Origin of the sequence: Burkholderia sp. 22313 (genome assembly GCF_052045245.1) — a bacterium.
Taxonomy (GTDB): domain Bacteria; phylum Pseudomonadota; class Gammaproteobacteria; order Burkholderiales; family Burkholderiaceae; genus Burkholderia.
Window position 1 is genome coordinate 1 of the sequence record NZ_JBQEON010000017.1, and the last position, 115,343, is coordinate 115,343.

A 115,343-nucleotide genomic window follows, 5' to 3' on the forward strand; every position below is an offset into this window, starting at 1 on the left:
GGCAAGACCGCAGTCGTCACGGGCGCCGCAAGCGGCATCGGCAAGGAAATCGCGCTGGAGCTCGCGAAAGCGGGCGCGGCCGTCGCGATCGCCGACCTGAACCAGGACGGCGCGAACGCGGTTGCCGACGAGATCAACAAGGCAGGCGGCAAGGCGATCGGCGTCGCGATGGACGTGACCAGCGAGGAAGCGGTCAACAGCGGCATCGACAAGGTGGCCGCCGCATTCGGCTCGATCGACATCCTCGTGTCGAACGCGGGCATCCAGATCGTCAACCCGATCGAGAACTATTCGTTTTCCGACTGGAAGAAGATGCAGGCGATCCACGTCGACGGCGCGTTCCTGACGACGAAGGCCGCGCTCAAGCACATGTACAAGGACGATCGCGGCGGCGTCGTGATCTACATGGGCTCGGTGCACTCGCACGAGGCGTCGCCGCTGAAGTCGGCGTACGTGACGGCCAAGCACGGGCTGCTGGGCCTCGCGCGCGTGCTGGCGAAGGAAGGCGCGAAGCACAACGTGCGCTCGCACGTCGTGTGTCCGGGCTTCGTGCGCACGCCGCTGGTCGACAAGCAGATTCCGGAGCAGGCGAAGGAGCTCGGCATCAGCGAAGAGGACGTGATCAAGAAGGTGATGCTCGGCAACACGGTCGACGGCGTGTTCACGACGGTACAGGACGTCGCGCAGACGGTGCTGTTCCTGTCGGCGTTCCCGAGCGCCGCGCTCACGGGCCAGTCGTTCGTCGTCAGCCACGGCTGGTTCATGCAGTAACGCCCTCGCCTCCCGACAGGGAGGCGACTCCCGCACCACGGCTTATTCTCACGAAGGCAAGCCGTCTGCCGACGGCATGCCTTTGGTCTCCGCCATCCACGGCGGGATTTCTCGGAGCAACTGATGAAACCGCACGCGCGTACAGAAAAGCAGGCCGTCGATGCGGCGGACCTGCATCACGAAGCCGGCGCGCCGGCCGCTGCGCGGTCGCTGCCCTACGATACGATCGCGCTCGTCCTGCAGGGCGGCGGCGCGCTCGGCGCGTATCAGGCCGGCGTGTTCGAAGGGCTGCACGAAGCGGGCATCCCGCTCGACTGGATCGCCGGCATCTCGATCGGCGCGCTCAACACCGCGCTGATCGCCGGCAATGCGCCCGAACATCGCGTCGCGCGGCTGCGTGAATTCTGGGAAACGATCTGCCAGCCGGCGTTCTTTCCCGCGATTCCGGCCGCGTTCGAATTCGCGCTGTTCAACAGCATCGACCAGATCCGCACGTTCTTCACCGCATCGCAGGCCGCGAGCGCGATGATGCAGGGCCAGCAGGGCTTCTTCGTGCCGCGCTTCCCGCCGCCGCTGCCGGGTGTGGCCGATCATCCGGAAAAGATCAGCTGGTACGACACGTCCGCGCTGCGCGCGACGCTGCTCAAGCTGTGCGACTTCGACCGGATCAACTCGGGCGAGACGCGCGTGTCGGTCGGCGCGGTCAACGTCGGTACCGGCAACTTCGTGTACTTCGACAACTCGCGCATCCGCCTCGCGCCCGAGCACTTCATGGCGTCCGGCGCGCTGCCGCCCGCGTTCCCGCCGGTCGAGATCGACGGCGAGTACTACTGGGACGGCGGCGTCGTGTCGAACACGCCGCTGATGGAAGTGCTGCGTGCGCGTCCGCGCCGCGACACGCTCGCGTTCCAGGTCGATCTGTGGAGTGCCCGCGGGCCGCTGCCGCGCACGATGGCCGACGTCGCGGAACGCACGAAGGACGTGCAGTATTCGAGCCGCACGCGTTTCGTCACCGACACGCTGCAGCGCGAACAGCGCTACCGCAACGTGCTGCGCCACGTGCTCGACCAGGTGCCGGAAGCGCAGCGCAAGAACGACCCGTGGTGCGTCGAGGCTGATGCGATGTCGAGCGGGAAGAAGTACAACATCCAGCACCTGATCTATCAGCAGAAGGCATACGAGCACCACTACAAGGACTATCAGTTCGGTCTGTCGACAATGCGCGACCATTGGAGCGCGGGTCTCGACGACATCCGCAAGACGCTCGCAGTCAAGGACGGCCTCGCGCTGCCCGTCAACGACGCGGGCTTCATCACGCACGACATTCACCGCCGCCGGTAATGCCGTGTGCGACGGACCGGCGCGATACATGCGCCGGTCCGTCCTCTTTTCCGATTCGACATGCCGATTTTCATTGCGCTGTTCGCGCTCGTCGCCCTGGGCTGGGGCGCGGTTCACCTGTTTCACGTCATCGCCGCGCAGTTCGGCCAGCCGGTCGCGATCGCGGCCGCCGTGCTCGCCGCCGCGCTCCTGATCGCGCTGATCGCGTGGTGGATCAAACGCCGCCGCGACATCGCCCCGAACACGAAGGAACAAGGCTGGACCCACATCGTGCATCGCGCGTGGGGCGAGGTGCGCGTGTCCGCGACGCAGGGGCTGCTGTGGTTGTCGCATGACGGCGCGGACGGCCGCTATACGCTGTCGCAACTCGACGGCTGCGAGGCCGCGCCGATCGACGGCCGCTGGCATCTGGTCGTGCGCGTGCGCGGCGAATGGACACTGCCGATGATGGACAAGCGCGATGCGCAGCGCTGGGCACGCGTGCTGATGCTCGCGAAGGACAACCGGCTGTAACCGGCCACGGCCGCATGCCGATGCCTGACCCGGCACGAACCGACGTGCCGCCCGCCGTTCCCTAGCGCGCGCCGAGCGCCCGCAATGCGTCGAGCACGTGCTGGGTCGATCGCTCGATCGGCCCGGCCCGATGCGCGATACCCAGCTCGCGCCACAACGCCGGACGCAGCGGCCGCATGACGATGCGGGAATCGGGCAGCGGAGCGCCCGCCTCGTGCGGCAGCAGCGTCGCACCGTAACCCGCGGCGACCAGGCTCTTGATCGCATCGTTGTAGTTGAGTTCGATGCGCGGCTCGGGCCGGTGGCCGCCGAGCGCGAACCATTCGGTCGTAAGACGCGACAGGCGCGTGGTTGCATCGTTCAGAATCAACGGCCGCGCGGCCAGATAAGCCGGCGTCACCCGCGCCGGCAGCCGCCAGTCGGCAGGCAGGAAGGCCAGCACCGGATCGCGCCGCCACGCGCGGATCGACAGCCCCGCGACCGCCGGCTGCGGCAACGCCACCAGCCCGACGTCGAGCGTGCCCTGCGCAATGCGCGCCAGGGTGTCCTGCGACGTCAGCACCGCGATCTGGACATCGATGTCCGGATGCTGCTCGCGCAGCCGGGCCACCGCCTGCGGCAACAGATGAGCGATCGCGCCGGTCGATGCGCCGAGGCGCACTCGCCCGGTCAAGCCCTGCACTTGCCGTTCCACGTCGTCGAGGGTCGACTCGACCTCGGCCAGCAGACGGCGCGCCCGCTCCACCAGCACCGCACCGATCGTCGACGGCTGCACGTTGCCGCGCGTGCGCGACAGCAACGGCGCGCCGATGCGGCTTTCGAGTTCGGCGATATGAAGGCTGACCGTCGGCGGCGCAAGGTGCAGCAATTGCGCGGCGGCCACGAAGGAGCCCTGGTCGGCGATGGCGACCAGCGTACGCAGCCGGTCCAGACTGATCTCGCGCATTTCCGCCTCTCGTTCAGGAAAACTGAATCCTGCAATCAGGAAATTCAACTTTTCCTATTCTAGGCGTTCGATGGACGATACGGCTTTCCCGACGTCCGCAACGAGGAACGCGACCACCATGAGCCTCCCCACTGTCTACATCGACGGCGACCAAGGTACGACCGGATTGCTGATCCACGAGCGCCTGCGCGCTCGCACCGACCTGCAACGCGTCACGCTGCCGGACGCCGAGCGCAAGGACCCCGCGCGGCGCGCCGAAGCGATCAACGCAGCCGATATCGCGATTCTGTGCCTGCCCGACGCGGCCGCGCGCGAAGCGGTCGGCTTCATCCGGAATCCCGCGGTGCGCGTGATCGACGCGAGTTCGGCGCATCGCACCGCGCCGGGCTGGGTCTACGGCTTTCCCGAGATGGTCGACGGACACGCGGAGACCATCGCACGCGCGCGGCGCGTGACCAATCCGGGCTGCTATCCGACGGGCGCGATCGGCCTGCTGCGGCCGCTGCGACAGGCCGGCCTGCTGCCGCGCGACTACCCGGTGAGCATCCATGCGGTGTCCGGTTACTCGGGCGGCGGGCGGACCGCCGTCGACGCGTTCGAATCGAACGACGCCGCTCGCGCGAAACCGCTGCAGCTCTACGGCCTCGCGCTCGCGCACAAGCACGTGCCCGAGATCCAGCTGCATGCCGGGCTCGCGCACCGTCCGCTGTTCGTGCCGGCTTACGGCGCCTATCGGCAGGGCATCGTGCTGACCGTGCCGATCGAGCTGCGCCTGCTCCCGGCCGGCGTGACCGGTGAGATGCTGCATGCGTGTCTCGCGCACCATTACGCCGGCGCGCGCCACGTCGAAGTGACGCCGCTCGCGGACACGCGCGCCATCACGCATCTCGATCCGCAAGCGCTGAACGGAACGAACGACTTGCGGCTCAGTGTGTTCGTCAATGCCGAGCACGGTCAGGTGCTGTTGTCCGCCGTGTTCGACAATCTCGGCAAAGGGGCATCCGGTGCGGCTGTGCAGAATCTCGACCTGATGCTTGGGACAGTGAGCGTGGCGAAAGCGGCGTGAGCCGGCGGCAGGCATGATCGTCGACCAGGCCGGCGCAGCGATGCGTGTCACACCCTGCCGGTTCGTGACGCGATTGCGAGCCGAAAACGGGCAGGTGCCGACGTTGCGCACATGCCCCCGTAAAATCTCACCTTTAGCCGATTTCAGCCCGCGTCGTCGCTCGCGGCGGCATTCAAGCCAGCGAGCGCCTCCGCCAGAAAATCGACGCACACGCGTACTTTCGCCGACGCCGCCACGCGTTCCGGATACACCGCCCAGATATTCGCCGGCTGAATCGCATCCGGCAGCACGCGACAGAGTTCGCCGCGTTCGATCAGCGGCCCCGCTTCCCAGACCGAGCGCAACACGATCCCGCGCCCGGCCAGCGCCCATTGCACGGCCACCTCGCCGTGATTCGTCGACAGCGTGCCGCCGACCTTCACCGTTGTCGTCGCGCCACGCAGGTTCAGACGCCAGACGCCGAACGGATGGTCGCGCTCCTTGATGGCGAGACAGTCGTGCGACGCGAGATCCGCGAGCGTGCGCGGCGTGCCGCGCCGCGCGAGATAGTCGGGCGCCGCGCACAGCACACGATAGTTCGCGGCGAGGCGGCGCGCGATCAGATGATCGGCGATCTCGTCGCCGATGCGCACGTCGAGGTCGTAGCCTTCGCCCGCGACGTCGACGAGCCGGTCGAACAGGTCGAGCCGCACGTTGAGCTGCGGATAGCGGGCGGAGAAATCGAGCAGCGCCGGCGCGACGACATGCCGGCCGAAGCCGAAGCTGCTCGAAATGCGCAGCGTGCCGCGCGGCACCGTGCGCGTGGTCGACACGTCCTCGACGAGATGATCGACGTCATCCAGAATCTTCTCGGCGCGCGCGAACACGCGCTCGCCGGCCTCCGTGACCGTCACGCGGCGCGTCGAGCGATGCAGCAGCCGCGTGCCGAGCTGCGCCTCGAGCAGCGCGACGCGCTTGCTCACGTACGCGGGCGACACCGCGAGCTGCTCGGCGGCCGCGCTGAAGCTCGTCAGGCGAACGACCAGGCTGAACACGCGCAGGTCGTCGAGATTCGGGGATTTATTCACGATTCGTGGAAAGTCGATTAACCTTTCTCACGATTTTAATCTGAATGGAAATAAATAGAATGGCGTCATGTTCCGCTGCGCATGCCGCCAGCGGCCCGACCCGCGAAGGAGACTTGCATGAGCGACAGGATCTACAAAATTGCCGTGATTCCCGGTGACGGCATCGGCCGTGAAGTGATGCCCGAGGGCCTGCGCGCGCTTGACGCCGTCACGGCACGCTTCGGCATCCGCTTCGAATTCGAGCAGATCGACTGGGCCAGTTGCGACTACTACGCGCAGCACGGCCAGATGATGCCGGACGACTGGAAGGCGCAACTGTCGGGCATGGATGCGATCCTGTTCGGCGCGGTCGGCTGGCCCGCGACGGTGCCGGACCACATTTCGCTGTGGGGTTCGCTGTTGAAATTCCGCCGCGAGTTCGACCAGTACATCAACCTGCGGCCCGCGCGCCTGTTCGACGGCGTGCCGTCGCCGCTCGCCGGCCGCAAGCCGGGCGACATCGACTTCATGATCGTGCGCGAGAACACCGAGGGCGAATATTCGTCGGTCGGCGGCACGATGTTCGAAGGCACCGACCGCGAAGTGGTGATGCAGCAGTCGATCTTCACGCGGCACGGCACCGAGCGCGTGCTGAAGTTCGCGTTCGAGCTCGCGCAGCGCCGCGCGAAGCGCCTGACCGTCGCGACGAAGAGCAACGGCATCGCGATCAGCATGCCGTGGTGGGATGCGCGCGCGGCCGAAATGGGCGAACGCTATCCCGAGATCGCCGTCGACAAGCAGCACATCGACATCCTGTGCGCGCGCTTCGTGCTGCAGCCGGACCGCTTCGACGTCGTCGTCGCATCGAACCTGTTCGGCGACATCCTGTCCGACCTCGGGCCGGCCTGCACGGGCACGATCGGCATCGCGCCGTCGGCGAACCTCAACCCGGATCGCACGTTTCCGTCGCTGTTCGAACCGGTGCACGGCTCCGCGCCGGACATCGCCGGCCAGTCCATCGCCAACCCGATCGCGATGATCTGGTCGGCGGCGATGATGCTCGACTTTCTCGGCAACGGCGCAGGCCGCGAACGCGAAGCACACGACGTGATCGTCGCGGCGATCGAGGACGTGCTGCGCGCGGGGCCGCGAACGCGCGATCTCGGCGGCCAGGCCGGGACGAAGGAAATCGGCGAGGCGATCGCGGCGCGGATCGCCGGCTGACGGAGCGAGGTGAAAGACGATCGATTGGGCCGATTGCCGTTGCGGTCGGGNCCCGACCGCCGCGCACCTTTGTCGATGTCGGTGTGCACGCCTTCATGCGTGTCGATTTCAGGTGTCGATTTCGAACGGTGAGCCACGCGATTCGGTGTCGCGCACGGTTGATCGCGCGTCGATTCATCGCCGTGGTCGGCATCGCATTGAAGCCGATCGGTGAATTGCATCGCGCATCGATACACACCGGTTGAGTTTCACCACCGCCGTCGGTATCACGTTCGATTCGCCCTTGCCCTTGCACTCGCCCTCGCGCGATGAGTAACCGTGCATGCCAATGGATGCGGTGCTTCCTTCAACGCAACCGCGTCGTTTCCTGCGGCGATTGATCGGTGAGATGCAGCGCGTGAAGCATCACACCGTCGCGCACGAAATCCCCTTCTCCCGAAAACACTCACCTCAACGCACGACTCCCGAATTTCCTCACCATTGAGCCCGGGCGTCGCGCTCGATACCCGATCGAGCGCGTCGACGCGGCGTCACAGCCCGAGATCGGACAGGCCGGGATGATCGTCCGGACGGCGGCCGAGTGCCCAGTGATACAGGCGATCCGCTTCGCGAATCGGCAGATCATTGATGCTCGCATGGCGATGCGCCATCAATCCGTTTTCGTCGAACTCCCAGTTTTCGTTTCCGTATGAGCGGAACCAGTTGCCGGCGTCGTCGTGCCATTCGTACGCGAATCGCACCGCGATGCGATTGCCGCCGAATGCCCACAACTCCTTGATCAGACGATAGTCGAGCTCGCGCGTCCATTTCCGCTGCAGCAGGCCGACGATCGCGTCGCGGCCCGTCACGAACTCCGCGCGATTGCGCCACTGACTCTGCGGCGTATAGGCGAGCGACACGCGCTGCGGGTCGCGCGTGTTCCACGCATCCTCGGCGGCACGCACCTTCTGGCGCGCGGTGTCGAGCGTGAAGGGCGGAACGGGCGGACGAACTTCAGGGGAAACGGACATGGGATGCTCCTGTTCAAGGTTCTGGCTGCGCACGCGCGCAGCCGGTTCGGACACGCTACTTCGATGCTCGCGACACCGTATCGAGCAAGTGTTCGGCGGTGGCGCGCGCATCGCGCGCGGCGGTTGCATCGCCGCTGACGAGCGCCACGCCAATCGCGCCGTCGATCAGCACCAGCCATTGGCGCGCGATGCGGGCCAATCCGCGGCGCTCGATCCCGGCGGCGTCGGCATACGCATCGAACCGCTCGCGCACGAACGCGAGCAAGCGCGCCTTGTGCATGCGCGCAACGACGCGCACCGGATCGTCGGCGTCCGCAATCTCGCCGGACGCATTCAGGAACGCGCAGCCGTGAAAATCGGGTTGCGCGAACCAGTCGCGCAGCACATCGAACATGCCGAGCAAATGCGCACGCGGCGACTTGCCGCGCGCCAGCGTTGCATCGACGAACCAGCGCATCCAGCGTTCGTCCCGGCGCTCAAGTGCGGCGACGACCAGCGCTTCCTTCGATTCGAAATGCGAATAAAAGCTCTTTCGCGCGGCGCCCGACCGCTTCACGATCGCATCGACACCCGTGGCGTGGATGCCGCCCGAGTAGATCAGTGCTTCGGCCGCGTCGAGGAGCCGGTCGCGAACGGCCGGTTCGCCGGAGAGATCATCATGTGAGTTCATGGGTTTACGGTAGAACGATCGTTCTCCACCGTCAACATCTGGATGAAAAGGCCCTGTCGACGGGAGGGCCGAACGCCGCGACGTTGCTGCTGTTGCGCTTCGTCATCCGCGCGGGGCAGCGTCAGGCAGAGGCATCCCGTGCGTATCGGTGTGCGGCGCGACGTGGGCTCGTCTCGACGTCCGGCACGCGCGGCAATCTGATCGGCATCGCACCGCACCGCCCGAGACGCTGGGTCGTCGCGTCGAGTCTGCAACTCGAACCGCGATGGTTGAGCGGTGAGCGGATCACATGGCGTGCGGCGCACCGGTGAATGTCGATTGACAGGCTGGCGGGTGAGTTCGCGCGTGATCGATCACCTCACGCTTCGTGCTGCGATCCGGTATCAGCGAAGCGACATGTCGGCGTGTTGCCGCGGAGCCGGAGCAACGCGATGGCAAGCAGCTGACGCGACAAGGCCCCGTCATGCAAGCGCGGCAAGCAACAACGGAACGGTGAGAAGAAAGACACGCGCCGAACGACGCGAGAGTGGAGACAGCGGAGCGACGCTGACGGGTGAGGTGCATGCGCGGGTGCGTTTCACCGATGCGATCCGGAGAATCGATGCGTGACCGCCCGCGTGCCGCTAACGCGAAACGGCGTGCAGCCCGTTGAATTCCGCGGTCATACGCATCACGAAAGCGTGATCGAGCCGCCATTCGGCACGCCGACACAGCTCCCGAATAGTCTCACCTCAAGCGTTTGTCGAAGCCGCTTGGCCCCGACAAACACGCGAGTCGATACGAGCGGGGCCGCCGGCCAACGCGCCGAGCCGCCCCCGTACTCAGACCGTCCAGTCGAGAATCACCTTGCCGCTTTCGCCGGACAGCATCGCATCGAAGCCTTTCTCGAAATCGTCGGCCGCAAAGCGGTGTGTGATGATCGGCGACAGATCGAGGCCGCTTTGCAGCATCGCGACCATCTTGTACCAGGTCTCGAACATCTCGCGACCGTAGATGCCCTTGATCTCGAGCCCCTTGAAGATCACCTGGTTCCAGTCGATCGCCGTCTGCGCGGGCGGAATGCCGAGCAGCGCGACCTTGCCGCCGTGATTCATCGCCTCGAGCATGCTGGTAAACGCGCTCGGCACGCCCGACATCTCGAGGCCGACGTCGAAGCCTTCCGTCATCCGCAGGTCGGCCATCACGTCGCGCAGCGATTCGCGGGCGACGTTGACCGCCCGCGTCGCACCCATCTTGCGCGCGAGTTCGAGCCGATAGTCGTTGATGTCGGTGATCACGACGTTGCGCGCGCCGACATGCTTCGCGATCGCGACGGCCATGATGCCGATCGGGCCCGCGCCGGTGATCAGCACGTCCTCGCCGACGAGGTTGAACGACAGCGCCGTGTGCGTCGCGTTGCCGAACGGATCGAAGATCGACGCGAGATCGTCGGAAATCTCGGGCGGAATCTTGAACGCATTGAACGCGGGAATCGCCAGGTACTCGGCGAACGCCCCTTCACGGTTCACGCCGACGCCGACCGTGTTGCGGCACAGATGCCGGCGCCCCGCGCGACAGTTACGACAGAAGCCGCACGTGATGTGGCCTTCGCCGGACACGCGATCGCCGATCGCGAAGCCGCGCACTTCCTGCCCCATCTCGACGATCTCGCCGACGTATTCGTGGCCGACGTGCATCGGCACGGGAATCGTCTTCTGCGCCCAGTCGTCCCACTTCCAGATATGGATGTCGGTGCCGCAGATCGCCGTGCGGCGAATCTTGATCAGCACGTCGTTGTGTCCGACTTCGGGTCGCTTCACGCGCGTCAGCGTGAGGCCCGGGCCGCGTTCGAGTTTTGCCAGTGCTTTCATGATCGCGTCTCCGTCAGACGATGCCGAGCGACTTGCCGACGCGTACGAACGCGGCGACCGTCTGATCGATCTGTTCGGGCGTATGCGCGGCGCTCATCTGCGTCCGGATGCGCGCGCGACCGCGCGGCACGACCGGGAACGAGAAGCCGATCACGTAGACGCCTTCGGCGAGCAGTTTGTCGGCCATGTTCGTCGCGAGTTGCGCGTCGCCGAGCATCACCGGGATGATCGGATGCGCGCCCGGCACGAGCGTGAAGCCCGCGGCAGTCATCTGCTCGCGGAAACGCACGCCATTCTCGCGCACGCGTTCGCGCAGCTTCGCACCTTCGTCGCTGCCGAGCAGTTCCAGCACTTTCAGCGACGCGGCGGCGATGCTCGGCGTCAGCGTGTTCGAGAACAGGTACGGACGCGAACGCTGGCGCAGCAGTTCGACGACCTCGCGTCGGGCTGCGACATAGCCGCCCGACGCACCGCCCAGCGCCTTGCCGAGCGTGCCGGTGATGATGTCGACGCGACCGTCGACGCCGCAGTGCTCGGGCGTGCCGCGGCCATGCGCGCCGATGAAGCCGACCGCATGCGAATCGTCGACCATCACAAGCGCGCCGTAACGATCGGCGAGGTCACAGATGCCTTTCAGGTCGGCGATGATGCCGTCCATCGAGAACACGCCGTCGGTCGCGATCAGCTTGTGGCGCGCGCCCGCGGCGTCGGCTTCCTTCAGCTTCGCCTCGAGATCCGACAGATCGTTGTTCTTGTAGCGAAAACGCTTCGCCTTGCACAGGCGGATGCCGTCGATGATGCTCGCGTGGTTCAGCTCGTCGCTGATCACCGCGTCGTTCTCGTCGAGCAGCGTCTCGAACAGGCCGCCGTTCGCATCGAAGCAGCTCGAATAGAGGATGCTGTCCTCGGTGCCGAGAAACGATGCCAGCGCACTTTCGAGCTGCTTGTGCACGGTTTGCGTGCCGCAGATGAAGCGCACCGACGCCATGCCGAAGCCGTCCTGGTCGAGACCGGCCTGCGCCGCTGCGATCAGGCGCGGATCGTTCGCCAGACCGAGATAGTTGTTCGCGCAGAAATTCAGCACGCCGGCACCGCCGGCGAGCCGCACGGCCGCGGCCTGGGGACTCGCGATCTCGCGCTCGGTCTTGTAAAAACCGTCCGCGCGGATCTGGTCGAGCGTCCCGCGCACCTGGGCGAGAAAGGCATCACGCATCGCAAAGCTCCTGACAGGGATTCGCATTCCGTCGCGCGCCACTCGTGGCGGCAGCGCAACGGCCTGCTACTGTTATAGTCGGTCGTTCGGTTGACCGCATTTATCCGTTATTCCGAACTAAAATTCGAAATACCGAACAACTCTAAGCGAACGGACACCAAATGGCAAGTTCCTCCGCGTCGCGGCGCACGCCTGCCGGCGCCGCACCGCAGCCGCCGGCCGTGACGCCGCCGCGCGTCGGCGAGCAAATCCAGCGCCTGCGCAACGAGCGCAAGCTGACGCTCGACGACCTGTCGCGCGCGGCCGGCGTATCGAAGTCGATGCTCTCCGAGATCGAGCGCGACAAGGCCAACCCGACGATCGCGGTCGCGTGGCGGCTCACGAACGCGCTCGGCATCACGCTCGACGAACTGTTCTCGCAGCCGAAAACGCCGGAGACGATCCGCGTGGACGGCCCGCACGACATCCCGACACTCGCCGGCCACGACGGCCGCTACCAATTGCGCGTATGGGGCCCGATCGACCTCGCCGGCAAATTCGAATGGTATGAGCTGACGCTGCCGGGCGGCGGCGCGCTGGTATCGAACGCGCACGAACCCGGCACGCGCGAGCACCTCACCGTGCTGCAGGGCGCGATGGAAATCGAAGCCGCCGACGCGAGCCGGCGCCTGAAGGCCGGCGACACCGCGCGCTACCCGGCCGACACGCCGCACGCGATCCGCAACCCCGGCAAGTCGGAGGCGCGCGCACTCCTGATCGTGATTCATCGCTGACGATGTGGATAGCCGGCCGAAAGGCCGGTTGCGGAAAATACTGTATGTTTGTACAGTATACGGACATTCCGCCATGCATGGGCCGGGGTCGGCGCACCGAGGCGCCCGCTCCGGTCGACAGGAGCCTGCGATGACAGAAGAACAAGATTTGGCCGCGCTCAGCTTCAAGGCTGCCGCGCACGACCTCGAGCTGATCGTTCGCCATATTGCCGGACGCTATATCCACCAGCGCGTCCCGCTGTCGTGGCGTCTGCTGCACGCCATCGAAGCCGAGGCGCTCGCCGATCTCGGCTTTGCCAGCCGGCACGAGGCCGGCATGCGTCGACTGTTCGAACGGCCGTCGGACATGACCTTTCCCGAAACGGACGATCCGATCGACTTCGGCCGGTCGAATGCGCTCCCTGCCGCCTTCTCGTTCGCGGTGCTCGCCTATGAAGCGGCGGCCCGATCGCAGGACGCCACGCCCGGCCAGCGCGTTCACCGTCCGTCCAAGGCGTGGGGCGACTGACGCCACGTTCAAAACAGCGTCCAGCTCCCGCATCCTGCTGCCCGCGACGTTGCGGAAAGGGCTACCATATACGCAACTAACGGAATAAATAACATGTCCCTTCCAACGCCCTCCGACACCCCGGCACGCCCGGAAGAAAAGGATCTGTTCGACCGTGGTTCGTCCGACTGGATCGCCTCGCCCGAGACTGCGTTCGACGCCTGGCTTGCCATGCAGGACTATCGCCGCTCATCGGCCGACGTCTATCGCGCGCAATGGGGTGCGTTTCTCACCTGGCTGCGAACCCACCAGAAAAACCTGGCCACGGTCGACACCGCATCGATCGCGCACTTCGTCGGCGAGCTTCCCATCAGGAAAACCCAGCGAATGCGCTATTTGCGGCTGATCGAGCGTGTGCTCGACCACATTCGTCGCACCGAACTCGCATCGACCAACCCGGCTCGCTTCATTGCTCAGGATGGCGAAGCGACCTGGCGAAAGGCGCGTGACAACGAGCCCACCGGTTTCCTGACGCCGGCCGAGCGTGCAAAGTTGCTGGCGTACCTGTTTTCGCCGATCGGCGTATCGGGCTCCGCCTACTGGAAAGAGCGGCGCGATCGCGCGCTCGTCGCGGTATTTCTGGGCGCCGGCGTGAAAACCGGCGAAGCACGCGTGCTTACGATTAGTTGCATCAATACAAGCGGAACGTCGCTGCAGATTCCGTCGACGCATCCGGATTTCGCGCGCGAAACCCATCTGGCATCGTTCGCGATCGCGTTGCTCGAAGCATGGCTCGTGGAGCGCAAGCGCCAGGAGATTCCCGGCGAGCTCGTGTTCCCGGCATCGCATGCCGGGCGGCCGATGCACAAGGCGACGATGCTGCGCGCGATCGACGCGATCGTCGAATCCGCCGGGCTGACATCGTCGCGCACCGCACGTGCAAGTCCGCAAACGCTGCGCAATACCTATGCAGCCGAACTGTTCGAACACGACGTGGCGCCCGAGCGGGTCGGCAAATGGCTCGGCTTCGTGCGGCCGATCTCGTCCAACCGTCTGCACCGCGCGTGGAAAAACTGGCGGGAAGCGCTCGCGAATGGTGACCCGTCCGACGACGACGATACTCACTGATCGCGACCGGGCTGCTCACGCGACATGATCCGTGAGCAGCCTTGTGCGACGTAGCCTCACCGTTTCACAGCTCCCGAAAAACCTCACCTCAAGCTTCCCGGATCACCTCACCTGGGCAATCGCTGTGCCGGCCGATGCGTCAGTCGCGCGCAAAGCGCGCAACGGCTTCGAATCGGGAAGGCCATGGCCCCGACGCGTGTTCGCATTCGGGGCACGATACTTCGAACCCGTCGTCGCCATGCGACAGTTCCGGTTCGCCGCCGCAATGCGGGCACTGGTTCGGTACCGGTATCTCTTGATCCAGCGACGTGCCGATCGCGGCAAACGCATCCGCATCCAGTTGGCCGGCATCGGCCAGGCGGCGGATCAACGCCGAAATTTCCGGATTCATCCCGCGGCTCGCCCGCAGCGTATTCACGTCGCGCGTCGCACGTTCGAGCTCGTCGCTCTGCGTGCGCAACTGTTCCTCGAGCCGGTCCGCGCGGGCCTTGGCCGAACTCAGCTGCTGGAGGAAATCGAATTCCTTGCGCTGAACGTCGCGCAAACCGCTCTGGTAAGTCGACGCCATGCTGCGCAGCGAATCCAGTTCGACCAGCATCGGTTTGACGCGGCGCTCGGCTTCGGCCACCGCATCCTTGATCTGCTGCGCATAGTGTTCGGTGCGCTGCTGCAATTCGGCCTGCAGTGTGTCGATGCGGTCGCGCAGTGCCGCGTTCTGCGTCTGCTCGGCGTCGACGCGGCCGGCCATGCCGGCCAGCTCCTTTTCGAGTCGGGCGACTGTGGTGAGCAGCGTCGCTTCGTTAGCCGAACCGTGCGTCGATTGCGATGCAAGCTGCACTTCGAGCTCGGTTACCCGTGCCTGCAACTGGTCGTTGCGGGTTTCACTGCGGGCCAGTGCCCCTTCGAGGGTTTCCTGGCGAACCGTCGCGTCGCGCAGCCGCTGTTCCGCATCGGTCACGCCGGCGCGAACCTGTTCGCGGTCGACGTCGAGGCATTCCCGCGCTGCTTTCAATGCTTCTTCATAGAGTGCGCCGAGCAGTGCACCGGCTTTTTCCTCGACGGCTTTCGGAATTGCCGCACCGTCGAGCCTGATTTTCGATGCGGAACGGATGCGCTCCCAGAAGTGATCGATGTCCTTCGGAATGTCACTGGCACTGCCGGTCTGGGTCAGATCGCGGACATTGGCGGCCGAGGGCCGGATGCCGAGATCGAAGAATAATCGCTTGCAGGCATGCAGCGACAATTCCTGGCGTCGCGCACCTTTGGCGCGCAGCGATTCCAGTTCTTCTCGGATGGCTTCACGCATTTCATCCAGCGTCATGTCAGTCTCGCAGACATTGAAATGTTGCAATCATAACGAAATACGTATTTTTTGATACTTGTTTTCACTGACCGTGGCGAATTTACGTCGCTGTGCAGAGAAACAGGTGCTGTGAGCCGATCTGGACGAACCCACCTCCGGATTCCGTGAAACAAAGCGAAGAAACCGAGCCAAGTCCTTGTGTCGAAAGCGTTTTCTGACAAGCCCCGAAAAAGGGCATTTGTTTCACATGACGAGCGTCATCGTAGCCGCGGGTGTTCGGGGGTTGGGGTCTCTGTGGAAAACTCGACGACCTATGTCTTGAGAGTATTAGAAGTAAACACCCTTGAACCCTTAGTTAAAAACGTTAACGCCACGGCACAGCCTTATGTAGCAAGGCTTTCCGGCCGACAAGGTGAAGTTTTACGGGAACCAAGGTGATCTTCTGCGGGAGCTGAAGTGATGGGGTTCGGGGAGCAGCGTGAGCCGATGCAGGAAAGATCGTGAGCGGATTCAGGATCACAGTAAAACACGAGATTTTCCAAAGGTGAGGGTTTTCGGGGCCGCACAGCCGCAGAACCCGCGCTGTGCCTGCCCGCACAGTTTTCTGCCTGTGCAGACATAGGTGAGAATTTGCGGGACCTTCTTCCCGCCCCGATTCTGCCCATCTTTTGGGCAGTTTTCCTGAAAGGTGAGGTTCCACGGGACTCCACAGGGATTTGCTGTGAGGATTTCCGGGAAGCGCCCGTCATTTTGCACAGCAAAAGTGCCCCGTAGGGTGTGTGAAGCCCGAAAGGTGAGGCTTTTCGGGAGAGAAATCGGGGTTTTCCTGCGCGGAACCCGTTGAGGTGAGCTTTTTCGGGGCATAAATCACAGTCGGCCGAGCGGCTCACAGGTGAGTCTTTTCAGGAGCGCTATTTGCTCGAAAAATGGTCAAAGGTGAGGCTTTCCGGGACCGCTGAGGGGGCGAATTCGCTGAAAAGCCCGCCGGGACTGGCAGAAATCTGATTTTCGCTGTGCCACTTTTTGGCACAGGTGAGATTTTTCAGGAGCCGACGCACAGCTGTCGCACTCGTGCGGATACCGGAAAGGTGAGAGTTTTCGGGGAGGTGGCCGCTGGGCACAGGGGAACGCATGCTGCACTTAAGTATCGGATGCCATTGACATTTTTGATACCGTGGCGGTTACGGTGAGATTTTTCGGGAGCTGCTTTCGCATCCGTCGGAGCGTCGCCTTTTTCAATAAGGTGAGGTTTTTCGGGAGGTCCTGGTGGCCGATCCCGCGTGTGCGTGGGATTCGCTGGCATCTAGGTCACAGAATTTCGAGCTGTCGCGGTGAGGATTTTCGGGACTGAACGGTTTCTGTGCGCTGTACAATGCGCGCCCGGGCTCGTGAAACGGGTTCAACCGGCACGTCGAACCGGCTTTTCGGCCTGTGTTTCAGGCGACCGGGCATGGTCGGGATGTTCCGGGCAGCCGCGGCTGTACATGCATACAGGCCCGTGTGAGGGGGGTTGCGGCGCCACCGTGATATCCAGTGGCAACCCTGTGACGGGCGCGCGGCGATGCAGTCGTAAAATTACGACAAATCGAAAGGTGAGCTGATGCGGGAGCAAGTTTCGCACGCGTCGGGCACAGGCAAAAATCTGTGAATCCGTGCATCCCGCGACACGTCTGGACGAGTCCGAAACGCCGTAAATCCGGACCGGTGAGGGTTTTCGGGAGAGGGTTGGGGTGAGCGCCGCTTTGCACGCGCGCTTCACCGGCTATGGTGAGCATGTCGTTCTGGACGCACATCACCACAGGCGCTATCCTTCCGTGAAACTTCTCCTCCGACCCGACGCATGGCCACGAAGCGCGCCAAGAAAACCGATGTGGATGTGGTGAGTGCCAGTTCAGCCGAATTGCGTAAGGCCGTCGAGGCGATCGCAATTCAGCCGAAGAGCGGCAAGATCACGCTCCTGACCCGCAAGCTGTTCAATGTCCTGCTCGCCGTCGCGCAGCAGGCCGACGACTCGGGCGATACCTATCGCGCGCTGCTGTCGGATATCGTCGCCAATTCCGCTTTCGATTCGAACGACACCGCGCTGGTGAAGGAACACCTGCGGCGCATGGTGTCGGTCCAGGTCGAATGGAGCACGGGGACGTCGAGCCAGAAGCCGGGCCGCAAGTGGGGGATCTCGACGCTGATCGCCGATGCCGAAATTCTCGAGGATCCGGCCACCCGCCGTGTGTGGGTCGAATTCTCGTTCGCACCGAAGATCAAGAAGAAGCTGCTCGATCCGGTCCAGTACGCGCGCCTGAGCCTGCAGTTCCAGAGCCAACTGCGCAGCAGCGCCGGTCTCGCGCTCTATGAGATCTGCGTGCGCTACCTGACGAACCCGAGCCACCTGACGATGCGCGAGCCGTGGGAATGGTGGCGGCCGATCCTGTCGGGCACGCCCGATACGGAAGCCGGCGACGAGGCGAAGCGCGAGTACAAGTACTTCAAGCGCGACTATCTGCGGCCGGCGATCGCCGAGGTCAATGCGGTCACCAACATCTTCGTCGAGCTGATCGAGCATCGTGAAGGGCGCCGGGTCGCGGAGATCCAGTTCCGCGTGACCGAGCGCAAGCAGCCGATGCTCGCACTCGACGAGCATCCGAACGTGTTCGACAGCACGCTGGTCGACCGGATGGTGAAGCTCGGGATTCCGCTCAAGGAAGCGCAGACGCTCTATGCGGACAGCGAGGAAAACCGGATTCGTGCGGCGCTGCAGATGACCGAGCAGCGGATGCGCAGCACGACGTTGCCGCCGGTGCGCAGCGCGCCCGCGTTGTTCAAGGATGCGCTGAAGAAAGGCTATGCGCCGCCGGTCGAGTCGGTCGACGCGCTGCCTTCCGGCACACCGGCGGCGAAGGTCGCCGCGGCGCAGCCGGACGATCTGAAGGCACGTTTGTTGAGCGAATTCGCGGCGTTCCGCCGCAAGGAAGCGAAGGTGCTGTATGAGGAGCAGGGCGACGCGGAGCGCGAAGTGGCGCGCGAGTCGTTCGAGTCGGAAGTGTTGCCGACGATGGGCTCGCACCTGCGTGACGACTGGCGCAAGCGCGGTCTCGATTCCAAGCTGGCCGAGACGGCGTTTTTCGACTGGCTGGCCCAGAAGACCTGGGGTGAGCCGACCGACGGCGACCTGCTGTCGTTCACCCTGAATCAATCGCGGGCCGCCTGAGGCCTGCTCAGGCCCCGCTGACGGGCCGCCGCCGGCCGCCCGCCCAATCGGCGGGCCCGGCACCTTGCCAGGCCCCACCGGCCGTTTCCATCAGTCCGACAACAGCATCCGCTCGAGCTGCTCGAGGATCGCGTCGCGCTTGTCCTTCGGGAGGCCGCGCAGGCGCAGTTCGATGCGGTCTTCGCCGTACGACTTCAGATCGCCAACCGACTTGCCGCCGAGCTTGATCTCGAGACGCTGCGCATAGCGCTGGCGGCCTGCCGGCTTCGGCGTTTCCTGCGCCGCGACGCGGCCCTTGACGATGTCCGACACCTGGCGCGTGCTGAGATCGTCGGACACGATCTTGTTGATCAGCCGCAGCGTCGCCTCGGTGCCGCGCGCGTTGTGATAACGGCCGACCTGATACGCCATGTTCGAACCAAAGCGGTCGGGGCGCGCGACCATCTCCTGCATCACGGTTTCCGGCAGCTTGCCGATCGACAGCGCAACCGCAACCGTTGACTCGTCCAGGCCGAGATGTTCGGACAGCTCCTTCTGACTCTGGAAATGCTTGTCGTCGAGGAAGCGGCGCCACACGACGGCGTTGTCGAACACCGTCTGCGAATCGCGTTGCACGTTCAGGTCGTAGCCGAGCTTGTAGCTCTGGATCCCGATCGGCACGTCGATCACGATCGCCTTCACCGATTCCTTGTTCGCTTCCTTCAGCGCGCGCACGCGGCGGCCGCCGTCGCTGACGAAATATGAACCCGGATTGTCGTAGTCCGGAATCACGTGGATCGCCTGCTGTTGCCCCTGCTTCGCGAGGTTGACCGCGAGCTCGGCAATCGATGTTTTCAGATAGAAGTGCCGCGGGTTGAACGGGCTATGCTTGATCGCCTTCAGCGACAGCTCGATCACCTGGCCGGGCGCATAGCGATTCTCGAGGCGCCACGCGCGATACTGCGGCGACTCGTCGGTCGACGGATCGAGCAGGACTTCCGGAACCGGCGGTGGCGCGATGTCCTTCTTGGCGGACTTCGTCGGCGCCGGCGTGGCCGTCTCGGACTTGACGATGCCGTCGATGGCATTCAGCCGATCAAGCGCGGTGCGCTTTTCGCTCGTCGTGATATCCGGGCGCGCTTGGAATCCTTTTGCAAATTGGGAGGGTTTCATGTGACTCCTTTATGCGCATAAAGTCAGGGCAGCATGGCGACGATTTCGTCGGCACATGCGCGGATTTCCGCGGCTGCCAGCCTGGCGCCGCGATCGTTCATCTGCAGTACGGTCTGACCGAGCGCCATCGCCTGCTTGTACGCTTCCCGGGTCGGGATCTGCGTTTTCAATAGCGGGAAGCCGAGTTCCTCGAGCGCACGCTTGAGCTCGCGGGTCAGCATGCGTTTCTCTTCGGTCTTGTTCAGCAGGAAGACGGCGCGGAGGTCTTCGTTCATGACCTGCGCCTGCTGGATCAGCTTGACCAGCCCGACGCTTGACCAGTAATCGGCCGGCGACGACGACGTCGGGATCACCGCGATCGATGCGGCCAGCAGCACGACGCCGGATACCTTCTCGGTGATCGACGGCGGGCAGTCGACGACGATGATGTCGTAGTCGTTGATGAACTTCTTGATCTCGCGATGGATCTGGCCACCGGCTTCGGCGAGGTTGACGACCGGGAACGGGATGCCGGCATCGCTGTCGCCGGATGCGCTCGACCAGTGAATCAGTGTGTTTTGACCGTCTGCGTCGATGACGAGGACGCGCTTCCCTTTCTCATGGAATGCCGCGCCGAGGTGCATGGCAATCGTGCTTTTGCCGACGCCACCTTTTTGTTGAGTGACTGCAATGATTTCCGCGGCCAATTTTCACTCCTGTTTTTGGTCGTTGGAATTCTACAGGACGATATTTATATTTCAATGAAATTGTCGTTCAGCAACTACGCGTTAGCCATTCGGACTATCGGTTTATGCGCATAAACGAATGGGGTATGCCGGATGATCGGAATGGTGGGCGTTGAGCATGCTGCGCGCGAAGGATGAGTGACGGGATAGTCGCGCCGGCAGACGTTTCGGGATCGTGTTCGAGAAGTCGATCGTCGCGATGTGTGAGGGCCCTGCCCTCCCGTGTGTTGAACGAGGGCGCTGCCTCGGCGATGGGTCAGTTTGTGCGCATAAACTTCCGGGGCAGCGGAGAGCCGCGATGAGACAGGGGCCTCACTCGAGCCTGAGCCAGGGTGGCGAGCGCCGCGCTGTTCAGGCCAACGCGATGGCCGCAATACGCTGCGGTGTAGCGACGAAGCGGTGGCCGCGCCCTGCATTTATGCGCATAAACCACCGAGAGGATCAGCGAGTGTTCGCGGGCGCGCGTTTGCAGGGGAGCATAAAGTCACCCGTCGCAATGACGACCGGATGCCCTCCCGTATCGAGCCACCGAACATATCAGGCATCGAAGCGCATGGATGGGTCCCGACATTGGCGGACCACCGCCGACTTGAAGCGACGCCTTTATGCGCATAAACCAATCGGCGGATTGATCATACGGCGACCCGCGGCATTCCCTGCAGCACATCATGGCTGCGCGCGGCTATTCCGTCGGCTATTTGCCGATACAGGCAGTCCTGATGCTCCCCGTGCAACGCACTCCCTCGCCATGCACTTTATGCGCATAAACACCTCAAGCGCATCGACAGCACGCCGGACGGCGATACGCCCCACTCGCCCCACTCGCCCCACTCGCCCCACTCGCCCCACTCGCCCCACTCGCCCCACTCGCCGCGCAAGCCGCGCAAGCCGCGATCTCCCCTTCCGTCCACACGTCGGCACCTCGTCGAAACGGCTGCAACCAGACTGGCTACAATACGGGCCTTTCCCACCCAGGTCCGAATGATGATCACGATCTACCACAACCCCCGCTGCTCGAAGTCGCGCGAGACGCTCGCACTGGTCGAGACGCTGAACACCACCGGCACGCCGGTGAATGTCGTCGAGTATCTGAAGACGCCGCCGACGGTCGAGGAACTGGAAGCGCTGCATCGTCAGCTCGGGCGCCCGGTGCGCGAGATGCTTCGCGATGGTGAGGAGCCGTACAAGACGCTGGATCTGGCCCGCGCGAATCTGACCGATGTGGAGGCCTATGAAGCGATTGCCGCGCATCCGATTCTGCTGCAGCGTCCGATCGTCGTGTATCGAGGCAAGGCAGCCATCGGCCGCCCGCCCGAGTCAGTGCGCGCGCTGTTTGAATAACGATTGTTCGCCGTATTTTTCTTATTGCTTCAGCCCGGCGCAAGCGCGCCGGACTGATTGGCTGAGTTCGCGGACCGAAACCGGCGACGGCTTCCACCGTCGTCAACTGCCACCACCCGCGACAACCACCCGCCGCGCCGCTCAGAATGCGTGACTAAATCGACTCGCTGAATTCGCGCACCGCCGCGGACCGCCTGCGCGACGCGGCCACGTCCACCGTACTCGCTGACTTCGTCCCGCTACCATCGCCAGACGGGGCGGCCCACCGTCGTCAGCCACGACATCACCAGGCCCGGCACCGACAACGCATCACCCCAAACAGCACCGCCGACTCAACCCTGCCCGTCACCCGACGGCGCATCACCTTCCATCGTCCCCCGCCCCGCCGCCGCATGCGCCGCGGTCCGCAGCAGCGCGATCTGCCCGCGATACACCCGGCATCCGCTGCAAGCCGGCAGATGAACGTGCACCTGCATGCGCTCATGCAACGTCAAAGACCGGTCGAGCGCATCCGACAACAGTCGCGTCACGTCCTTACATTTCCCCGGCAGCATCTTCGGTCGCCAGTCCTTTTTCGCTGAGGCAGGTGCGCAGGCGCGTGCGCGCCCGATACAGCAGCACGCTGCAATGATTGGTCGTCAACGTCAATTCGCTGCAGATGTCGGCGATTTCGACGTCGAGGAATTCGCGCATCATGAACACGCGCCCGATGTGTTCGGGCAGATGGTCGAGGCAGACCTGGAACAGCGTCCAGAACTGCTGCTGCTGCAACAGCGTGTCCGGGCGCGGCCACGGCCGCGGCTTGGTATGCGCGGCCCAGTGTCCGTTGTCCTTGAACAGTTCGCGATCGAGCACGGCTTCGCCGTCGAGCTCCGCATCGAGCGCGGACAGGCTCACCGTCCGCTGCCGCGCGCGCAGGATGTCGATCAGCTTGTTGCGCAGGATGCCGAACACCCAGGTCTTGTGGGCGGAGCGCCCCGCGAATTCCCCCGCATGCGACCACGCGGCGGTCAGCGCCTCCTGCACGGCGTCCTCTGCCGCGTCGGCATCGCGAAGCTGGAGTCGCGCGAAGCGCAGCAGGTCGCGCCGCAGTTGTGCAAGATAGGCGGAGTCGTCGTACGCGGACGGCATATGGGGTCGGAGCCTCGCGAAGCGGGAGCGATCGATCGCGTGCACGCCACCGGGCGGACGCATCGCGGTGCGAGCAGCTTACTGGGCGCAGCACCTCGCCGCAACGCATGTTCCGTCACGATTTCACGAAACCGGCCGGCGCGCTGCGCTATGCTTGCCGGAACCCCGCGTCGCGTACCGCGAAACCGCGCCGCGGGCGATCTGTAACATCAGATCATAACGGTCAAGTTATCCACAATTTCTGTGGAAAACCTTGTGGAAAGTCGGCCGGTCGGCCCCGTGGGACGGTTCGCGGGCTGGCTTGCCTATAAACAGACCTTTGTCGCCTGTTTCGAATCAATCGATCCGATTCTTCGCTCACCGGAAGGAGAAAGACATGTCCTATCGTGTTGCAGTCGTCGTCGGCAGCCTGCGTCGCGGTTCCTGGAACCGCGCGCTCGCGCACGCCGTGACCTCGCTCGCGCCCGCCGATTTCTCGTTCGAATTCGTCGAGATCGGCGAACTGCCGCTGTACAGCCAGGATTACGACGCGGATTTCCCGGAAGTCGCGAAGCGCTTCAAGCAGTCGATCGAAGCCGCCGACGCGCTGCTGTTCGTCACGCCGGAGTACAACCGCTCGATCCCCGGCGTGCTGAAGAACGCGCTCGACTGGGGCTCGCGCCCGTGGGGACACAACTCGTGGTCCGGCAAGCCGGGCGCGGTGCTCGGCACGTCGCCGGGCGCGGTGGGCACCGCGCTCGCGCAGCAGCACCTGCGCAACGTGCTCGCGTATCTCGACGTGAAGACGCTCGGCCAGCCGGAATTGTTCCTCAAGCATGACCCGGCGCGCATCGACGACCAAGGCCAGATCGTCAGCGAGGACACCCGCAAGCTCCTGCAGGGCTTCGTTGACCGCTACGTCGACTGGGTGCGCGTGCTGAAGGCGGCCTGAGCGCCCCGCCCTTCCCGGCGCCGGTCCGCGCGTCGCGGATCAGGTGCCGGTGTGCCGCGCATCGCGCGCTTCGCGAATACCGAGCAGGATCTCGTCGAGCAGCGCGATGTCGAACGGCTTCGACAGCACGCGCACGTTGACGGTGCGCGTGCGATCGAGCTCCTCCGCGTACCCCGTGACCAGGATCACGGGCAGCTTTCCCGGCCGCTGGTCGATCGCTTCGGCGAGGTCGATGCCGTTCAGGCGGCCCGGCATGTGGATATCCGAGATCACCAGGTCGAACGCGTCGTTCGCGGCCGCGTGCTCGATCAGACGCATCGCTTCGTCGGCGGTGGGCACATAGGTCACGCGGTGGCCGAGCAGCGAGAGCAGCGCTTCGGTGCCGGCCGCGACTTCGCCGTTGTCTTCCACCAGCAGCACGTGCAGGCCCGCGAGCGCGCCCGCGTCGTGCGCAGCGGGCTGCGGCCGCGCGACGATGTCTTCGACGCGTGCGCGCGGCAGATAGAGCCGCACCGACGTACCGGCACCGACCGCGCTGTCGATCGTCGCGAGGCCGCCCGAACGTTCGCAGAACGCGAACACCTGCGGCAGCCCGAGCCCCGTGCCCATTCCCTGCGCCTTCGTCGTGAACAGCGGCTCGAACGCGCGCGCGAGCACGTCGGGCGCCATGCCCGAACCCGTATCGTCGAGCGAGATCTGCACGAAGTCGCCGGTCAGCGGAAAGCCGTCCTCGCGACGCAGCGTCACGTTGCGCGCGCCGACCGTGAAGCGGCCGCCGATCGTCATCGCATCGCGCGCGTTGACCGCGAGATTGATCACGGCGAGCTCGAGCTCCGCGACATCGACCCGGATCGGCCACACGCCCGGCTCGAGCGCGACGACCAGCGACGATTTCGAGCCGAGCGACGTCTTCAGCAGCTCGCGGCACGTGCCGAGCCACTGGCCGATGTCGATCGTCTCGTTATGCAGCGGCTGCTTGCGCGCGACGCCGAGCAGCTGGCGCGTGAGCGACTGGCCGTTCTTCAGCGCGCGCTCGATCGCGCCGAGCTCCTTGTCGAGATGCTGGACCCCGCGCCGCCGCGCGATCTGCACGTTGCTCGAGATGATCATCAGCAGGTTGTTGAAGTCGTGCGCGACGCTGCCGACCAGGTTGCCGAGCGCCTGCATCTTGCGCGACTGCCGGTACGCCGATTCGATCGAGCGTCGCATCGATGCTTCGGCCTGCCAGCGATCCCATGCCGCCTCTTCCGCCTTCAGCCGTTTCAACGATAGCCAGATCACCCACCACAGGACGACCGACGGCGCGAACATCGAGATGAACAGCACGCTCAGGTGTTCGTACCACTCATGCCAGATCGCCGAGGTCCGGTAAGCGCAGGTCACGTACACCGGATAGCTGCCGACCTGCCGGTACGCGACGATCTCGCTGCCGGCGCCGTCGTGGCGCACGCGCACGACGCCCGCGCGCGGATCGTTGCGCGCATTGCCGAACGTGGCCGTGCGATCGGTGTGCGCGAGCGACGGCGGCGGCGGATACGAGGCGATCACCGCGCCGTCGGAGCGCGCGAGCGCCATCGTCATCGGCGTGGCCGCGCCGCCGAGCAGGTCGCGGTAGAACGCATTGAAATACGACGACTTCAGCGCGATCGACACCATCCCGGCGAACGAACCGTCGCTATGGCGTCGCGCGACGCCCGTGTTGAACACGGGGATGTTCTCGAGCTTGAGCGGCCCCATCATCAGCCGCGAGATATGTTCGATGACCTTGCCGTCGCGAATGCCGGCGAAGTCGTCGCGGTTCGCGATCGACGAATAGGGCGCCGGATAGTAGAGGCTGTTCGCGAGCAGCATCCCGCTCGCGCCGAAGATCGAGACGGCGGCCACCTGCGGATAGCCGCCGCCGATCGTGTTCAACGCTTCGTGGATGTCGGATTCCTGGCGGCGCACGGTGGCGTCGTCCATGTCCTGCACGAGGTCGACGATGCGCGCATCGAGCGTTTCGCTGAGGTCGAATACCTTGAGCGCGTGCTCCTCGGCGACGCGCACGGTGCGCATCGTCACGTCGCTCGCCGCGGCTTCGCGCGCGTTCAGGTCGTTGTATGCCATGACCGACACGTAGATGCAGGGCAGCACGATCGCCGCGACCAGCAGCACGATCAGCGTGATGCGGCGGACCGCGAAATCGTGCTCGGGCGCGCCGGACGCATAGCTGCCGTCATCCTGCCAGTCGTCGGCGGGCGTGGAGGCGGGCGGGTGGGAGTCGGCGGGACGTTCGGACGTCATTGAAGAAAGCGGGTCAGGCTGAGGTGTTCAATCATAAACGAGTTGCGCCCGCCCACAGCACCCGCGGAGGGTGGGTCAACCTGGTGATTCCGACAGGGAGGAATTGAAAGTTTGAAAACGCTATGAATCCGGCAGCGCAAACGTACACAAAGAAAAATTTTGCGTACATATCTTGAAAATGATCTCTGCTGTTTTCGGATTGCCGGGCGTTCGGGCCGATTCTGTTCGAAATGGTGAAAATGGCGAGTTGCACCGCCTCCGGTTTACTCAGAGAATCGCGCCTTGCTTTCCCTATGACAGATATAAGCGCCCGCCGGCGTTTGCGGCGCGGTGTGTCGCGTGCCTCGTGCCGCGGCGCCCGCGCGCGGCCGTACGGCGGTGCCCGCGGTCGATTGCATGGCGCCTAAAGAAGTGCGCCGCGCGGTCGTTAACGCGAGAGAGACCATTCCGTATACCGCTTCGCTGCCATGCCTTTGCCGATCGTGATCGCCGACGACTCCTTGCTCGCTCGCAAACTTCTGACAAAGGCGCTGCCGGGGGACTGGGACGTCGATGTCGCGTATGCGGCGAATGGTCGCGAGGCGCTGGCGCTCTATCGTGACGGCAAAGCTTCCGTGATGTTTCTGGACCTGACGATGCCCGACATGAACGGCTATCAGGTGCTGGAGACACTGCGCCACGAAGATCTGAACACGTTCGTGATCGTGGTATCCGCCGATATCCAGCCGCAGGCGCAAGCACGCGTGCGCGAGTTGGGCGCGATCGCATTCGTAGCCAAGCCCGTGACGTCGGAGGCATTGCTGCCCATTCTCAAGGAGTATGGGTTGTATGCCTGAATCGGTGTTCACGGCGGAGCAACGCGACGCGTTGCAGGAGATCGCCAACCTCGCGATGGGCCGGGCTGCCGCGCGGCTCGCGCTGCTGCTCGGCCATTTCATCGAACTGTCGGTCCCGCGCGTGCGCGTCGTGAGCGCCCCCGATGCGGGCGACGCGCTGCGCGAGATGACGGGCATTCACGAGAACGTGACGGCCGTGCGCCAGGGATTCCGTTCCGACATCAAGGGCGAGGCGATCGTGCTGTGCCGCAGCGCGGACGTCGCACGGCTGATGTCGCTGATGGACCGCACGTTCGGCGACGGCGTGTACGCCGGCATGGCGACCCAGGACGAACTCGTGTTCGATGTCGCGAACGTGCTGATGAGCGCATGCGTGTCGTCGATCCTCGACGAGCTCGGCCGCAAGCCCGTGTTCTTCCCGCCCGGGCTGCTCGGCGCGAACGTGTCGTTCGACGACGTGTTCCAGCCGAACGTGCTCGCGTGGAGCGTCGCGCTGCTGCTCGAAGTGAACTTCGGGCTCGAGGATCACGCGTTCCGCGCGCATTTCGTGATGCTGATGGCCGAGGATTCGATCCGGCTGATGGGCGACGCGCTCGACGCGTTGCTGTCCGCGCTATGACCGCCGCCTCCCCCGCCACGGGCACCGCCGCGTCGCTGAGCGACCTCGTGATCGAACGGGTCGGCTTCGGGCTGTTCGTGCTCGATCGCACGATGACCGTGCTGATGTGGAACCGCTTCATGCAGGATCACAGCGGCATCCCGGCGGCCGACGTGATCGGCCGCAACCTGTTCGACTGCTTTCCGGAGCTGCCGCGCGCGTGGCTCGAACGCAAGCTCGAGAGCGTGTTCCAGCTTGGCAGCTTCGCGTTCAGCTCGTGGGAGCAGCGGCCCTACCTGTTTCGCTTCGAGCACGACCGGCCGATCACCGGCGGCGTCGACTACATGCAGCAGGACTGTACGTTCATGCCGCTCACGCGCGGCCGCGAAGTCGAAGCCGTGTGCGTGACGATCTCGGACGTCACGCACGTGAGCGTGATGCAGCGCGAGCGCGAGGAGGCGGTCGCGAAGCTGCGCGAACATGCGAATCGCGATGGCCTCACCGGCATCGCGAACCGGCGCTTCTTCGAGGCGCGGCTCGGCGACGAGTTCGCACGCTGGCAGCGCTACGGCGGCGACCTGTCGGTGCTGCTGTTCGACCTCGACCATTTCAAGACGATCAACGACCGGTTCGGGCATGCGGCCGGCGATGCAGTCTTGCGCGAGACGGCGCGCCGCGTCGCGTCGATCGTGCGCGCGCAGGATACGTTCGGCCGCTTCGGCGGCGAGGAATTCGCGCTGCTGCTGCCGTGCACCAACCTCGACGAGGCGATGCGGGTGGCCGACAAGGTGCGCGATGCGATCGGCCGCACGCCGGTCGATGCGGAAGGCGTCAGCGTGCCGGTGACGGCGAGCGTCGGCGGCGCGTGCGCGGCGGCCGGCGCGCACACGTGCGACGTGCTCGTCAACGAGGCCGACACGGCACTCTATCGCGCGAAGCGGCTCGGACGCGATCGCTCGATCGCGTACGCGTAACCGCTGCGCCGCCCCTTCGCGCGTGCGCCGCGCGTCGTTCAGCCGTTCAGCTTTTCGCGATGTCCGCCAGCACGCCGGCCAGCACGGCCGGCTGCGAGACGAACGGCGAATGGCTGCTGTCGAGCTGGTGCACGTGCGTCGGGTTGCCGGGCGCGAGCGCATCGGCTTCGTCGATGAAGCGCTGCTGCAGCGCGGGCAGGATCACGCGATCTTCCAGGCACTTGATGTAGTGGCGGTCGATCGCGCCCCAGCGTGCGGCGGTCGTCGGGATCGCGGTCGCGAACGGTGCGGCCGGCACGTCGCAGGTCATCAGGTTCGCCACCGCCTCGAAGTCGGCCTGCGGCACGTCGTCGTACAGCGCGCGCTTCGCGAGCGCGCGATACGCGGTGTCGCCGCTGCGCGGATCGATCCGCAGCGCGCCCGCGACGCGCGGGCTCGCGAGCATCAGCGGCCCCAGCATCTCGCCCTTGTTCTCCGGCGCGCGCACGTAATCGAGGCCCGGCACGCCCGACGCGGGCATGAACGCCGCGAGATAGACGATCTTCGCGATCTTCTCCGGCGCGCGTTCCGCCGCGGCCGTGATCGCGAGACCGCCCATGCTGTGCCCGACGAGCACGACCTTGCCGCGGCCGAGCGCGTACGCGTCGTCGACGGCCTGCATCACCTGCGTCGCGTAATCGTCGAGCGTGGTGTTCGCGACCGGCGACGGCTCCGCGCCGAAGGCGTCCTTGTCGAGCGGCCTTTCAAGATACGACGCGGGAAAGCGGGCATTGATGCCGTGCGCGGGCAGGTCGCGCGCGATCGACAGGTAGCCGCGCGCGGCCAGCGCGGCCGCGACATGCGCGTAGCACCACGCACCGTGCCATGCGCCGTGCACCAGCACGAAAACGGGATGGTCGGCCTGCGGGGGGGCGGTTACGTTCGTCTCCATGGTGTTCGTCTTTTTTGAGAAAGATGTCCATCTTAGACGAAGCCGCGTGCGTTCAAACACGAAGGCGTGGCCTGACGGCACGCGTGCCCGCACCGCCGGTCGCGATGGAGCCTTTTGTCTCGTACAGGCCACATTTCGTCCTGATCTGATTTGAATTTGCGCCGAAGCGCGCTAATTTGACGCTTTGCTCGCGATGGCGCCCCATGAACGTCGACTATCTCTTCTACCGGAAGCCGAACAAACCCGGCCCCTATTCCCTCGACGACCTGGGCGACATCGCGCCGCCCATCGGCCCGGGCGACGTGGTGCGCGCGGGCATCGCGCGCGTGTTCGAGCAGATCGACTGGCAGGAGTCGCCCGACGTGCCGGGCGCGTGGTTCGGCACCGGCGGCCCGTCGTTCCAGTTCACGGCGGAGCCCGACGGGCGCGTGACGAGCTTCATGGGCTCGCGGCTCGAACGCCGCTCGATGCTGCAGCTGACCCGCGAAATGGGGCTCATTGCGCTCGATCTGCAGCGCGACATCGTCTACGGCTGACGGGCGGCGCGACGCCATGCCCTGCCCGGAGCCGGCCGCGCCGGCCCGCCAGCCTTCGGGCGGCCCGCCGGGCGCGGCGATGCCCGCCATCGAACTTCAAACATTGCTATACTTTCGCCCAATTCCGGCTTCCGGCCGGTAATTTGTGCCTGTCTGCGTCGATCGTTCGCATATCTCGCACGCATTTGACGCCCTGACCAACCCAGCCGGGCATGGCTTCTTCAATCGCCCCGCGTGGGTGTCTCCGTGGAGCTCGTCTTGGCCGTTTCCAATCTCGTCGTGGACGAACAAGAAACCGACGCCGCTGCCGTCACATCGGGCAGTTCTTTCTATCTGGCGATGCGCATCCTGCCGGCGGTGCAGCGCGACGCGATGTTCCAGGTCTACGCGTTTTGCCGCGCGGTCGACGACATCGCCGACAGCGACCTGCCGCGCGCCGAGCGCAACGCGGGCCTCGACCGTTGGCGCGCGGACATCGACGCGTGCTTCGCCGGCCAGCCGCCGCGCCACCTGGTGGCGCTCGAGCGCGAGATCCGTGCCTTCAACCTGCAGCGCGACGACTTCCACGCGATGATCGACGGGATGGCGATGGACGCCGCCGAGGACATCTGCGCACCGGACGAACCGACGCTCGACCTGTTTTGCGATCGCGTGGCGAGCGCGGCCGGCCGTCTGTCGGTGAGGATTTTCGGGATCCCGGAAGCGGAAGGCATCAAGCTGTCGCACCACCTCGGTCGCGCGCTGCAACTGACGAACATCCTGCGCGACATCGACGACGATGCCGCGATCAACCGCTGCTACCTGCCGCGCGAGCTGCTCGCGCGCGAAGGCATCGCGATCACCGATCCGGCGACGATCGTGCGCGACCCGGCGCTGCCGCGCGTGTGCGCGACGCTCGTCGAACGCGCGCTCGCGCACTTCCGCGAGGCGGATGCGGTGATGGATACCTGCACGCGTGCGCAGGTGAAGGCGCCGCGCATCATGTCGGGCGCGTATCGCTGCATTCTGGAAGCCGCGATCGCGCGCGGTTTCGCCGCCCCGCGCGCGCCGCTGCGCAAGCCGAAGGCGCGCATGTTGATGATCGCCGCGCGCTACGCGCTGTTCTGAGCCGATGCCCAGAACCGTCCACGTGATCGGTGCAGGACTCGCGGGCCTGTCGGCCGCCGTCGAGCTGCAACGCCGCGGGCGGCGCATCGTGCTGCACGACGCGCATGCGCACGCGGGCGGCCGCTGCCGCTCGTGGTTCGACGGGACGCTGAACACGACGATCGACAGCGGGCTGCATCAGGTGTTCGCGGGGCAACCCGCGACGCAACGCTACCTGCGCGCGATCGGCGCGGCCGATCAGCTCGCCGGGCCCGCGCTGGCTGAATATCCGGTGGTCGACGTCGCGTCGCAGCAGCGCTGGACGCCGCGCTTCGGCAACGGACGCTGGCCGTCCTGGCTGTTCGACGCCGCGTCGCGCGCGCCGGGTACCACGCCGCTCGACTACCTCGCGCTGGCATCGCTCGCGTTCGCGCGCAGCGGCCGCTCGCTCGCACAGACGATGCGATGCGACGGCGTGCTGTGGGATCGTTGGCTGCGGCCGTATTTCCTCGGGGTGCTGAACGTCGAGCCGCGCCATGCGAGCGCCGAGCTCGCGCGTGCGGCACTGTTCGGCACATTTGCCGCGGGCGGCGCCGGTTGCCGTCCGCTCGTCGCGCGTCACGGGCTCGGCAGTGCGTTCGTCGAACCGGCGCTGCGGATGCTGCAGCACGGCGGCGCGCAGATCCGGCTGAACTCGCGGCTCGATGCGTTCGAATTCGGCGCGCATGGCAATGCGGTCGATGCCGCCACGATCGGCGGCGAGCGCGTGGATCTCGCGCCGGGCGATGCGGTCGTGCTGGCCGTGCCGCCCGAAGTCGCGCAGCCGCTCGTGCCGGATCTCACCGCGCCCGACACGTTCGGCGCGGTCGTGACCGCGTATTTCACGGCCGACGCACCGGCCGGCGGCCCGCTGCAGACGGCCGTCGTCAACGGCGTCGTCGACGCGGTGCGGACCGGCGGCGGCCTGCTCGCGGCGACGATCCGCGACGCGGGCCGCTGGCTCGACATGCCGCGCGACGCGCTCGCGCGGCGCATCTGGGAAGACGTCGCGCGCGTGACCGGCGCGCACCCGGAAAAGATGCCCGCGTGGCAGCTCGTCGTCGAGCCGCGCGCGGGCTTTGCGGCGGTGCCGTCGCAGGAAATGAAACGTCCGGCCGTGCGTACGCGCTGGACCAATCTCGTGCTGGCGGGCGACTGGATTGCCACCGGCTTGCCCGCCACGATCGAGGGTGCGATCCGCTCCGGCCAGCTGGCCGCGGACGTGCTCCAGACACAATAAGCAACAGAGGGACCGATGAACGATCTCACCGATATGGCTACCCTGTCCGCCGGCACCGTGCCGGCCGGGCTCGACGCGGCCGTCGCCGGCGCGACCGACGCGCTGCTGGCCGCGCAGCAAGCGGACGGACACTGGGTCTACGAACTCGAGGCCGATTCGACGATTCCCGCCGAATACGTGCTGCTCGTCCACTATCTCGGCGAGACGCCGAATCTCGAGCTCGAACAGAAGATCGGCAAGTATCTGCGTCGTATCCAGCAGGCCGACGGCGGCTGGCCGCTGTTCACCGACGGCGCGCCGAACATCAGCGCGAGCGTGAAGGCGTATTTCGCGCTGAAGGTGATCGGCGACGACGAGAACGCCGAGCACATGCAACGCGCGCGCCGCGCGATCCACGCGATGGGCGGCGCCGAGATGTCGAACGTGTTCACGCGCATCCAGCTCGCGCTGTACGGTGCGATTCCGTGGCGCGCGGTGCCGATGATGCCGGTCGAGATCATGCTGCTGCCGCAGTGGTTCCCGTTCCACCTGTCGAAGGTGTCGTACTGGGCGCGGACCGTGATCGTGCCGCTGCTGGTGCTGAACGCGAAGCGTCCGCTCGCGAAGAACCCGCGCGGCGTGCGCATCGACGAGCTGTTCATCGATCCGCCCGTCAACGCCGGCCTGCTGCCGCGCCAGGGCCACCAGAGCGCCGGCTGGTTCGCGTTCTTCCGCGTGGTCGACCATGCGCTGCGCGCGGTCGACGGGCTGTTCCCGAACTACACGCGCGAACGCGCGATCCGCCAGGCCGTGTCGTTCGTCGACGAGCGCCTGAACGGCGAGGACGGCCTCGGCGCGATCTATCCGGCGATGGCCAACGCGGTGATGATGTACGACGTGCTCGGCTACGCGGAAGATCATCCGAACCGCGCGATCGCGCGCAAGTCGGTCGAGAAGCTGCTCGTCGTGCACGAGGACGAAGCGTATTGCCAGCCGTGCCTGTCGCCGGTGTGGGACACGTCGCTCGTCGCGCATGCGCTGCTCGAAACCGGCGATGCGCGCGCGGAAGAAGCCGTGCTGCGCGGCCTCGACTGGCTGCGCCCGCTGCAGATCCTCGACGTGCGCGGCGACTGGATCTCGCGGCGCCCGCACGTGCGGCCGGGCGGCTGGGCGTTCCAGTACGCGAACGCGCACTACCCGGACGTCGACGACACGGCCGTGGTCGTGATGGCCATGGACCGCGCGCAGAAGCTCAAGCACACGGACACGTATCGCGAGTCGATGGCGCGCGCGCGCGAATGGGTCGTCGGCATGCAGAGCAGCGACGGCGGCTGGGGCGCGTTCGAACCGGAAAACACGCAGTACTACCTGAACAACATCCCGTTCTCGGATCACGGCGCGCTGCTCGATCCGCCCACCTCCGACGTGTCGGGCCGTTGCCTGTCGATGCTGTCGCAGCTCGGCGAGACGCCGCTGACCAGCGAGCCGGCCCGCCGCGCGCTCGACTACATGCTGAAGGAACAGGAGCCGGACGGCAGCTGGTACGGCCGCTGGGGGATGAACTACGTGTACGGCACGTGGACCGCGCTGTGCTCGCTGAACGCGGCCGGCCTGACGCCGGACGATCCGCGCATCAAGCGCGGCGCGCAGTGGCTGCTGTCGATCCAGAACAAGGACGGCGGCTGGGGCGAGGACGGCGACAGCTACAAGCTCAACTACCGTGGTTTCGAGCAGGCGCCGAGCACCGCGTCGCAGACGGCCTGGGCGCTGCTCGGCCTGATGGCGGCCGGCGAGGTGAACAACCCGGCCGTTGCCCGCGGCGTCGACTACCTGATCGCCCAGCAGAACGAAGAAGGCCTGTGGGACGAGACGCGCTTCACGGCGACCGGTTTCCCGCGGGTGTTCTACCTGCGCTATCACGGCTATCGCAAGTTCTTCCCGCTGTGGGCGCTCGCGCGCTATCGCAACCTGAAGCGCGCCAACGCGACGCGCGTGACGGTCGGGATGTAACGCGTGGCGACGACGCAGCACAACGGCACGTTGCCCGTCATCGCCGTCACGGGGATGGCGTTCGAGGCACGCATCGCGCGCGGCCAGGGCGTCGAGGCCGTGTTCGCCGCACGGGCCGACCGGCTCGAACGCGCGCTCGCCGAAGCGACCGCACGCGGTTGCGCGGGCATCGTGAGCTTCGGCACGGCAGGCGGGCTCGCGCCCGATCTCGTGCCCGGCGCGCTCGTGATCGCGGATGCGATCGACGGGCCGTTCGGCCGTGTGCAGACCGATCCCGGCTGGAGCGCGCGGCTCGTCGCCGCGCTGCACGACACGCCGGTGTGGGCACGCGTCACGCGCGGCACGATGGCGGCGGTCGGCGCGCCGGTGGTCAGCGAGCAGGACAAGACGTCGCTGCATCGCGCGAAGGGCGCGCTCGCCGTCGATATGGAATCGCACATCGCCGCGGCCTTCGCGGCGTCGCGCCGCGTGCCGTTCGCGGTGTGCCGCGCGATCGTCGATCCCGCGTGGCGCACGTTGCCGCGCGCGGCGACGGCCGGCCTGCGCGATGACGGCAGCACCGCCATCCTGCCGATCCTGCGCGAGCTGCTGAAGCAGCCGTCGCAGCTCGGCCCGCTGCTGCAGGTCGCGAGCGATGCGCGCGCGGCGCGCACGACGCTGATCCAGGCGCGGCACGCGTTCGAACGTGCGGGTGCGATGCGGATCGTCTGAGCGGCGTTCGCCGCGTTTCGCGTCTCCTCCCCCTTCCCTTTTTCGTTCTCCGGACACGCAAAAAAAGCGCGCTGCATGATGCAGCGCGCCTCGGCTTGTGTGCGGGTTTCGTACCGCGTTACTGCGCGGCCGGACTGCTCGCGGGCAGGGTCGGCATCGCCGGCGCCGCGCCGGCCGACGCAGCAGCCGGTGCAGCCGCCGACGCCGCGACCGGCGCTGCGGCAGGCCCGCTCGCGGGCGTTGCGTTGTCCGCGCCCGGATCGTCGTAGTGCGGCAACCCCGGCGCGGCCGGTGCGTTGTTCGGCGCCGTGCCCGATGCCCCGCCCGACTCGCCCGGATCCTCATAGTTCGGCAGGCCCGGCACGGCCGGCGTGGCCGCCGGCACCGCGCCCGCTTCGCCCGGTTCCGCGTAGCTCGGCGGCGCGGCCGATGCCGACTCGCCGTGATACGTCAGCGACTTGCGCTGCTGCAGGTACGCATCGCGCACGAACGAATACGGGTCGAGCGCCGCCTGCTTCAGCAGGTCGGTCGCGCCGAGCAGGTCCGAGCGCGCGCTGATGAATTGCGCGATGTACATCGGATTGCGCGCGGCCGGCTCGATGTAGTTGAGCAGGTTGAAGCGAACGTCCACCGCGCGGCCGACGCCGTCGCGGATCGTGCTCGGCCCGAACAACGGCAGCACGAGATACGGCCCGGACGGCATGCCCCAGCGCGCCATCGTCAGCCCGAAATCCTGGTGATGCTTCGGCAGCCCGGCCGGCGTCGCGATGTCGATCAGGCCGCCGACGCCGAACAGCGAGTTCATCGCCACGCGCATCAGATCCTGCGTCGCATCGGTGATGCGCAGCTGCAACAGGTTGTTCGCCATGTTGCCGAGATCGCCGAGGTTCGAGAAGAAGTTGCTGATCGCGGTACGCACCGGTGTCGGCGTGACCTTCTGGTAACCCTTCGCGATCGGCACGGCGATGTTCGTGTCGACCGTGTCGTTGATCTTGTACATTGCCCGGTTCATCGGCTCGAGCGGGTCGTTGGGGTTGCGGTTCGGGCCCGTCGCGCAGCCGCTCAGCACTGCGCTGGCAGCAACGGTCGCCGCAATGATTCGCACCTTATTCATTGTTTCCTTGCGATTGGTTCTTGGCGCGTTTGACGCGCGGTTTGCCCATCAGGACGGGCTGAAACACCACGGCGCCGATCAGTGTACAGGTCAACGCCAGCGTGAGCAGCTTGCCCATGCTCGACGTGCCAGGGTGATGCGACAGCCACAGGCTGCCAAAGGCGGTTGCCGTCGTCGCGGCGCTGAACAGCACCGCGTGCGTGAGGCTCGAATGCAGCAGGCCCGTCTGCCCCGCACGCCACGCCATCACGAAGTACACCTTGAACGCGACGCCGACGCCGAGCATCAGCGGCAGCGCGATGATGTTCGCGAAGTTCAGCGACATGCCGAGCACGACGCACATCTCGAGCGTCACGAGGCCCGACACGAGCAGCGGCACCAGCGTGCGCAGCACGTCGCCGAAGCGGCGCAGCGTGATCCACAGCAGGATCGTGATCGAGATGATCGACCACAGCGCCGCGTGCAGGAACGCGTTGATGATCGTGTCGGCCGAATGCAGGATCGAGATCGGGCCGCCGATCGCGCCCGGTTCCGCCGCCTTCACGGCCTTCGCGAAGCGGCGCAGCATCGTGTCGTCGTTCGGGTCGACGCCCTTCGGCACCTTCGGCGAAATCTGCACGAGCGCGTGGCCGTCCGGCGCGATCCAGTCGCGCACGAGCTGCGGCGGCAGCGATTCGCGCGTGACGTCCTGCGGCTGCAGCAGCGCCGCGAGCTGGTTGAGCGCGATGCGCAACGGGTCGGAGAACGCGCGTTCGGCACGATCGCGCGTTGCGCTGTCGGCGGCGGCGAGCTTCGCGAGCGACGCCGACAGATGCTGTGCGGCGGCCGCGCCCGGGCCCGGATGATCTTCCGCCGCGTACCCGAGCAGGTCCGACACGCGCTTGAGCGCGGCGACGCGCTGCGCGTCGGTCGCGGCCGGCGCGGCCGGTTGCATCAGCGCCGGCAGCAGGTCGCTGGCCGCCGCGGCGATCGCCGCACGCTTGGCCGGCTGGTCGGCCGGGACGAAGGTCGTGAGCGTCGTCGTGCGGCCGACTTCCGGCAGCGCGTCGAGGCGCTTCGCGGCGGCGTCGGCATCGGCGAGCGACGGGGCGAGCAGCGTGACGTCGTTGACGGCCGCTTCGGGCGAATCCTTCAGCGCGAGCAGCGTCGCCATCGATTCGCTGTGCGGATCCTTCAGGTGCAGCGGGTTGAAGTCGAAGCGCAGGAACATGAGCAGCGGCAGCGCGCCGATCACGACCGCGAGCGTGCCGATCAGGATCGGCTTGCGATGGCGATCGAGGAAATCGTCGACCGGCGCGAGCCACGGGAAGCCCGGCGTCTTCGATTCGCCCGGCGGCGCGAACAGGCGCAGCAGCGCGGGCAGCAGCGTGAGCGTGGTCAGCAGCGCGACGAACATCCCGACGCCCGCGATCAGGCCGAGTTCGGACACGCCGCGATACGCGGTGGGGATGAACGAGAAGAAGCTCGCGGCGACGGCCGCGGTCGCCAGCGCGAGCGGCATCCCCATCGAGTGCGCGGCGCCGATCAGCGCGTGATCGATGCGCTGGTCGCGGAAGCGCTCCTCGCGGTACTTCACGCCGTACTGGATCGAGAAGTCGACGCCGAGGCCGACGAACAGCACCATGAACGCGACCGAGATCATGTTCAGCGAGCCGACCATCGCGAGGCCGAGCGCGGCGGTCACGACGAGGCCGACGAACAGCGTGACGAGCACCGAGCCGATCATCCGCTTCGAGCGCAGCGCGAGCCACAGGATCACGAGCACGGCGAGCAGCGTGAGCGCGCCGTTGAGCGCCGCGCCGTCTTCCACCGACGCGAATTCGTCGTCGGCGAGCGGCTGTTCGCCCGTCAGGCGCACGACCGCGCCGTAGCGTTGCTCGAGGCCGAGCGCCTTCGCGGTGTCGCGGATCACCTCGGTCGTTGCGGCACCGGCCTTCAGCGCGCCGTAGTTCACGACCGGCTGCACGGTGACGAATGCGCGGGCGGGCTGGCGTGCGGCGTCGCTGTCGACCAGCGCGCGCCACGAGAACGCGGCCGGCTTGCCGGCCAGCACGTCGTCGACCGCCGCGGCGCTGCGCGACAGCAGTTTGGCCATCGCCGGCAGCTTGACCTGGCCGGTCATGAGCGGCTGGCCGAGCGTGGTGGACAGCGTGGTCGCGAGCCCGGTCAGGCTCGGGTTCTTCGCGAGCTCGTTGACGAGCGGACGCGCGCTCGCGAGCTGCGACGTCGTGTCCGACACGGCCTGCGGCGACAGGAACAGCAGCCCGTTGTGCTCGAAGAACGGGCCGCCACCCGGTTCGGCGACCTGGCCGATGCGGCCGGCGTCGGCCTGCTTCTGCAGGGCTTCGGTGAGCGTATGCGCGGCGGCGGTCGCGAATTCGGGCGCGGGCGCCTCGACCACCGCGAGGATCGTGCCGTTGCGTTGCGGGAACGCCTTGTCGACGGCGTGGCCGAGCGCGGCCCATTGCGGCTCGGCGTCGACGAGCTTGCTGATGTCCGTGTTGATCTTGAAGTGCTGCGCGACATAGATGCCGCTGAAGGCGGCAATGACGAACGACAGCACGACGACCCAGACGGGGCGGCGTACCGACCATGCAACGAGTCGGACGATGAGAGATGTCACCATGTGGCGGTGGAGAGGGGCTGGCAAGGACAAAGCAACGAGTATACCGGCGCAACGTGGCGTCGGACGCAACGTTGGGCGTTCAGGGGCGGGAAGGATATTTGCTCGGGCGCGCAGGAATCGGCGCGAAAGATCGGACGATTGATAAGGGGATACTTACATAATCGGCATGAATCGTGCGGCGGCGACGGCCCTGTGACAACAGGGGCTCAAAGGTAACAGTGGGTCACCCGCGCAGCAGGCGGGCGTGCGGGCCGCTATACTTCGACCCACCGGCCGATGCAATCGATGCAATCGCTGCCATCCGCCGGCCGTTTTTTCTCATCGAGTGCGAATATCCGTATGAAACGTCATCTGTTTGCTTTCGTCGCGGCGGCTGCCGTGTCGGTTTCCGCTTTCGCGCAGAGCGCGCCGGTCGACATCGTCCGCAATGCGGTCGAAGGTACCGTCAACGCGATGAAGGCTGATCCGGCCGCGCGCGGCGGCGACATGGGGAAAGTCACGCAAGTCGTCGAGCAGCGCTTCCTGCCTGCGACGAACTTCGAGCGCACGACCCGCATCGCGGTCGGCGATGCGTGGAAGCAGGCGACGCCGCAACAGCAGCAGGAGCTGTACAAGCAGTTCAAGCTGCTGATGACGCGCACCTACGCCGCATCGCTCGCGCAGCTCGGCAGCCAGGATGCGAAGTTCTCGTTCAAGGCCGGCGGCGCGTCGGGTGCCGATGCGCTGGTGCAGTCGACGGTGACGACGCCGGGCGACAGCCAGTCGGTCGGCTATCGGCTCGGCAAGGTCGGCAACGACTGGAAGATCTACGACATCGACATGTCGGGCGCGTGGCTGATCCAGGTCTACCAGGGCCAGTTCAAGAGCCAGCTGGCGTCGGGCGGCATCGACGGGCTGATCGCGTATCTGCAGAAGCACAATTCGCGGACGAACTGAGCGCCGCGGCGTGAGCCGCGACTGAAATGCGATGCTGAAACCATGACGCCCCGGTCGCACATGCGGCCGGGGCGTTGCACATTGAGTGGCAATCGGTCCTTTCATCACGCGAGTGAACGCCGTTTCACTTCGCCTGCTCAGCCAGGTTGGCGGCGAGCGGATGCCAGCCCTTTGCGTACGTAAATCGCACGCCGGGCTGAACAAATGCACCGTCAGCGTTTTACCTGGCGCCGAACCAGCCGGTTAACGCCCCAAACAGCCAAGCCGGCCACGACGAGACAGACGGCCAGTACGAGCGCGAGTCCGATCCCGTCGACGTCGTCGGCATGCGCAAGCGTGTCGACCCCGAAAAATGCCATCGCCGATTCGATTGCCGCGGGAATGGGCGTCTCGATTGGGAGACGGACGAACCAGCGTGCGAGCAGCGTGCCGAGAATGAGGGTCGCCAGGATGTTGATGGCATAGCGCGTGACTGTCATTACTGCACCTCGACGATTCCATATGCCTTGACGTTGCTCCCGGGGATCGGCAACGTTGCGCCCCTTGCCCGAAGGTGCGCCGATAACCGTTCGAAGTCTTGTGCATTGTTCACGGTGATGCAGCCTTCGCTGCGTCCGAGCGGGCCGTTCGGATGCAGGCGGAATGCGCCGCGGCGCACGCCGTTGACGGTTGTCCAATCGTCGATTGTCCCGTCGGCACGGTACAACGCAAACCATCTATCCCGATGGGTTCCATACAGGTTCGCACGCACGAAGTCATGGAGCCATCCCAGGCGGCCTCCCGACTGTCGATCGACGACGTAATACAAGCCCCGCGGCAAAGGACCCGACTTCGGTTTCGCGATTGCTTCCGGTTTGTTGCGATCGTTCGGCATGCCTTTGAACCACTACGTCTACCGCCACACGCGCGCGACTGAGCGCGGCAGCCGAAAAATGTTACGGACTGGCCACGAAATCACTGCCGCTGTAGGTTGAGTCAACGCAAGTCAAGCCGTGCTTCTCGACCGCATTGCGTAAGACGCGACGGCCTGACACCGGATGTGGTTCGTCACGTCGAACCCTCATGTCAAAGGACCCGAATGTAAAAAATCGGCCGGCAATCCGCTCACCGCCGCCGATGCTCGACCGCGAACTTGATCAGCTCCGCTTGCCCTTCTATTTCGAGCTTGCGTTTCAGGTTCAGCCGGTGCGTTTCCACCGTGCGCACCGACAGCCCCGTCTGCTGCGCGATCTGCTTGCTCGACAGCCCCTCGGCGAGCGCATCGAGGATGTCGCGTTCGCGCGGCGTCAGCCGGTCCAGCGGCGACGCGGCCGCGCTTGCCTGGATCATCCGCACGGCGAGCCCTTCGCTGAAGAACGTCTGCCCGGCCAGCACCGCGCCGATCGCGCGCACGATCTCGCTCGCGGGCGAATCCTTCAGCAGATAGCCGCTCGCGCCGGCGCGCACGGCCTGCGTCACGTACTCGACGTTGTCGTGCATCGACAGCATCAGGACGCGAATCCCCGGAAAGCGCTCGTGGAACACGCCCGCGAGCGTGATGCCGTTCATCCCGTTCATGCCGACGTCCATCAGCGCGAGATCCGGTTCGAGCGACGCGGCGAGCGCGAGCGCTTCGTCCGCGTTGCCGGCTTCGCCGACCACGGACAGATCGGCCGCCTCGAGCCGCATCCGCAGGCCGTCGCGCACCAGCGGGTGATCGTCGACGAGCAGCAGTCGGGCGGCGGGCCGGGCGGTGTCGGGGGCGCTCATGGGCAAAGGTCTCCGGTGATGGGGCGCGTCGTCAGGCGGCGCGCAGCGGCACGCGCGCGGCCACGACGGTGTGGCCGACCTGCGACGTGATCGTCAGCGTGCCGCCGAGCGCATCGAGGCGCTCGCGCATGTTGCGCAGCCCGATGCCGCGGCGCGCGTCGGTCTGCGAGCGCTCGGCATCGAAGCCGCAGCCGTTGTCGGCGATGGTCAGCGTGACGGCATGGGCGCCAACGTCGAGCGTGACGGCCGCGCGCGACGCCCGCGCATGATGCACGATGTTGCTGAGGGCCTCCTGCGCGATCCGGAACAGCGCGGTATTGACCGGTGCGGGCAACGGCCGCGCGCCGCTGTGCGCGACCTGCGTATAGCCGATGTCGATGCCGCTTTCCGCGCCGAGCTCGCGCACGAGTTGCTCGAGCGCGGCCGCGAGGCCGAGATCGTCGAGCATCGCCGGGCGCAGCGCATGCGAGATGCGCCGCACTTCGCGCAGCGTGTCGCCGAGCCGCCCGACGCCCGACGCGAGCGCCTGCTCGGCGGCGGGCAGGCGCGTCGCGCCGCGTTCGAAGCGCGCGAGCGCGGATTCGAGCATCAGCTTCGCGGACACCATCATCTGGCTGATCCCGTCATGCAGCTCGCGCGACAGCCGCTCGCGCTCCTGCTCCTGCGATTCGACGACGCGCTGCGCGAGCTGCTTGAGCTTGGCGTCGGCGCTGCGCGATTCGCTGACGTTCAGCACCAGCGCACAGACGGCGATCACCGCCGCGCCGGTCAGCGCGATCGCGGTGAGCCAGCTCATCGTGCGCTCGATGTTGGCGGACGCGCGCGCATCGATGCGCTGCAGCGCGTTGTCGACGTCGTCGAGATAGATGCCGGTGCCGACCATCCAGCCCCAGCGCTCGAGCGCGACGACGTAACCGAGCTTCGGCGCGGCCTTGCCCGTCGACGGCCGCTGCCACGTGTAGCGCACGGTGCCGCCGCCGTGCGACGCGGCGCCGATCAGCTGCTGGATCGTCAGCGCGCCCTGCGGGTCGCGCATCGACCAGTAGTTGTGGCCGACGCGCTCGGGCTCGCGCGGATGCATCAGCGCGTTGCCGTGCAGGTCGTACACGAAGAAATACCCGTCGGGACCGAAATCCATCTTCTGCAGCATCGCGAGCGCCTGCGTGCGCAGCATCTCGTCGTCGCGCGCATTGCGGCCGCTCGCGTCGTACAGCGGCATGATCGCGCTCGTGGCGAGTTCGACGTAGTGCCTGAGCTCGACTTCCTTGCTCGACAGGTAGGCGGCCTGGATCGTCGCGTGCTGCGTGCGCGCGAGCGACGTCGCCTGCTGGCGTACGCCGAAGCCGATGCCGGCGATCGCGAGCAGGAACGGCACGATGGCCAGCAGGAAAATCTTTGCCTTGAGTCTCATGGTAGTGCGAAGCGGGCGCGGGCCGGCCGGCGCGGGTATCGCGCGGGCGGCGCGGCGAGCCGACATTGTCGGCGATTTTGTCCGCGCACGGCGGTGTGGCGCCCGGCCGGCGCCCGGATCGGGTCAGGTCACGCGCACCGCGGCGTGCGATCGACGAACGGGGCCGTCAGCACGACGATCTGGTTGCGCCCGCGTTCCTTCGCGCGGTACAGCGCGTCGTCGGCGAGCTTCAGCGCGGCCTGGATGCTGTCGTCGCGTTCCGGATAGCAGGTCGTCACGCCGATGCTCGCGGTGACGCGCCCGGTCGGGCCGGCATCGTGCCGGATGCCGAGATCGAGGATGCCGGAGCGGATCGCCTCCGCGATCGTCACGGCGCCGTCCGTCTCGACGTCGGGCAGCACCACGACGAATTCCTCGCCGCCGTAGCGGGCCGCATAGTCGGCCGGCCGGCGCAGGCAGCCGGCGATGCAGCGGGCGACCGCGGCGAGCGCGTCGTCGCCGGCCTGGTGGCCCTGCGTGTCGTTGTAGTGCTTGAAGTGATCGACGTCGACGAACAGGAGCGACAGCGCATGCTGCGAGCGCGCGGCGCGGCGCCATTCGCGCGCGAGCGTGACGTCGAGCATCCGGCGGTTGTCGAGACCGGTGAGGCCGTCCGTGCGCGCGAGCGCCTGCAGTTCGGTCTCCGCACGATGACGCTTGCGCAACTGCACGTCGAGCAGCAGCGACAGGCCGACGAAGCCGAGCGCGAGCACGACCATCGCCGAGCCGATCGGGATCGCGCGGTCGTACCACGCGGCATACGTGTCGGCTTCGGAGCGCGCGACCATGATGATCAGCGGCAGGTGCTCGAGGTGCCGGAACACGTACAGGCGCCGCACGCCGTCGATCGACGCGGTATCGGCGAAGCTGCCTTCGCTGGCGGTCATGAAGTGCCGGAACGTGCTGGCCTTGCTGATATCGCGGCCGACGATCGCCGGATCGTACGGCTGGCGCGCGAGCATCAGGCCGTCCGTATTGATCAGCGCGATGGAGCCGCGATCGCCGAGCGCCAGGCGGGAGAACAGATTCTGGAAATATTCGAGCCGGATCGACATCACGCCGATGCCGCCGAACGAGCCGTCGGGCCGCGTGATGCGCCGGCTGAGCGCGATGCTTGGCGAGCCGTCGCGCAGCCGCGAATGGTACGGGTCGCTGACGTACAGGCCGACGTCCGGGTGGTCGCGATGCACGGTGAAATACGGCTCGTTGCCGAAGTTGGCCTTGCGCGGCACGTCGCTCTTGCCGTCGACCGCGATGTCGCCCTTCGCATCCAGGACGTAGATGCCGCCGAGGTACTTGGCCGTCGTCGCGCGGTCGAACAGCACCTGGCGGCGCAGCGGCATCGGCAGCGCGGCGACCGCGGGGTCGTTCTCGCCTTCGACGACCGCCTGCAGCGACAGCGCATAGAGTTCGATATTGCGCTCGATGTCCCACGACGCCATCAGCGCCATGTTCTGTTGCGTGGTGAGTGCGCGGTCGCGCGCGTCGATGCGGGCTTCGTACAGCACGATGCCGCACAGAAGCAGCAGGAGCAGCGCGATCAGCAACCCGGAATAGAAGATCAGGTGCGGCAGCAGGAACCTGCGCAATTGCGTGGCGACACGGCCCGTCAGGCCGGATTCGCTGGGCATTGCGTAGTCGGTTTCTGCCATGGTTCGTGGAGCGATGGGCATTGCCGCCGGGCGGTGGCCGATGCGATTGTTCGTATGATTGGCTGGCGGCGATCCGGTGCGAGGCCCCCGGTGCGCTCCGCCCGGCCGATCGGGGAAAACGTGTGCCGATTATCGGAAATGGCGGCTGGATAAACCGCTGAATCCTCCTTTCGCCGGCAAGGTGTGCCACGATCCCGCGAATCAGGCGGCGCGGATGGGTCCGAGTATAACGCGCGCGTTTACGTGCGACGAAAATGTTGTGGACCATTGATCCGGATCAAATAATCGCGGCGGCCGATACTTGCCGGTCGCGCGGAGAACGTTGCAGAGCAAGGGTTCGCGTGATGGCCGGGGCGGCGCGTATTGCACACCCGCGGTTTTTCGCGCTTTAGCGGCAGGTGGATCCGAATCAGAAAGTCGGGCGATACGCACCGATTATTCTTTTAAGCATCCGCGCCAATTCGTCAATGAAAACGGGCGGCCGAGATGGCCGCCCGTTTCGTGAAACCGCATGCGGGAAAGCCCGCATGCGAACGCTCAGGCGCCGTGCTGCGCCTTGAACGCGAGCCGGAACCGATGCAGCAGCGGCTCGGTATAGCCGCTCGGCTGCGACGTGCCCTGCAGCGCCAGCGCGCAGGCCGCCTTGAACGCGGTCGATTGGTCGTAGCCGGGCGCCATCGGGCGATAGTTCGGGTCGCCCGCGTTCTGCTGGTCGACGACGCGCGCCATCCGCTTGAACACGTCGAGCACGAACGCTTCGGTGATGACGCCGTGGCGCAGCCAGTTCGCGATGTGCTGGCTCGAGATGCGCAGTGTCGCGCGATCTTCCATCAGGCCGACGTCATGGATGTCGGGCACCTTCGAGCAGCCGACGCCCTGTTCGACCCAGCGCACGACGTAGCCGAGAATGCCCTGCGCGTTGTTCTCGACCTCGCTCAGGATCTCGGCCTCGCTCCACGCGGCCCGCTCGACGACCGGCACGGTCAGCAGCCCTTCGAGCAGCGCGTCGCGTTCGCTCGCGTACGGCGTCTTCTCGAGTGCCTGCTGGACGGCCTGCACGTCGACGAGGTGGTAGTGCAGCGCATGCAGCGTCGCGGCGGTCGGCGACGGCACCCACGCGGTGTTCGCGCCGGCGCGCGGATGCGCGATCTTCTGCTCGAGCATCGCGTGCATCAGGTCCGGCATCGCCCACATGCCCTTGCCGATCTGCGCGCGGCCGCGCAGGCCGGCCGACAGGCCCGCGAGCACGTTGTTGCGCTCGTACGACTGGATCCACGCCGACGACTTCATGTCGCCCTTGCGGATCATCGGGCCGGCTTCCATCGCGGTGTGCATCTCGTCGCCGGTGCGATCGAGGAAGCCGGTGTTGATGAACGCGACGCGCGCGGCGGCTGCCGCGATGCAGGCGGCGAGGTTCACGCTGGTGCGGCGCTCCTCGTCCATGATGCCCATCTTCAGCGTGTTGCGCGGCAGGCCGTACAGATCCTCGATGCGCGCGAACAGCGTGTCGGCGAATGCGACTTCGACCGGGCCGTGCATCTTCGGCTTCACGATGTAGATCGAGCCCGTGCGCGAATTGCGCCTGGCCTTCAGGTCGTGCAGCGCGCACAGCGTCGTGACGACGCCGTCGAGGATCCCTTCGGGAATCTCGTTGCCGTCGCGGTCGAGCACCGCGCCGTTGGTCATCAGGTGGCCGACGTTGCGCACGAACAGCAGCGAGCGGCCGTGCAGCGACAGCGTGCCGCCGGCCGGCGTGGTGTACTCGCGATCGGCGTTCAGGCGGCGCGTGAAGGTCTTGCCGCCCTTCGCGACTTCCTCGACCAGCGTGCCCTGCATCAGGCCGAGCCAGTTGCGGTAGAGCTGGACCTTGTCGTCGGCGTCGACCGCCGCGACCGAATCCTCGCAGTCGATGATCGTGCTGACCGCCGCTTCGAGCACGACGTCCTTCACGTTCGCGAGATCGGCGCGACCGATGGGGGTCGACGCGTCGATCTGGATCTCGAGGTGCAGGCCGTTGTGCTTCAGCAGGATCGCGGACGGTGCGTCGGCCGAACCCTGGTAGCCGGCGAATTGCGCCGGCTGCGCGAGGTGCACGACGCCCTTGCCGGTTTCGACGGCGAGCTGGCCGTCCTGCACGCGGTAGCGCAGCGCATCGCGGTGCGAGCCGCTCGCGAGCGGCGCCGCGTTGTCGAGCACGTCGCGCGCATAGTCGATCACGCGCTGGCCGCGCGTCGGATTGTAGGCCGACGTGCGTTCGGCGCCGCCGTCTTCCGGCAGCGCATCGGTGCCGTACAGCGCGTCGTACAGGCTGCCCCAGCGTGCGTTCGCGGCGTTCAGCGCATAACGCGCGTTCGACAGCGGCACGACGAGCTGCGGGCCGGCCTGCGTCGCGATCTCGCTGTCGACGTTCGCGGTGGCTGCCGCGACCTTCGACGGGACCGGCACGAGGTAGCCGATCGATTCGAGGAACGCGCGATACGCGGCGTGGTCGCGGACCGGGCCGGGGTGCGCGCGATGCCACGCGTCGAGTTCGTGCTGAAGGCGGTCGCGTTCCGCGAGCAGTTCGCGGTTGCGCGGCGCGAGGTCGTGCACCAGGGCCGAGAAACCGCTCCAGAACGCGGCCTTGTCGATACCGGTGCCCGGCAGTGCTTCGGTTTCAATGAACTGGCTCAGCGCTGGCGCGACTTGCAGTCCTGCTTGGTCGATCATCGTGATTCCTCCCGGGGAATGAAAAACGCGCGCGCGTTGGCTGGCTATGCCACGACGCTTTGTGTGCCGGCGCGGGCGATCTGCGCGTCCTGTTCGGACTTTACGCCAGACACACCGATCGCGCCCGCGATGCGGCCGTCCACCGTGACCGGCACGCCGCCTTCGAGCAACCCCGTCAGCGGCACGCTCAGAAACGCCGTGCGGCCACCGTTGATCATATCCTCATACGCCTTCGTCTCGCGACGGCCGAGCGCCGCCGCGCGCGCCTTGTCCTGCGCGATATAGGCGCTGGCGGCCGACGCGCCGTCGAGGCGCGCGAACGCGAGCAGGTGTCCGCCGTCGTCGACGACGGCGATCGACACCGCCCAGCCGTGACGTTCGGCTTCGGCGCGGGCCGCGGCGAGCATGCGCTCGACGTCGGCGAGTTCGAGTTCGGGTCGGGTTTTCATGGGGTTCCTCCGGAATCAGTTGACGAGTCGGTTGTCGACGAGCTCGATCCAGTGGCGCACGGACGTCCGGCCCGCGCCGTTCAGGTGAGTCTGGCAGCCGATGTTGGCCGTGACAATCAGGTCCGGCCGTGCGGCTTCGAGTGCGTCGAGCTTGTTGTCGCGCAGTTGCGTCGCGAGTTCGGGTTGCGTCAGCGAATAGGTGCCGGCCGAGCCGCAGCACAGGTGGCCGTTGGCGACATTCGTCAGATCGAAGCCGAGCCGCGCCAGGATGCTTTCCACCGCGCCGCCGAGCCGCTGCGCGTGCTGCAGCGTGCACGGACAATGGACCGCGACACGGCGCGGCGTCGCATCGGCCAGCGCGTCGAGCGGTTCGGCCGCGATCACTTCCGCGAGGTCGCGCGCGAGTGCGCTGACGCGCCGGGCCTTGTCCGCATAGGCGGGGTCGGAGCGCAGCAGGTCGCCGTATTCCTTCACGAACGCGCCGCAGCCGCTCGCCGTCAGCACGATCGCTTCCGCGCCGGCCTCGATCGCGGGCCACCATGCGTCGATGTTGCGGCGGGCGCGCGCGAGCCCGGCGTCCTGCGCGTTCAGGTGATATTCGGTCGCGCCGCAGCAGCCGGCTTCGCGCGCCGGCGTGACGCTGATGCCGAGCCGGTCGAGCACGCGTGCCGCGGCCGCGTTCGTGTTCGGCGACAGCGCAGGCTGCACGCAGCCCTCGAGCATCAGCACGCGCCGTGCATGGCGCACCGGCGGACGCGGCGCGGCCGCGGGCACGGCGGCCGGGATCTTGTCCTGCAGCGTGCCGGGCAGCAGCGGGCGCAACGCGCGGCCGGCCTTCAGCAGCGCGGCGAACGTCGCCGGCCGCGGCACGACGTGACGCAGGCCCGCGCGCAGCAGGCGTTCGCGCGCCGGCCGCCGCGCGCGCTTCTCGGCTTCCGCGCGGCCGATGTCGAGCAGCGTGTGATAGCGCACGCCGGACGGACAGGTCGTCTCGCAATTGCGGCAGGTCAGGCAACGGTCGAGATGCTGCTGCGTGCGTTCGCCGCACGGCTCGCCTTCGAGCATTTGCTTGATCAGGTAGATGCGGCCGCGCGGCCCGTCGAGCTCGTTGCCGAGCACTTGATAGGTCGGGCAGGTCGCATTGCAGAACCCGCAGTGCACGCATGCGCGCAGGATCGCTTCCGCTTCGTCGGCCCGGTCGAGGGCCTTGCTGGCTTCGCTGAGATTGGTTTGCATCGGCGGTTCGGAATCGGGTTCGCGTCAGACGTCCGCGTACAGGCGGCCGGGATTGAAAATCGCATGCGGGTCGAGCTGCGCCTTCAGCTGCCGATGCACGCGCAGCAGCGCGGGCGGCAGCGGCTGGAACGGCTCGGGCGTCGTGCCGGGCGTGAAGCAGGCCGCGTGGCCGCCCCACTGCGCGGCGAACCGCTGCATGTCGGCCGGCGCGGCGTCGGTCTTCAGCCAGCGCTGTGCGCCGCCCCAGTCGACGAGCTGCGCGCCGGCGAGCGCATCGAGCGGCGCGGCCGCGGGCACCGACACGCGCCACAGCGGGCGCGGATCGTCGAAGAACGGCAGCGACAGGTCGCGCAATCGCGCCCAGAAGCCGTCGTCGCGATCGTCCATGCGCTCGCCGCCGATCGTGTCGCGCGCGGCCTTCACCGAGCCTTCGCCGCCTTCGAGCCGCACGCGCAGCACGCCGTCCGCATGGCAGGCGCCCGCGAGCGGCAGCCCCGCGCGACGCCATCCGGCGACGCGCTGCACGGCTTCGCTCGCCGTGAGCGGCACCGCGAGATCGCCGGTCGCGCGCGGTTTCGGCAGCACCTTCAGCGACACCTCCGTCACGATGCCGAGGCAACCGAAGCTGCCCGCGAGCAGTCGCGACACGTCGTAGCCCGCGACGTTCTTCATCACCTCGCCGCCGAAGCGCAGGTGTTTCGCATGGCCGGTGATCACGCGGCAGCCGAGCGCGAAATCGCGCACGGCGCCGGCCCACGGGCGGCGCGGCCCCGACAGCGCGGCCGCGAACATGCCGCCGACAGTGGCCGCGCCGCCGAACCCCGGCGGCTCGCACGGCAGCATCTGGCCGGCCGCGTCGAGCATCGCCTCGAGTTCGGCGAGCGGCGTGCCCGCGCGCGCGGTGATGACGAGTTCGGTCGGGTCGTACGCGACGATGCCGCGGTGGGTGCGCACGTCGAGCGTGCGGCCTTCGACTGCGCGGCCGACGTGCGCCTTCGTGCCCGCGCCGCGAATATGCAGCGGCTGGCGATCGTGGATCGCGGCGTCGACCTGCGCGACGAGCGCCGCGCTGTCGTCGATCGATGTCATTTCGATTGCGCGTTCGCGTTGCATCAGAAGCGCTCCAGTTCGGGAAACGGCAGCTTGCCGTGATGGACGTGCATCGCACCGAATTCGGCGCAGCGGTGCAGCGTCGGGATGTTCTTGCCGGGATTGAGCAGGCGCTGCGGATCGAATGCGGCCTTCACCGCGTGGAAGAACGTGATTTCGTCGGCATTGAACTGCACGCACATCTGGTTGATCTTCTCGCGCCCGACGCCGTGTTCGCCGGTGATGCTGCCGCCCACCGCGACGCACAGCTCGAGGATCTTGCCGCCGAGCGCTTCGGCGCGGTCGAGTTCGCCGGGACGGTTCGCGTCGAACAGGATCAGCGGATGCATGTTGCCGTCGCCCGCATGGAACACGTTCGCGACCGGCAGCGCGTATTCGGCCGACAGCGCGGCGATGCCTTCGAGCACGCGCGGCAGCTCGCGGCGCGGGATCGTGCCGTCCATGCAGTAGTAATCGGGCGACATGCGGCCGACCGCCGGGAACGCGTTCTTGCGGCCGGCCCAGAAGCGCTGGCGCTCCGCTTCGTCGCGTGCGACGCGGATCTCCGATGCGCCGGCGTCGCGCAGCAGCGCGGCGACGCGTTCGGCGTCTTCGTCGACGTCGGCCGCCGCGCCGTCGAGTTCGCACAGCAGGATCGCCTGCGCGTCGACCGGGTAGCCCGCGTGGATGAAGTCCTCGGCCGCGCGGATCGCGAGGTTGTCCATCATCTCGAGCCCGCCGGGAATCACGCCGGCGCCGATGATCCGCGCAACCGCCCCGCCCGCTTCGGCGACGTCGTCGAAGCTCGCCATCAGCACCTTCACGCTCGGTGGTTTCGGCAGTAGTTTCACCGTCACTTCGGTGACGATGCCGAGCATCCCTTCGGAACCGGTGAACAGCGCGAGCAGGTCGAAGCCCGGTGCGTCGAGCGCGTCGGCGCCGAGCGTCAGCGTGTCGCCGTCGATCGTCAGGATCTCGATCTTCAGGATGTTGTGTACCGTCAGCCCGTATTTGAGGCAATGCACGCCGCCCGCGTTTTCGGCGACGTTGCCGCCGATCGAGCAGGCGATCTGCGACGACGGATCGGGCGCGTAGTAGAGGCCGTAGGGCGCGGCGGCCTGCGAGATCGCGAGGTTGCGCACGCCGGGCTGCACGCGCGCGATGCCGGCATCGGCGTCGATGTCCAGGATCCGGTTGAACTTCGCCATCACGAGCAGGAGGCCTTTTTCGAGCGGCATCGCGCCGCCCGACAGCCCGGTGCCCGCGCCGCGCGCGACGACCGGCACGCCATGCGCGGCCGCGACGCGCAGCACCGCGCGCACCTGCTCGACCGTGTCGGGCAGCACGACCGCGAGCGGCACCGTGCGATACGCGGCGAGGCCGTCGCATTCGAACGGCTTCAGCGCCTCGCGCTCGTGCAGCACGTCGAGGCCGGGCGCCGCCGCGCCGAGCGCGGCGACGAGCGTGTCGCGGTCGACGGTCGCCAGCGGGCCGTCGATCCGTTCGTCGTAGGTGAAACTCATCGTGTGTCTCCGTCTCCACCATGCAGGCGGCCGCGGGATGCGCGGCGCGCCGGATGGACGGCATTCTTGGCGGGCGGAAGGTGCGTGTCCAGACGTTTCCGGCGTGGTCATACCAGTTTTTCCTCGTAGGCCTTTGGGGTGGGGATTGAGGTGGCAGAAAACTCAATCGCAACAAGGGTTTGTGAGAAAATCGACGACATTCGCGGAAAGTGGTCATACCAGTATGGAAATGCAGAATCGCCAAGCGCCGGCGCGCAATGTCGCCGATGTCGTTGCCGAGCGGATCGAGCGGTTGATCGTCGACGGCGTGCTGAAGGCCGGCCAGGCGCTGCCGTCCGAGCGGCGGCTCACCGAGAAGCTCGGCGTGTCGCGCACGGCCGTGCGCGAAGGCATGAAACTGCTGCGCGCGCGCGGGATCATCGACACGACGCACGGCAAGGGTTCGTTCGTCGCGAGCCTGACCCCGCAGCGCGAAGTCTCGCCGATGATGCATCTGCTCGGCTCGCAGCCGCGCACGCTGTACGACCTGTTCGAGGTGCGCGGCATGCTCGAGACCGAAGCCGCGCGGCTCGCCGCGTTGCGCGGCACGCCCGCCGACTTCATCCTGATCAAGCGCCGCTACGAGGAAATGACCGCGGCCGATGCGCAGGATCTCGATCCGGCCGCGCGTGCGAAGCTCGACCATGCGTTCCATCTCGCGATCTGCGAGGCGTCGCACAATCCGGTGCTCGTCAACACGCTGCAGTCGCTGACCGATCTGCTGCTCAGTTCCGTGTTCGCGTCGGTGAACAACCTCTATCACCGCGAGCCGTTGAAGAAGCAGATCGACCGTCAGCACGCGCGGCTTTACAACGCGGTGACCGGGCGGCTGCCCGACCAGGCGCGCAAGGCCGCGAGCGAACATATCCGGCAGTGCGTCGACTATCTGCGCGAGATCGAAGAGGAGGAGCAGCGGCTCGTGCGCTCGACGCTGCGCCTCGAAGGATGGACCTGACTTGAGCCGCGTGACTGCGTGAGACCGTTTCCGGTTTCCGCCATGACGTGAATCAAGCATGTCGCGCTGGCGATGCGGTCTGACGGACGAATATGTCACAATGTGATCCATTCGATGCGTGGCCCGATACGACCCGTTTCACCTTTGCGCGACACGCGCATTGGCCGTTGATCGTGACGCGCCGCCGATCCTTGAAGGAGGACGTTGCATGTCGATTCCGATACGTGACGACGGGCCCGAGGCCCGCGCCGTCCAGATCCTGCATCGCCCCGTCTGCGACCTGCTCGGCTGTGCATGGCCGATCGTGCTCGCGGGCATGGGCGGCGTTGCGCGCGCGGAGCTCGCGAGTGCGGTGAGTGCCGCCGGCGGGTTCGGCTTTCTCGGGATGGTGCGCGAGCCGGTCGCGCTGATCCGGCGCGAAGTCGAGCAGGTGCGCGCGGCGACCGAGCGGCCGTTCGGTGTGAACCTGATTCCTGCGTCGACGCCGCCCGAGTTGCTCGATGCGCAGCTCGATGCGTGTATCGAACTGCGTGTGCCGGTGGTCGCGCTGTTCTGGGACGTGATGCCGGGCGTCGTGCGGCGGTTGCGCGATGCGGGTGTGCGCGTGGTGCATCAGGTCGGGTCGCTCGACGATGCGTGCGCGGCCGAGGCGGCCGGTGCGCAGGCGCTGATCGTTCAGGGACGCGAGGCTGGCGGTCATGTGCGCGGCGATCGGCCGTTGGCGGCGTTGCTGCCCGACGTGGTGCGTGCGACGCGGTTGCCGGTGCTCGCGGCGGGCGGGATCGTCGACGGCGCGGACGTGGCCGCCGTGATGGCGCTGGGTGCGCAGGGCGCGGTAATGGGCACGGCCTTCATTGCCACGCACGAGTCGTTCGCGCATCCGTATCACCAGCAGCGGATCGTCGACGCGCGTGAAGGCGACACGCTGTTGACCGATATCTTTCATATCAACTGGCCGCGCGGTGCGCGGGTTCGCGTGCTGCCGTCGAGTGTGACGCGCGGCGAGCGCGGCGATCCGTTCGGTGACGAGCGTGTTGCGATCGGCGATGAGGAAGGGCGGCCGATCTACCTGTTCAGTACCGACTCGCCGCTGCGGACGATGACCGGCGATTTCGAGGCGATGGCGCTGTATGCGGGCACGGGGGCAGGGCGGATCGGTGCGATCGAATCGGCCGGGGATGTGCTGCGCCGGATCGTGCTCGATGCGGCGGCGATCGTCGAGAAGGACGCGGTGACGTTACCGGCGGGCGTGACGGATGAGAATCGCACGGCGTTGCTCGCGGCACTCGACGAGTTGCTGGAGGCGGAGCGTGCGGGGGCGCGGGTGGCGTCGGAGACGGCGGCCGAGGTTAATGAGGATGCCGAACTCCATCGGCTGATCGCGCATATCCGCCAGGATGAGGCGCACTGGTGCAGCGTGCTCGTCGATGCGATCCGCACGCTCGGTGCGACGCCTACGCGTGCGACGGGCTCGTTCTATGAAAAGGCGATGGCGATCGACGATGTGGCCGAGCGGATGGCGTTCTTGAACCGCGGGCAGCGGTGGGTCGTGCGCAAGCTGCAGGCGCTGCTGCCGACGCTCGCGGATCCGGATATTCATCACGCGCTGTCGTTGATGCTGGTCGCGCATGAGAAGAATATCGGGGCGGTGGATGTGCGGTTGAGGGCGGGCGGGGCGGGCGACGCGTAGTCGGGCCTGCGAGACATCCGGCGTCCGACCCGGCGGGAGCGCCGAAAGGCGGGAAACCGCGACGGCAGTCCGTCGCCGGCCACGCTTGCCGGCGATGGCGTCAGCCGTCGAACGGCGCCAGCTCGTAACTCGTGCTCCGGCCGCCGGACAACGAACGTCGCAGCACACCGTGCGAGACGAGTTCGCCGATATCGCGTAGCGCCGTATCTTGCGAGCACTTTGCGAGGGCTGCCCATTTGGTGGTCGTCAGCTTTCCTTCGAAGCCGTCGAGCAAGCGGTTCATGACCTTGGCCTGGCGTTCGTTCATCGCGAGGCCCGCATATCGTTGCCAGAAGCGCGCCTTGACCAGGACCGCATCGAGCGTCGTGTGCGCGTGATCGACGGCCCGCCCCAGGGTGTTCAGAAACCACGCGAGCCATTCGGTGACGTCGAGCGAACCGCGCTGCGTACGCTCCAGCACGTCGTAGTACGCGTTGCGTTCGCGCTGGATTTGCGCCGACAGGCTATAGAAACGTTGTGGACTCCGATCGGCGCGCGCCAGCACCAGATCCCCGAGCGCGCGCGCGATACGGCCGTTGCCGTCGTCGAACGGATGGAGCGTGACGAACCACAGGTGGGCCAGGCCGGCCCGGATCAGCAAAGGCTCGGCCGGCGACGCATTGAGCCATGCGAGAAAGCGGTGGATCTCGCTGGTCAGGCGCGAGGCGGGCGGTGCTTCGACATGCACGCGCTGCCGGCCGATCGGCCCGGACACCACCTGCATCGGCCCGCTCGCGTCCGTACGCCATGCGCCGACCGTGATTCGCGACATCCCCGAATAGCCGGTCGGGAAAAGAGCGGCATGCCACCCGCACAAGCGGCTTTCGGTGACCGGCGCCGCCGAATGGGTCGTCGCATCCAGCACCATGTCGACCACGCCCTCGACGTGGCGATCGACTGGCGCCAGCGCACCGATATCGACACCCAGCCGGCGCGCAATCGACGATCGAACCGATGCGACGTTCAGGCTTTCGCCCTCGATGGCACTGGTCTTGACGACGTCCTCCGTCAGCGCGGCCAGGCTGGCCTCGCCGCGCAGCGACCGGCCGATATCCGCCAATCGCCCGACCAGCATGCCTTGCGCACGGCTGACGTCGGCGAGTGGCGCGGCGAGTGTCGTGAGGTCGAAGCGCCATGCAGGCCAGTCGGCCGACTCCCAGATGAAGGTGTAATCTCCGCTCATGATGCGGAGATTATCCCACCGATTCGCCGCGCGATTCAATATTCACCGCAAATTCTGCGGAGAATAGCCGCTCTATTCACCGCACCGTCAAACCCGGCGGAACCAAAAAAAAGCCCGCCGAAGCGGGCAACCTCTCGATGAAGAGGGGGAGATCCGAATCCTCAGGGCCGCATCCATTCAACCCTTCGTCGCCCCGAACGTGAGCCCCGCGACGAAGTGTTTTTGCATCGCGAAGAACATCGCGACGGACGGCAACGCGGCGAGAATCGACCCGGCCGACACGAGATTCCACGACGTCGTCCATTGCCCCTTCAGCGCCGCCACCCCCGCGGTAATCGGCGCAGCCTCGTCGCCTTGCGTGAGACACAGCGCCCAGAAGTAGTCGTTCCACACGAACGTAAACACGAGAATCGCGAGCGCAGCCAGCGCCGGCCGGATCAACGGCAGCACGATCCGCCAGAACACCGTCCACTCGCCCGCGCCTTCGATCCGCGCCGCCTCGATCAGCTCGAACGGCAACTGCTTGATGAAATTGCGCAGAAACAGCGTGCAGAACCCCGTCTGAAACGCGACGTGAAACAGAATCAGCGCCTCGACCGTATTGAACAACCCAAGCCTGAGCGAGAGATCGCGAACGGGAATCATCAACACCTGCACCGGCACGAAATTCCCCGCGACGAATGTCCCGAACAACGCGGCATTCCCGCGAAACCGATAAGTCGCCAGCGCGAACCCGGCCATCGCCGCGAGCGCGATCGAGCCGACCACCGACGGCACCGTGATCTGCACGCTGTTCCAGAAGTAATGCAGCATCGGCGACGTGGTCAGCGCGTCGCGATAGTTCTCGATCATCGAGAAGTGCCGCGGCCAGCCCCAGTAGTGACCTTCGACCAGTTCCTCGGTCGAGCGCACCGACGTGATGAACACCGCGATCATCGGCAGCAGCCAGATCACCAGTGCGACGGGCAGCGACAGCTTGTACAGCCGGCGCGAGACCGGCTTCCAGTGGGCAACGGGTGTCGGAAACATGATGAATGCACTCCCGAAAGTCACTGCTCGTTGCGCAGCAGGCGGCGCAACTGGAACACGATGTAGACGAGCATGATCGCGAACAGCACGACGGCGATCGCCGCGGAATAGCCGAGCCGGTAGTACTTGATCGCCTGGTCGTACATGTAATACGCGAGCACGGTCGAACTCTCGAACGGGCCGCCGCCCGTCATCACCGAAATGAGGTCGAAGCTGCGCAGCGCGCCGATCACCGTGACGACGATCGCCATGAACGTGGTCGGCCGCAACTGCGGCAGCACGACGTGCCACAGCAGCGCGAAGCCGCGCGCGCCTTCCATCCGCGCCGCTTCGATCTGCTCGGGGTTCACCGACGTGAGGCCGGTCAGGTAAAGGATCATGCAATACGCGGTCTGCGGCCACAGCGCGGCGAACACGATGCCGAACGTCGCATAGCGCGCATCGCCGAGCACCGGGATCCCGTGCCCGGCGAGCAGCGCGAGCAGCCCGAAGGTCGGATCGTAGAACCACGAGAAGATCAGGCCGACGACCACGCCCGACAACACGAACGGCGCGAAGAACAGCGACTTCACGAGCCGGATGCCGGCGACCGCCTGGTTCAGGTACAGCGCGAGCGCGAGGCCGAGCGGCGGCGCGAGCATGAACAGCGCGAGCCAGATCACGTTGTTGCGCAGCGCGGTATAGAACGTCGGCGCGTGCAGCAGCTCGACGTAGTTTGCGAGACCGACGAACGTGCGCTCGGTCATCCCGTCCCAGTTGCAGAGGCTCAACCACAACGTCGACAGGATCGGCCAGATCACATAGACGGCAACCATGGCGCACGCAGGCGCGAGAAAGAGCCACGCGGCGCGCCGCTGGCGCCGCACGGCCGGGGACGGGCGGCGCGCGGGCAGCGCGGTGGCGGCGGATGCGCCACGCGGCGGCGGAGAGGCGCCAGCGCCGGCGCCGGCGGGCGGGATGGACGTGATCGGACGAGACACGGCAAGCCTCCTGGGCGGACGCGGCGGCCCACGGCCGCCGCCTGGGTCACGCGGTTACTTCTTGTAGATCCGCTTGCGGGTCTGCTCGAGTTGCGCGAGCACGGTATCGAGCTGCGCGGGATTCGCGATGAACTGCTGCATCCCCTTCATCCCTTCGTCGGCCATTTCCTTCGTCATGTCGCGGTCGTAGAACTGCGCGACGCCACCCTGGGTGTCGGCGAGGATCCGGAAGCCGATCCGCGAGATCGGATCGGCCGGCTCCGGCGACTTGCTGTTGGCCGACAGCGAACCGAGCCCTTCCGCGAGCTTCGCGCCCATCTCCGGCGTTTCGACGAACGCGAGGAACGTGTGCGCGTCGGCCTTGTTCTTCGCCTTGGTCGGGATGTGCAGCGATTCGACCGGGCCGTCCTCGGCGGTCGGCACCTTCGGGTCGATGATCGGGAAGCGGTAATAGCCCATCTCCTGCTTCACGTTCGGCGGAAAGCCCGCCGCGATGAAGGTGCCCATCAGCATCATCGCGGCCTTGCCCTGGAACAGGAACGGCTGGGCGCCGTCGAGATCGTAGGACAGCGCGTTGTCGATGAAGTAGCCGGCATCGATCAGCGATTTCCACGTCGTGTAGACCTTCTTCACGCGCGGGTCGGTGTACGGCACGTCGCCGGCCATCAGCTGCTGGTGGAACGCGTTGCCGTTCAGGCGCAGGTCGAGATAGTCGAACCAGCCGGCGAGCGTCCAGGCGTCGCGCCCGCCGACCGCGATCGGCGTGATGCCGGCCGCCTTCAGCTTCTTGCACGCGTCGAGAAACTGGTCCCAGGTCTTCGGCTCGTCGGCGATGCCGACCTTGCTGAACAGGTCCTTGCGGTAGAACAGCCCCCACGAGTAGTAGACGGTGGGCGCCGCATACTGCTTGCCGTTGTACGACGACGCGCTGCGCGTCGACGCGTACATCGCGCCCCAGCCGTTCTTCGTCCAGTCGCCGCTCAGGTCCTCGAACAGCCCGCGCCTCGCGTAGTACGCCATCCGCTCGCCCGCGTGCCAGTTCACGACGTCCGGCGCGACGGTCGTGAGCCACGCGGGGAGCTGCACCTTGTACGCTTCCTCGTCGACGAAGGTGGGCTTCACGTCGATGTCGGGATGGGCCTTGTGGAACGCTTCGATCGTCGACTGCCAGACCGCGCGCTGGCTGGCGCCCTTGAACGCGATGTTGATCGTCAGCGTGCCCGCGTCGGCCGGCGCCGCGGCGCAGAACGAGGCGAACGCGATGGCGGCGGCGGTCGCAAGGCGGGCGGCGACGCGAAGGGGGCGATGTGTCATGGGTGTCTCCAGTCCTGTGTGTCGTTGTGCGTGACCGGCGCAGCGTGGCGCCGGGGGCGGTTGCTACGAACGGCTTCGATACACGGCCACGCCTTGCGGCTCGACCTGCGCGGCGCCGACCACGAACGCGGACGGCGGCACCGCGTCGATCGTGTGCGGCGTGTCGCGGTAGTTGAATACGTAGGTCAAGCCGCCGCGCCGGCTCACGCGTATGCCTTCGCCGAGCGGCGTCGGGGCCAGGCCGGCTTCGGCCGCGACGTCGGCGAACAGGCGCGCGGTGGTCGCATCGTCGAACAGCGCCGCCCAGTAGTGCAGCGTGCCGTGCGATATGCAGGCCGGATGACCGTCGGCGAAGCGCGCACGCACGACGCTGCGTGCCGCGTTCTCGTCGAGCGCGACGAGGTCGCGCCAGTGACGGGCGTCGCCGATGAGCGGTGCGCCGTCGCGCAACGTGCCGTCGATCCGCTCGGTCACGTTCGGCCGCAGCGATTCGACGCGCCATACGCGCACCGGCAGGATCGATGCGAGCGGGCCGGGCGGCAGCGTCGGCGGAATCTGCAGGTCGGCGGTCTTCGAACCGGTGCGCGGGCCGAACACCGCGTGCGCGCCCGACGCGGCGAGCCGGGCCGCGAAATCGTCCGGCACGATCGGCAGCGGCGGCACGACGACGAGCCGGTAGCCGTCGAGCGGCGCATGCGCGGAAACGATGTCGACGTCGAGGCCGAGCGAGCGCAGCGCCGAGTAATACTCGAACGCGAAGCGCGGGTAGTGGAAATCGGCGCCTTGCGGCTGCACGTCGAACAGCCACTTCGCTTCATAGTCGAACACGAGCGCGACGGGCGCACGCACCGCGCCGTTCGCGTCGGCACCGGCGCCCGCGTCGAGCACGGCGGCGATCTCCTGCGCGACGCGCTGCGCTTCGCGGCCGCCTTCGTCGAGCCGATCGTCGGGCGTGTGCAGGCCCGCATGCATCTGTTCCTGCGCGAACGGCGCCTGCCGCCAGCGGAAGTACGACACGCAGCCGGCGCCATGCGCGAACGCTTCCCAGCTCCACAGCCGCACCATGCCCGGCAGCGGCGCGGGGTTCCAATGCGCCCAGTTCACGGGGCCCGGCTGCTGCTCCATCACCCAGAACGGCAGCTTCGACATCCCGCGATAGAGGTCGTGATTGAACGACGCGAAATCCGGATGGCCGGTGCGCAGCCAGCGCGCCTTCACGTCGGGCGCGAACCATTGCTCCTCGAGCGCGCCGAGCGGGTAGCTGTCCCACGTCGCGATGTCGAGGTCACGCGCCACGTCGTAATGGTCGAACTCGGTGAAGAGCTGCATGAAGTTGTGCGCGACGGGGCGGCCAGGCGAATGCGCGCGGATCACGTCGACCTGCATCCGGTGATAGCGCGCGACTTCGTCGGACGCAAAGCGCCGGTAGTCGAGGCGGTGCGACGGATGGGCTTCGGTCACGGTGCCGACGGGCGCGTCGACTTCGTCGAAATGCCGGTACTCCATGCTCCAGAACACGGTGCCCCAGGCGCGGTTCAGCGCGTCGATCGTCCCGTAGCGCGCCTTCAGCCATTCGCGAAACCGCACGAGCGCGGCGGGCGAGTAGCTGACGACCGTCTGATGGCAGCCGAGCTCGTTGTCGGTCTGCCAGTAACGCACGGCCGGGTGGCGGCCGTAGCGTTCGGCCACCGCCGTGCAGATGCGGCGCGACGCTTCCAGATAGGTCGGCGACGAGAAGTCGTAGTGGCGGCGCGAGCCGAACTTGCGCGGCCGGCCGTCCGCGTCGATCGCGAGGATCTCGGGATGACGGTCGACGAGCCATTTCGGCGGTGTCGCGGTCGGCGTGCACATCACGATGTCGAGACCGGCCGCGCCGAGCACGTCGACCGCGCGGTCGAGCCAGCCCCAGTCGTATTCGCCTGGCGACGGCTCGATGCGGCTCCATGCGAATTCGGCGATTCGCACCTGCGCGATGCCGAGTGCCTGCATCCGGCGGGCATCGCCGGCCCACATCGATTCCGGCCAGTGTTCCGGGTAGTAACAGACTCCGAGGCGCATGCCCGATCCTTATGCGTAGTGGTGGACGGAAAGGTCGGCGCACGCGGGCACCGCGCGGCCGTCTTCGGTGAAGAGGTGGCAGGCCGCGGCCGGCGCCTGCGCGTGCACGCGTTCGCCGCGGCGCAGCGGCGCGTCGCCCGGCACCTTCGCGATCAGCGGCGTGCCGCCGGGCTGGTCGAGGTGCACGTAGGTCTGCTCGCCGAGGCGTTCGACGAGCGCGACGTCGCGCGCGAGCGTCGTCGCGTCCTGCACGGCGCCGAGCGTCAGGTGTTCGGGGCGGATGCCGAGCGTCACGGTCGCGCCCGGCGTGAGCGCGGCGCCGTCGCGCGGCAGCGTGAAGGTCTCGCCGGACGGCACGACGGTGACGGTCGTGCGCCGCGCGTCGCACGCGGCGACGACGGCCGGCAGGAAGTTCATCCGCGGCGAGCCGATGAAGCCGGCGACGAAGCGGCTGGCCGGATGGTGATAGAGGTCGAGCGGCGCGCCGACCTGCGCGATGCTGCCGTGCTGCGCGGTGTCGGCGCCGGCGTGCAGCAGCACGATCTTGTCGGCGAGCGTCATCGCTTCGGTCTGGTCGTGCGTCACGTAGACGACGCTCGCGCGTTCGAACTGCCGGTGCAGCTTCGCGATCTCGACGCGGGTCTGGCCGCGCAACGCCGCGTCGAGGTTCGACAGCGGCTCGTCCAACAGGAACACGCCGGGCTCGCGCACGATCGCGCGGCCGATCGCGACGCGCTGCCGCTGGCCGCCGGACAGCGCCTTCGGCTTGCGCTCGAGCAGCGTATCGAGCTGCAGGATCCGCGCGGCGTCGCGCACCTTCCGGTCGATCTCGGCCTTCGGCACGCGCGCGAGCTTCAGCCCGAACGCCATGTTCTCGTAGACCGTCATGTGCGGAAACAGCGCGTAGCTCTGGAACACCATCGCGACGCCGCGTTCGGCGGCCGGCACGTCGTCGACGCGGCGGCCGTCGATCGACAGCTCGCCGTCGCTCAGGTCCTCGAGGCCCGCGATCATCCGCAGCAAGGTCGACTTGCCGCAGCCGGACGGACCGAGGAACACGCAGAACTCGTGCGCGCCGATCTCCAGATCGACGTCGCGAATGACCGGCGCGTGCTCGCCATAGGCCTTCTGCACGCGTCGCATCGAGATGCTCGCCATTGTCTCCGCTCCATGTTTTAATGCGCTTTCGTCGATGCTTAAGCGCTTAAGCATCGCGATCAAAAAAAATGCCGATCGCGATCGCAGCCGAGTCGCGCCCGTCGGTCGGGCGGCAGGGTGTGCGGCGATAGTGCGCCGCTTCGGTAAGCGAAGCAAATACTGGATCGGCGTCTCAAATAGTGAGTCAATGATGGCGACACTCGATGAAGTGGCCCGCCGTGCCGGCGTGACGGCCGCGACGGTCTCGAACGTGCTGCGCAACCGCGGCCGGGTGGGCGAAGCCACCCGCGCACGGGTGCTCGACGCGGTGCAGGCGCTCGGCTACCGGCCGCATCTGGCCGCGCGGGCGCTCGCGGAAGGGCGCGCGCCGACGGTCGCGCTCATGGTGTCGAGCATCGCGAACCCGTTCTATCCGGAGTTCGCGCTCGCGGTCGAACACGCGGTGCGCCGCAACGGGCAGTTCCTGATCGTCTGCAATACGAACGAAGATCCGCTGCAGGGGCGTGCGTATCTCGACCAGATCGCCGGCACGATTTCCGAAGGCATTCTCGTGACCAACGCGAACCTGCACCTGCCGGATCTGGTCGACGTCGCGCGGCGCGGCGTGCCGGTCGTGCTGTGTCTGTGGGAGCGGCCCGATGCGCCGCCCGACGGGTTGCCGTGCGTCGCGGTGGATTTCCGCGAGGCGGGGCGGATCGCGACGCGGCATCTGGTCGAACTCGGGCATCGCGAAATCGGCGTGATCGTCGGCGGGTCGGCAAACGGCGTGCAGGCCGCGCGCTACGACGGCTTCGTCGATGTGATGCGCGAAGCCGGGCTGGACGCGTCGCGCGTCGGCGCCGGGCACGATTCGATCGAAGGCGGCGTGCGTGCGGCGGGGCAGCTGCTGAACGCGCATCCCGGGCTGACCGCGCTGGTCGCGACGAACGACCTGCCCGCGATCGGCGCGCTGCATGCGGCGGCCGATCGCGGTCGGCGCGTGCCCGACGACCTGTCGGTCGTCGGCATTACCGATATTCATCTGGCGAGCGACGCGCGTCCGACGTTGACGACCGTCGCGATCCCGACCGCCGAGGCCGCGGGGCTGGCGGTCGAACTGCTCAATGCATTGCGCGAGGCGGGGGGGCAGGTCGACGATGCGTCGCGGGTGCGGACGGCGTCGGCGCCGCGGCTGGTAGTGCGCGGGACGACGGGTAAGGCGCCGAGGGCTTAGCGCACGTGAGGGGCCGTGTGGCGCCACACCGGGCGTGACGCGGTTTGCCGGTGCGGCGGCACGATCCGCCAAGCGACGAACGGCAACGACCGCCGACCGCCGGACGGGACAGGCGTCCGGCGCGGATCGGCTGGCCGCCTCGGTCGCGTTCGACGGGCCGCATCACGATACGCGTCGCCGAGTCGAGATGCGCGGCAACCGGCGAGGCCGGATTGGCGCGGTCTCACTCGCCTTCGACGAGCCGCATCACGATGCGTCGGGCGGATTCGAGATGCGCGACCGTCATCGCACGTGCGCCGCGAGCATTGCGTTCGCGGCAGGCTTGCAGGATTGCGTCGTGCTCGACCTGGAACGACGGCGTATCCGCGAGCAGCATCGCCTGCAGCCGCTCGTACCGCTCGACCTGGCTGCGCAATTCCGCGATCGCCTTCAGCAATCGCTCGTTGCCGCAACACGAATACAGCAGCGCATGGAACTCCCGGTTCAGCTCGCCTTGCCGGCGCGGCACGCTCGATTCGCCGAGCAGCCGGTGCACGAGTTCGGCGCGCGCGAGCGTTTCGTCGTCGAACCGCTTCACGCTGCGGTAGATCGCGTCGCCTTCGAGCAGCACGCGCATGTCGTAGATTTCCTGCACGTCGGACGCGCCCAGCATCCGCACGACCGCGCCGCGATTGCGGAAGATGTCCAGCAGCCCTTCGCGCTCCAGCCGCTGGATCGCTTCGCGCATCGGAATCCGGCTGATCCCGAAGTGCTCGGCGAGGTCGCGCTCGACGAGCCGCTCGCCGGCTTGAAGTTCGCCGTTGACGATCATCTCCCGCAGCGATGCGGCCACCGTGTCCGCCGTGGAATCGAGTCTGCCTTCCATGCCCTAGAGTCCTCATTTTGGAATAATGGTATACCAAATGGCATTCCGGTGCCACAATGGCTGCCTCACATCCGATAGCAGAGGAGAGCGAGATGGCGCATGGCGAACACAAGTACCGCGTGGCAGTGGAGTGGACCGGCAACCGCGGAACCGGCACGTCGGGGTATCGCGAATATGGTCGCGATCATGTGATCCGCGCGGGTTCGAAGCCGGATATTCCCGGCTCGTCGGACGCGGCATTCCGCGGCGACGCGGCGCGCTGGAATCCGGAGGATCTGCTGCTTGCGTCGGCGTCGGCGTGCCACAAGCTCTGGTATCTGCATCTGTGTTCCGATGCGGGGATCCGCGTGCTCGCGTATGTCGACGATGCGGAAGGGACGATGATCGACAGCGCCGAGCCGGGGCGCTTCACCGAAATCGTGCTGCACCCGCATGTGACCATTCGCGCCGGCGACGATCGCGCGCTGGCCGAGCGGCTGCATCACGACGCGCATGCGAAGTGCTATGTGGCGAACTCGGTGAACTTCCCGATCCGGTGCGAACCGGTGATCGAGGTCGCTGCCGCATGACACAAGCCAGGGTGGCGTAGCCCGCGCAGTGCTTCGTTCGCCATCACACGGATCGAACGCAACCGATGCGACTTCGGAACGAAGTCGCCCAGCTTGCGCATGGATAACAAACTCTCGGTGAATGTGTCGGCGCCGCGCATGATCTCCAGGTGGCAAGCGGGAGTCTTCCATCAACGCTTCAGGGGCCTTCCGCGATGACGTTATCGCCGGTACTTCAGCGGCCTGCCAGGGAAGGCTCTCCATCGGTTAGCTTGAACACCGAGACTGCGCTGCGCAGGCTCATCGCCTGCTCTTCGAGCGACTGTGCCCCGGCGGCCGCCTGCTCGACGAGGGCTGCGTTCTGCTGCGTCACCTCGTCCATCTGTGAGACGGCCTGATGGACCTGTTCGATGCCCCGGCTCTGCTCTTCGGAGGCAGCTGCGATTTCGCCGACGATGTCCGACACCTGCTTGATCACCTGCTTCACATCGCCCATTGTCGCGCCGACTTCCGTTGCCTGTTTCGCGCTATCCTGGATCATTGATACCGATGAGGCGATCAGCTCCTTGATTTCCTTCGCGGCAGCGGCGGAGCGCTGCGCGAGGCTGCGCACCTCACTCGCGACCACGGCGAAGCCGCGTCCCTGCTCGCCGGCTCGCGCGGCCTCGACGGCTGCATTCAATGCAAGGATGTTCGTCTGAAAGGCAATGCCTTCGATGGTGCCCGTAATCTGTGAAATCTTGTCGGAGCTGTCACTGACCTCCCCGATCGACCTGACCATATTTTGAACGGCTTCATTGCCGGCGTCGGCCATGTCGGTCGCGCGCGTGGCGAGCGCATTGGCCTGCCGCGCGTTGTCGCTGTTCTGTTTCACCGTTTGGGTCAATTGCGTCATGCTCGCGGCGGTTTCCTCCAGCGAGGCGGCCTGCTCTTCGGTGCGTGCCGACAGATCAGTGTTGCCGCTTGCAATCTCCTTCGAGCCGACGCCAACCGACTCGGCCGATTGGCGCACTGTCTGCATCGCCTCCCCGACCCGTTCCATGAGGCAGTTGAACGCCGTGGCCGTGGCGCCGATCTCGTCCTGGTTCGGGCTCGGCACGCGCTGCGTGAGGTCGAGCGACGCGCGTGATCTCTCCAGCGTTGTGCGAACGCTGTCGAGCGCACCAAGAATCGAGCGCGCGAGCACCACAATCCAGCCAACCACGAGCACGAGAATGAGCAGCATCACGGTGATGACCGTCCGCTCGGCGCTCATGCTGGCGCGCTGTGCCTCGTCGGCACTTTGCTGCGCGTGATCGCGCACCTGGTTGACGATACGCTCGAGCGATGCCTGCAACGGCTTGAAGTCGGAATGGTAGAGCGCGTTCATCTGATCGCTGGCCGTCTTCGCGTCGCGAGTCGCCAAATCGATGATCTCATGCGACTTGTGATCGTAAGTGTCCCATTGAGCAAGGGTCGCGCGCAGCAACTGCTGCATCTCGGGGTCCTTCATCAGCGTTTTGACGGTCTCCGACCACTTGCCGATGTTCTGCTCCGCATCCGAGTAGATAGACTTGGTGTCATTCCCGGACGGGTCCATCTCGATCGTCGAGACGGCGCTCGCCTTGATCTCCGTGAGCCCCTGGGCGATCTTTGCGCTTTGGCGCGACGATGCTTGCGCATCATTAGCCGAGTTGAAGCTGAGCGCCGCCACGACGATGCCGCCGCCGATGGCCGCGACAGTTACCACCACCAGAATCTGGAGTTTTTGCTTGATATTCATGAACAAGATTAAATCGAATGGACGCTGTTAAGCACAAAGAGATGTCCCCATACGTGAAGCCGCGTCGTTGTTCCATTCAACACGTCGACACGTAAAACCCTGACGAGAAACCATCCGAGAACGTTGCAGGCAGGCGGATCGAGAGTCCGGCACGTACCTATCCGGAACTTTACGGAGAGAAGCGCAATGGATTCGACGTGTTTTACGGCATAGGGAGAGCGCAACTGAAGCGCGAGCCGTGTAAGGATTGTCTGAAATCGACCTGCGCCAGTGATTTTGTTGAACTGATTACTACACGAAGCGGCGCTTTGCAGAGCTGATCCTCATATAGGGTAAGCAGATCGGCGAAGCGTTGTCACTAAATGCGAACGATCACCGCGCTGCAGACGAAGACCGTGAAGGGCCGGGTGATAACCAATCATCAGCCGGCGAATCTCCTCTTCCGGGGGCGGAAGCAAGCGAAAAAACATTTATTCGTTGCCCCGCCGTTTCGACTGCCTGGATCTGATACGAGCCATGATGGATACTCGTTGCCGGTATCTTCGTCAGAACGTCTCCCACGCGTCCTTCGATTCATCTGCTGGACGGGCTACAGTGCTTGCAGCGCTCGAAGCAAGGGTGGCTTTTGTCGTCGCGCCCGTTGCTCGTCCCGATTTCCGCGTTGCATGGACGGCAGGCTTGCTCCGCACAGGTAACAGCGACTGACTTCCGGACAATGAAGTTTGGGTTGGCAACGTCTCAGTGTCGGCAAGTTTGAACACGGCTACTGCTGTCTTCAGGGTCTGAGCCTGCTCCTCGAGCGAATGCGCTGCCGCCGCCGCTTGCTCTACGAGAGCCGCATTCTGCTGCGTAACCTCGTCCATCTGGCTGACCGCCTGGTTGACCTGTTCAATTCCGCGACCCTGCTCTTCGGATGCTGCAGCGATTTCCCCAACAATGTCCGAGACCTGTTTAATCGCCTGCTTTACTTCCTCCATCGTTGCACCGACCTCAGTGGCCTGTTTCGCACCATCCTGAATCATCGCTACGGATGAGCCGATCAGCTCCTTGATTTCCTTGGCCGCAGCGGCCGAACGTTGGGCAAGGCTGCGCACCTCGCTGGCAACGACGGCAAAGCCTCGACCCTGTTCACCGGCACGTGCAGCCTCGACCGCTGCATTCAACGCCAGGATGTTCGTCTGGAACGCGATGCCTTCGATGGTGCCGGTAATCTCGGAAATCTTCGTCGAACTACCGCTGATTTCCCCGATGGTTTGGACCATGCCCTGTACTGCATCGTTTCCCGCATCGGCCATGTCGGTCGCCCGCGTGGCCAATGTATTGGCTTGCCGTGCGTTGTCGGCATTCTGCTTCACGGTTTCAGTGAGTTGCGTCATGCTCGCCGCCGTTTCTTCGAGCGATGCGGCCTGTTCTTCTGTCCGGGCCGACAGATCGGTGTTGCCGCTCGCAATCTGGCTGGAAGCGGTGGCGATGCTATCGGTGCCCGTGCGCACACCGCCGACGATCTTCTGGAGGCTATTTGTCATCAGCCTCAAGGCCGACATCAATTGTCCGATTTCATCGTGCGATGTCACGCCGACGTCAGCCGTCAGGTCCCCGTGTGCAACACGCGTGGCAACCGCCACAGCCTGATTCATCGGCCGGGACACCAGACGGGCGAGCCAGAATGCAAGCAGCAATCCAATTGCAACATTTCCGAGCAGCAGCGCAATGATCCACGCGCGAGCCGACACGTAAGTGGTCGACGCGGTCGCCGCCGACTGCGCACCACGCGCCTCATCCCGCTTCACCATGTCGTCGATCTCGACATTGAGCTTTTGGTACAGCTTCATCGCGGACTCGGCATTGAATATCTGACGCGCCTCGTCTTTCTGTCCTGCGGCCGACAGTGCGATCGTCTTGTTGTCCACTTCCACGTAGTCAGCCAGCGTCTTGTTGAATTCCTGCGACAACAATTTTTCGTCATCACCAGGATTGAGTGCGTCATACGTCTCGCGAAATTTCCTGATCTCGGCCAAGCGGATTTCACGCGTCTGCGCCTCGTCTTGAAGGGCGGCGGCGTCGGTCGCAAGAATGTGCTGAAGTTCGGTAAGGCGGTAGCGGACCAGCGCAACCTTCATTTTCAGCGCGATGCTGATGTCCGGTAGCCATTTGTTCGCAATTTCGGCCGACGTGCTGCTCACCGTTGACAACTGGTAAATAGAGAAAATGCCGAGCAGCGAGGTCAACACCAGCACAGCCAGGAAGGACGTCACAAGCTTGTTCGCTATCTTCAGATCGTAGAACCACTTCATATCGGTGAACCTGCTGGATTGAGTTAAGCGGACAGACTGCCGTGCGTTGCGACAGCCGGTTGGTAAATCGGGATCGACGCGTGGCAGCTGGTCAGCGCAGCCTCTTTCGAACACGACTCGGCATTAGAAATTGTGCTTGAGACCAACGATGAAACCGGACACGCTCGCCCCGGCATCCGTAGCACTTCCTTTGATTCCGTTGACACCCAGTTGGTAGGTGGCATTGGCCTCGTTGATGATCCTCACGAAACCCGTATAGAGCGAAGTCCGCTTGGAGAGGAGATACGTATAGCTCAGCTCGAACATGCTGGCGCCCGTTTGCGACAACCCCGGATGGTCGAGGCTTCCGTTTCCGGCGCGGCCATAGAAGGCGTACGCCTTTCCAAGACCGATGGTTTGCGTCACCGACGCGCCCCAGAAATTGCGCCTGACTGTACCGCCTGAATAGTCAGCACTCAACGTGCTAAACACCAGCGCCGCATAGGTCTTTCCGAAGGTCACGCCGCCCGTCAGAATGTACGTCGTGTCGTTCAGCCGCGTGCCGCGCACCCCAAAGTTGCGTTGAGTCGCGAGTGCCGCCCTGATCCGGCCGTCCGAATAGACGATATCGCCCCCAACGTTATAAGGCACGAATCCGGGGTTTTGGCCTTTCGGCCGTGCATACATGAGGTCGATGTAAGTATTGCCCACGCTCGGCGATTCGTACTTGATGGCATTGGGCATCGTATCGTTCATCGTCGGCAAGCCGTTGTTGATGCCCGCATTGCTTGCCCCATAGGCGTCGCCGGAGTTGTTGTTGATGATCGCCTGCGTGCTCAGGATGCTGGTCACGCCCGTTGCCGCGTTACCGTATATCCCTTTGATCTCGTCAATGGGCGGATCCATGTTGCCCATCTTGATCGCACCAAAGTCGCCATGAAGTCCTACGAAGCTTTCGCGCGCAGCAAAGGCTCCAGTTCCGTTGGCGGCGTTGACCTTGCTTTCGATCTGGAAGATCGCTGACAAACCACTGCCCAGATCTTCCGATCCCGTCACGCCGAATCGGGACGAGTTGGAATTGACCCGTGTTGCGGTTACATCCTTCCCTCCACTCCTGGTACGAACGTAGTCAACATCGTCGTTGACGATCCCGTAGAGGACTGTGTAGTTTCCAGAAGGCCCTTCGTAACGGTCGGCGTACGCCGTGCCACTGGAAAGACAACTGATGGTAGCGAGCGAAATTCCAGATATTTTTCTTTTCAAGATCCACATTTTATGAAACCAACAACATCGAGAGGCACGTTAACACTTGGTTAGTATGTATACGGATAACCAGTAGAACTACTGAATGGCCATCGATGTAGGGATTTCCTGAAAATTCCGCAGGAAGATTCTGCGGCGTGCGAGATCATGGGTGAAATTGCCGCCGCACCGAGCGAACAGAGTCGCGGGATCGAATGGTTGAACCTCGACTTCGCCCAGATGGATCAGGTGACGCAACACGATGCAGCGCTGGTTGAGCAGGCCGCAGCGGCCTCTGCTTCACCTCAGGATCAAGGGCGGCAACTCAGCGACGTGGTTGCGTTTTTCCCCCTGCGGCCCACTGCGCACCCGGCATGAGGGCGGAGCATTGCCGAGAGGCGCTACGGCTATCGGTAAATCAGCTGGCACGCGGGCGGGCACACGATCTGCTCATACGATTTGCTTTCGCTGGTAAAACAATCGCTGCGATGACGCGTGTACGTCACCATTCCTGTCTGCCGCCCTTTCGTAGACGCGCTGCAACGGTGACAGCGCGTATCGACCCTCCACACGCTGCGGAAAATATCGTGACCGGCATCGCCGCAGTGCGCGCGGCGGACACGACATCATCGCCCGATTGAGTCATCCGTCTTGACTTGCAGGTGCGTGCCCGGCTATGCAGCGGTCAACCCATGCCGGATCGCATACCGAATTACGTCGGCGTTGTTCTCGAGACCGAGCTTCTGCATCATCCGCATCTTGTGTGTACTGATCGTTTTCGCACTGCGTGAGAATGCACCGGCGATTTCGTTGATACTGTTTCCCGCTACCAGCATCTGAAGCACCTGAAACTCTCGGTCGGACAGCACTTCGTGGGGCAGCTCATCGTCGCGATGGGTTTCGAAGACCATCAAGTCAATCATCTTCGGGTCGATGAAACGCCCCCCCGCTGCGAGCTTGCGAATCGCCGCAAGCAGCACGTCCGGATCGCTGCCCATCGTCAGAAAGCCGGTTGCGCCCGCGCGCAGCGCGCGCGATGCCACCTGCGCTTCGTCGTGAATGCTCAGCACGAGCACCGGCAATGCGTGCTGCTCGGCGCGTACGCGCCGGATCAAATCGACACCGTTGACTCCGGGCATCGTCATGTCGAGCAACAGCAGGTCGACGGCGCACGTACGCAGTCTGTCAACCACCTCTGAACCTTGTGTCGCTTCCGCCGCGACGACGATGTCGTTCGTCGTCTCGATGATCTGCCTGAGCCCGCAACGGACGATCGCGTGATCGTCGGCAATAAGTATCCTGATCATGTGTTACGGCATCAAGCGACGGGGCACGCTCGCGGATTCGAGCGCTGCTAACAGGATATTGGCCCGATTCAGCAACGTGGCGCGATATTCAGGTGGCGTCGCGACATCATCTGGGCGTGCCATGACGTTCTCGACGCCGCGCCGGAGCATATTCGCCGCGGCGCAACGTTGCGTAACGCTCAGTTGCGCCAACATCGCCTTGACGAACTGCATCTGAGCCAGCAGCTCGGCACCGAGGCGCGACACCGCGTCGCCACTCGAGCGTATCTGATCCAATGCTGCATTCGGCAGAATGTCTGCAAAACTCGTTGCCAGTGCTTTCATCAAAATGTCTCCCACTCGTGGACCGTCGAGTTTTTCGCTTCGCAGTCGCAACGATTCGCTCCCCGTCAGATTTCTTCGAACCTGCTTTCAACTTTGCCGATACAACCGATAAGCTGTGGCCGGAACTACGCTGCGTGCTTTTCGGCAATCTGTTTGGCACTGCGACAGTTTCAGTATCCGCAAACTTGAACGCCGACACAGCTTCCTTCACGTGCGTGCCTCGCCTGGTCTTCGAGCGAATGCGCCGCGGATGCCTGCTCGACCAGAGCCGCATTCTGTTGTGTAACGTCGTCCATCTGGCGGACCGCCTGATTTAACCGATCAGTTCCTTGATCTCTTTCGCTGCGGCAGCAGAGCGTTGGGCAAGGCGACGCACCTCACTCGCAACGACGGCAAAGCGTCGACCCTCCTCGCCATCACGGGCCGTTTCCACCGCTACGTTCAGCGCGACGTTATTGGTCTGGAACGCGATACCGTCGATTACTCCAGTGATTTCCGAAATCCTGATCGAACGATCAATTTCAACTTGATGCAAGGCTCCGAGCGCTAGTTCCGGCTCAAGAACAACACGCCGACGAAACTGCAATCGACAATCACCACGTACCGCACCAACTAATCCGGCGAACCTACGGCGAGCAGCGGCGCAGTTTGCCCGCTGATCAGCAGCGCGTTGTCCGCTGCGAATCCCATCACGAACGAGGAAGCATCAGGGCAAATTTCCCTCGGTTCCTCCGACACGAACAGACACTTGAGTCCTGCCGCGACCACCGGCATGGCGAGTTCCGTGGACGCGATGTGCAGCCCTGGCCGCCGAACGCCCACAAAAAGCGTGATGACGCCCGTTAGGCGCTCGACCCAGTCTGCGGGACGAAAGACTTGTGGGTGTCGTGTGAGCCCCTTGATCAAATAGCCGGGAATCTGGCCATGCGTTGCGAGATGGATGCGGTCCATGTGTGCGCTGCGTGGGCGAACTCAATGCCGAGCCTCTACAGAGCAGTAACCGTGCCAGCGCGCCGGCGTCTCGAACTAACCGCAGTCCATTGATTTGTTTGTTATTTTGCGCAACGCCGCCCTCCGCAAGCCCATGCCATTCCGAAAATTCAGAATCGACACGAGCAACAGGCTGAAATTTCGGCCTACCGCAAGCGATCGCCCCCATCCCTGCTACATGACCGTTAAGCGCATGGGAAGAGTCGTACTTGGAATTTTGTCTGGAACGAAACCGATCGTTCGCGGAAGTTGGATCACTGCAATGTGGGGCGCGAGCCATCAAGATTGGCTTGCCAGGCCGCGCCGCCGGTTTTGGCCTGTTAAGGACTTCCCTTCGTGATTTTCAATCGATCCCTACACGACTAGCCCTGAACCAAACCTCGCCGTTTTCCGTTAACCCGCCTGAATGGACTATTAGCGGAGATGCCCGCTACCCGGCATCGCAAACGTTTGTAATTGCGTCAATTTTCGCCAGCCCATCCATTCCAGCCACGGCGTCATCAACGGAACAAAAACGATATGGAAAAATGCAAGCCAACTGATCTCACTGCAGGCCTTTCACGCCGCACCTTTCTCCACGGTCTCGGCGCGCTCGTGCTGAGCGCATGCGGCGGCGGGGGCGGCAGCGCCGGGGAAGCAGCCGTGAGCGGCGCCGCGGCTTCGTCGACGGCAACGATCAAGGCGGCCAGCCTCGTGCTCCCGCAGGCTGCAACCGGCAAAGGCGGCGTGACGACGAGCGACGCGTTCGTCCACCCGGGTCTGCTGCACACGCTGGCCGACTTCGATCGCATGGCGCAGAAAGTCGCCGCGCAGGCGCAGCCCTGGTACGCCGGCTTCCAGGCACTAACCGCCAACGGCCACACGCGCCTCACCTGGAGTCCAAGGCCGGCCGCTACAGTCAACCGCGGTGGTTCGGGACCGCAAAACTATCCGCAGCTCTATGGCGACATCGCTGCCGCCTACGCTTGCGCGCTCTACTGGAAGGTCACCGGCGACACGGCATACGCCGACAAGGCCGTGTCGATCATGAACGCATGGTCCTCGACGCTGCAAAACCTCGCCGGGGACACCAACGTCGACCTCGCCGCAGGCATCTACGGCTACGAGTTCGCGATCGTCGGCGAGATCATGCGCAGCTACCCGGGCTTGACTGCCGGCAATCTCTCGGCGTTCCAGTCGATGATGACCAACTGCTTCTACCCCATCAACATCGACTTCCTGAACCGCCACAACAACACCGACTACACGCATTACTGGGCCAACTGGGATCTCTGCAGCATGGCCTCGATTATGGCGATCGGCGTGCTGACCGACGACCACGCGATGTTCGACGAGGCGGTCAATTATTACCTGAGCGGGCTCGGCAACGGCGCGATCGCGCAGGCGGTCTACTACCTGCACCCAGGCTACCTCGGACAGTGGCAGGAGAGCGGGCGCGACCAGGGTCACAACAACCTCGGCATCGGGCTCTGCGGCGTCATCTGCGAGATGGCCTGGAACCAGGGCATCGATCTCTACGGCCACGACAACAACCGATTCCTGGCCGGCGCCGAGTACGTGGCGAAGGCCAACCTCAAGCAATCCGACGGGACCTTCCTCACGGTGCCGTACGAGCGCTACGCGAACGTCGACGTGGTACAGCCGGGCTTTTCAACGGCCGCGCAAGGCGACACCCGTCCCATCTGGGCGCTCATCTACAACCACTACGTCAATCGCAAGGGGCTGGCCGCGCCGTGGTCCGAGAAGTTCGCGCTCGCGATCGAACCCGAGGGCGGCGGCGGCTCGTACGGCACGTCGAGCGGCGGCTACGATCAGCTCGGCTACGGCACGCTCGCATTTACGCGCGATCCGGTGACGCCGGCCGCCGCGCCGAGCGGCGTGACGGCCTGGCCGGCGGCAGGCGAGATGGTGCTGTCCTGGTGGGGCGTGGCGCATGGCACGAGCTACAACGTCAAGCGCTCGGCGAGCTCGGGCGGCCCGTACACAATGGTCGCGAGCGGCATCACCGATCCGCTCACCTATACCGACAGCCCAACCTCGGGTACGTGGTACTACGTCGTCAGTGCGGTAACGGCGTCGGGCGAGGGCGCCAACTCGAGCGAGGTCGTCGCGGTGACGGCCGTCCAGCCGCACACCTTCCTGACCTTCGACGAAGCCAGCGGCACGAGCGCCGCAGACGCGACCGGCAACGGCCATACGGGAACACTCGTCGGCGGCGCGTCACGCACGGCCGGCAAGTCGGGCAATGCGGTACTGCTGGATGGCTCGACCGGCTATGTCAGCTTGCCGAACGACATCGTCGAAGACATCTCGGATTTCACGGTCGCTGCCTGGGTGTACCGGAATTCGAGTGCAACGAAGCAATCGGAGCGTATCTTCGACTTCGGGTCCGGCACGGGTCGCTATATGTTTCTCAGCCCCAATAGCGGAGGCACGATACGATTCGCGATTACGCTCAACGGCTATCACAACGAGCGCAATCTCAAAGGCACCGCACCGCTGCCGAGCAGCCAATGGACTCACGTGGCGATTACCCTCTCGGGGACAACGCTCACGCTCTACGTCAACGGCAGCCAGGCTGGTCAGACGAATGACGTCGCATTCACGCCGTGGCGCCTCGGTCCGACCGCACAGAACTGGATCGGGCGCTCGCAATTCCAAGCCGATCCCTACTTCAACGGCGCAATCGACGAATTCCGGATCTATCGCGGTGCCTTGCCGGCAGATCAGATAGCGGCGCTGGCGCAAGGCTGACCGTCGTCGGCGGCGTCACGTTCCGGACAACATCGTCTCGGCCCGCGCCCATAGGGCGCGGCGGCCGTGATTCGTTCCAAAGCCGCCGTTGAATAGGGTGCCGGTGTACCCGCAGTGCGTGCACGTCCCCACTGGCCGGTATCTGACGCCAAGCCGTACACGTGCGGTCCAGAATTCGGACTGCTTCATGCTGTCGATCCTGGTTAGCAAGGATCCCGCACATCTGAATGGACAATCACGGCGACGGCGACCGCTTCGGTCAGCCGAACGCGGGCGCGTTGTCGCCCTTCTCTCACAAGGCGAGGTTCCATTCAGGTTTCGACACATCCAGATCCACAAGGCGATGATTGATCACGTAGGACGTAATTTCGGCGTTGTTGCGCAACTTCATTTTTTTGAGCAGTCGCGTGCGGTAGGCGCTCACCGTTTTCACCGACAGAGACAGCACGCTTGCAATCTCTGTCAGGCGCATGCCCGACGCGAGCATGCACATGGTCTGGTATTCCCGGTCCGAAAGCGATTCATGCGCCCGCTGCTCGCTATCGCCCAGTACGTGATCAGCGAGCGCTTCGGCCATCGATGGACTGACATATCTGCGACCTGCAGCGACTTGCCGGATAGCAGCGAAAAGCTGCCCTGCCTCGGCTGTTTTCGACAGATAGCCGGCGGCACCCGATTTCAACGCACGTACAGCGTACTGGTCGTCGGAATGCATCGAGAACATCAGGACAGGAATGTTCGGCGCCTTGCGTTTCAAGCGTCCCAGTACCTCGATACCATTCATGTCCGGTAGTGAGATATCGAGCAGGATCACGGTGTAAGGTCGTTTCAGGACCACCGCGAGTGCTTCCGCTCCGGTCGTTGCTTCGGTGACCTCGGTGGCACAACCGCAACTGATGAGCAATTGTGCGAGGCTCTGGCGCACGACCGGATGGTCGTCGACAAGCAGGACGTGCATGCTCATCGCGGATAGCCTGCCGCGCCCACAGAAAGTGCGCCATCATTCGCGGGATGGGAGATTACCTTGTGCTGGTTATGCTGCCCTCGGCAGTATAGGTCGCACAACGCGCAACGTAGCATGACGGTCTTTGGCATATCAGCGACATGAGGCCTTCATTATCGGTACGCCGGAGCGCGGTGGCGTCGCCCTTTGTGATGATCGCGCTCACGATCATACGAGTTGGTTCGCGACACATGGCCGCCCAGCGCCGTACCGGCACCACCGCCGATGGCGGCGCCCACGATACTGCCCGTGCGACCGCCCATTGCATTGCCGGCTGCAGCGCCCGCTCCCCCCCCAAGTGCGCCGCCTACAATGGCGCCCGTCCGCTCGCGACGGCTTGAGGTTACTGCGCCAGCGGCACCACCGCCGACCGCTCCCCCTATTACCGCTCCCGTGTTTCCACCGAGAGCACTCCCTACCGCCGCGCCAGCCGCCCCACCTAATGCACCACCCAACGCGTTCTTCACGTCATCAGCCATTGCCAGTCGGGGCGTCGACAAACTGATTGCCATTGCCGCGAGAATGGGGAGATAGTAATTGCTTTTCACCTGAGGTTTACCTTGCTGTTTCAAGAGAAATATGTGAGGCCGTGAACGCGCGCGCGAACACATAGACCTCGTTCGTTTCAATCCGGGTTCGCACCTTCGCAATGAAAAGTGTGCAAAGTTGCAATGGCAGACCATGGCGATGGGGCGATACGGTAACGATTCGCAACTGAGCTTTGACCGATACGTGCTCCTACGCTTTTCGTTCGATCCGGCTATTTGTCGCACACGTTAAGCGCCGCCCTACGGCAATGAATATTTGTCTCGCCATGTCTGGCGCGGCCCATGTGAAAAAGCCGCGTCACGCGGACGTGACGCGGAAACTCCACCGCTTCCGGGAATACGTTCGGTGGAGAGAGAGACGAAGATGAAGCACAACAAGGAAATCGCTCAATTTCCCGAAATCCAGGTCGTATTTGCATTGGATCGCAATATACCTTGCGAGTCGCAGTCGGTCCTAGCCCGATATCTGTCGGAAATTCCTGAAAATTTTATCGGCACAATTCCCATGTTCGGCCAACCAGGTGTTGATGGGGCAAGGCCTGGCCAGCTGAGCTGGCAGCTACGCGCATCGATGCGTTTGAGTCAACTAGCAGGCGTGCATGTTCGTCGGAGAGCACGTCCTCCATGTCGAGTGCGACCCGATGCGCTTATCACGGAAGGTCAGGCCCACGTTGCGCGCCGCCAACCCCGCTGTACCCGGTTGGCCGGGACACGCAGCGACCGATTGCCCGAAGAACGTCGGTGGATGATCCGGTATCGTCGTTCCGGACCAGGCGATCAAGCCATGGCGGCCGTCGCAGGGCAAGGTCAGCCGGCCGTTGCGCTCGGGTTGAGATACCTGGGCAGTGTTGTCATGTGAGGTTTCGGTAGCGGCCTGCTATACAGGAATCCCTGCGCGAATTCACATCCGTTGTCTGCGAGAAATACCGCCTGTTCAGCTGTCTCGACACCCTCCGCCACCACTTGCTGCCCGAGGCATCGCGCAATGGACAGAATGGCCTTGACGAGTTCCGCGTCGCGCTGGTCCGCAGTCATCTTCTGAACGAACGACCTGTCGATCTTGAGCACGTCAATAGGAAATCTGGTCAGATAGCTGAGCGCCGAATAGCCCGTGCCGAAATCGTCGATAGCGATTGAAAGCCCCATGGATTTGAACGCCGACAGCGTATTCATGATCGTCTCGCCCTCCTCCAGCAGCACGCTTTCCGTGATTTCCAGCTCCAGCCATTCAGGGCGGCAGCCGGTTTCTTCGAGGATGCGAGTCACCATCTGGACCAGATCATCACACTGAAACTGTCTGGCCGACAGGTTGACCGCGACCTTGTGGCGCTCTGCGCACCTGGCGTTCCACTCGGCGGCTGCACGACAGGCCTCGCGAAGTACCCACATGCCCAACTCGTTGATCAGGCCGGTCTCCTCCGCAATCGGAATGAATTTGTTCGGCGGGACAAGGCCGCCGGGACGTCGCCATCTGAGCAGGGCCTCCGAGCCTATCACCTCGTGAGCACGGAACGACACTTTCGGCTGGTAGTGCAATTCGAGTTCGCCGCGCTTGACGGCGTAGCGAAGCTCCGACTCGAGCGCCAGGCGCGTGGCAGCATCGACCGTCAGCTCCTGCGAGTAGAAGCGGAAGCCTCGACGGCCGGAACGCTTGGCCAGGTACATCGCCGAATCCGCGTATTTCATCAAGTCGTCAGGTTCGACACTGTCGACCGGATACAGCGCAATTCCGATGCTGCACGAAACAAACACCTCTCTCTCGCTCAGAACAAAGTGCCGGTCGAACCCGTCAATGATCTTTCGGGCGATGTCCTCCAGAACGCTACGGTCGCGACAGCCTGGCAGCAAGACCGTGAATTCATCGCCCCCGAGACGACTCACCGTATCGTCGGAGCGAACCATTGCGCGCAAGCGTGCGGCCGCCTGGCGCAGCAATTCGTCGCCTATGGCATGGCCCATCGTATCGTTGACACCCTTGAAACGGTCAATGTCAATCATCATCACGCCATGCAGTCTGTCCGGCGCGGACTCGGCGCCCGCGATCGTCTGCTGCAACCGCTCGTTGAACAGGACCCGGTTGGGCAGGGAAGTGAGCGGATCGTAGTAAACCATCCGATGCAGTTGCCGATCCATTTGTCCCAGCGCATCCAGCAATCGGCCGGTTTCGTCTCGTGTTGAGCCGGCGACGTCGTTGCCCAGTCTTCCGTCAGCAATACGGTTAGCCACGCGAAGCGCCTTATGCAAAGCCGCTGTCATGGTGCCCACGACGTACAGCCCGACCGCAAGAACGGTGAGCGAAATGGCTGCGGCAGTCCCAATGGCAAGCCATCGCACCCGCGTAACCACGGCCAGGTTGTCCTGCGCTTTTCGCTCGGCCGTGTCCTGCACGTTTCGCTTCAGGTCTTGCAGGATGGCGAAAACGCGATCGGCATTGGCCCTGACCTGGAACCGGTTGATCTCCGCCGCGCCGCGAATGTCGTCGGCCTCGATCCTTGCCATCTGATGCATCATGCCGGCTCGCATGCGCGAATAGGCGTCCTTCAGGCTGGAGATCGACGCCAGCTGCTCCGGGCCGGCATTCGCGGCAAGATTGCTCAACGCTTTATCGATCGCAGCCAAGTGGTCTTCGTTTTCCTGCTCCCATGACTCAATCGACCGGGGATCGCCAATGGCAATCATGCGAAGGATATTGATGTCGGACCGCGTGAGCAGACCATCGATCTCGCCGATCGTCGACATACCGCCAAGGTCCTGCTCAAACATTGCAGTCGACTGTGTGGTGGACTGATCGAGCTTGACCAGCAGAAACGCAGTCAGACACCCCATCGCGAGCATGAACAGGGCGATGACGGAAAAGAGCTTGTAGCGAACAGTCAACACCACGTCTTACGCCGACCCGTAACCGGATTCGCTCTTCTTCGCTAGCGCAGCGAGCAGGACATTGGTCTGTTCGAGCAACGTTGTGTGATATATGCCGGGAACGGCGACGTCGTCCGTACATGCCATCGCGTCTTCGATTCCCTGGCGGAACAGCGGATCAATCTGTCTGCACTGTGCGGCCGTGAGCTGTGGCAGCACGGCGTCAACGAACTTGCACAGCACCACCGTGCGGGCACCGATGCGCGAAATCGCCTTGCCGTTTTCTTCGGCCAGGTTTGCCCATGCCTCGAGCTTCTTCGCAGCCATTGTTTCCATCAGAAGGTCCCCCACGTTTGCCCTGCCGCACCGTCAGAGGGCACCGTCGCATTACCCGCTGCACCAAGGGTCAATCGGACCGCGGCCTTCCCTTTGGTACGGGTTGCCGACACGCCCAGTGCCGATATACCTCGCCGATGCTGCGCAGTGGCCGCTTGCGACGTCGACAGGCCGGTATCGGCCAGCCTGAACACCGATACGGCACCGCTCAGACTTTGCGCCTGCTCCTGGAGCGACTGCGCCGCAGCGGCGGCCTGTTCGACGAGTGCTGCGTTCTGTTGTGTTACCTCGTCCATCTGCATGACCGCCTGGTTGACCTGCTCGATGCCCCGGCTCTGTTCTTCCGATGCAGCCGCGATTTCCCCGACGATGTCGGAGACCTGCTTGATCGCCTGCTTCACCTCGCCCATGGTGGCGCCCACTTCCGTCGCCTGCCTGGCGCCGTCCTCAATCATCGCCACCGATGAGCCGATCAGTTCCTTGATTTCCTTCGCCGCAGCGGCGGAGCGCTGCGCGAGGCCGCGCACCTCGCTCGCGACCACGGCAAAGCCCCGCCCCTGTTCACCGGCACGGGCCGCCTCTACCGCAGCGTTCAATGCCAGGATGTTGGTCTGGAACGCGATGCCCTCGATGGTGCCCGTGATTTCCGAGATCTTCGTCGAACTGCCGCTGATCCTTCCGATCGTTCCGACCATGCCCTGCACGGCCTCGTTGCCGGCGTCGGCCATGTCCGTGGCGCGTGTTGCCAGCGTATTGGCCTGTCGCGCGTTGTCGGCGTTCTGCTTCACCGTCTCGGTCAACTGCGTCATGCTCGATGCAGTCTCTTCGAGCGATGCCGCCTGTTCTTCAGTGCGCGACGACAGGTCCGTGTTGCCGCTCGCGATTTCCTGCGAAGCCACCGTCACGGACTCCGTTGTGCCACGAATACCCGACACAACGTCCGCCAGATTCTCATTCATGGCTTTCAGCGATTGGAGCAACTGACCGATTTCGTCCCGCCGGTTGGTCTCAACGCGTGAGGTCAGATCCCGCGCAGCAACTGTTTCCGAGATCCGGACGGCTTCGCCGATCGGCACGGTAATGCTGCGTGTCGCGAGCCAGGCGACGACTACCCCGGTCGCGATGCCGATACCGCTCAAGGCCAGCAGCCACGCAACGCTACGGGTGTAGGCATTGTGAGCCTTGGCTGCTGCGGCATTGCTCGCGTTGATTTCGTAATCCCGAAACTGCGTCATCAGCGCTACCCAGCGGTCCAGCGCCGGAACCGTCTCGCTCATCATGACTTCGGGCCCACGCGGGTCGTTGTGAAGTCCGAGCGTCGCCGCCTTCTCCACCAACGGCAGCGCGTCGTCGCGAACGACCTTCAGCTGCTTCAGGAAGTTGCGCTCTTCGTCGGTCTTGCCCGGGTCCTCACTGAAGACGTCGTTGAGCTTCTTCTCAAAGTCGTTATAGCGCGCAAGTCTCTGGTCGAAAGCCTGCTTCTCTGCCGTCATGCGCGGAACATCGTTGAGAATGATGAGGTTGCGCATGGCAATGGCCGCGCCCTGCGCACTGCCGAGCGCCTGCGAGATGAGATGGTTTTCGTTGCCACTGAAATCGATGGCACTGGTGATGGCGTTGTCGAGCGTGTTGAGGCGCGCTACCCCGATGAGCGCCACACCGGACAAAAGTACGAGCACCATGCCGAAGGCCAGGCCGAGCCGGGTGCCGATCTTCATGTTCGAGAAATACGTTTTCATGCCGAAAGCTTTTTCAATATCAATACATAGGGACATTGCCAGCACTGGAACCCAGTGGCATGACATGGTCCGACGAAGAAATGCCTGGTATGCCGACAAAGATGGGCCGACGTCAGAGCAAATCCAGGAAACTGCAGTCGTGTGGGCATCTCGGCTGAGGGAGACGCGTTAACCGGCAATCAGGTGCGCGCGGCCGGTGGGTAGTCCGAAATTCCTGGAATGCCTGGAGCATTGGCCCGGAGGCCACCGCAGGCAGGATGAAGAAGAGGGACCACGGACCGCCTCGAGCGTGCGCGACACGCCTGCGAGATCGTGTACAAATCGAGGAGAAGGGCTGACTTGAGGCCTGCGGTATACACGACACGGGTCGAATTCGAGTGTTGGCGGTTGCTCCGCTCAATAGGTGGAACTGGTCTCGGCTCGACAACCAAGGTCGTGGCCGCACGAGGCTTGCTTGCTTGCGTGCGCAAGATTTTTTCCACGTCTCGGCCTCTCGATCACGTGCTGTAAAAATCTTGTAAACGGCCGTATTCCAAAAAAACTGAAGTGCCAGCCATGTAGGCATTTCCTGAAATTTGGCTAAGGATTCGCGTGGTCGTGCAACAGCGTGTTACGAAGGACTACATCCCATACCCGGAATGCGCTCCGCACGCAGGAGAAAAAATCATGCCGGTCCGACATATTCAGGCACGCCATGGCGACACGTGATTACGCCGCTGTCGGCCCCGTAAGCCCAGGCGACAGATCGGCCATCGCTACACGGTTGCGACCTTCCTGCTTCGCGCGATAAAGCGCGCGGTCGGCCTGAAGTAAAAGGCCCTCCGGATCCTTCAGATCTCCGGGTGCGGCGACTGCCATGCCAATGCTTAGCGTGACATGCCTGAACGGCGAAAGCGCGTGCTCAATTGCGGCCTCTTCCATGGCGGCGCAGAGTGCCTGACCGATCGCGAGCGCGTCATCACCTTCGGAAATCTGTGCAAGGATCGCAAACTCTTCGCCGCCATAGCGCGCGACCACGTCGTGTTCGCGCCGGATGTTCTTCGCCAATATCCCGGCGACCCGGTGCAAACAGGCATCGCCGGCCGGATGCCCATACCGGTCGTTGTAGTGCTTGAACCAGTCGACGTCGATCATCGCGAGCATCAGCAGCCCGCCGGCTCGCTCGAGGCGCGCGAGACCGCTCGCTAGCGCCTGGTCAAAACGGCGCCGGTTGCCCACGCCCGTCATCTCGTCGGTCATGCTGACCTCGAGCAGCTTCCTGTTAAGCTGCTCGAGTTCGGACGTACGGGCCGACACTCTCTCTTCGAGCGCGTCCCGCGTGTCCCGGACGCGCGCAGCCATATTCGCAAAATCCCGCGATAGTGCGGCAATCTCGTCGTTCGACCGTGTCGGCAGCTCGTCGCCGTCGAAGTCGACGCCGCGATGACCGATCCGTTCCGTGGCACGCATCAGGCGCTTCAGCGGCTCCACCACCTGCTTCTGCAGGACCGAGCGCAGAATGAAGATCTCGACGAGCAGCGTGAGAACCCCTACCGCAACCACAATGCCGAGATTGGTGAGGATCGCTGACCTCAACAGCGACTTCGGGTAGTGGACGGCAAGTATCCACGGTGTCTCAGGAATGCGGCCGACAGCTACGATCTCGTTATCGCTTTCGACAAGCGCCACGGCGCCGCCTGCGAGCCGCCGGCTCGCATCGAGCAACGGCCGGTAACCGGCCAGCCTGAGCGACGTGATGGAAGCGTGTCCTTCACTGCGCGTAATGGCAGCGGAATAGTTGCCGTCGAAGATGAGCGTGCCGTCGGTGTCCCCAGCAAAGATCGTGCTGCGCGCACCCGGCAACACCGGCTTTGCCGTTCGTTTCATCAGTCCGTCGAGCAACAGGTCGACGCAGGCCATAATGCGGTGCCGGCCGGCAGCATCGGCCGCATCTGGCGTGGCAATCGTGGTCATCCAGGCGGCATTCGACGGGTCCCAGTAGATGCGCGTAAAAATCGCCTCGCTACGTGTTTCGGTGAACCCCCGCGAGTAGAACTCGTATGTCTCGAGTCGCAGCGCATCGGGCCCATCGTATCTGAAGACCTTTGCGATGTCCGCGGCCTGATAGATCGGAAAGCCTTTCTCCGGCACAACCCCATAGAAATTGAAAAGCCGTCCCTTCGTCGCGGAGCCATACTGGTAGGAAAGCAGAAACGAGAGCGCGAAACGCGCCTTTACATCGTCATCCGGCGGCACGTCGGGCGCATAAGTCGCGGACATGCCGGGAAAACGTCGGCCGTCGGGCAGCGGGCCGCCTTCGAAGAGACCTGGGCGCTGCGTATAGGAGCCGTCCGGATGTCGGTAGAAGAGCGTTTCGAAATCCCGCACCAGCGACCGCCTCGCTTCGGGTATCGAGTCGATCCGATGGAATTCGGAAAGGAAATTCCTTTCCAGATCCTTGACCTCCCGAAAGGGCAACGCCTCACGCTGCAAGGCCTGCTCTGCCGAAAGTGAAAGTTGGGTGCGTACAGCTTGCTCGAGCGAAGCATGATTGACGCGATACGACACCGCTCCCGCCAGGAAGCAAACAAGTGCGATGCGCATACCGGCCAGACGCAGCACACGGGACGCAAGGGAGCGATGACGTGTGCTACGCATGGCAGCGTTCCCGATCATGTCCTTGGCGCGCTGGCTGGAACGTCTTGGGATGCCGGGTCTCCGCACGCGGGAGCTCTGCCGCGTGCGAGTTGAAATATCCGGGTTGCGTGGTCATGCCGTGCTTCGGCGACCGCGTGCCGCTGCCCCGAACGTCCCCAGTAGCGTCGGCCGGCGAACGTCGGCTTTCCGAGCGCGCCACGCAGTCTGCGCAGCGCCGGTCCGACCGGACGCCTTGCGTGTCACACCGTTGCGAACCCATGGTCGTGTCTGTCTTGCGGTGCCATATCCCATGTCGTCCAAGCACGCTTCGCACGAAGCTTGTTTGCTTGCGCAAGAGTTTTTCCACCACCGGCCCGCCAAGCGTTTTCATTTGAGAGAATTTCGCGGCCACGCGGGCCATTGACTCCATACCCATGGCCATTGCAAACCGCAATCAAGGCTATTACGGCACACAAGGCGTGCGACTGGAGGGCGAAATTGTGTAAGGACTATCTGAAATTGGCGTAAGGGAACCCCGCGGCTCCCGCTCTCATCTCGAACGACGCGTACGCGGCGCCGACCGTTCCAGCTAACGACAGTCGGAATGCTGTTCAAGGCATTCGGGAACGGGGAGTGCGTCAATTCGTTAATTCCGCCGCGGTGGACAACCGAACGCAATCGGCTTTACCCGCAGGGAAAAACCGCAGTCGAAGTTCTTTCGAGCCCCTCAAGCAATGCTGCGGCCTCATAAACCGGTGTCGTCTATTGATTCGCCCGTCACCAACCGGATCTTCACGCTCGACCGACCGTTGACCACAATGCGTGCCTCTCCACGTTATGGACGCTGTCGTCGAAATCCAATGGCACGCATGGTTGGTGGAAATTTGATATTCGGTATTGATTTTGCGGGAAAACGTTTGCGGTTCATTTACCAACAAACCCCCGTGCTTATTTGTAGGGATATCCTGATATTTAATTAGGAATAATCTGTCAGGACAATTCAGGAAAGCAGAATTTCACTATTTTTGATAGTTAGATGTCCGACCAGTTGATATGATTCGGCCGGCCGCATGATGCGCGGGTGTTGGCACACCCGGGCGTAATGGAAGGCTTGAGAAAAATTCCGGCAGGCATCCCGGCAATTTCCGGTATCAAAGAGCGCGACTCGATTCGCGCCGAACATATTTCAACAACTCGAATTGGTTTAGAAGTCACGGGGTTACTTGATGAAGACCATTAGCCGCCTGGCGGCGGCCGCGCTATGCGTAGCCGCCGTCTTCCCCACGCCGGGTTATTCGCAGGTCCACAGCAGTACTCAACCTGCTCGACACAATTCCGTCATCAAGCGCAACATCACTATTGCCGAGCTTGGATTTGACGAAGGTGCTCAATTCGGATCGCTCGGCGGGGGGAAGACGTTCTTCTTTCCGGTGCCTCGCGCGGCCCACGTCGCGAGCGGTACGCTCAAGTTCGCGTATGACGAAGCGGCGCCTTTCGACGGCCGCCGCAGCATGCTGGTCACGATAGGCGAGCGCACGGTCATTTCTCGCGCGCTGCCTGTCGGGCACGACCGTCAGGTCATCGACGTGCCGCTCGTTCCGGGAGATTTTGCGGGAGACTTCGTCAAGGTCACGATCCGTTATTCAGGCGTGTTGACGAATGACCGCTGCATCGACCTCCGGCTCGTGAATGACCGCTTCAGTGTCCTGCCGGAGACCACGCTTGCGCTGGACGTCCCCGCCGACAGGCTCGACGGAGTCTCCGCTGCCATCACGCTGATGCCACCTAAAATAGGCGTCGGCATTCCCGAGCGCAAGCTGACGGAACAGGAAATGGCCGCAGCGATTGCGGTGGTCAGGCTGTTCAAGGCCCGCGGCCATGAGGTCGAACTGGTGCCGCTTGCCCAACTGCTGGCCAAGCCCGGCGAAGCCAATCCGGCTTGGCAACGCGGCGATGTGATCATCGCCTCGCCATCGGATCTGGGCGCCACGCTCGCGGCAGCCGCTTCGGCTACCCCTTCGACGGCCATGTCCAGCGTCGTCCCGCTCGTCGACGGCCCCGGCCTGCTGCTGACAGGCAGCGATCCGCAACGGGCGGTGAACTTCCTCGGCTCGGACTGGCGCGATGCCGCCACGGGCCGCATGATCCGGGTCGGCGCGATTCAACCACGCGAGCGGCCGCGCGATCGCCTGACGTTCGACCAGCTCGGCATCGCCACGCCCATCTCCGATACCCCGGGCGAAGCAGTCTGGATCGCCGACTTCCGCGCCACCGATCTCCCGGCCGGTCGCTGGCCCACTGCGCTCGATCTCGACATCGGCGTCGGCACCGACGGCAGCGAAGTGCCAGCCGTCGCCAACGTGTTTCTCAACGGCCGCTTCCTCGCAGGCACCACGGCGTCGAAAGACGGCATCACGCGCCTGCACGCGTTCATTCCGCACGGTCTCGTGAGCCTCGACAACCAGGTGCGCGTCGTCATGCAGCGTCAGCCGCGCGCGGGCGACTGCACCTACCTGCCGGCGAACTTTCCCGCGCAGCTGCTGGGCTCGAGTGCGCTCGAGCTCGGCGAGGCCGAAACGCCCGCCCACGATTTCTACGCGCTGGCGCCGCACGCACGCAACCAGTTGACCGTCTTCGTGCGCGACAGCCTGAACGGCGCCGATCAGCGCACCGCCCTGCAGGTCGTCGCGGCGGCGGCCGCCGGTCTCGCTCCCGCCGACACGCCCGTCGTCGTCAAGCGCAGCCAGGGCGACAGCATTTCGGCCCCGGACTCGGCATTCATCGCATGGGGCGATTTCCGCTTCGACGACAGCGCCGTGCCGGTGCGCATCGACCGCGGCAACGTGCTCGTGCGCACCCGCTCCGGCACGCCGCTTTTCAACCTGAACGACGCGCGCAACACGCTGATCGCCCAGCTCGTCACGCTGAAAAACGCGCCCCCGGGGCTGTGGCTGCGCAGCTCGGGCGCCGACGGCGCGGTCCCCGCGCCGCGAACCGTCGCGCTGGACCGCGGCAATGTCGCGTTCATCGGCCCCGCGGGCGTCACGCTGGCGCTGTCGACCGAGCGCGACAAGCTCACCGAAGTGACTTACCCCGATGCGACCACCTGGCAAGTCCTCGGGCGCCGCTACGGCAGCTGGCTGCTGCTGGCCGTATGGCTCGCGATCACGATCGCGGTGCTGGTCGCGCTGCAGCGCGTCTATAGCCGCCAGCGGCGCGAACGCAAGGAGCCGTGACGATGAACGCGTCCCTGGAGGAAAGCGCCGGCGTCGCGACGCCGCGCATCGGCGCGCTGCTGGTCGAGAAGGCGCTGATCACGCCCGCTCAGCGCGAGGAGGCCCTGCAGCTTGCCCAGCGCTGGGGGGTGCGCCTCGGCGAAGTGGTGGTGGCGATGGGATGGATCAGATCGCTCGACCTATACCGCACGCTCGCCGTGCACATCGGCGTGCCATTCGTGGATTTGGCCGCACAGCCGCCCGACACCGCGCTGCTCGATCCCGCGGACGCCTCGCTCTACACGGGGCGTCTGACCATGCCTTGGCGGCGCCAGGCGAACGGACGCCTGACCGTCGCGACCGCCGACCCCGGCGCCGAGACGACCGAATTCGCACGCGGCAAATGGGGCGATGAGATCGACTTCGTCGTCACGTCGAAATTCGACATCATCTGGACCACGCAGCGCGTGTTCGAGGCCCAGCTGTCGCACGATGCCGTGCACAGTCTCGACGAGCGCGATCCGGTCATGTCGGCGAAGCGGATCGTCACCGCGCCCCAATTGATCTTCCTCTACGCGCTCGCCACCGCCGTGCTGCTCGGGTTCGCCTGCGCGCCCGCGGCGACGCTGATCGCCGCCAATACGCTGAGCGGCCTGTGGTACCTGGGCAATTTCCTCTTCAAAGGCGTGTTGGTGTGGTGCAGCGACGTGGCGCCATCGAACAGCGGCGGCGGTCCGGACGAGGACGTCCACGCGCTGCGCGACGAGGATCTGCCCGTCTTCACGGTGCTCGTGCCAATGTTTCGCGAGCCGGAAGTGCTGCCGATTCTCGCCCATGCGCTGCGCAGCCTGAACTATCCGCGCGCCAAGCTCGACATCAAGCTCGTGCTTGAAGCGAACGACGCGCCGACGATCGAAGCGGCGAAAGCGTTGGGGCTCGAGGGCATCTTCGAGATCATCCGCGTGCCGCCTTCGCATCCGCAGACGAAGCCCAAAGCCTGCAACTACGCGTTGCGTTATGCGCGCGGCGATTACGTGGTCATCTACGACGCGGAAGACAAGCCGGAGTCCGACCAGTTGCTCAAGGTATTGGCTGCCTTCCGGCGCGCCCCGGCCAATACTGCCTGCATCCAGTGCCGGCTGAACTATTACAACGCGCGTGAAAACTGGCTCACACGCATGTTCACGCTCGACTACGCGCTGATGTTCGACCTCCTTCTGCCGGGTCTGGAGCGCCTGAAGGTGCCCATTCCGCTCGGCGGCACGTCGAATCATTTCCGGCTCGACGTGTTGCGCGAACTGAACGGCTGGGACCCGTTCAATGTCACCGAGGACGCGGACCTCGGCATTCGCATGACGCAGAAGGGCTACCGGGTGGGTGTGATCGAATCGACCACGTTCGAGGAAGCCAACGTCGCGATCGGCAACTGGATCCGGCAGCGCTCGCGCTGGATCAAGGGCTACATGATGACGTTTCTCGTGCATACGCGCCGACCGGTCCATCTGGTTCGTTCGACTGGCCTGGGCGGTGCGCTCGGGTTCGCGTTCTTCGTGGGCGGCACCGTGGTGTCGGCGCTGCTCAATCCGCTTTACTGGGCGATGCTGATCATCTGGTCCTGCTCGCGCACGACCGGATTCGACGATCTGTTTCCGCCGTTCCTGCGCTACCTGAGCCTCTTCAACCTGCTCGCGGGCAATGGCGCCTTCATCTATCTCACCATGCTCGCGCCGCTGCGGCGCAAGTGGATCGATCTCGTGCCCTATAGCCTCACAGTGTTCGCGTATTGGGCGCTGATGTCGGTGGCGGCCTACAAGGCGCTCTGGCAGCTCGTCTACAAGCCGTTCTATTGGGAAAAGACGCAGCACGGGCTGTCGTCGCACACCGCCATCGAGCTGGCGAAAGCCAGGGCCGCTACGACCGGGGGCGCATCGTGATGCGCGTCCTGAGATTCGCCGTCATCGCGCTCGTTGCATTTGCCGCGCTGATCGCCTTCGATGGGTGGCTGCGCCAGCACGGGTTCATCGCCGCGGCAGTCGTGCGCGACTGGGGCGAAGTCGTGCTGTACGGCGACGGCAAGGGCTCATACCGCGAGTTCACGACAACGTATCCACCGATTGCGTTTGCATTGAACGTCCTCACCGGCGTATCCATTCGCGAATTCACATCGCTGCCCCCGCCGCTCGTCGCCGCAGCGCTGCTGGCCGCGCTGCTCGTCGCCGCCTGGGCTTCGGCGTTGCGTGCCGCAGGGTACGGCGGGTGGTGGTCGCTCGTGCTCACGGTGCTCGTCTGCGTGCATCCGTTCTTTCTGTATCCGGCGACGCTGGGCGTAGGCGCGGTGCTGCTGCTCGTCGCCGTCTACTGGTACGCCACGGCCTACTGGGCAAGCCGCGTCCACGGACGCATCACCGATTTCATGAACCTCGCGTTCGCACTCGCCTTCACGGCGTTCGTTCACCCGCTGGGGGCACTCATCTGCGTGCTGACGTTGCCGTTTCTCGTGCTCGCGCTGCCGCCTGACTTGATCGCGCGCTCCGCGCCGAATTCGATGCTCGTCCTGCTGTTTCCGCTGCTGTTCGCGCTCGGCAGCTTCGCCTACGAGAACGCACTGTTCGAAGACGGCGCCACCCCGTTCCTGCGCAACCTCCTGGGTCACGTCTGGGCCGCCGCGCCGGTCGACGGCGACACCAGGACGCCATCGGTGCTGCCAGGGATCGCCGCGCTCCTCGTGGCGCTTGCCGTGGTTGCCTTGCGCCGCTGGCCCGCTGCTTCACGGTCGCGCGGCGCGGTGGCGGCGCTGCTGCTGGCCGGCGTGGCGCTCGGCTGGAGCGTATCGCTCCCGTGGCGTTCCGGTGAGCCGGCGCGCTGGCGCGAAGCGGCAATGGGCACGCCCGTTACGGTCGGGCAGAACGCCGGGGTGGCAGCGCTCGGGCGCTACCTCGCCACGCGTACCGACGTCCTGATCGACGCGCCGGCCCACCCCGAGGTGCTGGCCGCGCGCGGCAGCGCGCGAGGCCTCGTCACGCCCACCGACGACGCCTTCATGCTGACGACGTTCACGCATCAAATCCATTCCCGCTTCATCGCGGTTCCCGATCCCGATCGTCCCGGGATGCTCGACGACGACCTGCTTGCCCAAACGTTCCCGAAGCTGTACGCGCAGGGCATGCGCGGATATCGCCTGACTTACGACGCCAATGGCTGGAGAGTGTATGAGCGCAACGACGCGCGCAATCCCGTTTGAGTTCGCGCGCAAGCGCAGCGCGGCGTCCGCGCGCGGCTGGGGGCTCGGCTTGCTGATGATGCTGGGCGCGCCGAGCGTGTTCGCCGGCGCGTGGACGCAGCCCGCGGGCTCGGGCGAGACCTTCCTGAGCACGACGGCGACCTCGAACGACCGCTATTTCAACGACGACGGCAACGCGTTCACCAACCGGGACTACCGCAAAGTCGAAACCAGGTTGCAGGTCGAATACGGTCTCACCGATTCGTTGACGGGCTTTGTCGGTCCGTCGTTGCTGCACACGTCGGTGGGTGGCAGCGCGGGCGGCAGCTACTTCGGCTTGGGCTACACCGATTTTGGGTTGCGCAAGCGCATCTACAGCAATGGCGCGAATGTGTTTTCGGTCGAGGCGACGGCCCGCGTGCCGGGCGCGTCGAACAGCGGCAATCCGGCGGAAGTCGGCTACACGGGGATGGAGTATGACCTGCGCGCGCTCTATGGCCGCAGCTTCCAGATCGGCAACTGGCCGGCCTTCGTCGACGCCGAGCTGGCCTGGCACATCCGCAACGGCGCGCCGCCCAGCGAATACCGGATCGACCTCACGCTCGGCGCGCGCCCCGCTCCGCAGTGGCTCGTGCTGCTGCAATCGTTCAGCGTGATCTCCGACGGCGCGGGCACCGGCCCGTTCAATGCGCCTTACCGCTACTACAAGATCCAGCCGAGCGTGGTGTGGGATTTCGCGCCGAAGTGGTCGGCGCAGCTGGGGGCGGTCACTACCGTCGCGGGCCGGAACTCCTGGCGTGAGCAGGGCGTGGTTGCGGGCCTCTGGCGTCGTTTCTGAAGGCGCCGCCGCTCAAGGATTGGCGCGATGACCTTCCGCCTGACAACGCGCCCAGCGTGACGACAGCATGCCCTCCGACAGCTTGCCCTGCACGGTGAAGTCCGTATCGGCATGGCCACCCGAGCCCGGCGCGCTGATCCAGCGCCAGATCAGCGCCGTTTGCACGGCGGGCGCTTTCAAGACGTCGAGCCATCCGCGCAGGACATCGGCCTGCAGCGCTTCGTCGACGCTGGCTACACGCTCCTCGGCGCTCTCCCACGGTTTTACCGCCGCGCCGGAGGCGGAGCGCAGGCCGAATTCGGCGACGAACACGGGGCGGCCCGCGCGCCTGGAGAGGCTCTGCAAGCGCATGGACGTCTCCTGCATCACGCGCACCCATTCGGCCGGCTTGTCGTCCGCGACCAGCGACGGATACAGCGTCACGCCGATGGCGTCGAGCCGCTGCCAGAACGGTACCTGTTCCGCGCCGTCGACGTTATGCGCCACATACGAGACCTCCCCATGAAAAACCGCGCGTACATCGGCGATCAACGCGAGCCATTCGGGATGCGCGGTGGTCTCATCCAGCTCGGTTCCGATGACGAAGCCTTCCGCATGTTCGCGCGCGGCGACGACGGCAAGGCCCGTCAGCGCGCGCGCGTAGCGGGCGAACCACATGCCCCAGTCGGCCTCGGTGTCCATGCGGACCGCGCCGGCCCACGTGCCGGGAACCCACACCTGCGGCTTGACGATGACGGTCAGCCCGAGACGGTGGGCGGCGCGAATGCCTTGCGCCAGCTGCTCGTCGCTCATGTCGTCGCCGCGGGCGATGTCGGGCGCGCCGGGCTTGCGCTGCCACAGGAACGGCACGAGCGCGACCGTGTTGGCGCCCGTGCGGCGCATCCGGCTCATGCTCTCGAAGGCTTGCGCCGAGCCGAAAGGCGCCTGGCGGTCCTGAATCAGATTGAAACCGTGCCTCGGCGCAAGGTCGCAGCCCGTTGCGCCGCCGGCCCATGCCGCCGTGGACAAGCCCATAGAGAACGCAGCGCTGCACAGGAGCGCTCGAAGCCGGCGGTAAGGGAAATGTCGGGTGGGCGCGAAACGCAGGTTCACTTGACCGCCCCTATCCCGATTTCCGGAATCAGGACAGCCCTCCCCATGCGCAGACATGAATGCATAGGCTATTGAAAATAAAGGAAAAATTATCGGATTCACCGTGCGGGCAAGGGGCCCTTCAACGGGCCCGCGGCCCACATGAACCCGAGGCCGCCGCCTCACACTCCCACCCCGTACACCTCCCGCGCCGCCGCCCGAATCGCCTCCGCCATCACCTCGACGGCCGGCGAAGGCAGCCGGTCGGTGCGCGTGATGATCCCGAAATCGTCCATCCGGCAATCCATCTCCAGCGGCAGCATCGTGACGATCCCGTGTCGCGCGTAGTACCGCGCGACGTCTTCCGCGAGTACCGCGATCATGTCGCTCTGCTCGATCAATTGCGTGATGAACAGCAGCGCGGCCGTCTCGACGACGTTCGCGGGCGGCGCGAGGCTCGCGCGCTGGAACACGAGCTCGAAGCGATGGCGCAGCACGCTGCCCGCCGGCGGCATCACCCACGCGGCGCGCTGCACGTCGGCGAGCGACAGCGGCGCCTGCCCGAGCAGCGGATGGCCGGGCCGCACGACCGCGGCGACCGGCTCGCCGGTCAGCGGCTCGTAGCGCAGGTGCAGCTTGTCGTGCTCGGCGGACAGCCGGCCGAGCACGATGTCGAGCTTGTCCTGCGCGAGATGTTCGAGCAGCGCGTTGCTCGTGTCGATCGCGACGGACACGCGCACGTTCGCATGTGTCCCCTTCACGGCCGCGACGGCCGGCGGCACGAGCCGCAGCCCCGGCGACGTGATCGCACCCACCGCCACGTGCCCGAGATGGCCGGCCTTCAGCGCGGCCAGTTCCTCGCGCGCCTGGTCGAGGCTGCCGAGCGCCGCGCGCGCGTGGCGGATCAGCGCGTCGCCGTACAGCGTCGGCCGCATCCCGCGCGGCAGGCGCTCGAACAGCACCGCGCCGATCGATTCCTCGAGCTCGCGCAGCAGCTTCGACGCCGCCGGCTGCGTCATGTTCAGCGCGGCCGCCGCGCGATGAATGCTGCCTTCGTCGGCGAGCGCGACGACCAGCAGAAGCTGGCGGGTTTTCAGGCGGTTGCGGCTTCCCCACGGGCTGGCTTCGGGCATCGTACGGGTTTATATCGATATCGGAATCGATATCGTAATCGCCTAAAACGTCATTAGCGAGTTATCAAAATTCTGCCCATACTGCGCCGGTATCCCGTCACCACAGGACTGACGATGTCGGCAACAAAACCCAGGCTGCGCTCCACCCAATGGTTCGGCACGAACGACAAGAACGGCTTCATGTACCGGAGCTGGATGAAGAACCAGGGCATCCCCGATCACGAGTTCGACGGTCGGCCGATCATCGGCATCTGCAACACGTGGTCCGAGCTGACGCCGTGCAACGCGCACTTCCGCAAGCTCGCCGAGCACGTGAAGCGCGGGATCTCCGAAGCGGGCGGCTTCCCGGTCGAATTCCCGGTGTTCTCGAACGGCGAATCGAACCTGCGGCCGTCGGCGATGCTCACGCGCAACCTCGCGTCGATGGACGTCGAGGAAGCGATCCGCGGCAACCCGATCGACGCGGTCGTGCTGCTCGCCGGCTGCGACAAGACGACCCCCGCGCTGCTGATGGGCGCGGCGAGCTGCGACGTGCCGGCGATCGTCGTGTCGGGCGGGCCGATGCTGAACGGCAAGCTCGAAGGCAAGAACATCGGCTCGGGCACGGCGGTGTGGCAGCTGCATGAGTCGCTGAAGGCGGGCGAGATCGACCTGCACCACTTCCTGTCGGCCGAAGCCGGCATGTCGCGCTCGGCCGGCACCTGCAACACGATGGGCACCGCGTCGACGATGGCGTGCATGGCCGAGGCGCTCGGCGTCGCGCTGCCGCACAACGCGGCGATTCCGGCCGTCGATTCGCGCCGCTACGTGCTCGCGCACATGTCCGGCATCCGCATCGTCGAGATGGCGCTCGAAGGGCTCGTGCTGTCGAAGGTGCTGACGCGCGCCGCGTTCGAGAACGCGATCCGCGCGAACGCGGCGATCGGCGGCTCGACCAACGCGGTGATCCACCTGAAGGCGATCGCGGGCCGCATCGGCGTGCCGCTCGAACTCGAGGACTGGATGCGCATCGGCCGCGACACGCCGACGATCGTCGACCTGATGCCGTCCGGGCGCTTCCTGATGGAGGAGTTCTATTACGCGGGCGGGCTGCCGGCCGTGCTGCGCCGGCTCGGCGAGGGCGGGCTGCTGCCGCACCCGGACGCGCTGACGGTGAACGGCAAGTCGCTGTGGGACAACGTGCGCGAAGCGCCGAACTACGACGACGAGGTGATCCGCCCGCTCGACCGGCCGCTGATCGCGGACGGCGGGATCTGCATCCTGCGCGGCAATCTCGCGCCGCGCGGCGCGGTGCTGAAGCCGTCGGCGGCGAGCCCCGAGCTGCTGAAGCATCGCGGCCGCGCGGTGGTGTTCGAGAACCTCGAGCACTACAAGGCGACGATCAACGACGAAGCGCTCGACGTCGACGCCAGCTCGGTGATGGTGCTGAAGAACTGCGGGCCGCGCGGTTATCCGGGGATGGCCGAGGTCGGCAACATGGGGCTGCCGCCGAAGCTGCTGCGCCAGGGCGTGAAGGACATGGTGCGGATCTCCGATGCGCGGATGAGCGGCACCGCGTACGGCACGGTCGTGCTGCACGTCGCGCCGGAAGCGGCGGCGGGCGGGCCGCTCGCCGCGGTGCGCAACGGCGACTGGATCGAGCTCGACTGCGAGGCCGGCACGCTGCATCTGGACATTCCGGACGACGAACTTCAGCGCCGCCTGTCGGACGTCGACCCGGCCGCGGCGCCGGGCGTGGCCGGGCAGCTCGGCAAGGGCGGCTATGCGCGGCTGTATATCGATCACGTGCTGCAGGCCGACGAAGGGTGCGACCTCGACTTCCTGGTCGGCACGCGCGGCGCGGACGTGCCGAGCCATTCGCATTGAATGGCGCATCGAGCGGCAGGCGTTGCGCGGGCAGCGGCCCGCGCGTCGCGCAGTGATGATGTGAAACCGTGAACGCTTGAGGGCCTCGCCACGAGGCCCGCGCAGGACCGAACCATGACCTCCAGCAGCACGCCGCGCCATCGCGGCATCTTCCCCGTCGTCCCGACGACGTTTTCCGAGACCGGCGAGCTCGACCTCGCGAGCCAGAAGCGCGCGGTCGACTTCATGATCGATGCGGGCTCGGACGGGCTGTGCATCCTCGCGAACTTCTCCGAGCAGTTCGCGATCACCGACGACGAACGCGACGTGCTCACGCGCACGATCCTCGAACACGTCGCCGGCCGCGTGCCGGTGATCGTCACGACGTCGCACTACAGCACGCAGGTGTGCGCGGCGCGCAGCCTGCGCGCGCAGCAACTCGGCGCGGCGATGGTGATGGCGATGCCGCCGTATCACGGCGCGACGTTCCGCGTGCCGGAAGCGCAGATCTTCGATTTCTACGCGCGCGTGTCGGATGCGATCGACATCCCGATCATGATCCAGGACGCCCCCGCGAGCGGCACCGCGCTGTCCGCGCCGTTCCTCGCGCGGATGGCGCGCGAGATCGAACAGGTCGCATACTTCAAGATCGAGACGCCCGGCGCGGCGAACAAGCTGCGCGAGCTGATCCGGCTCGGCGGCGATGCGATCGAAGGGCCGTGGGACGGCGAGGAGGCGATCACGCTGCTCGCCGACCTGCATGCGGGCGCGACCGGCGCGATGACGGGCGGCGGCTTTCCGGACGGCATCCGGCCGATCCTCGAAGCCTTCCGCGACGGGCGCCACGACGATGCGTTCGCGCATTACCAGGCGTGGCTGCCGTTGATCAACCACGAGAACCGCCAGTCCGGGATCCTGACCGCGAAGGCACTGATGCGCGAAGGCGGCGTGATCGCGTGCGAGCGGCCGCGGCATCCGATGCCGGAACTGCATCCGGACACGCGCGCGGAGCTGCTCGCGATCGCGCGCCGGCTCGATCCGCTCGTGCTGCGCTGGGCGCACTGAGCGCGTGACGAAGGAGGAACGCAGATGAGCAAGGTGATTTCACTGGGCGTGATCGGGATCGGCAAGATCGCGCGCGACCAGCATTTGCCGGCGATCGCCGCCGAACCGGGCTTCGCATTGACCGCCTGTGCGAGCCGTCACGCGGAAGTCAACGGCGTGCGCAATTATCCGGATCTGCACGCGCTGCTGGCCGCCGAACCCGAGCTTGACGCCGTGTCGCTGTGCGCGCCGCCGCAAGTGCGCTACGCTCAGGCGCGCGCCGCGCTCGAAGCCGGCAAGCACGTGATGCTCGAGAAGCCGCCGGGCGCGACGCTCGGCGAAGTGGCCGCGCTCGACGCACTCGCGCGCGAACGCGGCCTCACGCTGTTCGCGACCTGGCATTCGCGCTGCGCGAGCGCGGTGGAACCGGCGCGCGCGTGGCTGGCGACGCGCACGATCCGCGCGGTGCAGGTGCGCTGGAAGGAGGACGTGCGGCGCTGGCATCCGGGGCAGCAGTGGATCTGGGAGCCGGGCGGCCTCGGCGTGTTCGACCCCGGCATCAACGCGCTGTCGATCGTCACGCGGATCCTGCCGCGCGAGCTCGTGCTGCGCGAAGCGACGCTCTACGTGCCGAGCGACGCGCAGATGCCGATCGCGGCCGAACTCGATTGTGCCGACACGGACGGCGTGCCCGTGCGTGCGGAATTCGACTGGCGCCACGGCCCCGTCGAGCAATGGGAGATCGCGGTCGATACGTCGGACGGCGTGCTCGCGATCAGCCGTGGCGGCGCGCAGTTGTCGATCGGCGGCGAGCCGGTCGAGATCGGGCCGGAACGCGAGTATCCGGCGCTGTACGCGCATTTCCGCGCGCTGATCGCGCGCGGCGCAAGCGACGTCGACGTCAGGCCGTTGCGGCTCGTCGCCGACGCGTTCCTGTTCGGGCGGCGCGTCGGGACCGACGCGTTCGGCCGCTGAAAACGTGCCGGCGCGCCATCGCGAGCGCGGCCCGGCACGACGGAAGTTGAAGACCCAAGCCAATACAAGGAGACACGCATGAACCGCACGAATCGCACGAATCGAACGATCCGCCGCCACACGCTGCGCGCGCTGCTGGCCGCGCTGTGCATCGCACCGCTCGGCATGACGGGCGCCGCGCACGCCGACACGCCGCTGAAGATCGGCTTCCTGGTGAAGATGCCGGAACAGGCCTGGTTCATCAACGAGCAGAACGCGGCGTCCGCGCTCGGCCAGAAGGAGAACTTCTCGGTCGTGAAGATCGGCACGCCGGACGGCGAGAAGGTGCTGGCCGCGATCGACAACCTCGGCTCACAAGGCGCGCAGGGCTTCGTGATCTGCGCGCCCGACGTGCGTCTCGGGCCGGCGATCGCGTCGCGCGCGAAGCGCTACAACATGAAGTTCGTGACGGTGGACGACCAGCTCGTCGACTCGAGCGGCAAGCCGCTGCCGAACGTGCCGCACCTCGGGATGTCGGCGACCAAGATCGGCAACCAGGTCGGCCAGGCGATCTCCGACGAGATGAAGCGGCGCGGCTGGAAGCCGGAAGAAGTCGGCGCGCTGCGCATCACCAACAACGAGCTGCCGACCGCGAAGCTGCGCACCGACGGCGCGACGCAGGCGCTGCTCGCGAACGGCTTCCGCAAGGACAACATCTTCGATGCGCCGCAGAAGACGACCGACGACGAAGGCGGGTTCAGCGCGGCAGCGCCGGTGCTCGCGCGCCATCCGAACATCAAGAAGTGGGTGGTCTACGCGCTGAACGAGGAAACCGTGCTCGGCGCCGTGCGCGCGACCGAACAGCTGCACATCCCGGCGGCCGACGTGATCGGCGTCGGCATCAACGGCGCGGGCGAGGCGTTCGCCGAATTCCAGAAGAAGGAGCCGACCGGCTTCTACGGGACGATCGCGGTCAGCTCGACGAACCACGGCAAGGACAGCACGCAGAACCTGGTCGACTGGATCCGCAACGGCAAGATGCCGCCGGCCGACACGCAGACGAGCGGCAAGCTGATGACGCGCGCGAACTGGCAGGCCGTGCGCGCCGAGCTCGGCATCTGAGCGAGCGGGGCGACGACGCAATGACGATGCAGACGATCACGGCCGTGCCCGGCACCAGCGCCGCGGCCACGCAAGGCGCCGGCGCGCCGCCGCCCGGCGACGCGCTGCTCGCGCTCGACGGCATCACGGTGACGTTCCCGGGCGTGCGTGCGCTCGACGGCGTGTCGCTGTCGGTGCGCGCGGGCGAGGTGCACGGACTGATGGGCGAGAACGGCGCGGGCAAATCGACGCTGCTGAAGGTGCTGTCCGGCGTGAACCAGCCGCAGGCCGGCACGCTGACGTTGAACGGCACGGTGCAGCGCTTCGCGTCGACGCGTGCCGCGCTCGAGGCCGGCATCGCGATCATCTACCAGGAACTGCATCTGGTGCCGGAGCTGACGGTCGCGGAAAACCTGATGCTCGGCCAGTTGCCGAGCCGGGGCGGCGTGGTCGACGAGCGCGCGCTTGCCGTGCGCGCGCTCGATGCGCTGGAGCGGCTCGGCGAGCACATCGATCCGGGCATCCCGGTGAAGTACCTGTCGATCGGTCAGCGCCAGATGATCGAGATCGGCAAGGCGCTGATGCGCGACGCGCGCGTGATCGCGTTCGACGAACCGACGAGTTCGCTGTCCGCGCGCGAGACGACGCAACTGTTCCGCATCATCCGTTCGCTGCGCGCGGAGGGCCGCGCGATCATCTACGTCACGCACCGGATGGAGGAAGTCGACGCGCTGTGCGACCGCGTGACGGTGTTTCGCGACGGCCGCCGGATCGAGACGTTCGAATCGGTCGCCGATCTCGACCGCGACCGGCTGATCGGCTGCATGGTCGGCCGCTCGATCGAGGACGTGTACGGCTACCGGCCGCGCACGGCCGGCGACGTGCTGATCGAGGCGAAGGGGCTGACCGGGCCGGGCTTGTCGGAGCCGGTGTCGTTCGCCGCGCGGCGCGGCGAGATCGTCGGCTTCTTCGGGCTCGTCGGCGCGGGCCGCTCGGAGCTGATGAAGCTGCTGTACGGCGCGGCGCGCCCGAGCGGCGGCCACGTCGAGCTGGGCGGCAAACGCGTCGCGTTCGCGAGCCCGCGCCATGCGGTGCGGGCCGGCATCGCGCTGTGCCCGGAGGACCGCAAGCAGGAAGGCATCGTCGCGATCGCGTCGGTGGCCGACAACCTGAACATCAGCGCGCGCCGTCATTTCAGCCCGGCGCGCATGCTGCTCGATGCGCGGCGCGAACGCGCGCTCGCGCAGCAATACATCGAGCGGCTCGCGATCAAGACCCCGGACGGCGACACACCGATCGGCGCGCTGTCGGGCGGCAACCAGCAGAAGGTCGTGCTCGCGCGCTGGCTGGCCGAGCGCATCGACGTGTTCCTGATGGACGAGCCGACGCGCGGCATCGACGTCGGCGCGCGCGCGGAAATCTACAACCTGTTCTACGAACTCGCGGAAGCGGGCCGCACGGTGATCCTCGTGTCGAGCGATCTGGCCGAGGTGATCGGCGTGTCGGACCGCATCATCGTGATGAAGGAAGGACGTATCGCGGGCGAGGTCGCGAAGGCGCAGGCGACGCCCGACGCGCTGATCAAGCTCGCGCTGCCGCGCTAGCGGCCTGCAGTCAACCGGAAAGCAAACGTTATGAGCCAGGCAATGCAACCCCAACGCACTTCCCCGTCCCCGGATGCCCCGGCCGTGCCCGCGCGAACGCGCGGCGGCGTGTGGCAACTGATGAACCGCTCCGGCATCGTGATGGTGTTTCTCGTGCTGTTCGCGACGCTGTCGCTGACCGTGCCGGACTTCCTCACGCCGCGCAACATCCAGGGCCTGCTGCTGTCGGTCACGCTGATCGGGTCGATCGCGGTGACGATGATGTTCGTGCTCGCGCTCGGCGAAGTCGACCTGTCGGTGGCGTCGATCGTCGCGTTCTCGGGCGTCGTCGCGTCGACGCTGATCACCGCGACGCACAGCGTGCTGTTCGGCACCGCGGCCGGCATCCTCGCGGGCGGCGCGGTCGGCCTCGTGAACGGCGTGCTGATCGCGCGCTGGCGGATCAATTCGCTGATCGTCACGCTCGCGATGATGGAAGTCGTGCGCGGGCTCGCGTTCATCACGTCGAACGGCGACGCGGTGATGATCTCCGAGGAGCGCTTCTTCGAGCTCGGCGCCGGCTCGTTCCTCGGCATCTCCTATCCGATCTGGAGCAACATCGTCGGCTTCGTCGTGTTCGGCTTCCTGTTGCGCAAGACGGTGTTCGGCAAGAACGTGCTGGCCGTCGGCGGCAACGGCGAGGCCGCGCTGCTCGCGGGGCTGCCGGTGATGCGCATCAAGATCATGGTGTTCGTGCTGCAGGGGCTCGTGACCGGCTTCGCCGGCGTGATGCTCGCGTCGCGGATGAGCCTCGGCGATCCGAAGACGTCGGTCGGACTCGAGCTCGGCGTGATCTCCGCGTGCGTGCTCGGCGGCGTGTCGCTGACGGGCGGCGTCGCGACGATCTCCGGCGTGCTGGTGGGCGTGCTGATCATGGGCTCCGTGCAGGACGCGATGAGCCTCCTGAACGTGCCCACCTTTTACCAATATCTGATACGCGGCGGAATTCTGTTGCTCGCGGTGCTGTTCGACCAGTATCGTCGCAACCAGCGGCGCGCGATGAAGATCTGACTTCGACGAACGCGCGGCCGCGGGCGGATACGACGGATATCGGGAGACGGCATGCAACAGACTCATCCGGGCACGACGGCGGCTTTGCTGGTCGACAGCCGCAACACGCTCGGCGAAGGCGCGACGTGGTGCGATGCGACGCGCGCGCTGTACTGGACCGACATCGAAGGCGCGTGTCTGTGGCGCTGCCGCGCGGATGGCTCGGATCTCGCGCAGTGGCCGATGCCCGAACGGCTCACGTGCTTCGCGCTCACTCATGACCCCGACGTGCTGCTGGTCGGGCTCGCGACGCATCTCGCGTTCTTCGATCTGCGCAGCGGCGCGTTCACGCGGATCGTCGACGTCGAACCCGGGCTGCCGACGCGGCTGAACGACGGGCGGTGCGATCCGTTCGGCGCGTTCGTGTTCGGGATGAAGGACGAAGGCGGCGATCCGCCGCGCGCGATCGGCGGGTTCTATCGGCTCAATCCCGATCTCACGCTCGAGCGGCTGGCGCTGCCGGCGGCCGCGATCGCGAACAGCATCGCGTTCTCGCCGGACGGCACGAAGATGGTCTTCTGCGATTCGCTCGTGCGTGAAATCCTCGTGTGCGATTACAGCCGCGCCGGTGTGGCCGGCGTGCGAACGTTCGCGCGGCTGACCGATGCGGACGGCGACCCGGACGGCTCGACGATGGATCGCGACGGCGGGCTGTGGAACGCGCAGTGGGGTGGGCGGCGGGTGGTGCGCTACGCCGCGGACGGCGTCGAGACGGAACGCATCGCGGTGCCGACCGCGCAGCCGAGCTGCGCGGCGCTCGACGGTGACGGGCGGCTGTACGTGACGAGCGCGCGCGTCGGGTTGAGCGATGACGCGCTGGAGAGCGACGCCGATGCCGGTGGCGTGTTCGTCGCGCAGACGCGCCATGCGGGCTTGCCGACCGCGCGGTTCGCGGGGACGCGTACTGGATGAATGGCGGGTGTGGACGGCAGGTTCTATCGGCTGGCAGGTAAAACGAAAGCCACCGACTTGTGAAGGTTCGGGGGCTTTTTCTTTTACACACAATCACCACAATTAAAATAAAGGTAGTCGGGCACGAATCCAATCCCATTTGGTGGGCGGAATCGCAAGCAACTGCATCACATCGCTGCTTGAGCTATCGTAATATACGATTCCTCCGACACCATCTACCAGATCTCGCTCGGTTGCCGAATTTACGTAGTATGAAAAATAGCGTTGAGCGCGCAATTCTCCAGTTCCATCAAAAAGCTGAAATCTCACTTCATGCCCATTCCGAATATTCGCGCCGCACAACTTTGCGTAATATTCCACGCCTCCGAATTCTTTCTTCCCCCCGTTCAGTTCTTTTTCAAAAAAATCACACCGACCATAATTTGGCCTGGTCATATGAATGGAAAAGCCAATCAGCAAAAACACAAGAATGGCTAACCCAGTGATTCTGGGGGCGCTAATCTGCATATTTCACCAAGTTTTATTTCAACAGGTTTCTTCAACTTCATAAAGACGGGTTTTGAATATATCATAAAGTCCCCGCCTCTATGATGCTTGGCGCGCCACCTATTGTAGTCCGAGTTGTAGACCGGATAGAACACGTCAGGCTCTTTGAACTTCCCGAAAAGGCTTTTTCTCGTGTCCACGGGCTTGTTGATGCTTTTTACCCAGATGTCCACATCAGTATCGCGCTTTGGCGAACTGGACGCCGATCCACTTATCACAGGTCCCGGCGCGATGATCACGCCACGCTTATTCCAATGCCCCAAATATTGAATTCCATTAAATGAATAATTATCTTTGATGTAAATGTACACATGCGTAATTTTTACGATGGCGTTTAGGCAATAAAAATTGCTTGTTTTCTCGTATCTAAAATACTTTTCGCCGGCGACCTCAATTTTTCCGATGGCTGCGTATATATTAAAATTCGCCAAGGCTCCCGTGAGGTCGGTTGGTGCGAGATTTTCGAGCGTGTCCCAATTGTTGATCGAGGCAAGCTGAAATTGCCAATCGATATGGAATTGACGGATATCCGACAAAAATTGAGCCGTATTGATATTGAGATTTGCTCCTCGGTCTTCTGAGAGCATCTTGTTGATTTTTGCAAGAATTTTTGTTCTTGCTTCGACTATGGCGGCGTCTCGATAGATATCCTCGGAAAGAAGTTTTTCATATTTCCTCCGCACACTTCCAAACTTCAATGTCCAGTCAAGAGTTACGCTATTGCTGTCTATTGGTTGAATTGACTTGGCATTGTCATTGTAAATATGCTCGGAACTCGCAAACCAAATGCGTGCGAGTTTGGCTGATACTCTCCAGCCCAAGTTATCCATTGCAATAGTTACATCTTGCAAATCAAAGGGCGGGGGATTCTCGCAAACTTCGGCCTCGTCTTGCTTTGGTGGTTCTTTGGTCTTCGGTTGTTGCTTCGGCTGCGCTGCTTCAGCTTGCTTCTGAGTTTTGGGCGGTTCCACTACCGGCTTTGGTGGCAGTGGAGGGGGAGGCGATGGTTTTTCGCCCGGAGCTAGTTTATCGATTGACACAGTTTTTTGAGTTTCAAGCGGGATGCACCCTCGTGCCCCCCTCATACTTCTTCAACTCTGGCCCTAGCAATCCTTTTTGCGGTTTATAGTAAGGAATCTTTTTTACGTCGGTCATAAATGGATTTAGCCAATAGATTGATAATTTATTTAGTATTATTTAATAATTAATAGAACTCTCGTTCCATATTGACCCTTGTTGGCTCAGGTATCGTAGTCACTCCGCCATGTGAAGGTTGGGGCGAAACTGTTCTTTTACCCCGTCACGAAGTGTTGAACCATTTTCAAGATGAGAGTCGATTGATTTTGGTAATTTAATTAGTGTGTCCGCCGATAATTTCGTACTTATACGAGGCAACTGAGTACATGGAGGTACGCTGAGAGTGATGTCGCGACTATGCGTTCGCCCCCCGCGCTGCTGGTAAGATGGCCCGCAATTCCATCCCGCCCGCACCATGAGTTCCGCACCGACCAAGCCCGCGAATCCGAAAAACGCCGCGACGAGCGCCACGGCAGGCACCGTGAAGAACGCCGCGAAAAGTGCCACCCGCGCCACGGGCGACAAGCCGAAGCCGCGCGTGCAACAGCGCCTGACCTACGTGATCGGCGGTCTCGACCGGCTGCTGCGCCGGCACATGACCGACGCGCTCGCGCCGCTCGGCATCACGCTCGCGCAATACACGGCGCTGTCGGTGCTCGAGGCGCGCGGCGCGTCGTCGAACGCGCAACTGGCCGAGCGCTCGTGGATCACGCCGCAATCGGCGAACGAGGTGATGAGCGTGATGGCCGCCCGCGGTTTCGTCACGCGCGAAGCCGACCCTTCGCACGGCCGCATCATCCTGCTGACGCTGACCGACGCAGGCGCGGCGATGCTGCGCGAATGCGAAGCCGTGCTGCGCCCGCTCGAGACGCGCATGCTCGGCGATATTTCCACCGACGACGCCGCGCACGTGCAGCGCGCGCTCGAACTGTTCTCGCGCAACCTGCGCGGCTGAGCCGTTTCCGAATCTTCACGATGCGGGCCGGTGCGGCCCGCATCGGCTGCCAGCCTTTCGTCGACGGCCGCCCGGTCGTTCCCTGATTCCGCCGTCGTTGCGCCACCTTCCGCTCCGGGTTTACACCGCCATTCGTGCCGCTTGCAATATCAGGTAGCCTGATATTAAATGAAGCCGTCCGCAGCAGGAATGCTGCGCACCGAATCGCACAGGAACGAACGACAGGAACCGACATGAGCAAGTACGACAACCGCTGGCAGACCGTGGACGTGAACGTGGAGGCCGGCATCGCGTGGGTGACGCTGAACCGTCCGGACAAGCGCAATGCAATGAGCCCGACGCTGAACCGGGAGATGCTGGAGGTCCTCGACGCGGTCGAGTTCGACGATGAGGCCAAGGTGCTGGTGCTGACCGGCGCGGGCGCCGCATGGACGGCCGGCATGGATCTGAAGGAATATTTCCGCGAGATCGACGGCGGCTCCGACGCGCTGCAGGAAAAGGTGCGCCGCGACGCATCGGAATGGCAGTGGCGCCGCCTGCGGATGTACAACAAGCCGACGATCGCGATGGTGAACGGCTGGTGCTTCGGCGGCGGGTTCTCGCCGCTGGTCGCGTGCGACCTTGCGATCGCCGCGGACGAAGCGGTGTTCGGGCTGTCGGAGATCAACTGGGGCATTCCGCCGGGCAACCTCGTCAGCAAGGCGATGGCGGATACGGTCGGGCATCGCCGCGCGCTGCACTACATCATGACCGGCGATACGTTCACCGGCGTGGAAGCGGCGGACATGGGCCTCGTGAACAGCAGCGTGCCGCTGGCCGGCCTGCGCGACGCGACGATCGCGCTCGCCGCGCGGCTGATGGACAAGAACCCGGTCGTGCTGCGCGCGGCCAAACACGGCTTCAAGCGCTCGCGTGAGCTCACGTGGGAGCAGTGCGAGGATTACCTGTATGCGAAGCTCGACCAGGCGCAGCTGCGCGATCCGGAGCGCGGCCGCGAGCAGGGGCTGAAGCAGTTCCTCGACGACAAGACGATCAAGCCGGGCCTGCAGGCATACAAGCGCTGATACAAGCGCCGACGCAACCGCCAACGCAACCGCAACAGACAGGCAAGGCAGGAGACGACATGACCGACAGACGGATGCTGATCGCCGGCGAGTGGTGTACCGCCCGCGACGGGCGAACCTTCGACCGATGCAACCCCGCGACCGGCGCGCTCGCGTCGCGCGCGCCGGCGGCCGGCGTGGCCGACGCCGACGCGGCGATCGACGCCGCGCACCGCGCGTTCCCCGCGTGGGCGGCGCTCGCGCCGACCGAGCGGCGCCGCCGGCTGCTGAAGGCAGCCGATCTGATGGACGCGCGTATCGACGAGTTTGTCGCGACGGGTGTCGCCGAAACCGGCGCGACACCCGGCTGGCTCGGCTTCAACGTGACGCTCGCGGCGAACATGCTGCGCGAGGCCGCGTCGATGACGACGCAGATCGACGGCGACGTGATCCCGTCCGACGTGCCCGGCAATCTTGCGCTCGCGATGCGCGTGCCGTGCGGCGTGGTGCTCGGCATCGCGCCGTGGAATGCGCCGGTGATCCTCGGCACGCGTGCGCTGGCGATGCCGCTCGCGTGCGGCAATACGGTCGTGCTGAAGGCGTCCGAAGCGTGTCCGGGCGTGCACGCGCTGATCGGCGCGGCGCTGGACGATGCCGGGCTCGGCGCGGGCGTCGTCAACGTGCTCACGCACGCGGCGGCCGATGCACCCGAACTCGTCGAGCGGATGATCGCGCATCCGCACGTGAAGCGGATCAACTTCACCGGGTCGACGCACGTCGGGCGCATCATCGCGCGCCACGCGGCCGCGCACCTGAAACCCGTGCTGCTCGAACTCGGCGGCAAGGCGCCGGTGCTCGTGCTCGACGATGCGGATCTCGAGGCGGCCGTCGACGCGATCGCGTTCGGCGCGTTCTTCAACCAGGGGCAGATCTGCATGTCGACAGAGCGCGTGATCGCCGCGCGGCCGATCGCCGATGCGCTCGTCGAACGGCTGACCGGGAAGGCGCGCACGTTGGTCGCCGACGATCCGCGCGCCGGCCAGCCGCTCGGCACGATGGTCGATGCGGCGGCCGCCGCGCGTGCCGGGGCGCTGGTCGAGGATGCGCGGGCGCACGGCGCGCGCTTGCCGCTCGGCTGCCGGATCGACGGCGCGACGATGCAGCCCGCGATCGTCGACGGCGTGACGCGCGACATGCGGCTGTATCGCGAGGAATCGTTCGCGCCGGTGGTGGCGATCCTGCGCGCGGACAGCGACGACGAAGCGGTCGCGCTCGCGAACGACAGCGAGTTCGGGCTGTCGGCGAGCGTGTTCAGCCGCGATATCGCACGCGCGATGGCGCTCGCACGCCGGATCGAATCGGGCATCTGCCACATCAACGGGCCGACCGTGCACGACGAGGCGCAGATGCCGTTCGGCGGCACGAAGGCGAGCGGCTACGGCCGCTTCGGCAGCCGCGCGTCGATCGCCGAATTCACCGAGCTGCGCTGGATCACCGTGCAGACCACGCCGCGTCATTACCCGATTTGAGCGAGGCCACGATGAATGTAGCGAAGCCTCCGGGCGAGGTCGCATACGACACGAGCGGCGTGCGCTATCGCGCGGCGGCCGTCGCGGTCGGCGCGGCCGAGATTCGTCGCGAGGACGGCGGGACCTGGTACCTGCGTTCGCGCGAGCCGCTCGGCGATTACCCGACGCGCGTGACCGACTGCCTCGTGCGCGGCGCGCACGCGCATCCGGACCGCGTGCTGGCCGCGCGGCGCGGCGCCGACGGCCGCTGGATCGAGATCACCTATGCGCAGATGCTCGAACGCGCCCGCGCAATCGGCCAGGGGCTCGTCGATCTCGGGCTGTCGGTCGAGCGTCCGCTCGCGGTGCTGTCCGGCAACGATCTCGAGCATCTGCAACTGATGTTCGCGGCGATGCTGGCCGGCGTGCCGTACTCGCCGATCTCGCCTGCCTATTCGCTGGTGTCGACCGACTACGGCAAGCTGCGTCACACGCTCGGCGTGCTGCGGCCGGGCGCGGTGTTCGTCGCTGAACGCGCGCCGTTCACGCGCGCGCTCGACGCGACGTTGCCGGCCGATGCGGTGCTGATCGTCGCGCACGATGCGGATGCGGAGCTCGACGACAGCACAGACGGAAAGGCCCGTGCGGTGCCGCTGTCGCGCCTGCTCGCCACCGTCCCGCGCACGATCGACGACATCCACGCGGCGGTCGGCCCCGATCATCTCGCGAAGATCCTGTTCACGTCCGGCTCGACGAAGCAGCCGAAGGCCGTGCCGACCACGCACCGGATGCTGTGCAGCAACCAGCAGATGCTGCGCCAGACGATGCCCGAGCTGACACGCGAGCCGCCGGTGCTGGTCGACTGGCTGCCGTGGAATCACACGTTCGGCGGCAGTCACAACCTCGGCATCGCGCTGTACAACGGCGGCACGCTGTATATCGACGACGGCCGCCCGGTGCCCGGCCGCTTCGACGAAACCGTGCGCAACCTGCGCGAGATCGCGCCGACGATCTACTTCAACGTGCCGAAGGGCTGGGAAGAGCTGACGGCCGCGCTGGAACGCGATGCCGAGCTGCGCGACACGTTCTTCTCGCGCGTGAAGCTGTATTTCTTCGGCGGCGCGGGGCTGTCGCAGGCCGCGTGGGACCGGCTCGACCAAGTGACCCACGCGCATTGCGGCGAGCGCATCCGGATCATGGCCGGCCTCGGGATGACGGAGGCGTCGCCGTCGTGCCTGTTCACGACGGGGCCGCTGATGCGCGCCGGCTATATCGGGCTGCCCGCGCCCGGCTGCGACGCGAAGCTCGTGCCATGCGGCGGCAAGCTCGAACTGCGGTTCAAGGGGCCGAACGTGATGCGCGGCTACTGGCACGCGGACGTCGATCCGCGCGACGTGTTCGACGACGAAGGCTATTACCGCAGCGGCGACGCCGGCGTGTTTGCCGATCCCGAGCGGCCGGAACTCGGGCTGCTGTTCGACGGGCGGCTGACCGAGGATTTCAAGCTGAGCAGCGGCACGTTCGTGAGCGTCGGGCCGTTGCGCGCGAACGCGGTGTCGAGCGGGGCGCCGTACGTGCAGGACGTGGTCGTCACCGGGATCAATCGCGACGACATCGGCTTGCTGGTGTTTCCGCGCGTCGATGCGTGCCGTGCGCTGGCGGGGCTGGCTGCCGATGCATCCGTGACCGATGTGCTGCGCGCACCGGCCGTCCGTGCGGCGTTCGCCGCATGGCTCGCGGCGCTGAACCGGCACGCGAGCGGCGGCTCGACGTTCGTCGCGCGCATCCGGCTGATCGATACGCCGCCGTCGCTCGATCTCGGCGAAGTGACCGACAAGGGGTCGCTGAACCAGGCGGCCGTGCAGAAGCATCGCGCGACGACGATCGACGGGCTGTACGACCCGGCACGGCGTGACCCCGACGTGATTTACGCGTAAGGCGGGCAGCGCCTCGGCAGTTCCGGGCAGCAACAAGCACCAACAAGCACCAACCAGCAGCAACAAGCACCAACCAGCACGCACAACGACCGGCCGGCCACGACACCGGCAGGCACGCTTGCGGCCAGTGAATCAGGCTGCCTGATAAAGGCGGCCAGTCACACGATGGCTCGCGCGCCGCTTCGCCCCTGGCCGGCGGCGGCGCGCGGCGGCCGTTACGGGGCCGACCGACTACAAGACATGGGACTGGAGATGGAGACACGATGAACACTTACGTTGCCGAAAAACCCACGGTCGCGACCACGCTCGCGCTTTGCTTCGCGATCGCACTGCTCGAAGGGCTCGACCTGCAGTCGGTCGGCGTCGCCGCGCCGCGCATGGCGCATGAATTCGGATTGAGCGTGTCGCAGATGGGCATCGCGTTCAGCGCGGGCACCTTCGGGCTGCTGCCGGGCGCGATGCTCGGCGGCCGGCTCGCGGACCGGATCGGCCGCAAGCGCGTGCTGATCGCATCGGCCGTGCTGTTCGGCCTGCTGTCGATCGCCACCGCGCAGGTGTCGACCTTCGCGATGCTCGTCGTCGTGCGCGTGCTGACCGGCATCGGCCTCGGCGGCGCGATGCCGAACCTGATCGCGCTGTCGTCCGAAGCGGTCGAGCCGCGCTCGCGCAGCAGCGCGGTGGCGACGATGTACTGCGGGATCCCGTTCGGCGGCGTGATCGCGTCGCTGATCGGCGTGCTGCTCGCCGGCGATACCGAATGGCGGCACATCTTCTACGTCGGCGGCGCGGGGCCGCTGCTGCTCGTGCCGCTGCTGGTGTGGTGCCTGCCGGAATCGCGCGCGTATCTCGACGTCGCGGGCACGCAGGCCGCGCGCACCAGCGTCGCACGCACGCTGTTCGGCGACGGCCGCACGACGTCGACGGTCGCGCTGTGGGTCAGCTACTTCTGCACGCTGATCGTCCTCTACTTCCTGCTGAACTGGCTGCCCTCGCTGATGGCCGCGCGCGGGCTCGATCGCGAGCACGTCGGCCTCGTGCAGATCGCGTTCAACGTCGGCGCGGGGCTCGGCGCGCTCGGCATCGGCGCGGCGCTCGACCGGATGCGCGCGTCGCGTGTGGTCGGCGGGATGTATGTCGGGATCGTGCTGTCGCTCGCCGCGCTTGCCGCCGCGCCCGGCTTCGCGTCGCTCGCGGCGGCCGCGTTCGCGGCCGGGATGTTCGTGGTCGGCGGCCAGTCGGTGCTGTATGCGCTCGCGGCGATCTACTACCCGACCGCGATGCGCGGCACGGGCGTCGGCGCGGCGGTGGCCGTCGGCCGGCTCGGCTCCGTCGTCGGGCCGCTCGCGGCCGCGACGCTGCTGGCCGCGGGCCGCAGCGCGCCTGTCGTGATCGGCGCGAGCATTCCCGTCACGCTGGTTGCGGCCGTCGCCGCGCTGGTGCTGATTCGCCGCCCGCGGGCCGGCGACTGAGCTTACGTTTTTTCAATGCGCGCCGTCAGAGCGTGCAATTCACCATGGTCTGGAGACACAACGAATGAAAACGAAGACAAGGAACGGCCTGCTGGCCGCCGGTGCGTGCTGCGCGCTCGCCGCGCCGGGCGCGCACGCGCAGTCGAGCGTGACGCTGTACGGGATCATCGATACGGGCGTCGAGTTCGTGTCGCACGCGAACGCGGCGGGCGACCACGTCGTGCGGATGCCGGGCGTGACGGGTGAGCTGCCGTCGCGCTGGGGGCTGCGCGGCGCGGAGGATCTCGGCGGCGGCTACCAGGCGGTGTTCACGCTCGAAAGCGGCTTCAACGTGCGCGGCGGCGATCTCGGGCAGGGCGGCCGGCTGTTCGGGCGGCAGGCGTTCGTCGGGCTGAAGGGCGGCTTCGGCACGCTCGCATTCGGCCGCCAGTACACGATGACCTATCTCGCGCTGCAGGGCGCGGACATCATCGGCCCCGACATCTACGGCCTCGGCTCGTTCGACGCCTACGTGCCGAACGGCCGCACCGATAACGCGGTGACCTACGTCGGCACCTATCGCGGCGTGACGCTCGGCGCCGCGTATTCGTTCGGCCGTGACGGCGCGGGCACCGGCAACTCGCCGGGCCAGGGCACGTGCGCGGGGCAGGTGCCGGGCGACGCCACCCAGTGCCGCGACTGGTCGGTGATGCTCAAGTACGACAGCGCGTATTTCGGTGCGGCGGCGTCGTACGAGGAGCAGCGCGGCGGCACCGGCGCGGCCGCGAACTTCTTCGACGGCATGGCGCCGGTTGCGTTGACCAGCAGCGGCGGCAAGGACGCGCGCGCGCACGTGAGCGCGTATGCGCAGGCAGCCGGCGCGCGGATCGGCGCGGGCTGGATCGGGCGGCGCGTGTCGACCGGTTCGCCGGCCGCGCCCGGTGCGCATTCGGACCTGTTCTTCGTCGGTGCGTCGTATGCGGTGAAGCCGGATTTCATCGTCGACGGCGAAGGCTACCGGATCGTCAACAGCGCGCACGACACGCGCGCGACGATGGCCACGCTGCGCGCGACCTATCTGCTGACCAAGCGCACGGCCGTCTACGCGCAATCGTCGTATCTGTGGAACAGCGCGCATGCGCGCTATGCGGTCAGCGGCGGCGGGGCCGGCACGACGCCCGGCGCAGGGATGGGGCAGCTCGGCGCGATGGTCGGCGTGCGGCACATGTTCTGATCCAGCGGCGTGACGAACCGGACGGGAGCTATCTTGAACAAAAAATCGGTATTCCTCTGCATTGCGCCGTTGTCCGCCGCAGCCCTGCTTGCCGGGTGCGGCGGCGACGATTCGGTCAGTTCCACACCGACCCACCTGAGCGCCGCGACGCCGGCCGCGATGGCGCAGACCTGTGACGCGCTCGCCGCGAAGCTGTCGTATGCGAACACGTCGTTCACGTCGGTGACGACCGCGGCCGCCGGCGCGCTGATGGTGGCCGGCAAGCCGATCGCCGAGCACTGCGTGATCGAAGGAAAGATGAACGAGCGCGTGAGCGCGGTGGACGGCAAGACCTACGCGATCGGCTTCGAGATGCGTTTGCCGAAGGCGTGGAACGGCCGCTTCTTCTACCAGGCGAACGGCGGGCTCGACGGCAACGTCGTGACCGCGACCGGCGAGATCGGCGGCGGCGGGCCGCTGACCGACGCGCTGAACCTGGGCTTTGCCGTCATCAGCTCGGATTCCGGGCACAGCGCCGCGCAGAACCCGCTATTCGGCCTCGATCCGCAGGCGCGGCTCGACTATGGCTACGGCGCCGTCGATGCGCTCACGCCGATGGCCAAGCAGGTGATCCGGCTCGCGTACGGGAAGACGCCCGATCGCAGCTATTTCGGCGGCTGCTCGAACGGCGGCCGTCACGCGATGGTCACGGCCGTGCGCAACGCGGGCGACTACGACGGGATCATTGCCGGCGACCCCGGCTTCCACCTGCCGAAGGCGGCGATCGGCGAGATGTACGGCGCGCAGCAGTTCGCGAAGATCGCGTCGGCGACCGGGACGAACGGGCTGCCGGATATCCGCAGCGGTTTCACCGACGCGGAGCGTCAGTTCGTCGGCGCGAAGATCCTCGACAAGTGCGATGCGCTCGACGGCGCGACGGACGGGATGGTGCAGGACGTCGCCGCGTGCCAGGCGCATTTCAGCGTCGAGACGGACATCCCGACCTGCGCGAACGGCACACGCACCGGCGCGTGCCTGACGACCGCACAGAAAGGCGCGCTCGAGAACGTGTTCGCGGGCGCACGCAACAGCGCGGGCACGGCGCTCTACGCGAGCTTTCCGTACGATCCGGGCATGGCCGGCAGCGGCTGGGCCGCATGGAAGCAGTCGAACTCGGTCACGCTCGACCCGGCCGCGATGGCGTTCACGTTCATGACGCCGCCGAAAACGGCTGCCACGCTCGCGAACCTCGCCGGCTTCGCGCTCGGTTTCGACATGGACAACGACGCGCCGGCGATCTTCGCGACGAACGGTATCTACACGCAGTCGTCGTGGTCGTTCATGACGCCGCCCGACGAGACCAACCTGTCCGCGCTGAAGCCGCGCGGCGCGAAGCTGCTCGTCTATCACGGCACCGGCGACCCGGTGTTTTCGTTCAACGACACACGCGACTGGTATGCGCAGGTCGCACAGGCGAACGGCGGCGATGCGTCGAGCTTCGCGCGCTTCTACCCGGTGCCGGGGATGAACCACTGCTCGGGCGGGCCGGCGGCCGACCAGTTCGACATGCTGACGCCGCTCGTCGCGTGGGTCGAGCAGGGGCAGGCGCCCACGGCAATCGTTGCTACCGCGCGCGACGCGACGAATGCGGTGCCGAACGCCGACGTGCCGACGTCGTGGGGGGCGGGACGCACACGTCCGCTGTGTCCGTATCCGCAGGTCGCGCGTTACAACGGCTCGGGCGACGTGAATTCGGCGGCGAGCTTCAGTTGTCGTTGACGTAGAAAAACGGCGATGTACCGATGCGCGCAAGCATCGGTACATGCGTCGTCGTTCGGCGTCGGATCGGGCGAGCGTGCCTGTCCGTCCCGACGAAAGCGGCGATGCGCCGCGCATGGCGATCGGGTTGGCCGCCCGCCGCGGCATCCGGGGGATACACTGTGGCGCTTCTCGTCGGTGCGACGCGTCCTGACCGACGTTCCGCGCCAGGTATCTTTCCTCTGACCTGACCATGCAAACCGTAGCGGTACTCGACTTCGAAACAACCGGGCTTTCTCCGAACATGGGCGACCGGGCGACCGAAATCGCCGTGATTCTGCTGCGCGACGGCGAGATCGTCGACCGCTACCAGAGCCTGATGAACGCGGGCCGCCGCATTCCGTCCGACGTCGTCGCGCTCACCGGGATCACGAACGAGATGATCGCGTCGGCGCCGCCGGTGGCGACGGTCATGAAGGAAGCGGCCGCGTTCGTCGGCAGCCATCCGGTCGTCGCGCACAACGCCGGCTTCGACAAGCGCTTCTGGCAGGCCGAGCTCGGGATGCTCGGGATCGCCGCCGAGCATGCGTTTGCCTGCACGATGCTCGTCGCGCGGCGCATCTACCCGCACGCGCAAAGTCACCGGCTGTCGAGCCTGGCGGCCATGCTGCGCTTGCCGCAGACGGGTCGCGCCCACCGCGCGATGGTCGATGCGGAGATCGCGAGCCATCTGTGGTGCAGGCTGCAGCGCGACATCGGCGAGACTTACGGGCTGCGGCACATCGATCACGGGCTCATGTCGCGCCTGCAGACGACGAGCAAGGCGAAGGTCGCGACGTTCTTCGGGGCGTTGGCCGCCGGCGCGCGCTGACAGCGACTGGCGCCGGCCGTCATTCGCCGGGATCCACCGGCACCTCGAGCCCGACCTTCACGCGGCTCATGCTCACCCGTGTCTTGAACCGCTTCACGTTGTTGTTCGCGAAGAACAACTCGCGCGTGAGCGCGTTGTACTGATCCATGTTGCGCACGGCCAGGATCAGCACGAAATCCCATTCCCCGGTCACGTAGTAGCACTGCTGGATCTGCGGGCAGCGCTCGAAGGTCCGCTTCATCGCGTCGAGCGGGTCGATCTGCTCGCTCTTGCGTAGCGGGCCGTCAGGCCGTCGGAGCACAGCGGCCCTCACGAAACATTAGCGAAGCGTCACCGAAGCATTACGCGTCGGCCGCCCGCTTGCCCGGCGCATCGGCCGTGCTGGTGCGATCGAGGATCGCCAGCACTTCGCGCGCGGTGTTTTCCGAATGGCTGCGCAGCACCTGCGGCAGCAACGTATGGTCGGGGTCGGCGAGCGCGGCCATGATCTCGTCATGCTCGTGCAGCGATTCGGCCCAGCGCAGCGTGTCGGCGTTCGCGGCGCCGCGCGCGCGG

94 protein-coding genes and 4 pseudogenes (1 of these 98 running past the window's edge) are annotated in these 115,343 nt (G+C 65.6%); 45 read left to right on the top strand and 53 right to left on the bottom strand.

Going from position 1 to position 115,343, the window contains the following annotated elements:
• The 3 genes from ACTJKF_RS15745 to ACTJKF_RS15755 form a co-directional block, all read left to right on the top strand.
• A partial coding sequence (locus ACTJKF_RS15745; RefSeq protein WP_440624441.1) for a 3-hydroxybutyrate dehydrogenase occupies positions 1-771 on the top strand: 771 nt, incomplete at its 5' end.
• A gap of 123 nt (positions 772-894) precedes the next feature.
• A complete protein-coding gene (locus tag ACTJKF_RS15750) occupies positions 895-2,112 on the top strand; it encodes a patatin-like phospholipase family protein (RefSeq protein WP_440624442.1) in 1,218 nt (405 codons plus the stop codon).
• Between the two features lie 60 nt (positions 2,113-2,172).
• Positions 2,173-2,625, top strand: coding sequence for a signal peptide protein (locus ACTJKF_RS15755; RefSeq protein ID WP_440624443.1), 453 nt, complete (start codon positions 2,173-2,175; stop codon positions 2,623-2,625).
• A 61-nt stretch (positions 2,626-2,686) separates the two neighbouring features.
• Here the strand turns inward: ACTJKF_RS15755 and ACTJKF_RS15760 are convergent, their stop codons facing one another.
• A complete protein-coding gene (locus ACTJKF_RS15760) occupies positions 2,687-3,571 on the bottom strand; it encodes a LysR family transcriptional regulator (RefSeq protein ID WP_440624444.1) in 885 nt (294 codons plus the stop codon).
• Between the two features lie 118 nt (positions 3,572-3,689).
• Here ACTJKF_RS15760 and argC point away from each other — a divergent pair, with 118 nt between their 5' ends.
• Positions 3,690-4,637: an N-acetyl-gamma-glutamyl-phosphate reductase gene (gene argC, locus ACTJKF_RS15765; protein WP_440624445.1), complete on the top strand. Its 948-nt coding sequence runs from the start codon at positions 3,690-3,692 to the stop codon at positions 4,635-4,637.
• Between the two features lie 143 nt (positions 4,638-4,780).
• Here argC and ACTJKF_RS15770 read toward each other — a convergent pair whose 3' ends face one another.
• Positions 4,781-5,704 carry a LysR substrate-binding domain-containing protein gene (locus ACTJKF_RS15770; protein WP_440624446.1) on the bottom strand — a complete coding sequence of 308 codons (924 nt, stop codon included), beginning with the start codon at positions 5,702-5,704 and terminating at the stop codon, positions 4,781-4,783.
• A 117-nt stretch (positions 5,705-5,821) separates the two neighbouring features.
• Here ACTJKF_RS15770 and ACTJKF_RS15775 point away from each other — a divergent pair, with 117 nt between their 5' ends.
• The gene (locus tag ACTJKF_RS15775; RefSeq protein WP_440624447.1) at positions 5,822-6,907 is read left to right on the top strand and encodes a tartrate dehydrogenase; all 1,086 of its coding nucleotides are present in this window, start codon (positions 5,822-5,824) and stop codon (positions 6,905-6,907) included.
• A gap of 530 nt (positions 6,908-7,437) precedes the next feature.
• Here ACTJKF_RS15775 and ACTJKF_RS15780 read toward each other — a convergent pair.
• The 4 genes from ACTJKF_RS15780 to ACTJKF_RS15795 form a co-directional block, all read right to left on the bottom strand.
• On the bottom strand, positions 7,438-7,917 hold the full coding sequence (locus tag ACTJKF_RS15780; RefSeq protein WP_440624448.1) for a nuclear transport factor 2 family protein: 480 nt from the start codon (positions 7,915-7,917) through the stop codon (positions 7,438-7,440).
• Positions 7,918-7,972: 55 nt separating this feature from the next.
• A complete protein-coding gene (locus tag ACTJKF_RS15785; RefSeq protein WP_440624449.1) occupies positions 7,973-8,587 on the bottom strand; it encodes a TetR/AcrR family transcriptional regulator in 615 nt (204 codons plus the stop codon).
• 821 nt (positions 8,588-9,408) lie between these two features.
• Entirely contained in the window at positions 9,409-10,437 is a 1,029-nt protein-coding gene (gene tdh / locus ACTJKF_RS15790) for an L-threonine 3-dehydrogenase (protein ID WP_098554394.1), read from the bottom strand.
• 13 nt (positions 10,438-10,450) lie between these two features.
• A complete protein-coding gene (locus ACTJKF_RS15795) occupies positions 10,451-11,650 on the bottom strand; it encodes a glycine C-acetyltransferase (protein WP_440624450.1) in 1,200 nt (399 codons plus the stop codon).
• 161 nt (positions 11,651-11,811) lie between these two features.
• Here ACTJKF_RS15795 and ACTJKF_RS15800 point away from each other — a divergent pair, with 161 nt between their 5' ends.
• From ACTJKF_RS15800 to ACTJKF_RS15810, 3 genes are all read left to right on the top strand, one after another.
• Positions 11,812-12,423, top strand: coding sequence for a helix-turn-helix domain-containing protein (locus ACTJKF_RS15800; protein ID WP_440624451.1), 612 nt, complete (start codon positions 11,812-11,814; stop codon positions 12,421-12,423).
• Between the two features lie 130 nt (positions 12,424-12,553).
• Complete coding sequence (locus tag ACTJKF_RS15805) at positions 12,554-12,931, top strand: DUF2471 family protein (protein WP_440624452.1); 378 nt, start codon at positions 12,554-12,556, stop codon at positions 12,929-12,931.
• 93 nt (positions 12,932-13,024) lie between these two features.
• Entirely contained in the window at positions 13,025-14,038 is a 1,014-nt protein-coding gene (locus ACTJKF_RS15810; RefSeq protein ID WP_440624453.1) for a tyrosine-type recombinase/integrase, read from the top strand.
• A gap of 139 nt (positions 14,039-14,177) precedes the next feature.
• Here ACTJKF_RS15810 and ACTJKF_RS15815 read toward each other — a convergent pair whose 3' ends face one another.
• Positions 14,178-15,359 (bottom strand): DNA-binding protein, encoded by a 1,182-nt coding sequence (locus ACTJKF_RS15815; protein WP_440624454.1) that lies wholly within the window; start codon positions 15,357-15,359, stop codon positions 14,178-14,180.
• Positions 15,360-17,181: 1,822 nt separating this feature from the next.
• Here ACTJKF_RS15815 and ACTJKF_RS15820 point away from each other — a divergent pair.
• On the top strand, positions 17,182-18,546 hold the full coding sequence (locus ACTJKF_RS15820; RefSeq protein ID WP_440624455.1) for a replication initiation protein: 1,365 nt from the start codon (positions 17,182-17,184) through the stop codon (positions 18,544-18,546).
• A 90-nt stretch (positions 18,547-18,636) separates the two neighbouring features.
• Here the strand turns inward: ACTJKF_RS15820 and ACTJKF_RS15825 are convergent, their stop codons facing one another.
• From ACTJKF_RS15825 to ACTJKF_RS15835, 3 genes are all read right to left on the bottom strand, one after another.
• The gene (locus tag ACTJKF_RS15825) at positions 18,637-19,698 is read right to left on the bottom strand and encodes a ParB/RepB/Spo0J family partition protein (protein ID WP_440624456.1); all 1,062 of its coding nucleotides are present in this window, start codon (positions 19,696-19,698) and stop codon (positions 18,637-18,639) included.
• A gap of 23 nt (positions 19,699-19,721) precedes the next feature.
• Positions 19,722-20,384: a ParA family partition ATPase gene (gene parA / locus ACTJKF_RS15830; protein WP_440624457.1), complete on the bottom strand. Its 663-nt coding sequence runs from the start codon at positions 20,382-20,384 to the stop codon at positions 19,722-19,724.
• A 794-nt stretch (positions 20,385-21,178) separates the two neighbouring features.
• The gene (locus tag ACTJKF_RS15835) at positions 21,179-21,334 is read right to left on the bottom strand and encodes a hypothetical protein (RefSeq protein WP_440624458.1); all 156 of its coding nucleotides are present in this window, start codon (positions 21,332-21,334) and stop codon (positions 21,179-21,181) included.
• Between the two features lie 73 nt (positions 21,335-21,407).
• Between ACTJKF_RS15835 and arsC the strand changes: the two genes are divergently transcribed.
• On the top strand, positions 21,408-21,764 hold the full coding sequence (arsC, locus tag ACTJKF_RS15840) for an arsenate reductase (glutaredoxin) (RefSeq protein ID WP_440624554.1): 357 nt from the start codon (positions 21,408-21,410) through the stop codon (positions 21,762-21,764).
• Positions 21,765-22,096: 332 nt separating this feature from the next.
• On the opposite strand, the gene ACTJKF_RS15845 is transcribed toward arsC, so the two are convergent.
• Together ACTJKF_RS15845 and ACTJKF_RS15850 are read right to left on the bottom strand one after the other, a co-directional pair.
• Positions 22,097-22,318: a zf-HC2 domain-containing protein gene (locus ACTJKF_RS15845; RefSeq protein WP_440624459.1), complete on the bottom strand. Its 222-nt coding sequence runs from the start codon at positions 22,316-22,318 to the stop codon at positions 22,097-22,099.
• Positions 22,299-22,895 carry an RNA polymerase factor sigma-70 gene (locus ACTJKF_RS15850; protein ID WP_440624460.1) on the bottom strand — a complete coding sequence of 199 codons (597 nt, stop codon included), beginning with the start codon at positions 22,893-22,895 and terminating at the stop codon, positions 22,299-22,301. Before ACTJKF_RS15850 ends, ACTJKF_RS15845 begins: the two co-directional genes overlap by 20 nt.
• Positions 22,896-23,271: 376 nt before the next feature.
• Between ACTJKF_RS15850 and ACTJKF_RS15855 the strand changes: the two genes are divergently transcribed.
• The gene (locus ACTJKF_RS15855; protein WP_440624461.1) at positions 23,272-23,826 is read left to right on the top strand and encodes an NADPH-dependent FMN reductase; all 555 of its coding nucleotides are present in this window, start codon (positions 23,272-23,274) and stop codon (positions 23,824-23,826) included.
• 39 nt (positions 23,827-23,865) lie between these two features.
• Here the strand turns inward: ACTJKF_RS15855 and ACTJKF_RS15860 are convergent, their stop codons facing one another.
• Positions 23,866-26,109 (bottom strand): response regulator, encoded by a 2,244-nt coding sequence (locus tag ACTJKF_RS15860; protein ID WP_440624462.1) that lies wholly within the window; start codon positions 26,107-26,109, stop codon positions 23,866-23,868.
• A 467-nt stretch (positions 26,110-26,576) separates the two neighbouring features.
• On the opposite strand from ACTJKF_RS15860, the gene ACTJKF_RS15865 reads away from it, so the two are divergent.
• Genes ACTJKF_RS15865 through ACTJKF_RS15875 form a run of 3 tightly spaced genes read left to right on the top strand, consistent with a single transcriptional unit; the run spans position 26,577 to position 28,517 of the window.
• Complete coding sequence (locus tag ACTJKF_RS15865; RefSeq protein ID WP_040138947.1) at positions 26,577-26,945, top strand: response regulator; 369 nt, start codon at positions 26,577-26,579, stop codon at positions 26,943-26,945.
• Complete coding sequence (locus ACTJKF_RS15870) at positions 26,938-27,564, top strand: chemotaxis protein CheC (protein WP_440624463.1); 627 nt, start codon at positions 26,938-26,940, stop codon at positions 27,562-27,564. Before ACTJKF_RS15865 ends, ACTJKF_RS15870 begins: the two co-directional genes overlap by 8 nt.
• Positions 27,561-28,517 carry a GGDEF domain-containing protein gene (locus ACTJKF_RS15875; RefSeq protein WP_440624464.1) on the top strand — a complete coding sequence of 319 codons (957 nt, stop codon included), beginning with the start codon at positions 27,561-27,563 and terminating at the stop codon, positions 28,515-28,517. The genes ACTJKF_RS15870 and ACTJKF_RS15875 overlap by 4 nt, the downstream gene beginning before the upstream one ends.
• 46 nt (positions 28,518-28,563) lie before the next feature.
• On the opposite strand, the gene ACTJKF_RS15880 is transcribed toward ACTJKF_RS15875, so the two are convergent.
• Positions 28,564-29,448, bottom strand: coding sequence for an alpha/beta fold hydrolase (locus ACTJKF_RS15880; RefSeq protein WP_440624465.1), 885 nt, complete (start codon positions 29,446-29,448; stop codon positions 28,564-28,566).
• Between the two features lie 203 nt (positions 29,449-29,651).
• On the opposite strand from ACTJKF_RS15880, the gene ACTJKF_RS15885 reads away from it, so the two are divergent.
• From ACTJKF_RS15885 to ACTJKF_RS15905, 5 genes are all read left to right on the top strand, one after another.
• Positions 29,652-29,984 carry a hypothetical protein gene (locus ACTJKF_RS15885; protein WP_440624466.1) on the top strand — a complete coding sequence of 111 codons (333 nt, stop codon included), beginning with the start codon at positions 29,652-29,654 and terminating at the stop codon, positions 29,982-29,984.
• A 258-nt stretch (positions 29,985-30,242) separates the two neighbouring features.
• The gene (hpnD, locus tag ACTJKF_RS15890; RefSeq protein ID WP_440624467.1) at positions 30,243-31,091 is read left to right on the top strand and encodes a presqualene diphosphate synthase HpnD; all 849 of its coding nucleotides are present in this window, start codon (positions 30,243-30,245) and stop codon (positions 31,089-31,091) included.
• Between the two features lie 4 nt (positions 31,092-31,095).
• Positions 31,096-32,349: a hydroxysqualene dehydroxylase HpnE gene (hpnE, locus tag ACTJKF_RS15895; protein WP_440624468.1), complete on the top strand. Its 1,254-nt coding sequence runs from the start codon at positions 31,096-31,098 to the stop codon at positions 32,347-32,349.
• A 15-nt stretch (positions 32,350-32,364) separates the two neighbouring features.
• The gene (gene shc / locus ACTJKF_RS15900) at positions 32,365-34,338 is read left to right on the top strand and encodes a squalene--hopene cyclase (protein WP_440624469.1); all 1,974 of its coding nucleotides are present in this window, start codon (positions 32,365-32,367) and stop codon (positions 34,336-34,338) included.
• A 3-nt stretch (positions 34,339-34,341) separates the two neighbouring features.
• A complete protein-coding gene (locus tag ACTJKF_RS15905) occupies positions 34,342-35,049 on the top strand; it encodes a phosphorylase (protein ID WP_440624470.1) in 708 nt (235 codons plus the stop codon).
• Positions 35,050-35,167: 118 nt separating this feature from the next.
• Here ACTJKF_RS15905 and ACTJKF_RS15910 read toward each other — a convergent pair whose 3' ends face one another.
• Complete coding sequence (locus tag ACTJKF_RS15910) at positions 35,168-36,163, bottom strand: MlaA family lipoprotein (protein WP_440624471.1); 996 nt, start codon at positions 36,161-36,163, stop codon at positions 35,168-35,170.
• On the bottom strand, positions 36,156-38,789 hold the full coding sequence (locus ACTJKF_RS15915; RefSeq protein WP_440624472.1) for an MMPL family transporter: 2,634 nt from the start codon (positions 38,787-38,789) through the stop codon (positions 36,156-36,158). Before ACTJKF_RS15915 ends, ACTJKF_RS15910 begins: the two co-directional genes overlap by 8 nt.
• 339 nt (positions 38,790-39,128) lie before the next feature.
• Between ACTJKF_RS15915 and ACTJKF_RS15920 the strand changes: the two genes are divergently transcribed.
• Positions 39,129-39,725 (top strand): MlaC/ttg2D family ABC transporter substrate-binding protein, encoded by a 597-nt coding sequence (locus ACTJKF_RS15920; RefSeq protein ID WP_440624473.1) that lies wholly within the window; start codon positions 39,129-39,131, stop codon positions 39,723-39,725.
• Between the two features lie 212 nt (positions 39,726-39,937).
• On the opposite strand, the gene ACTJKF_RS15925 is transcribed toward ACTJKF_RS15920, so the two are convergent.
• The 10 genes from ACTJKF_RS15925 to glcD all read right to left on the bottom strand — a co-directional run bounded on the left by ACTJKF_RS15925 (position 39,938) and on the right by glcD (position 51,582).
• Entirely contained in the window at positions 39,938-40,204 is a 267-nt protein-coding gene (locus tag ACTJKF_RS15925) for a hypothetical protein (protein ID WP_440624474.1), read from the bottom strand.
• On the bottom strand, positions 40,204-40,599 hold the full coding sequence (locus tag ACTJKF_RS15930) for a DUF2778 domain-containing protein (protein ID WP_440624475.1): 396 nt from the start codon (positions 40,597-40,599) through the stop codon (positions 40,204-40,206). The genes ACTJKF_RS15925 and ACTJKF_RS15930 overlap by 1 nt, the downstream gene beginning before the upstream one ends.
• Before the next feature lie 230 nt (positions 40,600-40,829).
• Positions 40,830-41,474, bottom strand: coding sequence for a response regulator (locus ACTJKF_RS15935; protein WP_440624476.1), 645 nt, complete (start codon positions 41,472-41,474; stop codon positions 40,830-40,832).
• A gap of 31 nt (positions 41,475-41,505) precedes the next feature.
• Positions 41,506-42,885: a cache domain-containing protein gene (locus ACTJKF_RS15940; RefSeq protein WP_440624477.1), complete on the bottom strand. Its 1,380-nt coding sequence runs from the start codon at positions 42,883-42,885 to the stop codon at positions 41,506-41,508.
• Positions 42,886-43,013: 128 nt separating this feature from the next.
• Positions 43,014-44,576 (bottom strand): sensor domain-containing diguanylate cyclase, encoded by a 1,563-nt coding sequence (locus tag ACTJKF_RS15945; RefSeq protein WP_440624478.1) that lies wholly within the window; start codon positions 44,574-44,576, stop codon positions 43,014-43,016.
• A gap of 537 nt (positions 44,577-45,113) precedes the next feature.
• The gene (locus ACTJKF_RS15950; RefSeq protein WP_440624479.1) at positions 45,114-47,285 is read right to left on the bottom strand and encodes a malate synthase G; all 2,172 of its coding nucleotides are present in this window, start codon (positions 47,283-47,285) and stop codon (positions 45,114-45,116) included.
• A gap of 44 nt (positions 47,286-47,329) precedes the next feature.
• The gene (locus ACTJKF_RS15955) at positions 47,330-47,734 is read right to left on the bottom strand and encodes a GlcG/HbpS family heme-binding protein (protein ID WP_440624480.1); all 405 of its coding nucleotides are present in this window, start codon (positions 47,732-47,734) and stop codon (positions 47,330-47,332) included.
• Between the two features lie 15 nt (positions 47,735-47,749).
• Positions 47,750-48,970, bottom strand: coding sequence for a glycolate oxidase subunit GlcF (glcF, locus tag ACTJKF_RS15960; RefSeq protein ID WP_440624481.1), 1,221 nt, complete (start codon positions 48,968-48,970; stop codon positions 47,750-47,752).
• 24 nt (positions 48,971-48,994) lie between these two features.
• Positions 48,995-50,083, bottom strand: coding sequence for a glycolate oxidase subunit GlcE (gene glcE / locus ACTJKF_RS15965; RefSeq protein ID WP_440624482.1), 1,089 nt, complete (start codon positions 50,081-50,083; stop codon positions 48,995-48,997).
• A complete protein-coding gene (gene glcD, locus ACTJKF_RS15970) occupies positions 50,083-51,582 on the bottom strand; it encodes a glycolate oxidase subunit GlcD (protein WP_440624483.1) in 1,500 nt (499 codons plus the stop codon). The genes glcE and glcD overlap by 1 nt, the downstream gene beginning before the upstream one ends.
• A gap of 223 nt (positions 51,583-51,805) precedes the next feature.
• Here glcD and glcC point away from each other — a divergent pair, with 223 nt between their 5' ends.
• Together glcC and ACTJKF_RS15980 are read left to right on the top strand one after the other, a co-directional pair.
• A complete protein-coding gene (gene glcC, locus ACTJKF_RS15975; RefSeq protein WP_440624484.1) occupies positions 51,806-52,576 on the top strand; it encodes a transcriptional regulator GlcC in 771 nt (256 codons plus the stop codon).
• 208 nt (positions 52,577-52,784) lie between these two features.
• The gene (locus tag ACTJKF_RS15980) at positions 52,785-54,266 is read left to right on the top strand and encodes a nitronate monooxygenase (RefSeq protein WP_440624485.1); all 1,482 of its coding nucleotides are present in this window, start codon (positions 52,785-52,787) and stop codon (positions 54,264-54,266) included.
• Positions 54,267-54,366: 100 nt separating this feature from the next.
• Here ACTJKF_RS15980 and ACTJKF_RS15985 read toward each other — a convergent pair whose 3' ends face one another.
• From ACTJKF_RS15985 to ACTJKF_RS16010, 6 genes are all read right to left on the bottom strand, one after another.
• Positions 54,367-55,488: a Fic family protein gene (locus tag ACTJKF_RS15985; RefSeq protein WP_440624555.1), complete on the bottom strand. Its 1,122-nt coding sequence runs from the start codon at positions 55,486-55,488 to the stop codon at positions 54,367-54,369.
• Between the two features lie 177 nt (positions 55,489-55,665).
• A complete protein-coding gene (locus ACTJKF_RS15990; protein WP_440624486.1) occupies positions 55,666-56,517 on the bottom strand; it encodes a carbohydrate ABC transporter permease in 852 nt (283 codons plus the stop codon).
• Between the two features lie 20 nt (positions 56,518-56,537).
• Positions 56,538-57,497 carry a carbohydrate ABC transporter permease gene (locus ACTJKF_RS15995; RefSeq protein ID WP_440624487.1) on the bottom strand — a complete coding sequence of 320 codons (960 nt, stop codon included), beginning with the start codon at positions 57,495-57,497 and terminating at the stop codon, positions 56,538-56,540.
• 54 nt (positions 57,498-57,551) lie between these two features.
• Entirely contained in the window at positions 57,552-58,811 is a 1,260-nt protein-coding gene (locus ACTJKF_RS16000) for an ABC transporter substrate-binding protein (RefSeq protein ID WP_440624488.1), read from the bottom strand.
• Between the two features lie 63 nt (positions 58,812-58,874).
• Entirely contained in the window at positions 58,875-60,869 is a 1,995-nt protein-coding gene (locus ACTJKF_RS16005; RefSeq protein ID WP_440624489.1) for a beta-galactosidase, read from the bottom strand.
• A 9-nt stretch (positions 60,870-60,878) separates the two neighbouring features.
• The gene (locus ACTJKF_RS16010) at positions 60,879-62,027 is read right to left on the bottom strand and encodes an ABC transporter ATP-binding protein (protein ID WP_440624490.1); all 1,149 of its coding nucleotides are present in this window, start codon (positions 62,025-62,027) and stop codon (positions 60,879-60,881) included.
• 190 nt (positions 62,028-62,217) lie between these two features.
• Here ACTJKF_RS16010 and ACTJKF_RS16015 point away from each other — a divergent pair, with 190 nt between their 5' ends.
• The gene (locus tag ACTJKF_RS16015; RefSeq protein ID WP_440624491.1) at positions 62,218-63,240 is read left to right on the top strand and encodes a LacI family DNA-binding transcriptional regulator; all 1,023 of its coding nucleotides are present in this window, start codon (positions 62,218-62,220) and stop codon (positions 63,238-63,240) included.
• A 223-nt stretch (positions 63,241-63,463) separates the two neighbouring features.
• Here ACTJKF_RS16015 and ACTJKF_RS16020 read toward each other — a convergent pair whose 3' ends face one another.
• Positions 63,464-64,105 (bottom strand): GntR family transcriptional regulator, encoded by a 642-nt coding sequence (locus tag ACTJKF_RS16020; protein WP_440624492.1) that lies wholly within the window; start codon positions 64,103-64,105, stop codon positions 63,464-63,466.
• 92 nt (positions 64,106-64,197) lie between these two features.
• Between ACTJKF_RS16020 and ACTJKF_RS16025 the strand changes: the two genes are divergently transcribed.
• Complete coding sequence (locus ACTJKF_RS16025; RefSeq protein WP_440624493.1) at positions 64,198-64,674, top strand: OsmC family protein; 477 nt, start codon at positions 64,198-64,200, stop codon at positions 64,672-64,674.
• A gap of 26 nt (positions 64,675-64,700) precedes the next feature.
• Here ACTJKF_RS16025 and ACTJKF_RS16030 read toward each other — a convergent pair.
• The 4 genes and pseudogenes from ACTJKF_RS16030 to ACTJKF_RS16045 form a co-directional block, all read right to left on the bottom strand.
• A pseudogene (locus tag ACTJKF_RS16030) lies at positions 64,701-64,814 on the bottom strand (IS5/IS1182 family transposase); the annotation flags it as partial.
• A 74-nt stretch (positions 64,815-64,888) separates the two neighbouring features.
• Positions 64,889-66,415 (bottom strand): methyl-accepting chemotaxis protein, encoded by a 1,527-nt coding sequence (locus tag ACTJKF_RS16035; RefSeq protein WP_440624494.1) that lies wholly within the window; start codon positions 66,413-66,415, stop codon positions 64,889-64,891.
• A 545-nt stretch (positions 66,416-66,960) separates the two neighbouring features.
• The gene (locus ACTJKF_RS16040) at positions 66,961-68,709 is read right to left on the bottom strand and encodes a methyl-accepting chemotaxis protein (protein ID WP_440624495.1); all 1,749 of its coding nucleotides are present in this window, start codon (positions 68,707-68,709) and stop codon (positions 66,961-66,963) included.
• Positions 68,710-68,832: 123 nt separating this feature from the next.
• Positions 68,833-69,960: a porin gene (locus ACTJKF_RS16045; RefSeq protein ID WP_440624496.1), complete on the bottom strand. Its 1,128-nt coding sequence runs from the start codon at positions 69,958-69,960 to the stop codon at positions 68,833-68,835.
• 132 nt (positions 69,961-70,092) lie between these two features.
• Here ACTJKF_RS16045 and ACTJKF_RS16050 point away from each other — a divergent pair.
• Positions 70,093-70,308 (top strand): annotated as a pseudogene (locus ACTJKF_RS16050) (methyl-accepting chemotaxis protein); the annotation flags it as partial.
• A 296-nt stretch (positions 70,309-70,604) separates the two neighbouring features.
• Here the strand turns inward: ACTJKF_RS16050 and ACTJKF_RS16055 are convergent.
• The 4 genes and pseudogenes from ACTJKF_RS16055 to ACTJKF_RS16070 form a co-directional block, all read right to left on the bottom strand.
• A complete protein-coding gene (locus tag ACTJKF_RS16055; protein WP_440624497.1) occupies positions 70,605-71,237 on the bottom strand; it encodes a response regulator in 633 nt (210 codons plus the stop codon).
• A gap of 3 nt (positions 71,238-71,240) precedes the next feature.
• The gene (locus ACTJKF_RS16060; RefSeq protein WP_440624498.1) at positions 71,241-71,561 is read right to left on the bottom strand and encodes a hypothetical protein; all 321 of its coding nucleotides are present in this window, start codon (positions 71,559-71,561) and stop codon (positions 71,241-71,243) included.
• A 170-nt stretch (positions 71,562-71,731) separates the two neighbouring features.
• A pseudogene (locus ACTJKF_RS16065) lies at positions 71,732-72,078 on the bottom strand (methyl-accepting chemotaxis protein); the annotation flags it as partial.
• 95 nt (positions 72,079-72,173) lie between these two features.
• Positions 72,174-72,512 (bottom strand): DUF3579 domain-containing protein, encoded by a 339-nt coding sequence (locus ACTJKF_RS16070; protein WP_440624499.1) that lies wholly within the window; start codon positions 72,510-72,512, stop codon positions 72,174-72,176.
• Positions 72,513-73,070: 558 nt separating this feature from the next.
• On the opposite strand from ACTJKF_RS16070, the gene ACTJKF_RS16075 reads away from it, so the two are divergent.
• Positions 73,071-75,305 carry a LamG-like jellyroll fold domain-containing protein gene (locus tag ACTJKF_RS16075; RefSeq protein ID WP_440624500.1) on the top strand — a complete coding sequence of 745 codons (2,235 nt, stop codon included), beginning with the start codon at positions 73,071-73,073 and terminating at the stop codon, positions 75,303-75,305.
• A gap of 292 nt (positions 75,306-75,597) precedes the next feature.
• On the opposite strand, the gene ACTJKF_RS16080 is transcribed toward ACTJKF_RS16075, so the two are convergent.
• The 6 genes from ACTJKF_RS16080 to ACTJKF_RS16105 all read right to left on the bottom strand — a co-directional run bounded on the left by ACTJKF_RS16080 (position 75,598) and on the right by ACTJKF_RS16105 (position 84,427).
• Entirely contained in the window at positions 75,598-76,269 is a 672-nt protein-coding gene (locus tag ACTJKF_RS16080) for a response regulator (RefSeq protein ID WP_440624501.1), read from the bottom strand.
• Between the two features lie 152 nt (positions 76,270-76,421).
• Entirely contained in the window at positions 76,422-76,820 is a 399-nt protein-coding gene (locus ACTJKF_RS16085; protein WP_440624556.1) for a hypothetical protein, read from the bottom strand.
• An 843-nt stretch (positions 76,821-77,663) separates the two neighbouring features.
• Positions 77,664-79,739: a putative bifunctional diguanylate cyclase/phosphodiesterase gene (locus ACTJKF_RS16090; protein ID WP_440624502.1), complete on the bottom strand. Its 2,076-nt coding sequence runs from the start codon at positions 79,737-79,739 to the stop codon at positions 77,664-77,666.
• Positions 79,740-79,742: 3 nt separating this feature from the next.
• Positions 79,743-80,042, bottom strand: coding sequence for a hypothetical protein (locus ACTJKF_RS16095; protein WP_440624503.1), 300 nt, complete (start codon positions 80,040-80,042; stop codon positions 79,743-79,745).
• Between the two features lie 8 nt (positions 80,043-80,050).
• Positions 80,051-81,790: a methyl-accepting chemotaxis protein gene (locus ACTJKF_RS16100; RefSeq protein WP_440624504.1), complete on the bottom strand. Its 1,740-nt coding sequence runs from the start codon at positions 81,788-81,790 to the stop codon at positions 80,051-80,053.
• A gap of 708 nt (positions 81,791-82,498) precedes the next feature.
• Entirely contained in the window at positions 82,499-84,427 is a 1,929-nt protein-coding gene (locus tag ACTJKF_RS16105; protein WP_440624505.1) for a GGDEF domain-containing protein, read from the bottom strand.
• Positions 84,428-85,632: 1,205 nt separating this feature from the next.
• Between ACTJKF_RS16105 and ACTJKF_RS16110 the strand changes: the two genes are divergently transcribed.
• Genes ACTJKF_RS16110 through ACTJKF_RS16125 form a run of 4 tightly spaced genes read left to right on the top strand, consistent with a single transcriptional unit; the run spans position 85,633 to position 91,679 of the window.
• Positions 85,633-87,642, top strand: a complete 2,010-nt coding sequence (locus tag ACTJKF_RS16110; RefSeq protein ID WP_440624506.1) for a hypothetical protein — start codon at positions 85,633-85,635, stop codon at positions 87,640-87,642.
• 2 nt (positions 87,643-87,644) lie between these two features.
• Positions 87,645-89,555 (top strand): glycosyltransferase family 2 protein, encoded by a 1,911-nt coding sequence (locus ACTJKF_RS16115; RefSeq protein ID WP_440624507.1) that lies wholly within the window; start codon positions 87,645-87,647, stop codon positions 89,553-89,555.
• Entirely contained in the window at positions 89,552-90,862 is a 1,311-nt protein-coding gene (locus ACTJKF_RS16120) for a hypothetical protein (protein ID WP_440624508.1), read from the top strand. The genes ACTJKF_RS16115 and ACTJKF_RS16120 overlap by 4 nt, the downstream gene beginning before the upstream one ends.
• 49 nt (positions 90,863-90,911) lie before the next feature.
• A complete protein-coding gene (locus ACTJKF_RS16125) occupies positions 90,912-91,679 on the top strand; it encodes a hypothetical protein (RefSeq protein WP_440624509.1) in 768 nt (255 codons plus the stop codon).
• Positions 91,680-91,691: 12 nt separating this feature from the next.
• Here ACTJKF_RS16125 and ACTJKF_RS16130 read toward each other — a convergent pair whose 3' ends face one another.
• Both ACTJKF_RS16130 and ACTJKF_RS16135 read right to left on the bottom strand, forming a co-directional pair.
• Positions 91,692-92,771, bottom strand: a complete 1,080-nt coding sequence (locus tag ACTJKF_RS16130; RefSeq protein WP_440624510.1) for a glycoside hydrolase family 113 — start codon at positions 92,769-92,771, stop codon at positions 91,692-91,694.
• A 161-nt stretch (positions 92,772-92,932) separates the two neighbouring features.
• A complete protein-coding gene (locus ACTJKF_RS16135; RefSeq protein WP_440624511.1) occupies positions 92,933-93,883 on the bottom strand; it encodes a LysR family transcriptional regulator in 951 nt (316 codons plus the stop codon).
• 114 nt (positions 93,884-93,997) lie between these two features.
• Between ACTJKF_RS16135 and ACTJKF_RS16140 the strand changes: the two genes are divergently transcribed.
• From ACTJKF_RS16140 to ACTJKF_RS16170, 7 genes are all read left to right on the top strand, one after another.
• Positions 93,998-95,749, top strand: coding sequence for an IlvD/Edd family dehydratase (locus ACTJKF_RS16140; protein WP_440624513.1), 1,752 nt, complete (start codon positions 93,998-94,000; stop codon positions 95,747-95,749).
• Positions 95,750-95,863: 114 nt separating this feature from the next.
• Positions 95,864-96,793, top strand: coding sequence for a dihydrodipicolinate synthase family protein (locus ACTJKF_RS16145; RefSeq protein WP_440624514.1), 930 nt, complete (start codon positions 95,864-95,866; stop codon positions 96,791-96,793).
• A 24-nt stretch (positions 96,794-96,817) separates the two neighbouring features.
• A complete protein-coding gene (locus ACTJKF_RS16150; RefSeq protein WP_440624515.1) occupies positions 96,818-97,747 on the top strand; it encodes a Gfo/Idh/MocA family protein in 930 nt (309 codons plus the stop codon).
• Between the two features lie 78 nt (positions 97,748-97,825).
• A complete protein-coding gene (locus ACTJKF_RS16155) occupies positions 97,826-98,848 on the top strand; it encodes an arabinose ABC transporter substrate-binding protein (protein WP_440624516.1) in 1,023 nt (340 codons plus the stop codon).
• Between the two features lie 20 nt (positions 98,849-98,868).
• Positions 98,869-100,431 carry an L-arabinose ABC transporter ATP-binding protein AraG gene (araG, locus tag ACTJKF_RS16160; protein ID WP_440624517.1) on the top strand — a complete coding sequence of 521 codons (1,563 nt, stop codon included), beginning with the start codon at positions 98,869-98,871 and terminating at the stop codon, positions 100,429-100,431.
• 30 nt (positions 100,432-100,461) lie between these two features.
• Positions 100,462-101,481: an L-arabinose ABC transporter permease AraH gene (gene araH, locus ACTJKF_RS16165; protein ID WP_440624518.1), complete on the top strand. Its 1,020-nt coding sequence runs from the start codon at positions 100,462-100,464 to the stop codon at positions 101,479-101,481.
• Between the two features lie 51 nt (positions 101,482-101,532).
• Positions 101,533-102,432, top strand: a complete 900-nt coding sequence (locus ACTJKF_RS16170; protein WP_440624519.1) for an SMP-30/gluconolactonase/LRE family protein — start codon at positions 101,533-101,535, stop codon at positions 102,430-102,432.
• Between the two features lie 102 nt (positions 102,433-102,534).
• Here the strand turns inward: ACTJKF_RS16170 and ACTJKF_RS16175 are convergent, their stop codons facing one another.
• Both ACTJKF_RS16175 and ACTJKF_RS16180 read right to left on the bottom strand, forming a co-directional pair.
• Positions 102,535-102,939: a hypothetical protein gene (locus ACTJKF_RS16175; RefSeq protein ID WP_440624520.1), complete on the bottom strand. Its 405-nt coding sequence runs from the start codon at positions 102,937-102,939 to the stop codon at positions 102,535-102,537.
• Positions 102,906-103,949 (bottom strand): DUF6402 family protein, encoded by a 1,044-nt coding sequence (locus ACTJKF_RS16180; RefSeq protein WP_440624521.1) that lies wholly within the window; start codon positions 103,947-103,949, stop codon positions 102,906-102,908. Before ACTJKF_RS16180 ends, ACTJKF_RS16175 begins: the two co-directional genes overlap by 34 nt.
• Before the next feature lie 521 nt (positions 103,950-104,470).
• Between ACTJKF_RS16180 and ACTJKF_RS16185 the strand changes: the two genes are divergently transcribed.
• The 8 genes from ACTJKF_RS16185 (at position 104,471) to ACTJKF_RS16220 (ending at position 114,788) form a co-directional block, all read left to right on the top strand.
• A complete protein-coding gene (locus ACTJKF_RS16185; RefSeq protein ID WP_440624522.1) occupies positions 104,471-105,010 on the top strand; it encodes a MarR family winged helix-turn-helix transcriptional regulator in 540 nt (179 codons plus the stop codon).
• 233 nt (positions 105,011-105,243) lie between these two features.
• Positions 105,244-106,074, top strand: a complete 831-nt coding sequence (locus ACTJKF_RS16190) for a p-hydroxycinnamoyl CoA hydratase/lyase (RefSeq protein ID WP_440624523.1) — start codon at positions 105,244-105,246, stop codon at positions 106,072-106,074.
• 59 nt (positions 106,075-106,133) lie between these two features.
• Positions 106,134-107,582 carry an aldehyde dehydrogenase gene (locus ACTJKF_RS16195; protein WP_440624524.1) on the top strand — a complete coding sequence of 483 codons (1,449 nt, stop codon included), beginning with the start codon at positions 106,134-106,136 and terminating at the stop codon, positions 107,580-107,582.
• A gap of 11 nt (positions 107,583-107,593) precedes the next feature.
• Positions 107,594-109,498, top strand: coding sequence for a feruloyl-CoA synthase (locus ACTJKF_RS16200; protein ID WP_440624525.1), 1,905 nt, complete (start codon positions 107,594-107,596; stop codon positions 109,496-109,498).
• A 263-nt stretch (positions 109,499-109,761) separates the two neighbouring features.
• On the top strand, positions 109,762-110,967 hold the full coding sequence (gene mhpT, locus ACTJKF_RS16205) for a 3-(3-hydroxy-phenyl)propionate transporter MhpT (RefSeq protein ID WP_440624526.1): 1,206 nt from the start codon (positions 109,762-109,764) through the stop codon (positions 110,965-110,967).
• Positions 110,968-111,031: 64 nt separating this feature from the next.
• Entirely contained in the window at positions 111,032-112,180 is a 1,149-nt protein-coding gene (locus tag ACTJKF_RS16210; protein ID WP_440624527.1) for a porin, read from the top strand.
• Positions 112,181-112,213: 33 nt separating this feature from the next.
• Entirely contained in the window at positions 112,214-113,938 is a 1,725-nt protein-coding gene (locus ACTJKF_RS16215) for a tannase/feruloyl esterase family alpha/beta hydrolase (protein WP_440624528.1), read from the top strand.
• A gap of 232 nt (positions 113,939-114,170) precedes the next feature.
• Complete coding sequence (locus tag ACTJKF_RS16220; RefSeq protein ID WP_440624529.1) at positions 114,171-114,788, top strand: 3'-5' exonuclease; 618 nt, start codon at positions 114,171-114,173, stop codon at positions 114,786-114,788.
• A gap of 19 nt (positions 114,789-114,807) precedes the next feature.
• Here the strand turns inward: ACTJKF_RS16220 and ACTJKF_RS16225 are convergent.
• Positions 114,808-115,059, bottom strand: a pseudogene (locus tag ACTJKF_RS16225) (Lrp/AsnC ligand binding domain-containing protein); the annotation flags it as partial.
• 70 nt (positions 115,060-115,129) lie between these two features.
• Positions 115,130-115,343 carry the final stretch of a GntR family transcriptional regulator gene (locus ACTJKF_RS16230; RefSeq protein WP_440624530.1) on the bottom strand. The gene runs 500 nt beyond the window's last position, so 214 of the gene's 714 nt are visible here — the last part of the coding sequence; its start codon lies off the right edge, out of view — the gene reads right to left on this strand; it ends in the stop codon at positions 115,130-115,132.

What these genes read in the sequence shown, in the direction of transcription:
- ACTJKF_RS15915 (WP_440624472.1), bottom strand. Translation starts at nt 38,789, where the DNA reads ATGGTGACATCTCTCATCGTCCGACTCGTTGCATGGTCGGTACGCCGC.
- ACTJKF_RS16010 (WP_440624490.1), bottom strand. Translation starts at nt 62,027, where the DNA reads ATGGCGAGCATCTCGATGCGACGCGTGCAGAAGGCCTATGGCGAGCAC.
- glcD (WP_440624483.1), bottom strand. Translation starts at nt 51,582, where the DNA reads ATGAGTTTCACCTACGACGAACGGATCGACGGCCCGCTGGCGACCGTC.
- ACTJKF_RS16190 (WP_440624523.1), top strand. Translation starts at nt 105,244, where the DNA reads ATGAGCAAGTACGACAACCGCTGGCAGACCGTGGACGTGAACGTGGAG.
- ACTJKF_RS15800 (WP_440624451.1), top strand. Translation starts at nt 11,812, where the DNA reads ATGGCAAGTTCCTCCGCGTCGCGGCGCACGCCTGCCGGCGCCGCACCG.
- ACTJKF_RS16045 (WP_440624496.1), bottom strand. Translation starts at nt 69,960, where the DNA reads ATGTGGATCTTGAAAAGAAAAATATCTGGAATTTCGCTCGCTACCATC.
- ACTJKF_RS16015 (WP_440624491.1), top strand. Translation starts at nt 62,218, where the DNA reads ATGGCGACACTCGATGAAGTGGCCCGCCGTGCCGGCGTGACGGCCGCG.
- ACTJKF_RS15805 (WP_440624452.1), top strand. Translation starts at nt 12,554, where the DNA reads ATGACAGAAGAACAAGATTTGGCCGCGCTCAGCTTCAAGGCTGCCGCG.
- ACTJKF_RS15820 (WP_440624455.1), top strand. Translation starts at nt 17,182, where the DNA reads ATGGCCACGAAGCGCGCCAAGAAAACCGATGTGGATGTGGTGAGTGCC.
- ACTJKF_RS15880 (WP_440624465.1), bottom strand. Translation starts at nt 29,448, where the DNA reads ATGGAGACGAACGTAACCGCCCCCCCGCAGGCCGACCATCCCGTTTTC.
- ACTJKF_RS16080 (WP_440624501.1), bottom strand. Translation starts at nt 76,269, where the DNA reads ATGAGCATGCACGTCCTGCTTGTCGACGACCATCCGGTCGTGCGCCAG.
- ACTJKF_RS15870 (WP_440624463.1), top strand. Translation starts at nt 26,938, where the DNA reads ATGCCTGAATCGGTGTTCACGGCGGAGCAACGCGACGCGTTGCAGGAG.
- ACTJKF_RS15885 (WP_440624466.1), top strand. Translation starts at nt 29,652, where the DNA reads ATGAACGTCGACTATCTCTTCTACCGGAAGCCGAACAAACCCGGCCCC.
- ACTJKF_RS15775 (WP_440624447.1), top strand. Translation starts at nt 5,822, where the DNA reads ATGAGCGACAGGATCTACAAAATTGCCGTGATTCCCGGTGACGGCATC.
- ACTJKF_RS16195 (WP_440624524.1), top strand. Translation starts at nt 106,134, where the DNA reads ATGACCGACAGACGGATGCTGATCGCCGGCGAGTGGTGTACCGCCCGC.
- ACTJKF_RS15785 (WP_440624449.1), bottom strand. Translation starts at nt 8,587, where the DNA reads ATGAACTCACATGATGATCTCTCCGGCGAACCGGCCGTTCGCGACCGG.
- ACTJKF_RS15750 (WP_440624442.1), top strand. Translation starts at nt 895, where the DNA reads ATGAAACCGCACGCGCGTACAGAAAAGCAGGCCGTCGATGCGGCGGAC.
- ACTJKF_RS15755 (WP_440624443.1), top strand. Translation starts at nt 2,173, where the DNA reads ATGCCGATTTTCATTGCGCTGTTCGCGCTCGTCGCCCTGGGCTGGGGC.
- ACTJKF_RS16055 (WP_440624497.1), bottom strand. Translation starts at nt 71,237, where the DNA reads ATGATCAGGATACTTATTGCCGACGATCACGCGATCGTCCGTTGCGGG.
- ACTJKF_RS16110 (WP_440624506.1), top strand. Translation starts at nt 85,633, where the DNA reads ATGAAGACCATTAGCCGCCTGGCGGCGGCCGCGCTATGCGTAGCCGCC.
- ACTJKF_RS16075 (WP_440624500.1), top strand. Translation starts at nt 73,071, where the DNA reads ATGGAAAAATGCAAGCCAACTGATCTCACTGCAGGCCTTTCACGCCGC.
- ACTJKF_RS15855 (WP_440624461.1), top strand. Translation starts at nt 23,272, where the DNA reads ATGTCCTATCGTGTTGCAGTCGTCGTCGGCAGCCTGCGTCGCGGTTCC.
- araG (WP_440624517.1), top strand. Translation starts at nt 98,869, where the DNA reads ATGACGATGCAGACGATCACGGCCGTGCCCGGCACCAGCGCCGCGGCC.
- ACTJKF_RS16145 (WP_440624514.1), top strand. Translation starts at nt 95,864, where the DNA reads ATGACCTCCAGCAGCACGCCGCGCCATCGCGGCATCTTCCCCGTCGTC.
- ACTJKF_RS15815 (WP_440624454.1), bottom strand. Translation starts at nt 15,359, where the DNA reads ATGACGCTGGATGAAATGCGTGAAGCCATCCGAGAAGAACTGGAATCG.
- ACTJKF_RS16025 (WP_440624493.1), top strand. Translation starts at nt 64,198, where the DNA reads ATGGCGCATGGCGAACACAAGTACCGCGTGGCAGTGGAGTGGACCGGC.
- tdh (WP_098554394.1), bottom strand. Translation starts at nt 10,437, where the DNA reads ATGAAAGCACTGGCAAAACTCGAACGCGGCCCGGGCCTCACGCTGACG.
- ACTJKF_RS15780 (WP_440624448.1), bottom strand. Translation starts at nt 7,917, where the DNA reads ATGTCCGTTTCCCCTGAAGTTCGTCCGCCCGTTCCGCCCTTCACGCTC.
- ACTJKF_RS16140 (WP_440624513.1), top strand. Translation starts at nt 93,998, where the DNA reads ATGTCGGCAACAAAACCCAGGCTGCGCTCCACCCAATGGTTCGGCACG.
- ACTJKF_RS15875 (WP_440624464.1), top strand. Translation starts at nt 27,561, where the DNA reads ATGACCGCCGCCTCCCCCGCCACGGGCACCGCCGCGTCGCTGAGCGAC.
- ACTJKF_RS16095 (WP_440624503.1), bottom strand. Translation starts at nt 80,042, where the DNA reads ATGGCTGCGAAGAAGCTCGAGGCATGGGCAAACCTGGCCGAAGAAAAC.
- ACTJKF_RS16005 (WP_440624489.1), bottom strand. Translation starts at nt 60,869, where the DNA reads ATGCGCCTCGGAGTCTGTTACTACCCGGAACACTGGCCGGAATCGATG.
- ACTJKF_RS15795 (WP_440624450.1), bottom strand. Translation starts at nt 11,650, where the DNA reads ATGCGTGATGCCTTTCTCGCCCAGGTGCGCGGGACGCTCGACCAGATC.
- mhpT (WP_440624526.1), top strand. Translation starts at nt 109,762, where the DNA reads ATGAACACTTACGTTGCCGAAAAACCCACGGTCGCGACCACGCTCGCG.
- ACTJKF_RS16210 (WP_440624527.1), top strand. Translation starts at nt 111,032, where the DNA reads ATGAAAACGAAGACAAGGAACGGCCTGCTGGCCGCCGGTGCGTGCTGC.
- ACTJKF_RS16000 (WP_440624488.1), bottom strand. Translation starts at nt 58,811, where the DNA reads ATGACACATCGCCCCCTTCGCGTCGCCGCCCGCCTTGCGACCGCCGCC.
- ACTJKF_RS15850 (WP_440624460.1), bottom strand. Translation starts at nt 22,895, where the DNA reads ATGCCGTCCGCGTACGACGACTCCGCCTATCTTGCACAACTGCGGCGC.
- ACTJKF_RS16185 (WP_440624522.1), top strand. Translation starts at nt 104,471, where the DNA reads ATGAGTTCCGCACCGACCAAGCCCGCGAATCCGAAAAACGCCGCGACG.
- ACTJKF_RS15955 (WP_440624480.1), bottom strand. Translation starts at nt 47,734, where the DNA reads ATGAAAACCCGACCCGAACTCGAACTCGCCGACGTCGAGCGCATGCTC.
- ACTJKF_RS16175 (WP_440624520.1), bottom strand. Translation starts at nt 102,939, where the DNA reads ATGCAGATTAGCGCCCCCAGAATCACTGGGTTAGCCATTCTTGTGTTT.
- ACTJKF_RS15910 (WP_440624471.1), bottom strand. Translation starts at nt 36,163, where the DNA reads ATGAATAAGGTGCGAATCATTGCGGCGACCGTTGCTGCCAGCGCAGTG.
- ACTJKF_RS15930 (WP_440624475.1), bottom strand. Translation starts at nt 40,599, where the DNA reads ATGCCGAACGATCGCAACAAACCGGAAGCAATCGCGAAACCGAAGTCG.
- ACTJKF_RS16155 (WP_440624516.1), top strand. Translation starts at nt 97,826, where the DNA reads ATGAACCGCACGAATCGCACGAATCGAACGATCCGCCGCCACACGCTG.
- ACTJKF_RS16060 (WP_440624498.1), bottom strand. Translation starts at nt 71,561, where the DNA reads ATGAAAGCACTGGCAACGAGTTTTGCAGACATTCTGCCGAATGCAGCA.
- ACTJKF_RS16200 (WP_440624525.1), top strand. Translation starts at nt 107,594, where the DNA reads ATGAATGTAGCGAAGCCTCCGGGCGAGGTCGCATACGACACGAGCGGC.
- argC (WP_440624445.1), top strand. Translation starts at nt 3,690, where the DNA reads ATGAGCCTCCCCACTGTCTACATCGACGGCGACCAAGGTACGACCGGA.
- ACTJKF_RS15925 (WP_440624474.1), bottom strand. Translation starts at nt 40,204, where the DNA reads ATGACAGTCACGCGCTATGCCATCAACATCCTGGCGACCCTCATTCTC.
- arsC (WP_440624554.1), top strand. Translation starts at nt 21,408, where the DNA reads ATGATCACGATCTACCACAACCCCCGCTGCTCGAAGTCGCGCGAGACG.
- ACTJKF_RS16070 (WP_440624499.1), bottom strand. Translation starts at nt 72,512, where the DNA reads ATGGACCGCATCCATCTCGCAACGCATGGCCAGATTCCCGGCTATTTG.
- shc (WP_440624469.1), top strand. Translation starts at nt 32,365, where the DNA reads ATGAACGATCTCACCGATATGGCTACCCTGTCCGCCGGCACCGTGCCG.
- ACTJKF_RS15990 (WP_440624486.1), bottom strand. Translation starts at nt 56,517, where the DNA reads ATGTTTCCGACACCCGTTGCCCACTGGAAGCCGGTCTCGCGCCGGCTG.
- ACTJKF_RS16085 (WP_440624556.1), bottom strand. Translation starts at nt 76,820, where the DNA reads ATGGCAATCAGTTTGTCGACGCCCCGACTGGCAATGGCTGATGACGTG.
- ACTJKF_RS16105 (WP_440624505.1), bottom strand. Translation starts at nt 84,427, where the DNA reads ATGCGTAGCACACGTCATCGCTCCCTTGCGTCCCGTGTGCTGCGTCTG.
- ACTJKF_RS15985 (WP_440624555.1), bottom strand. Translation starts at nt 55,488, where the DNA reads ATGAGCGGAGATTACACCTTCATCTGGGAGTCGGCCGACTGGCCTGCA.
- ACTJKF_RS16115 (WP_440624507.1), top strand. Translation starts at nt 87,645, where the DNA reads ATGAACGCGTCCCTGGAGGAAAGCGCCGGCGTCGCGACGCCGCGCATC.
- ACTJKF_RS15810 (WP_440624453.1), top strand. Translation starts at nt 13,025, where the DNA reads ATGTCCCTTCCAACGCCCTCCGACACCCCGGCACGCCCGGAAGAAAAG.
- ACTJKF_RS15940 (WP_440624477.1), bottom strand. Translation starts at nt 42,885, where the DNA reads ATGAGACTCAAGGCAAAGATTTTCCTGCTGGCCATCGTGCCGTTCCTG.
- hpnE (WP_440624468.1), top strand. Translation starts at nt 31,096, where the DNA reads ATGCCCAGAACCGTCCACGTGATCGGTGCAGGACTCGCGGGCCTGTCG.
- ACTJKF_RS16020 (WP_440624492.1), bottom strand. Translation starts at nt 64,105, where the DNA reads ATGGAAGGCAGACTCGATTCCACGGCGGACACGGTGGCCGCATCGCTG.
- ACTJKF_RS15935 (WP_440624476.1), bottom strand. Translation starts at nt 41,474, where the DNA reads ATGAGCGCCCCCGACACCGCCCGGCCCGCCGCCCGACTGCTGCTCGTC.
- glcE (WP_440624482.1), bottom strand. Translation starts at nt 50,083, where the DNA reads ATGCAACGCGAACGCGCAATCGAAATGACATCGATCGACGACAGCGCG.
- ACTJKF_RS15865 (WP_040138947.1), top strand. Translation starts at nt 26,577, where the DNA reads ATGCCTTTGCCGATCGTGATCGCCGACGACTCCTTGCTCGCTCGCAAA.
- ACTJKF_RS15860 (WP_440624462.1), bottom strand. Translation starts at nt 26,109, where the DNA reads ATGACGTCCGAACGTCCCGCCGACTCCCACCCGCCCGCCTCCACGCCC.
- ACTJKF_RS16135 (WP_440624511.1), bottom strand. Translation starts at nt 93,883, where the DNA reads ATGCCCGAAGCCAGCCCGTGGGGAAGCCGCAACCGCCTGAAAACCCGC.
- ACTJKF_RS15945 (WP_440624478.1), bottom strand. Translation starts at nt 44,576, where the DNA reads ATGGCAGAAACCGACTACGCAATGCCCAGCGAATCCGGCCTGACGGGC.
- ACTJKF_RS16035 (WP_440624494.1), bottom strand. Translation starts at nt 66,415, where the DNA reads ATGAATATCAAGCAAAAACTCCAGATTCTGGTGGTGGTAACTGTCGCG.
- ACTJKF_RS15760 (WP_440624444.1), bottom strand. Translation starts at nt 3,571, where the DNA reads ATGCGCGAGATCAGTCTGGACCGGCTGCGTACGCTGGTCGCCATCGCC.
- ACTJKF_RS15980 (WP_440624485.1), top strand. Translation starts at nt 52,785, where the DNA reads ATGTCGATTCCGATACGTGACGACGGGCCCGAGGCCCGCGCCGTCCAG.
- glcC (WP_440624484.1), top strand. Translation starts at nt 51,806, where the DNA reads ATGGAAATGCAGAATCGCCAAGCGCCGGCGCGCAATGTCGCCGATGTC.
- ACTJKF_RS15825 (WP_440624456.1), bottom strand. Translation starts at nt 19,698, where the DNA reads ATGAAACCCTCCCAATTTGCAAAAGGATTCCAAGCGCGCCCGGATATC.
- ACTJKF_RS16170 (WP_440624519.1), top strand. Translation starts at nt 101,533, where the DNA reads ATGCAACAGACTCATCCGGGCACGACGGCGGCTTTGCTGGTCGACAGC.
- ACTJKF_RS15920 (WP_440624473.1), top strand. Translation starts at nt 39,129, where the DNA reads ATGAAACGTCATCTGTTTGCTTTCGTCGCGGCGGCTGCCGTGTCGGTT.
- ACTJKF_RS15950 (WP_440624479.1), bottom strand. Translation starts at nt 47,285, where the DNA reads ATGATCGACCAAGCAGGACTGCAAGTCGCGCCAGCGCTGAGCCAGTTC.
- ACTJKF_RS16220 (WP_440624529.1), top strand. Translation starts at nt 114,171, where the DNA reads ATGCAAACCGTAGCGGTACTCGACTTCGAAACAACCGGGCTTTCTCCG.
- ACTJKF_RS15845 (WP_440624459.1), bottom strand. Translation starts at nt 22,318, where the DNA reads ATGCTGCCGGGGAAATGTAAGGACGTGACGCGACTGTTGTCGGATGCG.
- ACTJKF_RS16040 (WP_440624495.1), bottom strand. Translation starts at nt 68,709, where the DNA reads ATGAAGTGGTTCTACGATCTGAAGATAGCGAACAAGCTTGTGACGTCC.
- glcF (WP_440624481.1), bottom strand. Translation starts at nt 48,970, where the DNA reads ATGCAAACCAATCTCAGCGAAGCCAGCAAGGCCCTCGACCGGGCCGAC.
- ACTJKF_RS16150 (WP_440624515.1), top strand. Translation starts at nt 96,818, where the DNA reads ATGAGCAAGGTGATTTCACTGGGCGTGATCGGGATCGGCAAGATCGCG.
- ACTJKF_RS16100 (WP_440624504.1), bottom strand. Translation starts at nt 81,790, where the DNA reads ATGAAAACGTATTTCTCGAACATGAAGATCGGCACCCGGCTCGGCCTG.
- araH (WP_440624518.1), top strand. Translation starts at nt 100,462, where the DNA reads ATGAGCCAGGCAATGCAACCCCAACGCACTTCCCCGTCCCCGGATGCC.